This window comes from Agromyces arachidis (assembly GCF_052805135.1).
Genome location: NZ_JBRBDK010000001.1, coordinates 450,216 through 563,002, shown reverse-complemented (window position 1 = coordinate 563,002; position 112,787 = coordinate 450,216). Strand labels below are relative to the sequence as shown.

100 protein-coding genes and 2 tRNA genes (2 of these 102 cut by a window edge) are annotated in these 112,787 nt (G+C 71.9%); 41 read left to right on the top strand and 61 right to left on the bottom strand.

Annotated elements, in window-relative coordinates:
- The 4 genes from ACUY4T_RS02690 to ACUY4T_RS02675 form a co-directional block, all read left to right on the top strand.
- A protein-coding gene (locus tag ACUY4T_RS02690) for a DNA polymerase Y family protein (protein WP_446017339.1) crosses the window boundary here: on the top strand, window positions 1-1,162 show its 3' portion. Its footprint begins 395 nt before the window's first position; only the last 1,162 of its 1,557 coding nucleotides appear in the window; the start codon falls outside the window, past its left edge; its stop codon occupies window positions 1,160-1,162.
- On the top strand, window positions 1,162-4,623 hold the full coding sequence (locus ACUY4T_RS02685; protein WP_446017338.1) for an error-prone DNA polymerase: 3,462 nt from the start codon (window positions 1,162-1,164) through the stop codon (window positions 4,621-4,623). Before ACUY4T_RS02690 ends, ACUY4T_RS02685 begins: the two co-directional genes overlap by 1 nt.
- An 84-nt stretch (window positions 4,624-4,707) precedes the next feature.
- Entirely contained in the window at window positions 4,708-5,868 is a 1,161-nt protein-coding gene (locus ACUY4T_RS02680) for an MFS transporter (RefSeq protein WP_446017337.1), read from the top strand.
- Between the two features lie 59 nt (window positions 5,869-5,927).
- Entirely contained in the window at window positions 5,928-6,803 is an 876-nt protein-coding gene (locus tag ACUY4T_RS02675; RefSeq protein ID WP_446017336.1) for a DUF3097 domain-containing protein, read from the top strand.
- A 25-nt stretch (window positions 6,804-6,828) separates the two neighbouring features.
- Here the strand turns inward: ACUY4T_RS02675 and ACUY4T_RS02670 are convergent, their stop codons facing one another.
- Together ACUY4T_RS02670 and ACUY4T_RS02665 are read right to left on the bottom strand one after the other, a co-directional pair.
- Window positions 6,829-7,923 carry a VIT1/CCC1 transporter family protein gene (locus ACUY4T_RS02670; RefSeq protein WP_446017335.1) on the bottom strand — a complete coding sequence of 365 codons (1,095 nt, stop codon included), beginning with the start codon at window positions 7,921-7,923 and terminating at the stop codon, window positions 6,829-6,831.
- Window positions 7,924-8,088: 165 nt separating this feature from the next.
- Entirely contained in the window at window positions 8,089-8,565 is a 477-nt protein-coding gene (locus ACUY4T_RS02665) for an Lrp/AsnC family transcriptional regulator (protein WP_446017334.1), read from the bottom strand.
- Window positions 8,566-8,672: 107 nt separating this feature from the next.
- On the opposite strand from ACUY4T_RS02665, the gene ACUY4T_RS02660 reads away from it, so the two are divergent.
- Window positions 8,673-9,908, top strand: coding sequence for a trans-sulfuration enzyme family protein (locus tag ACUY4T_RS02660; protein ID WP_446017333.1), 1,236 nt, complete (start codon window positions 8,673-8,675; stop codon window positions 9,906-9,908).
- Here ACUY4T_RS02660 and ACUY4T_RS02655 read toward each other — a convergent pair.
- Window positions 9,854-11,266 (bottom strand): DHA2 family efflux MFS transporter permease subunit, encoded by a 1,413-nt coding sequence (locus ACUY4T_RS02655; RefSeq protein WP_446017332.1) that lies wholly within the window; start codon window positions 11,264-11,266, stop codon window positions 9,854-9,856. The two genes, ACUY4T_RS02660 and ACUY4T_RS02655, sit on opposite strands and share 55 nt — an antisense overlap.
- 40 nt (window positions 11,267-11,306) lie before the next feature.
- Complete coding sequence (locus tag ACUY4T_RS02650; RefSeq protein WP_446017331.1) at window positions 11,307-13,127, bottom strand: DEAD/DEAH box helicase; 1,821 nt, start codon at window positions 13,125-13,127, stop codon at window positions 11,307-11,309.
- A gap of 104 nt (window positions 13,128-13,231) precedes the next feature.
- Here ACUY4T_RS02650 and ACUY4T_RS02645 point away from each other — a divergent pair, with 104 nt between their 5' ends.
- A complete protein-coding gene (locus tag ACUY4T_RS02645) occupies window positions 13,232-14,035 on the top strand; it encodes an SGNH/GDSL hydrolase family protein (RefSeq protein WP_446017330.1) in 804 nt (267 codons plus the stop codon).
- Here ACUY4T_RS02645 and ACUY4T_RS02640 read toward each other — a convergent pair.
- Both ACUY4T_RS02640 and ACUY4T_RS02635 read right to left on the bottom strand, forming a co-directional pair.
- Entirely contained in the window at window positions 14,032-15,318 is a 1,287-nt protein-coding gene (locus ACUY4T_RS02640) for a D-alanyl-D-alanine carboxypeptidase family protein (RefSeq protein WP_446017329.1), read from the bottom strand. The two genes, ACUY4T_RS02645 and ACUY4T_RS02640, sit on opposite strands and share 4 nt — an antisense overlap.
- Before the next feature lie 23 nt (window positions 15,319-15,341).
- The gene (locus tag ACUY4T_RS02635) at window positions 15,342-16,139 is read right to left on the bottom strand and encodes a TrmH family RNA methyltransferase (RefSeq protein WP_446017328.1); all 798 of its coding nucleotides are present in this window, start codon (window positions 16,137-16,139) and stop codon (window positions 15,342-15,344) included.
- Window positions 16,140-16,298: 159 nt separating this feature from the next.
- Here ACUY4T_RS02635 and ACUY4T_RS02630 point away from each other — a divergent pair, with 159 nt between their 5' ends.
- Window positions 16,299-17,081 (top strand): Sir2 family NAD-dependent protein deacetylase, encoded by a 783-nt coding sequence (locus ACUY4T_RS02630; RefSeq protein ID WP_446017414.1) that lies wholly within the window; start codon window positions 16,299-16,301, stop codon window positions 17,079-17,081.
- The gene (locus tag ACUY4T_RS02625) at window positions 17,078-17,719 is read left to right on the top strand and encodes a histidine phosphatase family protein (RefSeq protein ID WP_446017327.1); all 642 of its coding nucleotides are present in this window, start codon (window positions 17,078-17,080) and stop codon (window positions 17,717-17,719) included. Before ACUY4T_RS02630 ends, ACUY4T_RS02625 begins: the two co-directional genes overlap by 4 nt.
- 5 nt (window positions 17,720-17,724) lie before the next feature.
- Here the strand turns inward: ACUY4T_RS02625 and ACUY4T_RS02620 are convergent, their stop codons facing one another.
- Both ACUY4T_RS02620 and ACUY4T_RS02615 read right to left on the bottom strand, forming a co-directional pair.
- A complete protein-coding gene (locus ACUY4T_RS02620) occupies window positions 17,725-18,810 on the bottom strand; it encodes a glycosyltransferase family 4 protein (RefSeq protein WP_446017326.1) in 1,086 nt (361 codons plus the stop codon).
- Window positions 18,807-19,718, bottom strand: coding sequence for an alpha/beta fold hydrolase (locus ACUY4T_RS02615; protein WP_446017325.1), 912 nt, complete (start codon window positions 19,716-19,718; stop codon window positions 18,807-18,809). The genes ACUY4T_RS02620 and ACUY4T_RS02615 overlap by 4 nt, the downstream gene beginning before the upstream one ends.
- Window positions 19,719-19,779: 61 nt before the next feature.
- On the opposite strand from ACUY4T_RS02615, the gene ACUY4T_RS02610 reads away from it, so the two are divergent.
- Window positions 19,780-20,481 (top strand): exonuclease domain-containing protein, encoded by a 702-nt coding sequence (locus tag ACUY4T_RS02610; protein ID WP_446017324.1) that lies wholly within the window; start codon window positions 19,780-19,782, stop codon window positions 20,479-20,481.
- 84 nt (window positions 20,482-20,565) lie between these two features.
- Window positions 20,566-21,060, top strand: a complete 495-nt coding sequence (locus ACUY4T_RS02605; protein WP_446017323.1) for a hypothetical protein — start codon at window positions 20,566-20,568, stop codon at window positions 21,058-21,060.
- A gap of 139 nt (window positions 21,061-21,199) precedes the next feature.
- Here ACUY4T_RS02605 and ACUY4T_RS02600 read toward each other — a convergent pair whose 3' ends face one another.
- The 3 genes from ACUY4T_RS02600 to glgA form a co-directional block, all read right to left on the bottom strand.
- Window positions 21,200-21,448, bottom strand: a complete 249-nt coding sequence (locus ACUY4T_RS02600; RefSeq protein ID WP_446017322.1) for a type B 50S ribosomal protein L31 — start codon at window positions 21,446-21,448, stop codon at window positions 21,200-21,202.
- A gap of 107 nt (window positions 21,449-21,555) precedes the next feature.
- Window positions 21,556-22,344, bottom strand: coding sequence for an ABC transporter ATP-binding protein (locus tag ACUY4T_RS02595; RefSeq protein WP_446017321.1), 789 nt, complete (start codon window positions 22,342-22,344; stop codon window positions 21,556-21,558).
- A 52-nt stretch (window positions 22,345-22,396) separates the two neighbouring features.
- The gene (gene glgA, locus ACUY4T_RS02590; protein ID WP_446017320.1) at window positions 22,397-23,587 is read right to left on the bottom strand and encodes a glycogen synthase; all 1,191 of its coding nucleotides are present in this window, start codon (window positions 23,585-23,587) and stop codon (window positions 22,397-22,399) included.
- A 78-nt stretch (window positions 23,588-23,665) separates the two neighbouring features.
- On the opposite strand from glgA, the gene glgC reads away from it, so the two are divergent.
- Entirely contained in the window at window positions 23,666-24,913 is a 1,248-nt protein-coding gene (gene glgC, locus ACUY4T_RS02585) for a glucose-1-phosphate adenylyltransferase (protein ID WP_446017319.1), read from the top strand.
- Window positions 24,910-25,572 (top strand): phosphoserine phosphatase SerB, encoded by a 663-nt coding sequence (gene serB, locus ACUY4T_RS02580; protein WP_446017318.1) that lies wholly within the window; start codon window positions 24,910-24,912, stop codon window positions 25,570-25,572. The genes glgC and serB overlap by 4 nt, the downstream gene beginning before the upstream one ends.
- A gap of 59 nt (window positions 25,573-25,631) precedes the next feature.
- Here the strand turns inward: serB and ACUY4T_RS02575 are convergent, their stop codons facing one another.
- Window positions 25,632-26,342 (bottom strand): beta-ketoacyl-ACP reductase, encoded by a 711-nt coding sequence (locus ACUY4T_RS02575; RefSeq protein WP_446017317.1) that lies wholly within the window; start codon window positions 26,340-26,342, stop codon window positions 25,632-25,634.
- A 142-nt stretch (window positions 26,343-26,484) separates the two neighbouring features.
- On the opposite strand from ACUY4T_RS02575, the gene ACUY4T_RS02570 reads away from it, so the two are divergent.
- Genes ACUY4T_RS02570 through ACUY4T_RS02560 form a run of 3 tightly spaced genes read left to right on the top strand, consistent with a single transcriptional unit; the run spans window position 26,485 to window position 27,961 of the window.
- On the top strand, window positions 26,485-26,859 hold the full coding sequence (locus ACUY4T_RS02570; RefSeq protein ID WP_446017316.1) for a DUF3099 domain-containing protein: 375 nt from the start codon (window positions 26,485-26,487) through the stop codon (window positions 26,857-26,859).
- Entirely contained in the window at window positions 26,859-27,116 is a 258-nt protein-coding gene (locus tag ACUY4T_RS02565; protein WP_446017413.1) for a hypothetical protein, read from the top strand. Before ACUY4T_RS02570 ends, ACUY4T_RS02565 begins: the two co-directional genes overlap by 1 nt.
- Window positions 27,113-27,961 carry an SURF1 family cytochrome oxidase biogenesis protein gene (locus ACUY4T_RS02560; RefSeq protein ID WP_446017315.1) on the top strand — a complete coding sequence of 283 codons (849 nt, stop codon included), beginning with the start codon at window positions 27,113-27,115 and terminating at the stop codon, window positions 27,959-27,961. Before ACUY4T_RS02565 ends, ACUY4T_RS02560 begins: the two co-directional genes overlap by 4 nt.
- A 42-nt stretch (window positions 27,962-28,003) precedes the next feature.
- Here ACUY4T_RS02560 and ACUY4T_RS02555 read toward each other — a convergent pair whose 3' ends face one another.
- Together ACUY4T_RS02555 and ACUY4T_RS02550 are read right to left on the bottom strand one after the other, a co-directional pair.
- Window positions 28,004-29,404, bottom strand: coding sequence for a pyridoxal phosphate-dependent decarboxylase family protein (locus tag ACUY4T_RS02555; RefSeq protein WP_446017314.1), 1,401 nt, complete (start codon window positions 29,402-29,404; stop codon window positions 28,004-28,006).
- Between the two features lie 184 nt (window positions 29,405-29,588).
- Window positions 29,589-31,187 carry an ABC-F family ATP-binding cassette domain-containing protein gene (locus ACUY4T_RS02550; protein WP_446017313.1) on the bottom strand — a complete coding sequence of 533 codons (1,599 nt, stop codon included), beginning with the start codon at window positions 31,185-31,187 and terminating at the stop codon, window positions 29,589-29,591.
- Window positions 31,188-31,296: 109 nt separating this feature from the next.
- Here ACUY4T_RS02550 and ACUY4T_RS02545 point away from each other — a divergent pair, with 109 nt between their 5' ends.
- Entirely contained in the window at window positions 31,297-32,400 is a 1,104-nt protein-coding gene (locus ACUY4T_RS02545; RefSeq protein ID WP_446017312.1) for a winged helix DNA-binding domain-containing protein, read from the top strand.
- Between the two features lie 57 nt (window positions 32,401-32,457).
- On the opposite strand, the gene ACUY4T_RS02540 is transcribed toward ACUY4T_RS02545, so the two are convergent.
- Window positions 32,458-33,024, bottom strand: a complete 567-nt coding sequence (locus tag ACUY4T_RS02540) for a YceI family protein (protein ID WP_446017311.1) — start codon at window positions 33,022-33,024, stop codon at window positions 32,458-32,460.
- Window positions 33,025-33,096: 72 nt separating this feature from the next.
- Window positions 33,097-34,278, bottom strand: a complete 1,182-nt coding sequence (locus ACUY4T_RS02535) for a glycoside hydrolase family 3 N-terminal domain-containing protein (RefSeq protein ID WP_446017310.1) — start codon at window positions 34,276-34,278, stop codon at window positions 33,097-33,099.
- A gap of 62 nt (window positions 34,279-34,340) precedes the next feature.
- Between ACUY4T_RS02535 and ACUY4T_RS02530 the strand changes: the two genes are divergently transcribed.
- From ACUY4T_RS02530 to ACUY4T_RS02510, 5 genes are all read left to right on the top strand, one after another.
- Window positions 34,341-35,159 carry an oxygenase MpaB family protein gene (locus ACUY4T_RS02530; protein ID WP_446017309.1) on the top strand — a complete coding sequence of 273 codons (819 nt, stop codon included), beginning with the start codon at window positions 34,341-34,343 and terminating at the stop codon, window positions 35,157-35,159.
- Window positions 35,156-35,650: an Lrp/AsnC family transcriptional regulator gene (locus ACUY4T_RS02525; protein ID WP_446017308.1), complete on the top strand. Its 495-nt coding sequence runs from the start codon at window positions 35,156-35,158 to the stop codon at window positions 35,648-35,650. The genes ACUY4T_RS02530 and ACUY4T_RS02525 overlap by 4 nt, the downstream gene beginning before the upstream one ends.
- A gap of 108 nt (window positions 35,651-35,758) precedes the next feature.
- On the top strand, window positions 35,759-36,895 hold the full coding sequence (gene pdhA, locus ACUY4T_RS02520; RefSeq protein ID WP_446017307.1) for a pyruvate dehydrogenase (acetyl-transferring) E1 component subunit alpha: 1,137 nt from the start codon (window positions 35,759-35,761) through the stop codon (window positions 36,893-36,895).
- Window positions 36,892-37,920 (top strand): alpha-ketoacid dehydrogenase subunit beta, encoded by a 1,029-nt coding sequence (locus ACUY4T_RS02515; protein WP_446017306.1) that lies wholly within the window; start codon window positions 36,892-36,894, stop codon window positions 37,918-37,920. Before pdhA ends, ACUY4T_RS02515 begins: the two co-directional genes overlap by 4 nt.
- Window positions 37,917-39,401 carry a dihydrolipoamide acetyltransferase family protein gene (locus tag ACUY4T_RS02510; RefSeq protein ID WP_446017305.1) on the top strand — a complete coding sequence of 495 codons (1,485 nt, stop codon included), beginning with the start codon at window positions 37,917-37,919 and terminating at the stop codon, window positions 39,399-39,401. The genes ACUY4T_RS02515 and ACUY4T_RS02510 overlap by 4 nt, the downstream gene beginning before the upstream one ends.
- A gap of 67 nt (window positions 39,402-39,468) precedes the next feature.
- Here the strand turns inward: ACUY4T_RS02510 and ACUY4T_RS02505 are convergent, their stop codons facing one another.
- Window positions 39,469-39,987 (bottom strand): hypothetical protein, encoded by a 519-nt coding sequence (locus ACUY4T_RS02505; protein ID WP_446017304.1) that lies wholly within the window; start codon window positions 39,985-39,987, stop codon window positions 39,469-39,471.
- A gap of 131 nt (window positions 39,988-40,118) precedes the next feature.
- Here ACUY4T_RS02505 and ACUY4T_RS02500 point away from each other — a divergent pair, with 131 nt between their 5' ends.
- Window positions 40,119-40,325, top strand: coding sequence for a hypothetical protein (locus ACUY4T_RS02500; RefSeq protein ID WP_446017303.1), 207 nt, complete (start codon window positions 40,119-40,121; stop codon window positions 40,323-40,325).
- Between the two features lie 53 nt (window positions 40,326-40,378).
- Here ACUY4T_RS02500 and ACUY4T_RS02495 read toward each other — a convergent pair.
- The 10 genes from ACUY4T_RS02495 to rplU all read right to left on the bottom strand — a co-directional run bounded on the left by ACUY4T_RS02495 (window position 40,379) and on the right by rplU (window position 47,559).
- Window positions 40,379-40,454, bottom strand: a tRNA-Ala gene (locus ACUY4T_RS02495).
- A gap of 77 nt (window positions 40,455-40,531) precedes the next feature.
- Window positions 40,532-40,939: a ribosome silencing factor gene (gene rsfS, locus ACUY4T_RS02490; protein WP_446017302.1), complete on the bottom strand. Its 408-nt coding sequence runs from the start codon at window positions 40,937-40,939 to the stop codon at window positions 40,532-40,534.
- Between the two features lie 35 nt (window positions 40,940-40,974).
- On the bottom strand, window positions 40,975-41,838 hold the full coding sequence (locus tag ACUY4T_RS02485; protein WP_446017301.1) for a hypothetical protein: 864 nt from the start codon (window positions 41,836-41,838) through the stop codon (window positions 40,975-40,977).
- Window positions 41,839-42,311: 473 nt separating this feature from the next.
- The gene (nadD, locus tag ACUY4T_RS02480) at window positions 42,312-42,911 is read right to left on the bottom strand and encodes a nicotinate-nucleotide adenylyltransferase (RefSeq protein ID WP_446017300.1); all 600 of its coding nucleotides are present in this window, start codon (window positions 42,909-42,911) and stop codon (window positions 42,312-42,314) included.
- Window positions 42,912-42,927: 16 nt separating this feature from the next.
- Window positions 42,928-43,149 carry a hypothetical protein gene (locus ACUY4T_RS02475; RefSeq protein ID WP_446017299.1) on the bottom strand — a complete coding sequence of 74 codons (222 nt, stop codon included), beginning with the start codon at window positions 43,147-43,149 and terminating at the stop codon, window positions 42,928-42,930.
- Window positions 43,150-43,236: 87 nt separating this feature from the next.
- Window positions 43,237-44,532 (bottom strand): glutamate-5-semialdehyde dehydrogenase, encoded by a 1,296-nt coding sequence (locus ACUY4T_RS02470; RefSeq protein WP_446017298.1) that lies wholly within the window; start codon window positions 44,530-44,532, stop codon window positions 43,237-43,239.
- 46 nt (window positions 44,533-44,578) lie between these two features.
- Window positions 44,579-45,364: a glutamate 5-kinase gene (gene proB / locus ACUY4T_RS02465; RefSeq protein WP_446017297.1), complete on the bottom strand. Its 786-nt coding sequence runs from the start codon at window positions 45,362-45,364 to the stop codon at window positions 44,579-44,581.
- Window positions 45,361-46,899, bottom strand: coding sequence for a GTPase ObgE (gene obgE, locus ACUY4T_RS02460; RefSeq protein ID WP_446017296.1), 1,539 nt, complete (start codon window positions 46,897-46,899; stop codon window positions 45,361-45,363). The genes proB and obgE overlap by 4 nt, the downstream gene beginning before the upstream one ends.
- A 72-nt stretch (window positions 46,900-46,971) precedes the next feature.
- Complete coding sequence (gene rpmA, locus ACUY4T_RS02455) at window positions 46,972-47,229, bottom strand: 50S ribosomal protein L27 (RefSeq protein WP_445967040.1); 258 nt, start codon at window positions 47,227-47,229, stop codon at window positions 46,972-46,974.
- Between the two features lie 21 nt (window positions 47,230-47,250).
- On the bottom strand, window positions 47,251-47,559 hold the full coding sequence (gene rplU, locus ACUY4T_RS02450; RefSeq protein ID WP_353827598.1) for a 50S ribosomal protein L21: 309 nt from the start codon (window positions 47,557-47,559) through the stop codon (window positions 47,251-47,253).
- A 242-nt stretch (window positions 47,560-47,801) separates the two neighbouring features.
- Here rplU and ACUY4T_RS02445 point away from each other — a divergent pair, with 242 nt between their 5' ends.
- Window positions 47,802-48,083 (top strand): DUF4031 domain-containing protein, encoded by a 282-nt coding sequence (locus tag ACUY4T_RS02445; RefSeq protein WP_446017295.1) that lies wholly within the window; start codon window positions 47,802-47,804, stop codon window positions 48,081-48,083.
- On the opposite strand, the gene ACUY4T_RS02440 is transcribed toward ACUY4T_RS02445, so the two are convergent.
- Window positions 48,069-50,804 carry an Rne/Rng family ribonuclease gene (locus tag ACUY4T_RS02440; protein WP_446017294.1) on the bottom strand — a complete coding sequence of 912 codons (2,736 nt, stop codon included), beginning with the start codon at window positions 50,802-50,804 and terminating at the stop codon, window positions 48,069-48,071. The two genes, ACUY4T_RS02445 and ACUY4T_RS02440, sit on opposite strands and share 15 nt — an antisense overlap.
- A gap of 270 nt (window positions 50,805-51,074) precedes the next feature.
- Between ACUY4T_RS02440 and ACUY4T_RS02435 the strand changes: the two genes are divergently transcribed.
- Complete coding sequence (locus ACUY4T_RS02435; protein WP_446017293.1) at window positions 51,075-51,698, top strand: vitamin K epoxide reductase family protein; 624 nt, start codon at window positions 51,075-51,077, stop codon at window positions 51,696-51,698.
- Window positions 51,699-51,782: 84 nt separating this feature from the next.
- On the opposite strand, the gene ndk is transcribed toward ACUY4T_RS02435, so the two are convergent.
- The 5 genes from ndk to ACUY4T_RS02410 all read right to left on the bottom strand — a co-directional run bounded on the left by ndk (window position 51,783) and on the right by ACUY4T_RS02410 (window position 57,889).
- A complete protein-coding gene (gene ndk / locus ACUY4T_RS02430) occupies window positions 51,783-52,205 on the bottom strand; it encodes a nucleoside-diphosphate kinase (RefSeq protein WP_446017292.1) in 423 nt (140 codons plus the stop codon).
- The gene (locus tag ACUY4T_RS02425) at window positions 52,202-52,603 is read right to left on the bottom strand and encodes a DUF4233 domain-containing protein (RefSeq protein ID WP_446017291.1); all 402 of its coding nucleotides are present in this window, start codon (window positions 52,601-52,603) and stop codon (window positions 52,202-52,204) included. The genes ndk and ACUY4T_RS02425 overlap by 4 nt, the downstream gene beginning before the upstream one ends.
- Window positions 52,600-53,964: a bifunctional folylpolyglutamate synthase/dihydrofolate synthase gene (locus tag ACUY4T_RS02420; RefSeq protein WP_446017290.1), complete on the bottom strand. Its 1,365-nt coding sequence runs from the start codon at window positions 53,962-53,964 to the stop codon at window positions 52,600-52,602. Before ACUY4T_RS02420 ends, ACUY4T_RS02425 begins: the two co-directional genes overlap by 4 nt.
- Window positions 53,961-57,266 carry an isoleucine--tRNA ligase gene (gene ileS, locus ACUY4T_RS02415; protein ID WP_446017289.1) on the bottom strand — a complete coding sequence of 1,102 codons (3,306 nt, stop codon included), beginning with the start codon at window positions 57,264-57,266 and terminating at the stop codon, window positions 53,961-53,963. The genes ACUY4T_RS02420 and ileS overlap by 4 nt, the downstream gene beginning before the upstream one ends.
- Before the next feature lie 140 nt (window positions 57,267-57,406).
- Window positions 57,407-57,889, bottom strand: a complete 483-nt coding sequence (locus ACUY4T_RS02410) for a GntR family transcriptional regulator (protein WP_446017288.1) — start codon at window positions 57,887-57,889, stop codon at window positions 57,407-57,409.
- A gap of 126 nt (window positions 57,890-58,015) precedes the next feature.
- Between ACUY4T_RS02410 and ACUY4T_RS02405 the strand changes: the two genes are divergently transcribed.
- From ACUY4T_RS02405 to ACUY4T_RS02370, 8 genes are all read left to right on the top strand, one after another.
- Window positions 58,016-59,677: an ABC transporter substrate-binding protein gene (locus ACUY4T_RS02405; protein ID WP_446017287.1), complete on the top strand. Its 1,662-nt coding sequence runs from the start codon at window positions 58,016-58,018 to the stop codon at window positions 59,675-59,677.
- Entirely contained in the window at window positions 59,655-60,635 is a 981-nt protein-coding gene (locus tag ACUY4T_RS02400) for an ABC transporter permease (protein WP_446017286.1), read from the top strand. Before ACUY4T_RS02405 ends, ACUY4T_RS02400 begins: the two co-directional genes overlap by 23 nt.
- The gene (locus ACUY4T_RS02395) at window positions 60,632-61,507 is read left to right on the top strand and encodes an ABC transporter permease (protein WP_446017285.1); all 876 of its coding nucleotides are present in this window, start codon (window positions 60,632-60,634) and stop codon (window positions 61,505-61,507) included. The genes ACUY4T_RS02400 and ACUY4T_RS02395 overlap by 4 nt, the downstream gene beginning before the upstream one ends.
- Entirely contained in the window at window positions 61,504-63,192 is a 1,689-nt protein-coding gene (locus ACUY4T_RS02390; protein WP_446017284.1) for a dipeptide ABC transporter ATP-binding protein, read from the top strand. The genes ACUY4T_RS02395 and ACUY4T_RS02390 overlap by 4 nt, the downstream gene beginning before the upstream one ends.
- Window positions 63,193-63,267: 75 nt before the next feature.
- Window positions 63,268-63,888 (top strand): hypothetical protein, encoded by a 621-nt coding sequence (locus ACUY4T_RS02385; RefSeq protein ID WP_446017283.1) that lies wholly within the window; start codon window positions 63,268-63,270, stop codon window positions 63,886-63,888.
- Between the two features lie 131 nt (window positions 63,889-64,019).
- On the top strand, window positions 64,020-66,614 hold the full coding sequence (valS, locus tag ACUY4T_RS02380; RefSeq protein ID WP_446017282.1) for a valine--tRNA ligase: 2,595 nt from the start codon (window positions 64,020-64,022) through the stop codon (window positions 66,612-66,614).
- Window positions 66,611-67,057: a GNAT family N-acetyltransferase gene (locus tag ACUY4T_RS02375; protein WP_446017281.1), complete on the top strand. Its 447-nt coding sequence runs from the start codon at window positions 66,611-66,613 to the stop codon at window positions 67,055-67,057. The genes valS and ACUY4T_RS02375 overlap by 4 nt, the downstream gene beginning before the upstream one ends.
- Window positions 67,057-67,290 carry a hypothetical protein gene (locus ACUY4T_RS02370; RefSeq protein WP_446017280.1) on the top strand — a complete coding sequence of 78 codons (234 nt, stop codon included), beginning with the start codon at window positions 67,057-67,059 and terminating at the stop codon, window positions 67,288-67,290. Before ACUY4T_RS02375 ends, ACUY4T_RS02370 begins: the two co-directional genes overlap by 1 nt.
- 93 nt (window positions 67,291-67,383) lie before the next feature.
- Here ACUY4T_RS02370 and ACUY4T_RS02365 read toward each other — a convergent pair whose 3' ends face one another.
- The 5 genes from ACUY4T_RS02365 to sufB form a co-directional block, all read right to left on the bottom strand.
- Window positions 67,384-67,713, bottom strand: coding sequence for a metal-sulfur cluster assembly factor (locus ACUY4T_RS02365; protein ID WP_336570156.1), 330 nt, complete (start codon window positions 67,711-67,713; stop codon window positions 67,384-67,386).
- 19 nt (window positions 67,714-67,732) lie between these two features.
- A complete protein-coding gene (gene sufC / locus ACUY4T_RS02360) occupies window positions 67,733-68,500 on the bottom strand; it encodes a Fe-S cluster assembly ATPase SufC (protein ID WP_446017279.1) in 768 nt (255 codons plus the stop codon).
- Between the two features lie 64 nt (window positions 68,501-68,564).
- Entirely contained in the window at window positions 68,565-68,891 is a 327-nt protein-coding gene (locus tag ACUY4T_RS02355; protein ID WP_446017278.1) for a non-heme iron oxygenase ferredoxin subunit, read from the bottom strand.
- A 1-nt stretch (window position 68,892) separates the two neighbouring features.
- Window positions 68,893-70,074 (bottom strand): Fe-S cluster assembly protein SufD, encoded by a 1,182-nt coding sequence (gene sufD / locus ACUY4T_RS02350; RefSeq protein ID WP_446017277.1) that lies wholly within the window; start codon window positions 70,072-70,074, stop codon window positions 68,893-68,895.
- A gap of 3 nt (window positions 70,075-70,077) precedes the next feature.
- Window positions 70,078-71,496, bottom strand: coding sequence for a Fe-S cluster assembly protein SufB (gene sufB, locus ACUY4T_RS02345; RefSeq protein WP_446017276.1), 1,419 nt, complete (start codon window positions 71,494-71,496; stop codon window positions 70,078-70,080).
- 248 nt (window positions 71,497-71,744) lie between these two features.
- Between sufB and ACUY4T_RS02340 the strand changes: the two genes are divergently transcribed.
- The gene (locus tag ACUY4T_RS02340; RefSeq protein ID WP_446017275.1) at window positions 71,745-72,683 is read left to right on the top strand and encodes a COX15/CtaA family protein; all 939 of its coding nucleotides are present in this window, start codon (window positions 71,745-71,747) and stop codon (window positions 72,681-72,683) included.
- 111 nt (window positions 72,684-72,794) lie between these two features.
- Here ACUY4T_RS02340 and ACUY4T_RS02335 read toward each other — a convergent pair whose 3' ends face one another.
- The 3 genes from ACUY4T_RS02335 to ACUY4T_RS02325 all read right to left on the bottom strand — a co-directional run bounded on the left by ACUY4T_RS02335 (window position 72,795) and on the right by ACUY4T_RS02325 (window position 74,715).
- Complete coding sequence (locus tag ACUY4T_RS02335; protein WP_446017412.1) at window positions 72,795-73,259, bottom strand: endonuclease domain-containing protein; 465 nt, start codon at window positions 73,257-73,259, stop codon at window positions 72,795-72,797.
- Window positions 73,162-73,614: a type IV toxin-antitoxin system AbiEi family antitoxin domain-containing protein gene (locus tag ACUY4T_RS02330; protein ID WP_446017274.1), complete on the bottom strand. Its 453-nt coding sequence runs from the start codon at window positions 73,612-73,614 to the stop codon at window positions 73,162-73,164. Before ACUY4T_RS02330 ends, ACUY4T_RS02335 begins: the two co-directional genes overlap by 98 nt.
- 177 nt (window positions 73,615-73,791) lie before the next feature.
- Window positions 73,792-74,715, bottom strand: coding sequence for a heme o synthase (locus tag ACUY4T_RS02325; protein WP_446017273.1), 924 nt, complete (start codon window positions 74,713-74,715; stop codon window positions 73,792-73,794).
- A gap of 310 nt (window positions 74,716-75,025) precedes the next feature.
- On the opposite strand from ACUY4T_RS02325, the gene tkt reads away from it, so the two are divergent.
- From tkt to pgl, 6 genes are read left to right on the top strand one after another with little or no spacing between them, the layout of a single operon-like run.
- Window positions 75,026-77,122, top strand: coding sequence for a transketolase (gene tkt / locus ACUY4T_RS02320; protein ID WP_446017272.1), 2,097 nt, complete (start codon window positions 75,026-75,028; stop codon window positions 77,120-77,122).
- Window positions 77,123-77,142: 20 nt separating this feature from the next.
- A complete protein-coding gene (tal, locus tag ACUY4T_RS02315) occupies window positions 77,143-78,252 on the top strand; it encodes a transaldolase (protein ID WP_446017271.1) in 1,110 nt (369 codons plus the stop codon).
- Window positions 78,249-79,853 (top strand): glucose-6-phosphate isomerase, encoded by a 1,605-nt coding sequence (locus ACUY4T_RS02310; protein WP_446017270.1) that lies wholly within the window; start codon window positions 78,249-78,251, stop codon window positions 79,851-79,853. The genes tal and ACUY4T_RS02310 overlap by 4 nt, the downstream gene beginning before the upstream one ends.
- 13 nt (window positions 79,854-79,866) lie before the next feature.
- Window positions 79,867-81,408, top strand: a complete 1,542-nt coding sequence (gene zwf / locus ACUY4T_RS02305) for a glucose-6-phosphate dehydrogenase (RefSeq protein ID WP_446017269.1) — start codon at window positions 79,867-79,869, stop codon at window positions 81,406-81,408.
- Window positions 81,405-82,376: a glucose-6-phosphate dehydrogenase assembly protein OpcA gene (locus tag ACUY4T_RS02300; protein WP_446017268.1), complete on the top strand. Its 972-nt coding sequence runs from the start codon at window positions 81,405-81,407 to the stop codon at window positions 82,374-82,376. The genes zwf and ACUY4T_RS02300 overlap by 4 nt, the downstream gene beginning before the upstream one ends.
- On the top strand, window positions 82,373-83,143 hold the full coding sequence (gene pgl / locus ACUY4T_RS02295) for a 6-phosphogluconolactonase (protein ID WP_446017267.1): 771 nt from the start codon (window positions 82,373-82,375) through the stop codon (window positions 83,141-83,143). Before ACUY4T_RS02300 ends, pgl begins: the two co-directional genes overlap by 4 nt.
- 81 nt (window positions 83,144-83,224) lie before the next feature.
- On the opposite strand, the gene ACUY4T_RS02290 is transcribed toward pgl, so the two are convergent.
- The 12 genes from ACUY4T_RS02290 to coaE all read right to left on the bottom strand — a co-directional run bounded on the left by ACUY4T_RS02290 (window position 83,225) and on the right by coaE (window position 97,495).
- Entirely contained in the window at window positions 83,225-83,590 is a 366-nt protein-coding gene (locus tag ACUY4T_RS02290; protein ID WP_446017266.1) for an RNA polymerase-binding protein RbpA, read from the bottom strand.
- Window positions 83,591-83,601: 11 nt separating this feature from the next.
- Window positions 83,602-83,853: a preprotein translocase subunit SecG gene (secG, locus tag ACUY4T_RS02285; protein WP_353814162.1), complete on the bottom strand. Its 252-nt coding sequence runs from the start codon at window positions 83,851-83,853 to the stop codon at window positions 83,602-83,604.
- A gap of 122 nt (window positions 83,854-83,975) precedes the next feature.
- Window positions 83,976-84,764, bottom strand: a complete 789-nt coding sequence (gene tpiA, locus ACUY4T_RS02280; protein ID WP_446017265.1) for a triose-phosphate isomerase — start codon at window positions 84,762-84,764, stop codon at window positions 83,976-83,978.
- Window positions 84,755-85,969 carry a phosphoglycerate kinase gene (locus ACUY4T_RS02275; RefSeq protein WP_446017264.1) on the bottom strand — a complete coding sequence of 405 codons (1,215 nt, stop codon included), beginning with the start codon at window positions 85,967-85,969 and terminating at the stop codon, window positions 84,755-84,757. The genes tpiA and ACUY4T_RS02275 overlap by 10 nt, the downstream gene beginning before the upstream one ends.
- Before the next feature lie 11 nt (window positions 85,970-85,980).
- Window positions 85,981-86,985: a type I glyceraldehyde-3-phosphate dehydrogenase gene (gene gap, locus ACUY4T_RS02270; protein WP_446017263.1), complete on the bottom strand. Its 1,005-nt coding sequence runs from the start codon at window positions 86,983-86,985 to the stop codon at window positions 85,981-85,983.
- Between the two features lie 96 nt (window positions 86,986-87,081).
- Window positions 87,082-87,708 carry a superoxide dismutase gene (locus ACUY4T_RS02265; RefSeq protein ID WP_446017262.1) on the bottom strand — a complete coding sequence of 209 codons (627 nt, stop codon included), beginning with the start codon at window positions 87,706-87,708 and terminating at the stop codon, window positions 87,082-87,084.
- 160 nt (window positions 87,709-87,868) lie between these two features.
- The gene (whiA, locus tag ACUY4T_RS02260; RefSeq protein ID WP_446017261.1) at window positions 87,869-88,849 is read right to left on the bottom strand and encodes a DNA-binding protein WhiA; all 981 of its coding nucleotides are present in this window, start codon (window positions 88,847-88,849) and stop codon (window positions 87,869-87,871) included.
- A gap of 43 nt (window positions 88,850-88,892) precedes the next feature.
- On the bottom strand, window positions 88,893-89,765 hold the full coding sequence (gene rapZ, locus ACUY4T_RS02255; RefSeq protein ID WP_446017260.1) for an RNase adapter RapZ: 873 nt from the start codon (window positions 89,763-89,765) through the stop codon (window positions 88,893-88,895).
- Between the two features lie 46 nt (window positions 89,766-89,811).
- The gene (gene uvrC, locus ACUY4T_RS02250; protein WP_446017259.1) at window positions 89,812-91,722 is read right to left on the bottom strand and encodes an excinuclease ABC subunit UvrC; all 1,911 of its coding nucleotides are present in this window, start codon (window positions 91,720-91,722) and stop codon (window positions 89,812-89,814) included.
- 2 nt (window positions 91,723-91,724) lie between these two features.
- Window positions 91,725-94,616, bottom strand: a complete 2,892-nt coding sequence (gene uvrA, locus ACUY4T_RS02245; protein WP_446017258.1) for an excinuclease ABC subunit UvrA — start codon at window positions 94,614-94,616, stop codon at window positions 91,725-91,727.
- Between the two features lie 126 nt (window positions 94,617-94,742).
- Entirely contained in the window at window positions 94,743-96,806 is a 2,064-nt protein-coding gene (uvrB, locus tag ACUY4T_RS02240) for an excinuclease ABC subunit UvrB (protein ID WP_446017257.1), read from the bottom strand.
- A gap of 74 nt (window positions 96,807-96,880) precedes the next feature.
- On the bottom strand, window positions 96,881-97,495 hold the full coding sequence (gene coaE / locus ACUY4T_RS02235) for a dephospho-CoA kinase (RefSeq protein ID WP_446017256.1): 615 nt from the start codon (window positions 97,493-97,495) through the stop codon (window positions 96,881-96,883).
- Between the two features lie 50 nt (window positions 97,496-97,545).
- On the opposite strand from coaE, the gene ACUY4T_RS02230 reads away from it, so the two are divergent.
- Complete coding sequence (locus ACUY4T_RS02230) at window positions 97,546-98,166, top strand: DUF4126 domain-containing protein (protein WP_446017255.1); 621 nt, start codon at window positions 97,546-97,548, stop codon at window positions 98,164-98,166.
- A gap of 83 nt (window positions 98,167-98,249) precedes the next feature.
- Here ACUY4T_RS02230 and rpsA read toward each other — a convergent pair whose 3' ends face one another.
- From rpsA to ACUY4T_RS02205, 5 genes are all read right to left on the bottom strand, one after another.
- Window positions 98,250-99,698 (bottom strand): 30S ribosomal protein S1, encoded by a 1,449-nt coding sequence (gene rpsA / locus ACUY4T_RS02225; RefSeq protein WP_446017254.1) that lies wholly within the window; start codon window positions 99,696-99,698, stop codon window positions 98,250-98,252.
- A gap of 183 nt (window positions 99,699-99,881) precedes the next feature.
- Window positions 99,882-101,546, bottom strand: coding sequence for a DUF885 domain-containing protein (locus tag ACUY4T_RS02220; protein ID WP_446017253.1), 1,665 nt, complete (start codon window positions 101,544-101,546; stop codon window positions 99,882-99,884).
- Window positions 101,547-101,626: 80 nt separating this feature from the next.
- On the bottom strand, window positions 101,627-104,314 hold the full coding sequence (gene polA, locus ACUY4T_RS02215) for a DNA polymerase I (protein WP_446017252.1): 2,688 nt from the start codon (window positions 104,312-104,314) through the stop codon (window positions 101,627-101,629).
- A gap of 103 nt (window positions 104,315-104,417) precedes the next feature.
- Window positions 104,418-106,745, bottom strand: a complete 2,328-nt coding sequence (gene ppsA, locus ACUY4T_RS02210) for a phosphoenolpyruvate synthase (protein ID WP_446017251.1) — start codon at window positions 106,743-106,745, stop codon at window positions 104,418-104,420.
- A gap of 107 nt (window positions 106,746-106,852) precedes the next feature.
- Window positions 106,853-107,461, bottom strand: coding sequence for an ANTAR domain-containing response regulator (locus tag ACUY4T_RS02205; RefSeq protein ID WP_445964281.1), 609 nt, complete (start codon window positions 107,459-107,461; stop codon window positions 106,853-106,855).
- Window positions 107,462-107,498: 37 nt separating this feature from the next.
- On the opposite strand from ACUY4T_RS02205, the gene ACUY4T_RS02200 reads away from it, so the two are divergent.
- A tRNA-Leu gene (locus tag ACUY4T_RS02200) sits at window positions 107,499-107,581 on the top strand.
- Between the two features lie 58 nt (window positions 107,582-107,639).
- Here ACUY4T_RS02200 and pyk read toward each other — a convergent pair.
- The 3 genes from pyk to gltB form a co-directional block, all read right to left on the bottom strand.
- Window positions 107,640-109,055, bottom strand: a complete 1,416-nt coding sequence (pyk, locus tag ACUY4T_RS02195) for a pyruvate kinase (RefSeq protein WP_446017250.1) — start codon at window positions 109,053-109,055, stop codon at window positions 107,640-107,642.
- A 70-nt stretch (window positions 109,056-109,125) separates the two neighbouring features.
- Window positions 109,126-110,583 carry a glutamate synthase subunit beta gene (locus tag ACUY4T_RS02190; RefSeq protein WP_446017249.1) on the bottom strand — a complete coding sequence of 486 codons (1,458 nt, stop codon included), beginning with the start codon at window positions 110,581-110,583 and terminating at the stop codon, window positions 109,126-109,128.
- On the bottom strand, window positions 110,576-112,787 hold the 3' portion of the coding sequence (gene gltB / locus ACUY4T_RS02185) for a glutamate synthase large subunit (protein WP_446017411.1). 2,312 nt of this gene lie beyond the right edge of the window; only the last 2,212 of its 4,524 coding nucleotides appear in the window; the start codon falls outside the window, past its right edge; it ends in the stop codon at window positions 110,576-110,578. The genes ACUY4T_RS02190 and gltB overlap by 8 nt, the downstream gene beginning before the upstream one ends.

Here is a 112,787-nt window from a genome sequence, read left to right as displayed (position 1 = left end):
CGGGGTCGCCGGTGCGCGCGTCGGGGTCGCCGACGGGCCGTTCGCGGCGGAACAGGCGGCGCGCGCCGCCTCGGGTGCGGGAGGCGCCGCCCCCGTGCACGTGGTGCCCTCCGGCGGGTCGGCCGCGTTCCTCGCCGAGCTGCCGGTCTCCCTCGTGGTCGACGCGCGCACGACGACGCTGCTGCACCGGCTCGGGGTGCGCACGCTCGGCGGGTTCGCGGCGCTGCCCGACGACGACGTGCGGCGGCGGTTCGGCGCGGCGGGCGCGTTCGCGCACGACCGGGCGGCCGGCCGCGAGCAGTCGCGGGTGGCTCCGCGCACTCCCCCGCCCGACTTCGAGGTGGAGCAGCACTTCGAACCGCCGTTGGAGCGCATCGACCAGCTGGCGTTCGCGTTCCGCGTGCGGGCCGAGGAGTTCATCGCGCGGATGCGGGCCGTGCGGCTCGTGTGCACCGGCATCCGCGTCGAGCTCGACGACGAGCGCGGCGGACACGCGAGCCGGAGCTGGCTGCACCCTCACTGGTTCACCCCCGCCGACGTGGTCGACCGGGTGCGCTGGCAGTTGCAGGGCGCGGGCACGGCCGACGCCGGCCTCGACTCCCCCATCGTCCGGCTGCGGGTCGTGCCCGAGCGCGTCGACTCGACCGGCAACCATGAAGCGGGGCTCTGGGGCGGCGGGCCCGACGAGCGAGTGCACCACGGACTCACGCGGGTGCAGAGCATGCTCGGCCACGAGGGCGTGGTGACGGCGTCGGTCGGCGGCGGGCGCATGCTCGCCGACCGCCAGGTGCTGGTTCCGTGGGGCGACCGCGCGCCCGAACGAGGAGCCGCCGAGGCGCCGTGGCCCGGCAGCCTGCCTGCGCTCGCGCCCGCGAGCGTGTTCCGGGAGCGGATGCCGGTGGTGCTCGTCGACACCGATGGCGCACCGGTCCGCGTCGACGTCCGCGGTGCGATCTCGGCGCCGCCCGTCTCGTTCGCGGTGGGTGCGGGGCGGCCTGCTCCCGTACGGGCGTGGGCGGGCCCGTGGCCGGTCGTCGAGCGCTGGTGGGACGCGGAGCGCGCTCGCCGGGTGCACCGCTTCCAGGTGGTCGACCACGACGGCTGCGCGTGGCTGCTCGTGCGCGACGCCGAGGGCTGGTGGGCCGAGGCGAGGTACGACTGATGGGCTGGAACAACCCCGAGATCCCGTGGTCCGAACTCGAGCGCCGGCTCTCCGACCGGCAGCGGCCGGGCGGCGCGACGGCCGGCCGCTCGACGGTGCTGGGCGACGGCGGCGACAGCCCGGGCTGGAGCCGGAAGCGGCATCCGTACCGCCCGTCGGAGGCCGCCGCCGCCCGGCCCGGCGGGCCGATCGTGCCGTACGCGGAGTTGCACGCGCATTCCACCTTCAGCTTCCTCGACGGGGCGTCCGGGCCCGAGCGACTCGTCGAGGAGGCCCACCGGCTGGGGCTCACCGGACTCGCGATCACCGACCACGACGGCTTCTACGGCATCGTGCGCTTCGCCGAGGCCGCCGAGGCGTACCTGGAGCTCGAGACCGTGTACGGCGCCGAGTTGTCGTTCGGCCTCACCGAGCCGCAGATGGGCGCCGCCGACCCCGAGGGCGACCACCTGCTCGTGCTCGCCGCGCGCGAGGAGGGCTACCACCGGCTCGCGTCGGCGATCACCGCCGGCCAGCTCGCGGGCGGCGAGAAGGGGCGACCCGTCTACGACCTCGAGGAGCTCGCGGCGCGCGCCGACGGGCACTGGGTCGTCTCGACCGGATGCCGCAAGGGCGCGGTGCGCCGGGCGCTCGCGGGCGAGGGCGGGGCGGATGCCGCGTGGCGCGAGCTCGACCGGCTCATCGCGCTGTTCGGCCGCGACCACGTGGTCGTCGAGCTGACCGACCACGGCGACCCGGTCGACCAGGTGCGCAACGACGCGCTCGCCGCGCTCGCGGCCCGGGCGCGCGTGCCCGTGCTCGCGACCAACGCGGTGCACTACGCGACGCCCGGCGAGCACCGGCTGGCGTCGGCGCTCGCGGCGGTGCGCGCCCGGCGCAGCCTCGACGAGCTCGACGGGTGGCTGCCCGCGACCGACGGGCGGCACCTGCGCTCGGGCGCCGAGATGCTCGCCCGCTTCGGCCGGTACGGCGGCGCCGTCGAGCACTCGGTGACGCTCGCGCGCGACCTGTCGTTCCGGCTGCGCAGCGCCCGCCCGCGCCTGCCCCGGCAGGAGGTGCCGGAGGGGCACACGCCGATGTCGTGGCTGCGCGAGCTCGCGTGGCAGGGCGCCGAACGGCGCTACCCGGGCGTGCCCGCCCATGTGCGCGAGCGGCTCGCGAAGGAGCTCGACGTGATCGAGCAGAAGGACTTCCCCGGGTACTTCCTCATCGTGCACGACCTCGTGCAGGAGGCGCGCCGCCGCGGCATCCTCTGCCAGGGTCGCGGCTCGGCGGCGAACTCGGCGGTCTGCTACGTGCTCGACATCACCGGGGTGGACTCGATCTTCTACGAGCTGCCGTTCGAGCGGTTCCTGTCGTCGCTGCGCGACGAGGAGCCCGACATCGACGTCGACTTCGACTCCGACCGGCGCGAGGAGATCATCCAGTACGTCTACGGCCGGTACGGGCGGCAGAACGCCGCGCAGGTCGCGAACGTGATCAGCTACCGGCCGAAGGGCGCGGTGCGCGACATGGCGAAGGCGCTCGGCTACTCCACGGGCCAGCAGGACGCGTGGTCGCGCCAGGTCGAGCGCTGGGGCGCCGTCGTCGAGACGCAGGATCACGACATCCCCGACGCGGTCGTCGAGCTCGCCGAGCAGTTGCTGACCTTCCCCCGGCACCTCGGAATCCACTCGGGCGGCATGGTGCTCACCGACCGGCCCGTCGGCGAGGTGTGCCCCATCGAGCACGCCCGCATGGAGGACCGGACCGTCCTGCAGTGGGACAAGGACGACTGCGCGTGGATGGGCCTGGTCAAGTTCGACCTCCTCGGGCTCGGCATGCTCGCGGCGCTGCAGTACACGTTCGACCTCGTGCGCGAGCACACGGGCGAGGAGTGGGAGCTCGCGACGATCCCGAAGGAGGAGCCCGCGGTCTACGACATGCTGTGCCGTGCCGACTCGATCGGGGTGTTCCAGGTCGAGTCGCGCGCGCAGATGGGCACGCTCCCCCGGCTGCAACCCCGCTGCTTCTACGACCTCGTCGTCGAGATCGCGCTCATCCGACCTGGGCCCGTGCAGGGCGGTGCGGTGCACCCGTACATCCGACGCCGCACGGGCGAGGAGCCGATCTCCTACCTGCACCCCAAGCTCGAGCCCGTGCTGCGGCGCACGCTCGGCGTGCCGCTGTTCCAGGAGCAGCTCATGCAGATGGCCGTCGCCGTCGGCGACTGCGACGCGGCCGACGCCGACCTGCTGCGTCGCGCGATGGGCTCCAAGCGCGGCGTCGAGAAGATCGAGCGGCTGCGGGCCAAGCTCTACGACGGCATGGCGCGCAACGGCATCGAGCCCGACGTGGCCGACTCCATCTACGAGAAGATCGAGGCGTTCGCGAACTTCGGCTTCGCCGAGAGCCACGCCATCAGCTTCGGCCTGCTCGTCTACGCGAGCTCGTGGCTGAAGCTGCACTACCCGGCTGCGTTCCTCGCGGCGTTGCTGCGCGCCCAGCCCATGGGGTTCTACTCGCCGCACACGCTCACCGCCGACGCGCGCCGGCACGGGGTGGAGCTGCTCCGGCCCGACCTGGCGCGCTCGGGCGTGCACGCCGGGCTCGAGGCGCTCGTGCCCGAGGCGGCGAGCGCGACGGATGCGGCGGGGGCCGGCGGCACCCGGCCTCCGACCGGCGTGCCCGGCTGCGCCGAGCCCACGCAACCGCCCGTCGGCCCGTTCGATCGCGGTGCGCCCGACCGGTCGGCGGAGCACCGGCGCGACGGCGCGTTCGCGGTGCGCCTCGGGCTCGCCGACGTGACCTCGATCGGCGCGAAGGTCGCCGAACGGATCGTCGCCGAACGCGACGCCCACGGGCCGTATCGCGACATGGCCGACCTGTCGCGGCGCGCCGACCTCGATGCGGCCCAGCTCGAAGCGCTCGCCGCCGCGGGCGCATTCGAGTGCTTCGACCTGCGGCCGCGGCAGGCGCTGTGGCTCGCGGGAGAGGCGGCGCAGGACCGCGCCGACTACCTGCCGGGGGCGGTCGTCGTCGTGCAGCCGCCGCTGCTGCCCCTGCTGAACGACGCCGAGCAGGTGGTGTACGACCTGTGGGCGACGGGGATCTCCCCCGACGACCACCCGATCCGGCATGTGCGCGACCACTTGGACGCGCGCGGGGCGGTGCGCATCGACCGTTTGGGCGGAGCCGAGTCCGGGCGCCGCATCGAGGTCGGCGGCGTCGTCACGCACCGGCAACGGCCGGCGACCGCGAGCGGCATCACGTTCATGAACCTCGAGGACGAGTCCGGCACGCTCAACGTGATCGCGAGCGTCGGCGTGTGGACCAGGTACCGCCGCATCGCCCGCGAGGCGCCGGCGATGGTGGTGCGGGGCATCCTCGAGCGGTCGCGCGAGGGGGTGGTGAACCTCGTGGCCGATCGGTTCGAGCCGCTCATCGTGTCGACGACGAACCGCTCGCGCGACTTCCGCTGAGCCGGCCTGTGCGGTGCGCGCGACGCGGCGATACGCTGGCGATGGCCGGACACGCGCGCTGTCGCGACGCGAGGGGGTGGCCATGTGACCGGGTCGGCACGAGAACCGCTGTTCACGCGCGCGTTCATCGCGCTGTCGATCGCCGAGCTCGCGTACTTCACGGCGGTCGGTGTCGCCCTCTTCGCCCTGCCGCTGTACGTCACCGGGCCGGTCGGCGGCGATGAGGCGTGGGCCGGGCTCGCCGTCGGCGTGTTCGCCGTCTCCGCACTGGTGCTCCGGCCGTTCGCGGGCCGGGCGTCCGACCGGTTCGGTCGTCGCCCCATGCTCCTCGGCGGTGCCCTGATCGCGGCCGCCTCGCTGGCCCTGCTCGCCACGACGGAGCAGCTCCTCGTGATCATCGGGTTGCGCCTGCTCGCGGGCGTCGCCGAAGCGGCGTTCTTCGTGGCCGGGTTCGCCGCCCTGGCCGACCTCGCCCCGGCGTCGCGCATGGGCGAGGCGCTGTCCTACAACTCGCTCGGGCTCTACCTCGGCATCGCGTTCGGTCCGCTCCTCGGCCAGGCGCTGCTGGATGCCGCGGGGTTCGTCGCCGTCTGGCTCGGCGGCGCCGGACTCGCCGTGCTGGCCGTCGGTCTCGCCCTCCTGGTCGGCGAGACGAGGACGGCACCGCCGGAGGTCGGCGGCCGGATCCGGATCGTCCACCGTCCGGCGATCCCGATCTCGATCGGCTTCCTCAGCTCGCTCGCCGCCGTCGGCGGCTTCATCGCGTTCGCGACGCTGTGGGCAGAGCGCATCGACCTCGCCTCGCCGAGCATCGCCCTCTTCGCCTACGGCGGTGTCGTCGTCGTGTGCCGCATCGCGTTCGCGCGGGTTCCGGATCGACTCCCGTCGCTTCCGCTCGCCGCCGCCTCGCTGGTGGCCATCGGCATCGGCCTCGTCATCGCCGCGACCTGGCAGGACTGGGTCGGGCTCATCGTCGGCGTCGTCTTCATGGGGGTCGGCATCACCTTCACGACGCCCGCATTCTTCGCCGCGGTCTTCGCGACCGCGTCCCCGTCCGAACGCGGCATCGCGTCGGGCACCGCCAGCGCGGCACTCGACCTGGGCCTCGGCATCGGCCCGATCGCGCTCGGACTCGTCGCCGCGCCGTTCGGCATCCCGTGGGCGTTCGCGCTCGCCGCGGCCATCGCGTTCGCCGGCGCGGCGTGGACCGCACGCCTCGCGCGTCGGTCCCCGGCACACGCGTGAGCGCCGGTCTCCCGCCGTGTCGACGCGCGACGCCGGGAACCGTTCGCTAGCCTCGGCGGGTGCCCCCAGCCTCGAACGACCGATTCGGCCCCGACCGCTACGGCCAGGACGTGCTCGCCGGCGACTGGCGTGCCGCCGGCCGGCGCACGATCCCGGAGGTCCCGGCGACCCGCGACCTGGTGGTCGAGCTCGCGGCCGACGGGTACTGCGGCGCCGTGGTCGCCGTCGAGAAGCAGACCGTGACGCTCGAGGACCGGCACGGTCGCACGCGCATATTCCCGCTCGGCCACGGCTTCCTCGTCGACGGGGAGCCCGTCCGCCTGGTCGCGCCGAAGGCGACGGCACCCCAGGGGCGGGTCCGCACGGCGTCCGGGTCGTACGCCGTCGAGCCGGGTAGCCCGGCGAAGGTCGCGCTACCGAGCCGCATCTTCGTCGAGGGCCGGCACGACGCCGAGCTCGTCGAGAAGATTTGGGGCGCCGACCTCCGCGTCGAGGGCGTCGTCGTCGAGTACCTCGAGGGCGTCGACGACCTCGCCGCCGTCCTCGACGAGTTCCGGCCCGGTCCGGGTCGACGGGTGGGCGTCCTCGTCGATCACCTCGTCGCCGGATCGAAGGAGCAGCGCATCGCCGACGCCGTCATGCGCGGGCGCCATCGCGGCCACGTGCTCGTCGTGGGCCATCCGTTCATCGACGTGTGGCAGGGAGTCAAGCCCGCCCGGATCGGGCGCGAGGCGTGGCCGGTCATCCCTCGCGGGACGTCGTGGAAGCACGGCGTCTGCGCGGCGCTCGGCTGGCCGCATGAGGACCAGGCCGACATCGCCCGGGCCTGGCAGCGCATCCTCGGGCAGGTGCGCGGGTACGGCGACCTGGAGCCCGCCCTCCTCGGCCGGGTCGAGGAGCTCATCGACTTCGTCACCGCTGGCACGGCCGGGTGACCGTCGCCGCGGAGCCTCGGCGCTCCTAGCCGATGGTGGTGCCGAAGGCGAGGCCGAGCAGGTAGGTGACCGCGGCGGCGCCGAGGCCGATCGCGAGCTGGCGCAGCGCACGCTTGAGCGGGGATGCGCCCGAGAGCAGGCCGACGGTCGCGCCGGTCAGGAGCAGGGCGATGCTCACGAGCACGGTGGCGGCGATGATCGCCGCCGTGCCGGACAGGCCGAGGATCCACGGGAGCACGGGGATGAGCGCGCCGGAGGCGAAGAAGAGGAAACTCGAGACGGCCGCGCTCATGCCGGTCCCGACGGCCTCGTCGTCGTGCTCCACGATGCCGATCGCATCCGTCGGCGCGGGCGTGCGCCCCGCGGCCTGCACCCGGGCGACGACGAGCGCCGCCTGCTCGATCGCGTCCTGCTCGGCCATGCCCCGCGCCCGGTAGACGAGGGCGAGCTCGTTCGCGTCGATGTCGAGGTCGACGAGCGCGTCGCGCGCGGTCGGGTCGGGGGCGGAGGCCTCCAGCAGCTCGCGCTGGGATCGCACCGAGACGTACTCTCCCGCGCCCATCGACAGGGCGCCGGCGAGGAGCCCCGCGATGCCGGTGAAGAGCACCACTGGGGCGGGAACGCCGGTCGCGCCGATGCCCAGCACGAGTGCGAGGTTCGAGACCAGGCCGTCGTTGGCCCCGAAGACGGCGGCGCGGAACGTGCCGGCGAGGCGCCGCCGCCCGCGAGCGGCCAGGCCGCGGACCACTTCGCCGTGGATGCGCTCGTCCGCGGCCATCGCGGCGGTCGCGTGCGGGTCGGTGGCGTACGGCGAACGGGACTCCGCGCGCTGCGCGAGCGCGAGCACGAAGATCGAGCCGAATCGTCGCGCCAGCCCGGCGAGCATGCGGGTGCGGATGTCGGCGCGCGGGATGCCGTCGTCGTCGCCTCCGAGGAGCGCGAGCCAGTGCGCCTCGTGACGTCCCTCGGCCGCGGCGAGGGCGAGCAGGATCTCGCGCTCCTCGCCCTCACGTCGGGCGGCGAGTTCGCGGTACACGGCCGCTTCGGCGCGCTCGTCGGCGAGGTAGCGCTTCCATCGCGCCCGATCGGCGGGTGCGCCCTGGGGCTCGTCGGCGGTCATTCGGCTCCATCCCGTCGCGGGGACGGCCGATGCGGCCGATGCCCCGCCTCATCGCGTGTCGGCCCCACGGGCCTCCGAAAGGCTAGCGGCGCGGACGCCTCGAGGGGACCCGGGACCGCGGGATTGGCAGCATTTCGGAGTGCCGAACCGCCTGGGCGATGGCGCTCAGCCGACGAGCTTCTGCCATCCGTCGCCATCGGCGTACTCGAAGATCAGGTTGGTCTCGGTGTGCGCCACCGCGGGGTGACCCGTCAGGTGCGCGAGCACGAACTGACGCAGCTCCTCCGCGTCGCGCGCCGCCACGTGCAGCAGGTAGTCCTCGGCACCGGCCATGTGGAAGACGCCGAGCACCCCGGGCAGGTGCGGCACGGTGTTGCGGAAGGCGTCGATCTCGCTGCGGTCGTGCTTGACCAGCCGGATCGCGATCAGGGCCTGCAGCGAGACGCCCAGCGAGGCGAGGTCGACGTCGACCCGGTACCCGCGCACGGTGCCGAGGCTCTGCAGCCGTCGGAGTCGGAGCGAGACGGTCGATTCCGCGACGCCGACCTCAGCGGCCAGCGCCGCACCGGAGGCCCGGGCGTTCTTCGACAGCGCCGCGAGCAGCGCACGGTCGACGCGGTCGAGTTCGGCTTTCTGCGCCATGAGCGTGATCCTCTCGCCTATTCAGAAGATTCTGCGATTCAGTGGGATGATTCGCAAGCTTCTTCAGTCAAGAATCGGTAACGCCACAGATTCTGTAATCTGCGACCATGCTGACACCGATGTCGAACTTCGAGACCCGAGCCGTCCACGGCGGCATGGAGGGCGTGCACGAGCAGGGCTCGCACGTTCCCACCATCGATCTTTCCACGACCAACCCGCTGGGCGACGTCGAGAACGGCGGAATGTCCTACGAGGAGCTCGCCACGGGCGGATGCCTCACCGAAGGCCGGTCCGCCGTCTACCAGCGGCTGTGGCATCCCGGCGTCGCCCGGTTCGAGACCGCGCTGGCCGACCTCGAGGGAGCCGACGGCGCGGTGGCGTTCGGCACGGGCATGGCCGCGCTCGCCGCGACGCTCATCGCCACGGTTTCCGACGGACGCCCGCACGTGGTGGCCGTCCGCCCGCTCTACGGCGGGTCCGACCACGTGCTCGACAGCGGCCTGCTCGGCACGCAGGTCACCTGGACGGACGTCGACGGCATCGCCGCCGCCATCCGGCCCGACACCGGGCTCGTGATCGTCGAGACGCCCGCGAACCCCACCCTCGAGCTGATCGACCTCCGGCGTGCGGCGGAGGCCGCGGGCGACGTGCCGCTCCTGGTCGACAACACCTTCGCCACTCCCGTGCTGCAGCGCCCGCTCGAGCACGGCGCCACCCTCGTGATGCACAGCGCGACCAAGTACCTCGGCGGACACGGCGACGCCATGGGCGGCGTGGTCGCGGGCCCGATCGAGTGGGTCGAGAAGCTGCGCCGCGTCCGCGCGCTGACGGGCGGGCTGCTCCACCCGATGGGGGCCTACCTCCTCCACCGCGGCATCCGCACCCTGCCGGTGCGCGTGCGGGCGCAGCAGGAGACCGCCGGTGAGCTCGCGCGTCGCCTGCAGGCGCACCCGGCCGTCGCCCGCGTTCTCTACCCCGGCCTGCCGGGACAGGACCCGCAGGGGCTGATCGGCAACCAGATGTCGGGCCCCGGATCGATCATCGCGCTCGAGCTGGCGGGCGGATACGACGCGGCCTGCCGGTTCACGGAGGCGTGCGAGCTCGTGACCCACGCGGTGTCGCTCGGCGGCGTGGACTCGCTCGTGCAGCACCCCGCGTCGCTGACGCACCGCCCCGTCGCCGCGCACGCCAAGCCGAACGCCGGCGTCGTGCGACTGTCCATCGGCCTCGAGCACGTGGACGACCTGACGGCCGACCTGATGGCGGCGCTCGACGCCGCCGCCGAGGTTCAGGACCTCGGGCGGTCCTCGGAGGAGGGCGTCTCGGTCGACGTCGCCGGCTGAACCTCCTCGTCGTCCGGCGGCGCCGGGTTGCGGATCCCGATCCACGACACGGCGCCGCCGATGACGAGCAGCACGGCGAGGACGATCGCGACCGAGCGGTAGCCCGCGATGTCCAGTTCCCCGCCGACGATGACCCCGATCGACGCGACCGAGACCAGGCCGGCGATGCGCGCGACGGCATTGTTGACCGCCGAGCCGATGCCCGCTCGCGCCGGATCGACCGCGCCGAGGATCGCCGAGGTGAGGGGTGCGACGGTCATGGCCATGCCGAGGCCGACCACGACCATCCCGGGGAACACCTGCCACCAGTACTCGACCGGCAGGTCGATCGCGAGGGTCAGCAGGTAGCCCGCGGCGACGACGACCGGCCCGAGCGTCATGAAGATCCGGGGCCCGAAGCGTCCGCCGAGCGTGCCGAACCACGATCCGAGCAGCACCAGCATGGCGGTCGGCGGAAGCGTCGCGAGCCCGGCGAGCGTGGCCGAGAACCCGCCGACCTGCTGGAGCAGGATGGGCAGGGCGAAGAGGCCGAGCATGAACGCGGCGTAGATGAACCAGGTGGCGAGGTTGCCGGCCGCGAAGTTCCTCGCCCGGAACAGCGTCAGCGGCAGCAGCGGGGCGCGAGCCCGCCGCTCCCACAGCACGAACGCGACGAGCGCGAGCATGCCGCCGACCCCGGGCACGAACACGAGCGGGTCGGTCCAGCCCAGTCGGTTCAGTTCGATCAGCGCGAACACGGTGCCGCCGAGCCCGACGACGGCGAGCGCGGCGCCGAGCCAGTCGATGCGGGCGCGGTCGGGGTTCGCCTCGTCACGCCCCAGGCGGCGCATCAGCAGGAGCACGATCGCGATCGGCACCACGTTGATGGCGAACACCAGCCGCCACGAGACGAGGTCGACCAGTGCCCCGCCGAGGATGGGCCCCACGAGGAACGCGCTCGTGGTCCACGCCGTCCAGCGCCCGATCGCGCGTCCCTGCTCCGACTGCGGGAAGTGGGCGATGATGAGCGCGAGCGAGCTCGGGACCAGCAGGGCGCCGGACGCGCCCTGGAGCGCCCGTGCGACGACGAGCACGCCGCCCTCCGTCGCGATCGCGCACACCACCGAGGTGACGGCGAACCCGTACAGGCCGACGCGCAGGATCCGGAGCCGGCCGAACGAGTCCGACAGGGAGCCGGCGAGGAGGATGAGCGAGCCGAGGGTCAGGAGGTACGCGTCGACGGCCCACTGCTGCAGTACCAGGCCACCGCCGAGGTCCGCCTCGATGGCCGGCAGGGCGATGTTGATGACCGCGCCGTCGAGGAAGGCGATGAACGCGACGACGATCGCGATGACGAGCACGCGGGTCCGACGCTCCATGCGCGCCATGCTACGCCGGTGCCCCGACGACCCGACGACCTCACCGACCCGAGAGGCGCTTGCGCAGCATCTCGATGCGCGACTGCAGCTGCGTGACGGTCGCGTGGGCGACCTCCGGTCCGCCGCAGGCGCGACGCAGCTCGGCGTGGACGAGCGAGTGCGCCTGACCGGTCTGCCGCGCGTACAGGCCGACGAGGCTGTTGAGCAGTGCGCGCTGCTCCTTCAGTGTGCGGTAGAGCGCGACGGGCTCGGCGTGACCGTCCGATTCCTCCTCGGCGGATGCCGCGTGCTTGCGCCGGTCGGACGCGCGCCGGGCCTGGCGCGCCTGGCGGTGGCGCAGCAGCTCGGCCACCTGGTCGGGTTCGAGGATGCCCGGCAGTCCGATGAAGTCGAGCTCCTCGTCGCTACCCGGTTCGGCGAACGTGCCGAAGTCGGTGCCGTCGTACACGACGCGATCGAACGTGGCATGCGAGCCCAGGGCCTGCCAGGTGAACTCGGCCTGCAGCTCGTCGGAGGCCTTCTCGTCGCGGTTCGCCGACTCGAGCAGGCCGTCCTCGAGGCCCGGATCGTCGTCGCCGTCGCCGGAACGCCGGTCGAGCGCGTGGTCGCGCTGCCGCTCCAGCTCGCCCGCGAGCGCCATGAGGACGGGAACGTTCGGCAGGAAGACCGAGGCCGTCTCGCCCCGGCGCCGCGCGCGGACGAACCGGCCGATCGCCTGGGCGAAGAACAGCGGCGTCGACGAGCTCGTCGCGTACACGCCGACGGCGAGCCGCGGCACGTCGACGCCCTCGGAGACCATGCGCACCGCGACCATCCACCGGCTGGTGCCCTGCGAGAACTCCTCGATCCTGCCGGACGCCTCCTTCTCGTCGGAGAGGACGACGGTCACTCGCTCGCCGCACACGCGCTCGAGGATCTCGGCGTACGCGCGCGCCATCGACTGGTCGGTCGCGATGACGAGTCCGCCCGCGTCGGGGATGGCGTGCCGCACCTCGGTGAGCCGCCGGTCGGCCGCCTGCAGCACCGATGGGATCCACTCCCCCGTCGGCTCGAGCGCGGTGCGCCAGGCCGCCGAGTGGATGTCCTTCGTGGCGTCCTCGCCGAGGCGCGCCTCCATCTCGTCGCCGGCCTTGGTGCGCCATCGCATGCTGCCTGCGTAGACCATGAACAGCACGGGGCGGACCACGCCGTCCTGGAGGGCGCGCCCGTAGCCGTAGTCGTAGTCGGTCCGGGAGACGCGGATCCCCTTCGCGTCGGGCGCGTAGTCGACGAACGGGATGGGCGCGGTGTCGCTGCGGAACGGCGTGCCCGTGAGCGAGAGCCGTCGCGTCGCGGGCTCGAACGCCTCGCGGATCGCGTCGCCCCACGAGAGCGTGTCGCCGCCGTGGTGCACCTCGTCGAGGATCACCAGCGTGCGCCCGGAGAGCGTGAGCTCGCGGTGCAGCGCCGGGCGGACGGCGACCTGCGCGTAGGTCACGGCCACGCCGTGGTAGTGCCGAGCGGAGCGTCCGTGGGCGTTGCGGAACCCGGGATCGAGCCGGATGCCCACCCGGGCCGCCGCGTCCGCCCACTGCCGCTTGAGGTGGTCGGTCGGAGCGACCACCGTGATCCGGTCGATCGTGCGACGGGCGCGCAGCTCGGCGGCCAGGCGCAGCGCGAAGGTGGTCTTGCCCGCGCCGGGCGTCGCCGCGGCGAGGAAGTCGCGCGGCTCGTGCTCGAAGTAGCGGTCCAGCGCCTCGGCCTGCCAGGCGCGCAGCTTCGAGGCGGTTCCCCACGGCGCACGGGCCGGGAAGGAGGGTGAGAGGTGTTCGGCGGCCGAGGTGCCCGGCAGGTGATGGCCGGTGGGGGTCGCGTTGCTCACTCTGCAGCACTGTAGTCGAGACGCCCGACACGGATGCCGCACCCCGCACGGACGTGCACCGCGTGGAGCGGCGCGGAGGTCCGCGGCCTGTGCAGAATGGAGGGATGGTCACCCAGCAGCATCCCTGGTCGAGGTACGTCGCGATCGGCGACTCGTTCACGGAGGGCATCGGCGACCCCGAGCCCGGCCTGCCCGGGGGCCATCGCGGCTGGGCCGATCGCGTGGCCGAGGTCCTCTCGCGCGGCACCGAGGACTTCGCGTACGCGAACCTCGCCATCCGTGGTCGCCTGATCCAGCAGATCATCGACGAGCAGCTGGAGCCCGCGCTGGAGCTGCGCCCCGACCTGATCACGATCTCGGCGGGCGGGAACGACGTGATCCGCCCGCGCACCGACCCCGATGAGATCGCGGCGCGCTTCGAGTACGCCATCGAACGCCTCGCCCGCGACCGCGCGACGATCGTGCTGTTCACCGGCGTCGACGTGGGCTTCTCGCCGGTGTTCCGCGGCATCCGCGGCAAGGTCGCGATCTACAACGAGAACCTGCGCGCGATCGCCCAGAAGCACGATTGCATCGTCGCCGACCAGTGGGCGCTCGCCGAGATCCAGGACCAGCGGATGTGGGACCGGGACCGCCTGCACCTGAACTCGCTCGGCCACCACGAGGTGGCGCGCATGGTGCTGCGCGCGCTCAACGTCGAGAACGACCTCGAGCCGATGAAGCCCGAGCCGCTCCCCCAGCACTCGTGGCGGCAGGCGCGCACGCAGGACCTCTCGTGGGCGCGCGAGTACCTCGTGCCGTGGGTCATCCGCCGCATCCGCCACCAGTCGTCGGGCGACCTCATCACCGCGAAGCGACCGGATGCCGGCCCGTACGCGGTCCCTCCGGTCGGCGAGGTCGAGGACTAGTCCCCGTCGAGGGCGCCGGGGTTGGTCAGGCGCCACCACGCACCCGGGTCGTCGAGCGTCCCGTCGAGCTCGAGCGGCACCTCGATGCGCTGCGTGCCGGCGGTGACGACCGCCGTGCCCGCGCCGGTGCCGTCCGCGGCGAGGGTGACGGGCTCGGCCGTCACGGCGACGTCGACCGGGGTGTCGGACCAGACGACGACCGTCGCGCCCTCGGTCGCCCGTGCCGTCGCGGTGTCGCCCCACGGCGTCTCGTAGGTGGCCAGGCCGGCGCCGGCCTCGAGGGCGACGACCTCGTGGAAGCCCGGGGCGATGGTGTCGATCATGGCCGCGACGCCCTCGCGCACCTGCGGATGGTTCGCACCGCCGAGCAGCACGCCCACCAGGGTGACCGACCCGTCGCCGACGGGCACGTCGGCGGAGAACAGCAGGTTCGCCGCGTCGTCGGTCGTGCCGGTCTTGATGCCGTCGACACCGTGCGTCCCGAGCAGCTTGTTCGAGTTCTCGAGCGTGCCGAGACCGGGGATGTCCACCTGCTTCGTCGCGACGATCTCCGACAGCGTCGGGTCCTGGAGCGCGAGCTCGCCGAGCAGGACCAGGTCGGCGGCGGTACTCGTGTTCTCGAGCGAGAGGCCGCTCGTGTCGGCGATGACCGTGTTCGCGAGGCCGTGCTCGGCGACCCACGCCCGCGCCCGCTCCACGTAGGCGTCGACCGAGCCGAACGCCCACTGCGCGAGCGAGATGCTGTAGTTGTTGCCCGAGGGCAGCATCATGGCCTCGAGGCTCTGCCGCAGGCTCAGGGTGGACCCCGCCGCCACGGGGGCGACGGACCCGTTCTGGGCGACCATGTCCCAGTAGAGGTCGATGTCGGCTTCGGTGTATGCGATGCCGGGCCCGCCCTCGCCGGCCGGGATCGGGTGCTCCTCGAGGATGACCAGCGCGGTCACCACCTTGGCGATGCTCGCCATGGGCAGGGGCGTCGTCTCGCCGCCGGCGGCGAGTGCGCCGTCGAATCCGACGGCTCCGACCGCCCAGGCGCCGAAGCCGGGCTCGGTGACGGCCTGCGGCGGCGCGGCGACCGGCGCCGGGTCGACCACCGCGGGCGTCGACGCCGGCACGGGCGCCGTGAGCGTCGTCGCCGCGTAGGCGCCGCCCCCCACGAGCGCGGCGAGCAGCACGCCGAGCGTGCCGAAGACGGCGATCCGTCGGCGGCGGTACACCTGGGGCGAGGGCCGGGGCGGGGTCGTGGGTGCCGCGGGCGGGGCCGGGTCGAGCGTGCGAGACATCCGTTGCAGGATACCGGCCCTCGCTAGGCGAGCGCGTACAGGGCCACGGCCGCCGCGGCGGCGACGTTCAGCGAGTCGACGCCGTGGGCCATCGGGATGGTGACGACCGTGTCGGCCGCGGCCAGCGCCCGGTCCGAGAGGCCGTCGCCCTCGGCGCCGAGGACGAGCGCGAGCCGCTCGGGCGGATCGGCGGCCAGGTCGCGGAGCATGACGGCATCGTCGGCGAGGGCGAGCGCGGCGACCGCGAACCCGTGCTCCGACAGCAGGGCGCGCGCCTCGTCCCATTCGGGCAGTCGGGTCCACGGCACCTGGAAGACGGTGCCCATGCTCACCCGGACGCTCCGCCGGTACAGCGGGTCGGCGCAGCGCGGCGTGACCAGCACGGCGTCGGCCCCGAGCGCGGCGACGGATCGGATGATCGCCCCGACGTTGGTGTGGTCGACGATGTCCTCGAGGATCACGACGCGGCGCGATGCCGCCAGGAGCCGGGCGGGATCCGGCAGCGCCGGCCGCTCGAACGCCGCGAGCGCCCCCCGGTGCACCCGGTAGCCGGTGATCGCCTCGAGCTCGGCCGGATCGGCGAGGTGCACGGGGATGTCGAAGGGGTCGAGGGCGTCGCGGAGCCCCGGCAGCCACTTCTCCTCCATCAGCACCGAGCGCGGCGTGCACCCCGCGTCGATGGCGCGCCGGATGACCTTGGCCGACTCGGCGATGAAGATGCCGCGTTCGGGCTCGGTGATCGATCGCAGCGCGACATCCGTCAGCCGGGCGTAGTCGACGACGGTGTCGGATGCCGCATCGCGGACTCGTTCGATTCGCATCTGCCCTCCGACGACCAGCCTGCCAGCCCGCGGAAACATTCCGATAATGCGCGGTGTTTAGACTCTGGGAACCGCAGCACCGTCGAAGGGAGCCGTGTGGTCACAGGCATCGAGGCGCCGACGTCGCGCGACGCGCTGCTCGACGAGGCGATCGGGCTCATGCGCGGCGCGCGCGTGGCCGTGCTGACCGGCGCGGGCGTGAGCACCGATTCGGGCATTCCCGACTACCGGGGCGAGGGCGCGCCGGTGCGCAATCCGATGACCGTGCAGACCTTCCTCTCGTCGGAGACGGCCCGGAAGCGCTACTGGGCGGGCAGCCACCTCGGGTGGCGCGCCTTCGCGGCCGCGCGCCCGAACGACGGGCACCGCGCGCTCGCCGGCCTCGAGGCCGCGGGCGTGGTCTCCGGCGTGGTGACGCAGAACGTCGACGGGCTGCACCGCAAGGGCGGCAGCACGCACGTGGTCGAGCTGCACGGGGCGTCGGATCGCGTGACGTGCCTGGCCTGCGGCCAGATGTTCGCGCGGCAGTCGATCGCCGATCGGCTCGAGCTGCTGAACCCGCACCTCGACTTGACGCGCCCCGCGCGCGTCAACCCGGACGGCGACGCCGAGGTGGACGACGTCGAGTCCATGGTCGTTCCGGAGTGCACGGTCTGCGGCGGGGTGCTGAAGCCCGACGTGGTGTTCTTCGGCGAGTTCGTGCCGACGCCGGTGTACCGTCAGGCGGCCGCGCTCGTCCAGCGCGCCGACGTGCTCCTCGTGGCCGGCTCGTCGCTGGTCGTGAACTCGGGCGTGCGCCTGCTCGAGATCGCCCGGCGTCGCCGCATCCCCATCGTCGTGGTCAACCGCGGCCTGACCAAGGGCGACTCCCGCGCGACCGTGAAGCTCGACGCGGGGGCGACCGAGACGCTGACCGCGATGGCGCAGGCGCTCGGCGCATGATCGTGCGCCTCTGGCGGCCGGATGCCGCTGCGTCGGTCGTCGACGCCCCCGCGGCGACGATCGCCCTGGTGCGCCACGGCGAGACGGACTGGAACCGCGAGGGGCGCATCCAGGGCTCGACCGACATCCCGATGAACGAGCGCGGACGGGCGCAGTCGCGCGCGACCGCCGAGCGGCTGGCGTGCTCGCCGTGGGACGCGGTGGTCACGAGTCCGCTCTCGCGGTCGGCGGAGACCGCGTCGATCATCGCCGGGCGGCTGGGCCTCGCCGGTCCGGCGACGGTCCCGGCGCTCGCGGAGCGACGGCACGGCGTGCTCGAGGGGCTCACGCGAGAGGAACGCCTCCGGCACGAGGCCGGCGCCGGCGCGATCGATGGCCTCGAATCGCGCATGTCCGTCGTGTCGCGGGCGGTGCCGTCGCTGCTCGCCCTCGCGGCCCGGCATCCGGGAGGCGCGGTCGTCGCGGTCACGCACGGGGGCGTCATCCAGTCGCTGCTGCTGCACCTGGAGGAGCGCTCGAGCCTGCCGAGCGGCGCCGTCGCGAACGGGTCGGTGCACGTGGTGCGGGTCGCCGGCCCGCGCCTGGAGCTGGTCGCGACCGATGCGCTGGACCTCCGGGCCGCGACCGGGAGCGACTGACCGGCTCAGCGCGGCCGGCGCGGTCCGCCGTCGGCGACGTCGCGCAGCACCTCGAGCAGCCGCTCCGCGGAGGCGCTCCAGGTGAACCGCGCGGCCGCGTCGACGGATGCCGCGGAGCGCCGCTCCCACTCGCCCGGCGCCTCGAGCGCGCGCACGGCGCTGACGAGCCCGGCCGGGTCGTCGGGCGGGAAGTACGACGCGGCGTCGCCGCCGATCTCGCGGAAGATCGGGATGTCGCTCACGACCACCGGGGTCCCCAGGCGCATCGCCTCGACGAGCGGGATCCCGAACCCCTCGGCCTTGGACGCCGTGACGAGCGCCCTCGCGCCGCCGAGGACCTCGGCGTACTCGGCGTCGGTCGCGCCGTCGTGGAAGACGAGGCGGGCTCCCGGGGCGAGCCGCTCGAGGCGACGGCGCTCCTCGGGACGGATCCGGCTCATCAGGTGCAGCTCGTGGTCGGGGAGCTGCGCCGCGGACCGGACGAGCGTGTCGACGCCCTTGTACGGCATGAACGAGCCCATGTACACGAGCCGACCGTGCTCCGGGCGGGTGCGCGGCAACCGCGGCACGCCGAGCTCGTCGGCCGCGTTCGGGACGACCGTGACGGGCCGGTCGGTGAGCCGGTGCCGTTTGATCAGCCCGGCGGTGGTCTCCGAGACGGTCACGACCGCGTCCGCCCGGTTCAGCAGCATCCGCTGCGGCCACCACGCGAGGTGGTACAGCCGCCACAGCCCGCGCACAAACGCCGGCAGGTCGCGCGGCGGGGTGCGGTTCTCGTAGTAGATGAGGTCGTGCAGCGTGAGCACGAGCCGGTAGTCGCGCCCCCACGAGCCCATCGTCTGCATCGGGGAGAACACGACGTCCGGCTCGAGCTTGCGCACCTGCCGCGCCACCCACGGCTCGCGCATGCTGGTCGGGTCGCTGACGAGCTCCCAAGGCAGCGGCGGCAGCTTGTCGAGCTGGCGGTGGTCGCTGATGAGCATGGTGAGCGGATGCCGCCGGCCGAGCTCGCGCACGAGTCCGGCCGTGAACCGGCTGATGCCGTCGTGGTGACCGACGCGGACGTACCGGCAGTCGACGACGAGCCTCACGCGAGCCCCTCCTCGACGAACGCGCGAAGGTGGCCCGCGGCCTCGGCCGGCGTCTCGTAGTGGATGAGGTGGCCGACCCCGGCGATGACCTCGATCCGTCCGTGGTCGAACAGCGGCGCCAGCCGGTGCTGGGCGGCGAGCGGGGTGATGTCGTCCTTCTCGGCGACGATCATGAGCACGGGCACGTGGATGGCCGGCGCGTACTCGCGCACGTCGTGGCTCACCGATGCCCGGAACGCGGCGAGCACCGCGTCGCGATCGCCGAACGCGGAGAAGTACCGGTCGTGCTGGTCGTGGATGTAGCGGCGGAGCGCGGGCTCCTCGGTCTTGGCCATCGTCACGCTCATCACCCGGACGATGGCGCGGTTGCGCAGCAGCGCGAACCCGATGGGCTCCGGAAGCGCGGCCGCGGCGCGGTAGTACCCGATCGCGAGTCGCGTCATGATCGCGCGCGGGCCGTCGAGCGCGGGGGCGCCGATCGGGTTCACGAGCACGAGCCGGCCCGGCTCGAGCCCGGCGGCGACCGCGGCGGAGACGACGATCGAGCCGAAGGAGTGCCCGAGCAGCGTGTACCCGCCGGCGGCGCGAGCCGCGACATCCGTCGCCCCGGACGCCTCGACGAAGGCGGCGAGCCAGGTCGCGTAGCCGTCGATGTCGTGGTCGGCTCCGGCGAAGGTCGACGACTCGCCGAATCCGGGCAGGTCGGGCACGATGACCCGATAGCCGGGCAGCTTCGCGACGATCGGCTCGAGTCCGTGGTGATCGCCGCGGAAGCCGTGCACCATGACGATCACGGGCGCGTCGGCGTCGCCGTACTCCCACCACGCGGTGTCGCTGCCCGCGATCGTGGCGTGGTGTTCGCGGACCGGGATGCGCGCGAGCTCGTCGGCGTACGGTGAGGCGATCATCCCGGACATCCTACGGCGCGGCGCCTGAGCGCTGTCGGAGGGCGTGGATACCGTGGCGGGCATGGAGCACTCCCCCGCCGCATGCTGGGCCGACTCGCTCGCGGTCTTCGACCTCGAGACGACGGGCATCGACATCGACTCGTGCCGCATCGTGACCGCCCACTTGGGCGTCATCGGCCGGGAGGGCGAGGTGCTCGAGCAGCGCCAGTGGCTCGTCGATCCGGGCGTCGAGATCCCCACGGCCGCGACGCTGATCCACGGCGTCACGACCGAGCAGGCCCGCCTCGAGGGCATCCCGGCGGCGCAGGCCGTGGCCGAGATCGTCGAGACGTTGACGGATGCGGCGGCGCGCGGGCTGCCGATCGTCGCCTACAACGCCGCCTACGACCTGTCGGTGCTCCATCGCGAGGCCGAGCGGTACGGCCACGACGCCTTCCGCGGCCCGGCGTACGTGGTCGATCCGCTCGTGATCGACAAGGCCGTCGACCGGTACCGGCGCGGCAAGCGCACGCTCACGGCGGCCTGCGCGCACTACGGCGTCGAGCTGACGGCGGCGCACGATGCCGGCGCCGATGCGATCGCCGCCGGGCGGGTGGCGCAGGCCATCGCCCGCGCGTTCCCGGAGCTCGCCGCGACCGCCGTCGCCGAGTTGCACGCCCGGCAGGTCGACTGGTGCCGGGAGCAGGCCGAGAGCTACCAGCAGTGGCGCCGCGCCAACGGCGAGCCCGAGTTCACGACGTCCGGAGCGTGGCCGCTGCGCTGAGGCCGACTCGGCCGCCTCCCTTCGTCACGGGTTCGGGACGAACGACCGTCGCGCGATCACCGTCCGTCTGCGACGCTGTGTCCCATGACGGCATCGACCGACGACCGATCCGCGATCGACGCGTTCGCCGAGGCGAGTGCGCTCTGGCTCGTCGGCGACAGTCCCCCCGCGTTCCTCATCGACGCCGCGGTCGAGGCGGTCGTGGCGGGCGTCGACGCACCCGACCTGCACGAGCTCGCCGGGCTCTCCGACGCCGACGAGGCCTGGGAGCTGCGGGCGGCCCTGGAGCGCGCCCTCGCCGACCTCGGCCTGCCCGTGCCCGACCCCGCACCCGAGACGCGTCCGATGGCGATGCGGGCGCTGGCCGCGCTGCTGCTGCGCGACCGCATCTCGGTGCGCGAGCTGCTCGACTGGTCCCGCGGGGTGATCGGCGACGCCGACCCCGGTGAGGCACGACGCTTCCTGGAGATCGGAGGCGACCTCGACGCGGGCCGGATCACGCCGCACGAGGCGCAGCTGGCCGCGATCGACGAGTCGGCCCGCTACCTCCACGTCACCGCTCCGGCGCCGGACGCCTGAGCCGTCTTGTGCCGACGTGGCGAATTGCCACTTCCGGCGGGTACCGGCGCGACATTTCCGGCGCAATCGGCAACTCGCCGAGTGGCCGGATACGACGAGAGCCCCGCCTACCGGCAGGGCCCTCGCTTCGCGGCAGTGACTACTTGCCGAAGTTCTTGAAGCGCTGGTTGAACTTCTCGACGCGGCCGGCCGAGTCCATGATGCGCTGCTTGCCCGTGTAGAACGGGTGCGACGCCGACGAGATCTCGACGTCGATGACCGGGTAGGTCTCACCGTCGAGCTCGATCGTCTTGTCGCTCGTCACCGTCGAACGGGTGAGGAACGTCTCGCCCGAAGCGAGGTCGCGGAAGACGACGGCGTTGTAGGCGGGGTGGATGTCGGTCTTCATGGGACTTCCTTGTTGATCGGATTCGGTATCGCCCCGCCTGCGGGCAGGGAAAGCATGTCGGCCGTCGGGCCAGCACACGAGTCTAGCAGAGGTGCACGGATGACGCGTCAGCGCGCGGCGCGCGCCGTGTACCGGCCGTCCTGCTCGGCGAGCTCGATCGGCATGCCGAAGGTCCCGGTGAGCGTCTCGGAGGTGAGCGCCTCGGCGATCGGACCGGCCGCGCGGATCCGGCCGTCCGCGAGCAGCATCGCGTGCGTGAAGCCCTTCGGGATCTCCTCGACGTGGTGGGTCACCATCACGATGGCGGGCGACGACTCCGACGAGGCGTAGCCGCCGAGCAGCTCGACGAGCTCCTCGCGCGCGCCGAGGTCGAGCGATGCCGCCGGCTCGTCGAGCAGCAGCAGCTCGGGGTCGGTCATCACCGATCGCGCGATCTGCACGCGCTTCTGCTCACCGTCGGACAGGCTGCCGAAGCGGCGGTCGGCGAACCCCTCGAGCTGCCATTCCTTCAGCACGCGCTGGGCGCGACGGTCGTCGATCGACTCGTACTCCTCGTTCCAGCGGCCGGTGACCGAGTACGCGGCGGTCAGGACGGAGTCGAGCACCGTCTCGTTCTTGGGAATGCGACGCGCCATCGCCGTGGAGGCGAACCCGATCATCGGCCGGAGCTCGAAGACGTCGGTCTTGCCGAGCGATTCCTGGAGCACCTCGACCGAGCCCTTCGTCGGGTGCATGGCCGCGGCGGCGATCTGCAGGAGGGTGGTCTTGCCGGCGCCGTTCGGCCCGAGGATCACCCAGCGCTCGTCGGACCCCACGCTCCAGTCGATGTCGTCGAGGATCGCATTGCCATCGCGGACCACCGACACATGCTGGAACTGCAGAACCGTAGACGCCATGCCCCCCATGCTAGTGGGATCGACGGAGCCCGCCCGCGCACCCGTGGAGGGCTCAGCGTCCTGCGAGCACGCGGTCGTAGAGCTGCCGGGTGGCCGTCGCGATCGCGTCCCACGCGAAGTGCTGCTCCGCGCGCAGGCGGCCCGCCGCCCCCATCTCCCGCGCGCGGACCGGTTCGCTGACGACCCGGGTCAGGGCCTCGGCGAGATCGGCGACGAACCGGTCCGGATCGAGCGGCGTCCCCGTCCCGTCGTCGTGCTGCTCGATGGGCACGAGCACGCCCGTGACGCCGTCGTCGACGACCTCCGGGATGCCGCCCGTGGCGGTGCCGACGACCGCGGCGCCGCACGCCATCGCCTCGAGGTTCACGATGCCGAGCGGCTCGTACACCGACGGGCAGACGAAGGCGGTCGCCGAGGTGAGCAGCGCCGTCAGCTCGCGTCGCGGCAGGTGGCGGTCGATCCAGACCACGCCCTCACGGGTCTCGGCGAGCTCGGCGACGAGGCCCGACACCTCGGCCATGATCTCCGGCGTGTCCGGGGCGCCCGCGCACAGGACCAGCTGCACGTCGGCCGGCAGCGACCGCGCCGCTCGCAGCAGGTAGGGCAGGCCCTTCTGGCGGGTGATGCGGCCGACGAAGACGATCGAGGGACGGTCGGGGTCGACGCCGAGCGAGCGGACCAGGTCGGGGTCGTCGTTCGGACGCCAGTCCGCGAGGTCGATGCCGTTGTACACCACCGACACGCGGTCGGGGTCGATGCCGGGATAGGACCGGAGGATGTCGCGGCGCATGCCGTCGCTCACCGCGACGACCGCGTCCGCGTCCTCGAAGGCGGTCTGCTCGACCCAGCTCGACACCCGGTATCCGCCGCCGAGCTGCTCTGCCTTCCACGGCCGGAGGGGCTCGAGGCTGTGCGCCGTGACGACGTGGGGGATGCCGTGGAGCTTCTTCGCGGTGAACCCGGCGAAGTTCGCGTACCACGTGTGCGAGTGCACCAGGTCGGCGCCGGCGGCATCCGCAGCCATCAGCAGGTCGACGCCCATCGTCGACAGGGCGGCGTTCACCTCGGCGAACTCGGCCGGCGTCCCGTAGCCGGTGGTGCCCTCCTCGTCGCGCGGTGCGCCGAAGCAGCGGACCCGCACGTCGGTGTCGCGGCGGAGTGCGCGGACCAGTTCGGCGACGTGCACCCCGGCCCCTCCGTAGATCTCGGGCGGGTACTCGCGGGTGAGCAGGTCGACGCGCATGCGGCAACGTTAGCCCGTTCGGGTCACGCGCCGTCAACCACCTGTCCCCCGCGGCATCCGTCTGACTACGCTGGGCACATGGTGGCGAACCGCAAGATCTTCGGCATTGTCCTCGCAGGCGGCGAAGGCAAGCGCCTGATGCCCCTCACGGAGGATCGGGCGAAGCCGGCCGTGCCGTTCGGCGGCCAGTACCGGCTCATCGACTTCGCGCTCTCGAACCTCGTGAACTCCGGACTCCGCCAGATCGTGGTGCTCACCCAGTACAAGTCCCACAGCCTCGACCGGCACGTGTCGCAGACATGGCACCTCGACGGCCTGCTCGGCTCCTACGTCGCATCGGTGCCCGCGCAGCAGCGACTCGGCAAGCGCTGGTTCTCGGGCTCGGCCGACGCCATCCTGCAGAGCCTCAACCTGATCTACGACGAGCAGCCCGACATCATCGTCGTGGTCGGCGCCGACCACGTCTACCGCATGGACTTCAGCGACATGATCCAGGCGCACATCGAGTCCGGGGCGGATGCCACGGTGGCCGCGATCCGCCAGCCCATCTCGCTCGCGAACCAGTTCGGCGTGATCGAGGTCGACCAGGACAACCCCGACCGCATCCACCGCTTCCTCGAGAAGCCGAGCGACCCGGAGGGCCTGCCCGACTCCCCGAACGAGGTGTTCGCCTCGATGGGCAACTACGTCTTCAACGCGGACGCGCTCATCGACGCGGTGCTGCGCGACGGCGAGCGGACCGACTCGAGCCACGACATGGGCGGCGACATCATCCCCGCCTTCGTCGCGCAGGGCAACGCGGGCGTGTACGACCTCAAGCGGAACGACGTGCCGGGGTCGACCGACCGCGACCGGTACTACTGGCGCGACGTGGGAACGATCGACTCGTTCTTCGAAGCCCACCAGGACCTGATCTCGGTGCTGCCCGTATTCAACCTCTACAACCGCGAGTGGCCCATCTTCAGCCAGCAGGTCAACTCGCCGCCCGCGAAGTTCACGCGCGACGCGCGTGGATCGCTCGGCACGGTGATCGACTCCATCGTCTCGCTCGGGTCGGTGATCTCGGGCGCCCACGTCGAACGCAGCGTGCTCGGACCGTGGGCCATCGTCGGGTCGGGGGCGAACGTGTCCGATTCGATCCTGTTCGACCGCGCGCGGATCGAGGCGGGCGCGACCGTGCGCCGCGCGATCCTCGACAAGGAGGTCGTCGTCGAGGAGGGGGCGCACATCGGCCTCAACCGGGCGGAGGACCTGGCGCGCGGCTTCGTCGTGACCGAGAGCGGCGTCACCGTGGTGGGCAAGGGCTCGCACGTCCGGGCCTCGTGAGGGCCGGCGCCGACGGCCGCCCGGGCGGCCTGCTCGTCGTGCTCGACGCCGACTCGACGCTGATCCGCGAGGAGGCCATCGAGCTGCTGGCCGGGGCCGCCGGCAGCCTCGAGCACGTCGCCGCGGTGACCGAGCGCGCGATGCGCGGCGAGCTCGACTTCGCCGCGAGCCTCCGCGAACGCGTCGCGACGCTCGCCGGGCTGCCCGTGTCGGAGGTGGAGGCCGCCCGTGCGCGGCTCACGCCGACGCCCGGCGTGCACGAGCTGATCGACGGGGTGCACGCCGCGGGCGGTCGTGTCGCCGTCGTCTCCGGCGGCTTCCACGAACTGCTCGATCCGCTCGCCGAGCGGCTGGGGCTCGACTTCTGCCGGGCGAACCGCCTGGAGGTCGCCGACGGCCGACTCACCGGCCGCGTGCAGGGCGCGATCGTCGACGCCGAGGCCAAGCGGCGCGCGCTCGAGGAGTGGGCCGCGGCATCCGGCACCCCGGTCTCGCGGACCATCGCGGTGGGCGACGGCGCGAACGACCTGCGCATGCTGGACCGCGCCGCGCTCGGCGTCGCCTTCTGCGCGAAGCCCGTCGTGCGGGCGCAGGCGGATGTCGCGATCGACCGGGTCGACCTCAGCGGCGTGCTCGCCCTCGCCGGCTTGCGCGGATAGCGCGCACCGCGTTCGAGCGGCGCCCCCTCAGCAGGAGGTCGTCACCGGGTTCTGCGGGCTCAGTGCCCCATGCCGAGGCCGCCGTCGACGGGGATGACGGCGCCCGAGATGTAGCCCGCGTCGTCGCCGGCGAGCCAGGCGACGACCCTGGCGACCTCCGCGGGCGTGGCGAATCGGCCCGCGGGGATGTTCTTCTTGTACTCGGCCTGCTGCTCGGCCGGCAGCGCGTCGGTCATGTCCGTCTCGATGAAGCCCGGTGCGACGACGTTGGCCGTGATGTTCCGGGCGCCGAGCTCGCGCGTGATCGACCGTGCCATGCCCACGAGGCCGGCCTTGGACGACGCGTAGTTCACCTGGCCCGCCCCGCCGAACAGCCCGACGACGCTCGAGATGAGCACGATGCGGCCGAAGCGCGCCTTGAGCATGCCCTTCGAGGCCCGCTTGACGACCCGGAAGGCACCGGTCAGGTTCGTGTCCACGACGCTCGTGAACTCGTCCTCGCTCATGCGCATGAGGAGGGTGTCGCGGGTGATGCCCGCGTTCGCGACGACGACCTCGACCGGGCCGAGCTCCGCCTCGATCTGGCTGAAGGCACGGTCCATCGACGCGGAATCGGTCACGTCGGCGTGCACCGTGAGGGCGCCCGCCGGCCCCTCGCCGGAACGGGCGGTCACGGCGACGCGGTGGCCCTGCGCGACGAACTCCTCGGCGATGGCGTATCCGATGCCGCGGTTGCCTCCGGTCACCAGCACGGTGCGGCTCGTGGTCATGGCGGACTCCGTCTCTTCCGGGGGATGAACGTCGAGGGCCGATCGGCCCGTCCCAGCATAGAGGTTGCCGTGTACGCGGCATCGGCCGCTGCATCGGACGTACCCTTGGAGGTGAGGAGCGCCGCCAGCCCCGGCGATCACCATGAAGCAGCAGCCCACCCAGTCGATCACCTCGCTGCCCGCATCGCCGGACGACGAGCGGCGGGCCCGCATGATCAAGTACTCGGTCATGATGGGGATCCGCGTGGCGTGCATCTTCGCCCTGCTGTTCGCGCAGGGCTGGTGGATCCTCGTGTTCGCGGCCGGAGCGATCTTCCTCCCCTACTTCGCGGTGGTCGTCGCGAACGTGGGAACGGTCCGTCGCGTCGACGAGGTGGCGCGCCCCGGCGGGCTCGTGCCGCTGCAACCGTCCGAGTACGACGTGCACGACGACCCTGCCGAGGACGGCGACCCGCGCTTCCGCGGCGCCCCCGACGACGAACCGCGCCAGGCGCGCCCCGAGGGGGACGCCGCGTGATCGGCTCGCTCGGCGCCGCCCCCGCGGGCGGCTGCTCCCGCGCGGGGTGCCACGACCCCGCGACGTGGCGCATCGACTGGCGCAATCCGCGCATCCACACCGGCGACCGGGTCAAGACCTGGCTCGCCTGCGACGAGCACGTGGCGTACCTCCGCGACTTCCTCGCGGCGCGATCCTTCCCCCTGGAGGTCCGGCCGTTCGAGTCGCCGACGGACGACGCCGAGCCGTCGTCCCGCGCGGAGGGCGGTGCGGCGTGAGCGGATGGCGCTTCCTCGCCTCCCCGAGATGGGCGGGCTACCTCGCACTCGTCGTGATCTTCGCGATCGCCTGCGCCGCGCTCGGAACCTGGCAGTTCAACCGTCGAGCCGAGGCCCTCGCCGAGGTCGCGCGCATCGACGCGAACTACGACGCCGACCCGGTCCCGGTCGCCGAGGCGCTGCCCGACCCGGAGTCGTTCGACATCGACCAGCGGTGGCAGGTCGTCGCGCTGTCCGGCGAGTACCTGCACGAGGAGGAGGTCGTGGTGCGCAACCGGCCGATGGGCGGCAGCACGGGCTTCGAGGTCCTGACCCCGCTCCGGCTCGAGGACGGCTCCGTGTTCGTCGTCGACCGCGGCTGGATCCCGCAGGACTCGTCCGGGCGTCCCTCCGAGGTGCCGCCGGCGCCGGACGGCCGGGTGGAGGTCGCCGCGCGGCTCAAGGCCGGCGAGCAGACGATCGCCGGGCGGACGTCCTCGGGCGCGGAGTTCGCGACGATCGACCTCGGCGAGCTCGCCGAGCGCATCGACGAGCCGACGTACACGGGCGCCTACGGCATCCTCGTCCAGTCCAGGTCGGAGGCCTCCGACCCGCCGATCGCGCTCCCCCGTCCCGTACGCGACGAGGGGCCGCACCTCTCGTACGCGCTGCAGTGGTTCGTGTTCGCCCTGATGGGCTTCGTCGCGCTCGGCTGGTTCGCGAACCAGGAGCGGAAGACGCTCGCGGCGGACGGCGCCGACCGCTCCGGCACTGGCCGGAGGCCCGCGGACCGCACGCGCGCTCCGGCGCCGCGCCGCGGCCGCAGCGACGCCGACGTCGAGGACGAGATCCTCGACCGGCGCTGAGCACCGCGGCATCCGCGGGCCCGGCGCCGCCGAACGCGTCGATCAGGCCATCGTGTCCAGGATGGCGACGAGCTGCTCGTAGGTCGTCATCGGGTTCACGATCGCGAACCGGGTGTTCGGGCGACCGGCGTGCGAGCTGGGCGTGACGAACGCGTGCTGTCGATCGAGCAGCCGCGCCGACCATGCGTCGTAGTCGGCCTTCGTCCAGCCCTCGCGCTCGAACACCACGACCGACAGCTGCGGGTCGCGCACGAGCCGGAACCCGTCGCGTCGCTCGATCTCCCGGGCGATGTCGTGCGCCAGGCGGATGGAGGCGGTGATGGCCTCCCGGTACGCCGCGGCGCCGTGCGTCGCGAGCGAGAACCACAGCGGCAGGCCCCGCGCACGCCGGGTGAGGTGCGCGGCGTAGTCCGACGGGCTCCACTCGCTCGTCTCGGTGAGCGTGTCGAGGTACTCCGCGTGCTGCGTGTGCGCGCGGCGTCCGGCTTCGGGGTCGCGGTAGATGAGCGCGCACGCGTCGAACGGCGCGAACAGCCACTTGTGCGGGTCGACGATCACCGAGTCGGCGCGCTCGACTCCGGCGAAGCGGTCGCGTGCGAGCGGCGACAGCATCGCGGCGAGGCCGTAGGCGCCGTCCACGTGCATCCAGAAGTCGAACTCGTCCTTGAGCGCGGCGATCGACGCGAGGTCGTCGACGATGCCGAAGTTGGTCGAGCCCGACGTGGCGACGACGGCGAAGACGGATGCCCCGTGCTCCTCGAGCGCGATCCGCACGGCATCGCCGCGCAGCATCCCGTCGTCGCCCGGCGCGACCGGGACCACGTCGACGTCCATGACCCGCGCGGCCGAGGCGATCGACGAGTGGGCCTCGGCACTGCAGAGGACCTTCCACCGGGCGGGCATCTCGCCGTCGGCGAGGGTGACCTGGAGCCGGGCGTGCTCGCGGGCGGCGACGAGGGCGGAGAGGTTGCCGAGCGTGCCGCCCTGGACGAACACGCCGCCGGCGGTCGCGGGAAGGCCGAACTCGCCGGCGAGCCACGCGAGCACCTCGTTCTCGGCGTGCACGGCGCCGGCGCCCTCGAGCCAGGATCCGCCGTAGAGCGCGCTCGCGGAGACGACGAGGTCGAACGCGATCGCCGCCTTCGTCGGCGCCGTGGGGATGAACGAGAGGTACTGGGGGTGGTCGGTGGTGATGCACGCCGGCGCGAGCACGTGCTCGAAGCGCGCGAGCGCTCGCTCGGCGCCGATCCCGTGCTCGTCGATGCTGCGCCCGGCGAGGCGGCCGAGCTCGAAGTCCGAGATCGGCTTGTCCAGCGGGGTGTCGGTCGCGAGGATCCGCCGTCGCGAGTAGTCGAGCACGAGGTCGACGAGCCCGGTGGTCTCGGGCGAGACCTCGTGCATGCGGGTGGGGCGGACGGGGTCGGTCGCGTCAGCGGTGGTCATGCGGCATTCCCTCCGATCGAACTGGAGCCTGCGCAAGTGTGCGCAATCCCGGGACGGAACGCAAATCCTTGGCACGAACGTTCGATTGGGCGCTGCATCCGGTGCGTTCGCGTCGCTCGCGCGCACGATTCGTGCGCCGACATGCTCACACCGGAACGACGCCCCATCGCGGTTCCGTCGCGGGTCAGGCGAGCTCGATGAGCTCCTGGTACTCGCGGCTCCAGTGGTCCTCGACGCCGTCCGGCATGATGAGCACCCGCTCGGGGTTCAGCGCCTCGACCGCGCCGGGGTCGTGGGAGACGAGCACCACGGCGCCCTCGTAGTGCGCGAGCGCATCCAGGATCTCGGACCGGCTCGCCGGGTCGAGGTTGTTGGTGGGCTCGTCGAGGAGCAGCACGTTGGCTCCGGAGACCACGATCATCGCCAGCGCGAGGCGCGTCTTCTCGCCGCCGGAGAGGACCCCGGCGGGCTTGTGGACGTCGTCGCCGGTGAACAGGAACGACCCGAGCACCTTGCGCGCCTCGGTCTCGGTGAGGTTCGGCGAGGCGCTCACCATGTTCTGCAGCACGGTGCGGGCGACGTCCAGCGTCTCGTGCTCCTGGGCGTAGTAGCCGACGCGCAGCCCGTGGCCCGCGTCGACGACGCCCGTGTCGGGCCGATCGACGCCGGCGAGGATCCGCAGCAGGGTCGTCTTGCCCGCGCCGTTCAGGCCGATGATGACGACCTTCGAGCCGCGGTCGATCGCCAGGTCGACGGCGGTGAAGATCTCCAGCGAGCCGTAGCTCTTCGAGAGGTCGGCCGCGGTGAGCGGCGTGCGACCGCAGGGCGCCGGCGTCGGGAATCGGAGCTTCGCGACGCGGTCGACCTGGCGCACCTCCTCGAGGCCCGAGAGGAGCTTCTCCGCCCGCGCGACCATCTGGTGGGCGGCCGCCGCCTTCGATGCCTTGGCGCCGAACTTCGCGGCCTGCTGGCGCAGGGCGTCGGCCTTCTTCTCGGCGTTGACGCGCTCCTTCTTCCGGCGCTCCTCGTCGGCGGCGCGCTGGCGCAGGTAGTGCTTCCAGCCCATGTTGTAGACGTCGATCAGCGAGCGATTGGCGTCGAGGTAGAACACGCGGTTCACCACCTCCCCGACGAGCTCGACGTCGTGGCTGATGACGATGACGCCGCCCTTGTAGTTCTTCAGGAAGTCCCTGAGCCATACGACCGAGTCGGCGTCGAGGTGGTTGGTCGGCTCGTCGAGGATCATCGTGTCGGCGTCGGAGAACAGGATGCGCGCGAGCTCGATGCGCCGGCGCTGCCCGCCGGAGAGGGTCTTCAACGGCTGGTCGAGGATGCGGTCGGGCAGGTTGAGGTTCGATGCGATCGACGCCGCCTCGGCCTCGGCGGCGTACCCGCCGAGTGCCTGGAACCGGTCGGTGAGCGTGCCGTAGCGCTTCATCGCCTTCTCGGCGACGGCCGGGTCGTCGGAGCCCATGCGCTCGGACGCCTCGCGCATGCCGAGGACGAGCGACCCGAGTCCGCGTGCGTCGAGGATGCGGGTCCGGGCGAGCATCTCGGGGTCCCCCGAGCGCGGGTCCTGCGGCAGGTAGCCGATCTCTCCCGATCGGTCGATGCGCCCGCCGGTCGGCAGCGTCTCGCCCGCGAGGGTCTTCGTCAGCGTGGTCTTCCCGGCGCCGTTGCGGCCCACGAGGCCGATCTTGTCCCCGTCGGAGACGCGGAAGCTCACGTTCTCCATGAGCAGGCGCGCGCCCACGCGGATCTCGAGGTCATGGACGGCGAGCACGGTCGACCTCCGGTCGGATGGGCTTGGGTGACGTGCCGAGCGGCACAGCCCTCCAGTCTAGCGGGCACGACGGATGCCGCGTGTCGGCGGTCCGCGCCAGACTGGGCGCATGCCGGCCACCGGGTCCCCCGCGCTGCGCGCCGCTCGCATCGCGGCGCACGGCTTCCGCTCCCCCGCCGACGACGCCGTCGCCGTGGTGGAGCGGCTCGGCGCGGTGCAGGCGCAGGACCTGCCCGCGGCGAGATGGGCGCTGGGCAGCCGGATGGCCGTGCCCGACGCGCAGGCCGTCGATGCCGCGATCGAATCGAGGCGGATCGTGCGGTCCTGGCCGATGCGCGGCACGCTGCACCTCCTGCCGTCGCGGATGCTGCGCCCCGTCCTCGGGCTCACCGCCGCACGGGTGCTCGCAGCGGCCCGGACGAGGCGCGCGCGACTCGGCCTCGGCGATGCGGAGTACCGCATCGCCCGCGACACTGCCGAGGGACTGCTCGAGGGCGGCGGCAGCGCGTCGCGCGACGAGCTCGCGGCGGCCTGGCAGGCCGCCGGTCTCCGGATGGAGGGCCAGCGTACGTACCACCTCATCTGGTGGCTGGCGCTCGACGCCGTGCTCTGCTGCGGCCCGGTCGAGGGGCGCGCGCAGCGCTTCGCCCTGCTCGACGACTGGGCGCCGGCGATGCCGGACGAGCCGCGCGACCGCGACGAGACCCTCGGCAGCCTGTTCGCCGCCTATGTCGCCGGTCACGGGCCCGCGACCATCGCCGACTTCGCGTGGTGGTCCGGGCTCACCAAGGGCGACGCCCGAGCGGCGCTCGGCGCGGCGTCCGGCGAGGTGGAGCGGTTCCCCGGCGACGAGGACCGGTATGTCTCAGCCGGTTCCGTTGATGCCGCCGCAGCGCGACCGCACGGTGCCCTGGCGCTGGCCGCCTTCGACGAGTACTTCCTCGGGTACGCCGACCGTTCGCCCGTCTGCGATCCCCGGTACGCCGGGCAGGTGATCCCCGGGGGCAACGGCGTGTTCCAGCCGCTGCTCGTCCTCGACGGCCGAGTGGTCGGCACGTGGGGCCGAGCGGGAACGCCGGCAAGGCCGAGGGTGCGGCTGGACTGGTTCGAGGCGATGCCCGCGTCCGCATCCGGTCGATTCGCCCGGCCGATCCGATCGTGGGCCCGGTTCCACGGCCTCGAACTGCACGGCCTCGACCACTCGGTCGGGTGAACGACGAGACGGGCGGCCGGGGCCGAGGCCCGGACCGCCCGTCGGGTCGCCGTGCGCTCAGTCCTCGACGAGCGCGGCCTGGATCTCGAGGGTGATGGTGACCTTCTCGCCCACGAGGACGCCGCCGGTCTCCAGCGCGGCGTTCCAGGACAGGCCGAAGTCCTCGCGGTCGATCACGGTCTTCGCGGTGGCGCCGCCCTTGTAATTGCCGTACGGGTCGGTGCCGAAGCCGCCGAAGTCGAAGTCGAACGTGACGGGCTTGGTCACGCCCTTGATCGTCAGGTCGCCGTCCACCTTGAAGTCGCCGTCCACCACGCGGACGCCGGTGGAGACGAACTCGATCGTCGGGAACCGCTCGGCCTCGAAGAAGTCGTTGGTGCGCAGGTGCGCGTCGCGGTTCGGCTCGTTGGTGTTGATCGACACGACCTCGGCCGTCGCGCTCACGCGCGAGTCGAGGGGGTCGGCACCGGTGACGAACGTGGCGTCGAACCGCTCGAACTTCCCCTTCACCTTGCTGATCATGAGGTGACGGACGCTGAACGCGACCTCGCTGTGCGTCGGGTCGACCTTCCAGGTGCCCGCCTTGTAGCCGGGGATCTCGATCGTCGTCTCGGTGGTGGTCATGCAGTCTGCTCCTTCGTCGCATTCGAGGCCGGATGCGGCCACGTTGAATGCAAACGCATAGAGCGGTCGGATCTATTCCGAGTCGGTCGAGGCCAGTTCCCGTCGGAGTTCGAGCACGCGCGTCGCGGCCTCGTCGAGGCGTGCTTCCGGGATCCGACCGGACGCGACCGCCTCCGCGACCGACCCGGCCAGGCCGTCGACGCTGATGCCGAACTCCGACGGGTCCGCCGGGAGCACGTAGAGCAGCAGGTCGCCTCCGGCCGCGAGCGCGCGCACCGCGTTCTCTCCGGGATCGGCGTACTCGGCCAGGCCGTTGTGCTGCAGCATCAGCATGTCGTCGGTCACGACCACGCCGTCGAACCCGAGCTCCTCACGGAGGATCCGGTGCCATTCCGGTGAGAGCGACGCGGGCGCGGCATCCACCGACGGATAGGCGAGGTGCCCGGTCATCACGAGTTCGACCTCGGCCTCGATCGCCGCGGCGAACGGCAGGGCCGGGCCGGCGCGCCACTCGTCCAGCGACAGCGATGCGGACGGCACCGAGACGTGCGAGTCCCCCGGCGCCGCCCCGTGGCCGGGGAAGTGCTTGACGGTGCTCGCGACCATCCCGCGCTCGCCGTCGACTGCGGCGGCCACGCGGTCGCCGGCCGCCTGCGGGTCGGTGCCGAGCACGCGATCGAAGATGAACGACGCCGGATCCGACGTGACGTCGGCGACGATGCCGAAGTTGAGGTTGACCCCGGATGCCGCGAGCGCGGCCGCCCGCGCGGCGAACGCGTCGCCCGCCGCCTCGACCGGCTGGTCCCGGAGCACCCACGGTGCGGGAGCCGGGTCCCAGTCGATGCGGCTCACGATGCCGCCCTCCTGGTCGATGCCGACCAGCGTGGCCGCCTCGGGGTCGACCTGGAGCTCTGCGGTGAGCGCCGCGAGCGAGGCCTCGTCGCCGGGCATGTTGTCGCCCATGAGGATGACGCCGGCGATCCCCTCGTCGAGGAGCGCGCGCATGGCGCCGGGCTCGGTCCCCGGGGCGTGCATCATCATCACCGATGCGGCCTTCTCCTCGACGGTCATCGCGGCGACGCGTTCGGCCGCCCAGTCCGCCGCATCCTGTGGCGTCGGGGTCGGCGAGGGCGCCGCACTCGGCGACGACGTGCTCGGACCGGGATCGGCCGGCGACGGCGCCGCGCACCCCGCGAGCGCTCCCGTCCCGACGAGGGCGAGTACGGTGAGGGTCGATCGGAGGCTCCGGCGCACCCGGCGAGTCTACGCGGCCCGCCTGTCCGATTCCCGGGCGCCGGCGAGGGAGAACGGACCTGATGGACACGAACGAGGACCGGGCGATCCTCCGCAGGCACGCGGCGGACGGCACGCTCATGGCCGGCGGTGCCGCGGCGATCCTCCTGCAGCTCGCCGACCCGAGGGTCGCCGCCGGCGTCGCCCGCCACAGCGGGTTCCGCGAGCGCCCGCTCGACCGGCTCGCCGGCACGCACGCCTACCTGACCGCGCTCGTGTTCGGCGACGAGGACGATGTCCGGCACGTGGTCCGCGTCGTCGACGCCCGGCACGGCCGGGTGCACGGCGACGCGCCGGGGTCGTACGACGCCCGGGACCCCGACGCCCAGCGATGGGTCGCGGCCACGCTGCTCGCGGTGGCGCTGGAGTTCGAGGAGCGCACCATCGGCCGGCGGCTCGACACCGCGACCGCCGATTCGCTCGTCCGGGGGTACGCGCCGATCGCGGCGAGATTGCAGGGGTCGGCGGCCGGATGGCCGGCCTCGCGGGCCGAGTTCGACGCGTGGTGGGCGTCGCGGCTCGCCGGACTCGAGGTGGGCCACGACGCACGCGCCGTCGCCCGCGACCTGCTGGCGGGGACCGGGCTGCCGCCGGCCCTGCGCGCGCTCATGCCCGCGGTGCGACTCATCACCGCCTCGCTCCTTCCTCACGAGCTGCGCCGCGCGTACGGCTTCCGATGGACCCCCCGGGCACGGCGCGCGGCCGCGGCCTGGCTTCGGGGGCTGGGCGTCGCGCGACGCGTCCTACCCCCGGTCGTCCGCGCACTCCCCACGCTGATCTCGCTCCGTCGGCTGCGACGGCGCAGCCGGTACGCTGGGACCGAACTACGAGGACGAGGATGACCCAGCAGGCAGCACACCGAGGCGAACCGCTCGATGCGATCGATCGCCGGATCGTCGCCGAGCTCAGTCGCGACGGACGGCTGTCGGTCCGCACGCTCGCGGAGCGCGTCCACATCTCGCGCACCGCGGCGCACAACCGGGTGCTCGCGCTGCAGCAGCGCGGCGTCATCACCGGCTTCGGAGCGCAGATCGACCGCAAGGCGATCGGGCTGAACATCTCGGCGCTCGTCGTCGTGCGCATCGGCGACGTCTCGTGGGAGGCGATCGCCGCGAAGCTCGCCACGCTCCCGTTCGTCGAGAAGGTGCAGGCGGTCTCGGGCGACATCGACATCATGCTCACCGTGAGCGCTCCCGACCACGAGCAGCTGAGCCAGGCCATCCTGCGCGACATCCACGACATGCCCGGCGTGGTCTCGACCAGGTCGCACCTCATCCTCGCCGAGATCGACGGTCGGCCGCCCGCGCAGTCCCTGGACATCTGGCGCTCCTGAGCCGCTGCCGGCGGACGACCGGCACCCGTTGGCCGCGCTGCGTGCCGTTCGTTCACGGTTGCCGCGCACCTCCAGCGGGCATGGTGCATGCTGCCGCACCATGGCCGTATGAGCCTCAACGTCGAGCATCACGAACCACGGGTCCTGCCCTCCGAGAAGCCCCTACGCCTCCTCGACAACGCGGGGCACGCGTTGCGCGGCCGGGAGACCGGCGGGTTCGAGCTGCCGCCGGTGGAGACCCTCCTCGAGCTGTACCGCCGGATGGTGATCGCGCGCCGGTTCGACGTCCAGGTCACGGCGCTCACCAAGCAGGGTCGGCTCGCCACCTACCCGTCGGCCTACGGCCAGGAGGCCTGCGAGATCGGCGTGGTCTCCGCCATCGCCGCCGACGACTGGTTCTTCCCCACCTATCGCGACAGCATCGCGCTGCTCACACGAGGCCTCGAACCCGGCGAGATCCTGCAGTCCTTCCGCGGCGACTGGCACAACGGCTGGGACCAGCACGCGCGCCGCACCGCGTCGATGGCCACCCCGCTCGCGACCCAGGCGCTGCACGCCGTCGGACTCGCGCACGCCGCCCGGCTCCGCCGCGACCCGATCGTCACCCTCACCTTCATGGGCGACGGGTCGACGAGCGAGGGCGATGCCCACGAGGCGTTCAACTTCGCCGCGGTCTGGCAGACGCCGACGGTGTTCCTCGTGCAGAACAACCAGTTCGCGATCAGCACGCCGCTCGCCCGGCAGACGCGCGCGACGACCCTCGCCGACAAGGCGGTCGGCTACGGCATGCCCGGGTACCACGTCGACGGCAACGACATCGCGGCGATGTACGCGGTCGCCTCCGCCGCCGTCGAACGCGCGCGCTCGGGCGGCGGCCCCACGCTGATCGAAGGGCTGACGTACCGCATCGAGTCCCACACGAACTCCGACGACCCGACCCGCTACCGCCAGAGCCGCGAGGTCGAGCACTGGAAGCGTCGCGACCCCATCGAGCGCCTCGAGAAGTACCTCGTGTCGGAGGGCGCGCTCACCGACGAGGTCCGGGCGGAGATCGGCGAAGCCGCCGAGGCGCTCGCCGCGCGGACCCGCGAGTCGATGAACGTCGCGCCCGAGCTCGACCCGCTCGAGCTGTTCGACCACGTCTACGCGACCCCCCGCGCTGCGCTCCGAGAGCAGCGCGCCGCGCTCGAGGCCGAGCTCGCCGCCCACGCCCAGCACGCCGGAACGGAGGTGGCCGCGCGATGAGCCAGGCCGCGACCGAACGCGCCGCGGATGCCGCGGCATCCGCCCCGCAGCCGATGACCATGGCGGGCGCCCTGAACGCAGCGCTCCGCGACGCGATGGAGGCCGACGACCGCGTCGTCGTCTACGGCGAGGACGTCGGCCCGCTCGGCGGCGTGTTCCGCGTCACCGACGGGCTGCAGGCGGCCTTCGGCGACGATCGCGTCTGGGACTCGCCGCTGGCCGAGTCCGGCATCGTCGGCACGGCCGTCGGCATGGCCATGTACGGCATGCGTCCCGTCGTCGAGATGCAGTTCGACGCGTTCAGCTATCCGGCGTTCGAGCAGATCGTCTCGCACGTGGCGAAGATGCGGAACCGCACCAAGGGCAACGTGAGCCTCCCCATGGTCATCCGCATCCCGTGTGCGGGCGCCATCGGCGGCGTGGAGCACCACTCCGACTCCTCCGAGGCGTACTGGGCGGCGACGCCCGGTCTGACCGTCGTGATGCCGTCCAACCCCGCCGACGCGTACTCGATGCTCCGCGAGGCCATCGAGAGCGACGACCCCGTCGTGTTCATGGAGCCGAAGAGCCGCTACTGGTCCAAGGCGAGCCTCGAGCTCCCCGTGCGCACCGAGCCGATGGATCGGGCGAAGGTCGTCCGCGAGGGTTCGGACGTCACCCTGATCGGGTACGGCCCGACCGTGCGGACGGCGCTCGACGCGGCATCCGCCGCCGAGGCCGAGGGCCTCTCGATCGAGGTGGTCGACCTGCGGAGCCTGTCGCCGTTCGACGACGAGACCGTGAGCGCGTCGGTCCGCAAGACGTCGCGCGCGGCGGTGATCCACGAGGCCGCGCAGTTCGGCGGCTACGGCGCCGAGGTCGCCGCGCGCCTGACCGAGCGCAACTTCTTCCACCTCGCCGCGCCGATCCTGCGGATCACCGGGTACGACATCCCGTACCCCTCGCCCAAGCTCGAGGAGCACTACCTGCCGACGCCCGACCGCGTGCTCGACGCGATCGCCTCCTGGGAATGGGACCTCGCATGAGCGGCCACGAGTTCATCCTGCCCGACCTCGGCGAGGGGCTGACCGAAGCCGAGGTCGTCGCCTGGCTCGTCCAGCCCGGCGACGAGGTGCACGTCGACCAGCCGGTGGTCGAGCTCGAGTCGGCCAAGTCGGTGGTGCAGCTGCCGACGCCCATCGCGGGCGTCGTGGAGGCGCTCGGCGGCGAGGTCGGCCAGGTGCTGCACGCGGGCGAGGTGCTGCTGCGGCTCACGCCGGTCGGCACTGCGGCCGGCACGCCCGACGCCGGGGCCGGACCGGAAGCGGAGAGCGCCGCGCCGGTCGCGGCCGAGCCCGGCATCGCGGTGCCGACGGATGCCGCGGGCGAGGAGTCCGGGGCCGTGCTCATCGGCTACGGCACCCGCACCGCCGCCGCCTCCGCTCGCGCGGCGGATGCGCCGTCGCGGTTCGGGCGCCGCCGCGGGTCGGATCGCGAGCCGACCGATGCGGTCGCGAAGGGGACCGCCGCGCCGGACCGCCGGGCGGAGGCCGAAGCGGGCACCGGAGACGACGACCGCGGCGGGGTGGACGAACCGCAGGGCGTGCTCGAGCACGGGCGGCACTCCCCCGTGATCTCGCCGATCGTCCGGCGACTCGCGCGCGAGCACGGGTTCGACGCGAGCGAGCTGCTCGGGTCCGGGCCCGACGGGCTCGTCACCCGAGGCGACGTCGAGTCGTTCATCCGGGAACTCGACGAGGCCCGCTCCGCGCCCGCCGGCCCTGCCGTCGGCACCGCCCCGGCCTCGGCGCCCGACACCGCACCGGCCCCCGAGTCGAGCGACCGCCGCGTGCCGCTCGACCGCCTGCAGCGGGCGGCTGCGTCGCATTTCGCCCGCTCGCGCCGCGAGATCCCCGAGGCGACGGTGTGGATGGACGTCGACGCGACCGAGCTGCTCGCCGCGAAGCGCCAGCTCCAGGAGGCGACCGGCGAGCGGTTCGGGATGACGGCGCTCGTCGCCCGCTTCGTGGTCGCCGGGCTCAAGCGGCATCCGTCGCTGAACGCGAGCTTCGACGCCGAGCGCGACGAACTCGTGCTGCACTCGGCGGTGAACCTGGGCCTGGCCGCGCAGACGCCGCGCGGCCTGCTGGTGCCCGTCGTGCACGGGGCGGAGCGGATGTCGCTGCGCGAACTCCGCGACGCCGTGCAGCGCCGGACCGACGAGGCGTCCACGGGCGCGTTCCCGCCCGACGCCCTCGCCGGCGGCACGTTCACGCTGAACAACTACGGCAGCCTCGGGGTCGACGGCTCGGCCGCGATCATCAACCACCCGGAGGCCGCCATGCTCGGGATCGGACGGCTCGTGTCGCGCCCGTGGGTCGTCGATGGGGAACTCGCCGTCCGCACGGTGACGGAGCTGACCATCTCGTTCGACCACCGCGTGTGCGACGGCGCCGAGGCGGCGGGATTCCTCACCTACGTCGCCTCGTGCATCGAGCGACCGATCTCGCTGCTCGCCGATCTCTGACGGCTGACGCGGATCGAGGCGCACTCCGTGTGGAGTGCGCCTCGATCGTTTCCGGGCTCCCGCCGGTCTAGAAGAAGTCGTCGGGCGTGCCGGCCGCGCGCTCGACGTCACGGGTGTCGACGCCGGCCGCCCCCAGCTTCGAGACGGCCAGGCGGAGTCCTGATTCCATCTGGGCCGCCCACGCGTCGGACTCCCGTGCGATCGCCTCGGCGCTTCGGGCGCGCGCCTCGGCTGCGTCGGCGGCCCGCCGAGCGTCGGAGACCTGCCGGAGCGCGAGCGAGATGCCGTAGTACGCGGCGACCATGGTGGCGATGGGCGCCGCGACGATCGCGAGCGCACTGACTCCCGAGGCATCGGGTGCGAACGCCAGAACGAGGGCGAAGGCCAGGAAGAGCACGACGATCGCCGCGAGGACGACGGACATGAACCGCAGGTCGCGACTCCAGGCCGCGGCGCGTGCGGTGGTCGCGGGTCGGGTCGAAGCCGCCCCGGCCGCCGACACCTCGTCGGCGCCGAGCACGGCGGTGTCGCCGTGACCGGGTTCGAGGAGCCCGGATTCGGAAGGACGGATGCTGGTGTCGCTCATCGGCGGGGCCCCCTGGGTTCGGATCGTCTCCCCATTGTCGTGCGGCCCTCGTGAGGCGGTCAAGGAAGCGCGCCGGGGGCGTCGATGCCGCGTCGGAGGCGGATGTCGGCGGGTGCTGAGACCATCTCAGTATGGGAGTCGTGGAACTGAGGCAGGCGCGGCAGGTCGCGGTCGGCGACACGCTCGTCAACGCCGGCGGCCGGTCATACGAGGTCGTGAAGCTGGCGCGGATCGGCCGCGGCATCCGTGTCGAGTACGTCGACCATGACGGCCGGCGCGGTCGATTCACCGCCGCACCGGATTCGGTGCTGCGAGTGCGCGTCGCCGCCGTCGTCTGACGCCGGGGAACGACGAAGGCCGGTGCGATGCACCGGCCTTCGTCGTGTTCAGTTGGTGGATCTGAGGGGACTCGAACCCCTGACCCCCTGCATGCCATGCAGGTGCGCTACCAGCTGCGCCACAGACCCGTTCGGGATGCCGCCCCGTGCGGGGCAACGGATTCAGCGTACACCAGCCTCCGGCCCGAAATGAAATCGAGGCGGCCTCACGGTTGCGCGTTCGCGGCACGACCCGTGGAGCTGCCGTCGCGCTCCACGAGGGGGCCGACCGGGATCGCCGGGCAGTCGCGCCACAGTCGCTCGAGCCCGTAGTAGAGACGCTCCTCCTGATGGAACACGTGCACCACGAGGTCGCCGAAGTCGAGCAGGGCCCAGCGGCCTCCGTCGCGCCCCTCGCGACGCACGACGTCCTGCCCGGCCTCCCTGACCGACTCCACGACGGCGTCGGCGATGGCCACGACGTTGCGCTCCGAGTTGCCGCTGACGAGCAGGAACACGTCGGCGAACGGCAGCGGCTCGGACACGTCCAGCGCGACCAGGTCCTCACCTCCCTTGGCATCGGCCGCGCGGGCGGCGACGGCGAGTAGGCGGTGTGCGTGGTCGGATGCGGTCATGTACTCGACTTCCTGGTTGCCTTCTGCATACGCGCTCAGAACAGGCCCGCGACGGCGCCGATGACGAGCGTCGCGACGACGCCCAGGGCCAGCACGCCGGCCGTCACCGCGAGGACGAGCGGGACGTTCATGCCCTCCTTGGACGGCGGGGCCATCATCGCGCGGTTCTGCCCCTGGGTGCTGATCGCGCGGGTCGCGGAGATCGGCGCCACGCCCGTCCCCACGTCCTCGACGGCGTCGAACATCCGGTCGACGTCGGCCGAATCGATCTGGCTGGGGTGGACGCCGGTCGCGCCGTAGCTGCGCGGCAGGTCGATCGAACCCGTGACCATGATCTCGCCGCTCGGGGCGAGCGGAGTGCCGAGGGCGCCGTGGTCCGGCAGCGTGGGCAGGATCAGCGCGTTGGTCGTCGTGGGGACGCCGCGGGGCGAGCCCCCTCGCGACAGCAGCTGGTCGTAGGGCTCCTCCCGGTCGTCCGGGAGGTTGAGCTGCGAGGTCCAGTGCCCGACGGGCTTCGGCGCCGCGACGGGCTCGTCGAGACCGGCGTCGACGGTGGTGTGCGGCGCGGCGGCGCGCTGCGGCGCATGCTGCTGCGGCTGGGGCCGTTGCGGCTGCGACTGCGACTGCGGCGGCGGTCCGCGGCGTTCCTCGGGACGCTGGGCGGGGCCCGAAGCGGGCGGCCGCTGCGGGGCCGGTCCGCGGGCCGGCGCGGGCCGCGACATCTCGTCGAGCTCGTCGTCACCCTCGACGCGCTCTCCCGAGTGGGCGTCGAGCATGGCGCGGAGCTCACGACGCGTGAGCGTGCGTTCTGGCGTGGTGAGCTGCGAGGGCGCCGGACCGGGTGCTCCGGTCCGGACGCCGGGCTGCTGCGGGCGAGGCTGGCCTGCGGGTGCCGGCATCGCTCCCGAGGCGGTCGCCGAACGCTGGCCGTGCTGCTGCGGCGGAAGGGGGCCGGAGGCGGTCGGGCCGCCTCCGCCTCTCGGCGGCGTGCGCGGCGCGGGCGGCAGCGTGTCGTAGTGCTGCGGCGCCTGGCCGCTCGGGCGCGGGGGTGTGCTCCCCCACGACTGCGGCGGCCGCTGGCCGCCGGACTGGCGAGGGTCCACCGGGCGGCGTTCCGGCGGAGGACCGCCCTGGGGACCGCGCGGCGGTGGTCCGGTCGGCGCGTCCCGCGTGGGAGCGGCCGGATACCCGCCGCCCTGGGGCGCGCCGGGGTGCTGCGGCTGCGGCCGCTGCGGAGGCGGGGCCGACTGCGGCGCGGGACCGCGCTGCGCGGTCTCGCCCGGGTGTCCGGCCGCGGCTTCGGCGCGCTGCTGCTCGCGGACCCGCTCGCGCTCGCGGATCTCGCGGCGCGTGAGCGGCGGTTCCTGCGACGTCATTCGACACTCCGGTAGAGGTGGTGCTTGGAGATGTACTGGACGACCCCGTCAGGCACCAGATACCACACCGGGAAACCCCGGCGCGTCCGATCCCGGCAGTCCGTCGACGAGATCGCCAGCGCCGGTACTTCCAGCAAGCTTACGTCTTGCTCCGGCAAACCCGAAACGGACAGGACGTGTCCCGGACGACTCACAGCGACGAAGTGGGCGAGCGACCAGAGCTCCTCGACGTCCTTCCAGGAGAGGATCTGGGCGATCGCGTCGGCCCCCGAGATGAAGAACAGGTCGGCGGCGGGCCGTTCGGCGCGGATGTCGCGGAGCGTGTCGATCGTGTACGTGGGCTTCTGCCGGTCGATGTCGACCCGGCTCACCGTGAAGCGCGGATTCGACGCCGTGGCGATGACGGTCATGAGGTACCGGTGCTCCGCCGGCGTGACCACTTCCTTGTAGTACGGCCGCCCGGTGGGGACGAACACGACCTCGTCGAGGTCGAACGACTGCGCGGCCTCGCTCGCCGCCACGAGGTGCCCGTGGTGGATCGGGTCGAACGTCCCGCCCATCACGCCGATACGGGATCGGCGCGTCGCGGTGGTCACGGCAGTGCCGCCGACCTCAGTGACCGCCGTGCTCCGCTCCCGAGTGACGCGCGGCGTACGCCGCGGCCTTCGCGCGGTGACGGTTCGCGACGTCGCGGTACGAGTAGGTGACGGCGCCGAGGGCGAAGAAGATCACGAGGACGATGATGCCGTAGACGAACGGCTCGAACGGGAGTTCGCGCGCGAACTCGGTCTCGGTGAACACCGTGCTCGTCAGCACTGCCGTCGCAAGGCTCATCGCCGCTCCTTCAGGTCTCGCGGATGTCGCTCCGGACAGTCTAGCGGTCCCGCCGCCGGCCTTCATCGCGGTCGGCGCTCGACCACGTCACGCCCGGGCGTGTCCGGCGCCGCGCACGATCCACTTCGAGCTGGTCAGCTCGGGCAGGCCCATGGGCCCCCGCGCGTGCAGCTTCTGCGTCGAGATGCCCACCTCGGCGCCGAAGCCGAACTCGGCGCCGTCGGTGAAGCGGGTGGACGCGTTCACCATCACGGCCGCGGCGTCCACCTCGTCGAGGAAGCGCTCCGCGTTGGCGAGGTCGTTCGTGATGATCGACTCGGTGTGCTTCGTCGAGTAGCGGCGGATGTGCGCGAGCGCGTCGTCGAGCGAGTCGACGATCCCGACGGACAGGTCCAGGCTCATGTGCTCGGTGGCCCAGTCCTCGTCGGTGGCGGGCACCGCGGACGGGTGCAGCGCGCGCACCCGCTCGTCGCCGTGGACGGTGACGCCGGAGTCCTCCAGCCGTGCGAGCACCGCGGGCAGCACCCGCTCCGCGGCGTCGGCGTGGACGAGCAGCGTCTCGAGGGCGTTGCACACGCTGGGTCGCTGCACCTTGGCGTTGTGGACGAGGTCGACCGACCAGTCCTCGCGGGCGCTGGCGTCGAGGAACATGTGCACGACTCCCGCGCCGGTCTCGATGACGGGCACCGTCGCCTCGTCGACGACCGCACGGATGAGCGCGGCGCTGCCGCGCGGGATCAGCACGTCGACGTACTCCCGCGCGCGCATGAGGTGCCGCGCCCCGTCGCGGCCGAAGTCGTCGACGGTCTGGACCGCCTCGCCGGGGAGGCCGGCGGACGCGATCGCCTCGCGGAGGACGTCGACGAGCACGGCGTTCGTGCGCTCCGCCGCGGAGCCGCCGCGGAGGACGACGGCGTTGCCGCTCTTGAGCGCGAGCGCCGCGATGTCGACCGTGACGTTGGGCCGCGCCTCGTAGATGGCGCCGACCACGCCGAGGGGAACGCGCACCTGCTCGATGCGGACGCCGTTCGGCAGCGTGCGACCGGTCAGGGTCTGCCCCACCGGGTCGGTGAGGGCGACGACGTCGAGCACCGCGTCGGCGATGGCGCCGACCCGGCGCTCGTCGAGCATGAGCCGGTCGAGCAGGCCCTCGGCGAGCCCGTCGCGGCGTCCGGCCTCGAGGTCGGCGGCGTTCGCCGCGACGATCTCGCCGACCCGCGCGCGAAGCTGCGCCGCGATGGCCTCGAGCGCGGCGTCCTTCTCGGCGGTCGTGGCTCGCGCGAGCCGGCGCGATGCCTCCTTCGCGGCGGCGAGGCGCTCGTCGAGGACGGCCGCGAGGCGCGCCTCGAAGTCCATGGCGGGGTCGATCCGGACGTCGGTCATGCTGCCAGCCTAGTTCGCCGTCAGGCGGATGGCGGCGGGTGCGACGTCAGCCGGCGGACGGCTCGAACCAGGTCCCGACGGGCGATCCCGCGAGCGCCTCGGCCACGAGCGAGGTCGCGGTGATCAGCACGGCGGTGCCGGATGCCGCGGCGATGCGGGCGGCGGACACCTTGGTCTCCGCGCCGCCCGTGCCCACCCCGGCGCGGCCCACCGACCCGATCTCGACGCCGGCCAGCTCGTCGCCGAAGGCGACGTCCGAGATCCGCTCCGCACCGTCGAGATGCGGGGGCCGGGTGTACAGGGCGTCGACGTCGGAGAGGAGCACCAGCGCGTCGGCTCCCACGAGTTCGGCGACGAGCGCCGCGAGCCGGTCGTTGTCGCCGAACCGGATCTCGTGCGTGGCGACGGTGTCGTTCTCGTTGACGATCGGGAGCACGCGGATCTCGAGCAGGCGGTCCATGGCGCGCTGGGCGTTCGAGCGGGGCGTGGCGTGCTCGAGGTCTCCGGCGGTGAGCAGCACCTGCCCGGCGACGATCCCGTAGCGGTCGAGGCTGGTCTGGTAGCGCCACATGAGCACGTTCTGCCCGACCGCGGCGGCCGCCTGCTGCGTGGCCAGGTCGGTCGGCCTGGTCGAGAGGCGGAGGAACGGGATGCCTGTGGAGATGGCACCGGAGGACACGAGCACGACCTCGGTCCCCCGCGCGTGGGCGGCGGCGAGGGCGTCCACGAGCGGACCGATCTGCGCCGAGTTCTCACCGCTGATCGACGAGGAGCCGACCTTGACGACGATGCGCCTCGCGGCGGGCAGGTCGGCGCGCGTCAGCGGGGTCACCGCTCCGTCTCCTCGCCCCCGGCATCCGGCTGGTCGGCGTCGTCCGCCCAGAGGCCGGCCTCGCGCTCGCGCTCGAGCTCGGCTCGGGCCTCCGCCTTCGCGTCCATGCGGTCGTGGTACTCGCCGCGGCGCTCGGCCCGCGTGGCTCGCCGGTTGTCGTCGAGGCGGATGTCGCTGCCGCGGGGGGACGTGATGAGCTCCGCCGTCGAGGTGAGCGTGGGCTCCCAGTCGAACACGACGCCGGCCCCCGGGCCGATCACCACGGTCGAACCGGCGATCGCACCCGCGCGCACCAGCTCGTCCTCGACGCCGAGGCGAGCGAGCCGGTCGGCGAGGTAGCCGACGGCCTCGTCGTTGGTGAAGTCGGTCTGGGCCACCCACCGCTCGGGCTTGGCGCCGAGCACGCGGTAGATGGTGCCGTAGCTGCCGCCCTCCGGCTTCACCACGAATCCGGCGTCGTGCACCGGCTTGGGACGCAGGACGATGCGCGGCGCGGCGGGCTCCTGGGCGGCATCCGCTCGGGCGCGGTCGACGATCTCGCCGAGGGCGAACCCGATCCGGCGGAGGCCCTCGTGGCTCACCGTCGAGATCTCGAAGACGCGGTAGCCGCGGGATTCGAGCTCGGGTCGCACGAACTCCGCGAGCTCGCGGGCCTCGGGCACGTCGATCTTGTTCAGCGCCACCAGCTGCGGCCGCTCGAGGAGCGGGGTCTGGCCCTCGGGCACCTCGTACGCCTCGAGCTCGCGGAGGATGACCTCGAGGTCGCTGATCGGGTCGCGGCCGGGCTCGAGCGTGGCGCAGTCGAGCACGTGCAGCAGCGCGGAGCAGCGCTCGACGTGACGGAGGAACTCGAGGCCGAGCCCCTTGCCCTCGCTCGCCCCCTCGATGAGGCCGGGCACGTCGGCGACGGTGAACCGGTGGTCGCCCGCCTGGACGACGCCGAGGTTCGGGTGCAGGGTCGTGAAGGGGTAGTCGGCGATCTTGGGCCGCGCGGCCGACATCGCCGCGATGAGGCTGGACTTGCCGGCCGAGGGGAATCCGACGAGCGCGACGTCCGCGATGGTCTTGAGTTCGAGGGTGACCTCGCCCTCGAAGCCGGGCGTGCCGAGCAGTGCGAAGCCCGGCGCCTTGCGCTTCTGCGATGCGAGCGCGGCGTTGCCGAGCCCGCCCTGGCCGCCGGGTGCGGCGACGAAGCGCATGCCCGGCTCGGTGAGGTCGGCGAGCTCGGTGCCGTCGGCGTCCTTCACGACGGTGCCCACGGGGACGGGCAGCTCGAGCGGCTCGCCGGTGGCGCCGGAACGGTTGTCGCCCATGCCCGGCTGGCCGTTCTCGGACGACCGGTGGGGGCGGCCGTGGTACGCGAGCAGGGTGGTCACCTGCGGGTCGGCGACGAGGACGATGTCACCGCCGTCACCGCCGTTGCCGCCGTCGGGGCCGGCGAGCGGCTTGAACTTCTCACGGCGCACCGACACGCAGCCGTTGCCGCCGTGGCCGGCGCGCAGGAACAGGCGCACCTGGTCGACGAAGCTCACCATCGCCGCATCACTCCTTCTCGGGAAACACATGAGGGCGAGCCGAAGCCCGCCCTCACGACTACCGGTCGCTGCTTACGCGTCGACCGAGACGATGTTCACGACCTTGCGGCCGCCCTTCTTGCCGAACTCGACCGCACCCGCCTCGAGGGCGAACAGCGTGTCGTCGCCGCCGCGACCCACACCCGCACCGGGGTGGAAGTGGGTGCCGCGCTGGCGGACGAGGATCTCGCCGGCCTTGACGACCTGGCCGCCGAAGCGCTTCACGCCGAGGTACTGCGCGTTCGAGTCACGACCGTTGCGAGTGGAGCTCGCACCCTTCTTGTGTGCCATTGTCCCTGTCTCCTCTGGCCGTTACTTGATGCCGGTGATCTTGACGCGCGTGAGCTCCTGACGGTGGCCCTGGCGCTTCTTGTAGCCGGTCTTGTTCTTGAACTTCTGGATCACGATCTTCGGACCGCGAAGGTCGTTCAGGACCTCGGCCGTGACCGTGATCTTGGCGAGCGACTTCGCGTCGGAGGTGATCTTGTCGCCGTCGACGAGGAGGACGGGCGTGAGCTGCACGTTGCCGTCCTTGTCGGCCTTGATCCGGTCCATCGTCACGATGGTGCCGACCTCGACCTTCTCCTGCCGACCACCGGCGCGCACTACTGCGTAAACCACTTCTCGTACCTATCTCCAGGGAGCCATGCGGCTCCGCCTAACTGATGGGATGTCACTGCGCGGATGACCCCAGCGGGAAGGAGGGTCGTCACTGCCAGAAAACTGTGCGTGCCCACCGGGATAAGCGGCGGCACCAACGGACGAGTTTACACGGATGGCGCTGGACCGGTCAAACGCGCCCCACACGCGTGTCGGACCGGTGCCACGCGGATGCCGCACTCCCCCGGCGTACACTCGGCGCCATGGCCGTGCTGATCGATCCCCCGCTGTGGCCGAAGCACGGCACGGTGTGGTCGCACCTGGTGAGCGACACGTCGATCGACGAGCTCGTGGCCTTCGCCGAGCGGAACGGGATCCCCGCCCGCGGCTTCGACCTCGACCACTACGACGTGCCCGCCGAGCGCTACGACGAACTCGTCGCCGCCGGCGCGGAGCCGGTCCCGCCGCGCGAGCTCGTCCGCCGGCTCGCCGCCAGCGGGCTCCGGGTCACGCCGCGCGACCGGCGCCGCTCACTCGGCCGCTGAACCCGCGTCGGCGCCGTCCGGGCGCGTGATGACCGGCGGGGCACCCGCCGGGCTCAGCGCCGCGGTCGACACGCGCCGGCTGCGCGAACGGGAACGGCCCTCGCCGGGCTGCTTGGGCGCCGGCAGCGAGTCGAGCATCGAGTCCAGGAGCACCTCGGCCTCCGGCACGCGCGCGGGGCGCTCGCGCCGGGCCTGGGCCTCGGGCAGCTCGATGACGGGCGTCGCGCGCTCGGTGCGGGGTTCCTCGGCGGCGCGCTCCGGCTCGGCCTTCGGCTCGCCCGACTCCGCGGGCGCCGCGGGCGCCTCGGTCGACGCGGCCGACCCCGTCGACGCGTCGGCCGCGCCACCGCGCGAGGCGCGACGGCGACCCCGACGGCGGCCGGACGGTGCTTCGGCCGCGGGCTCGGACTCGGGAGTGCGGGTCGGCTCGGCGGCGGCCTCCACGGCGGCATCCGGCGCCTGGGACTTCTGCTCGGCGTGCGCCACGGTCGAGGCGGCGATCTGGGCGAGGGCGTGCTTGACGTCCTCGGTGATCGCGTGCGTGCCGGCGTGCGCCTTGTCGGGGCTCGACGGCTGCGAGGAGCCGCCGCCGCCGTTGCCGCCACCGCTGTTGCCGCCGCCGCGGTTGCGTCGACGCTCGACCTGCTGCTGCGGGGCGCGGTGCTTCGCCACCGGCTCGTGATGCACGATGATGCCGCGTCCGGCGCAGACCTCGCACGGCTCGCTGAAGGTCTCGAGCAGCCCGAGACCGAGCTTCTTGCGGGTCATCTGGACGAGCCCGAGCGAGGTCACCTCGGCGACCTGGTGCTTGGTGCGGTCGCGCGACAGGCATTCGACCAGGCGACGCAGCACGAGGTCGCGGTTGGACTCGAGCACCATGTCGATGAAGTCGACGACGATGATGCCGCCGATGTCGCGGAGCCGGAGCTGCCGGACGATCTCCTCCGCCGCCTCGAGGTTGTTCTTGGTGACCGTCTCCTCGAGGTTGCCGCCGGAGCCGACGAACTTGCCCGTGTTGACGTCGACGACGGTCATCGCCTCGGTGCGGTCGATGATGAGCGAACCGCCAGACGGCAGCCACACCTTGCGATCGAGGGCCTTCTCGATCTGCTCCGTGATGCGGAACTCGTCGAACGCGTCGCGCTCGCCCTCGTACGCCTCCACGCGCTCGAGCAGGTCGGGCGCGACCTGGCCGAGGTACTTCTCGATCGTCCGGCGCGCGTCGTCGCCCGAGATGATCATCTTCTGGAAGTCCTCGTTGAAGACGTCGCGGACGATCTTGATGAGCAGGTCCGGCTCGGAGTGCAGCAGGGCCGGGGCCTGGACCTTCTCGATCGTCTCCGAGACGTCCTTCCACTGGCTCACGAGGCGGTTCACGTCGCGGGTGAGCTGCTCCTCCGTGGCGCCTTCGGCGGCGGTGCGCACGATGACGCCCTGGTTCTCCGGCAGCACCTCCTTGAGGATCTTCTTCAGGCGCGCGCGCTCGGTGTCGGGGAGCTTGCGGCTGATCCCGTTCATCGAGCCGTTCGGCACGTAGACGAGGTAGCGGCCCGGGAGGGAGATCTGGCTGGTCAGCCGGGCGCCCTTGTGGCCCACCGGATCCTTGGTGACCTGCACGAGCACGCGATCGCCGGGCTTCAGCGCCAGCTCGATCCGTCGCGGCTGGTTCTTCTCGCCGTTCTCGGCGGCGGCCTCCCAGTCGACCTCGCCGGAGTACAGGACCGCGTTGCGCCCGCGACCGATGTCGACGAAGGCCGCCTCCATGCTCGGCAGGACGTTCTGCACGCGGCCGAGGTAGACGTTGCCGATGAGCGACGCGTCCTGGTTGCGGGCGACGTAGTGCTCGACGAGCACGTCGTCCTCGAGCACGCCGATCTGGATCCGGCCGCCCTTCTGGCGCACGACCATCCGGCGGTCGACCGATTCGCGGCGCGCGAGGAACTCCGCCTCGGTGATGACCGCACGGCGACGACCGGCGTCGCGACCGTCGCGGCGGCGCTGCTTCTTCGCCTCGAGGCGCGTCGACCCCTTCACCTTCTGCGGCTCGGTGATGAGCTCGGGCTCACGGGGCTTGCGCACCTTGACGACGGTGTTCGCGGGCTCGTCGCCCGAGCCGCGCGACTCCTCGCCGCTGCGTCGCCGGGACCGGCGGCGCACGCTGGAGCCCTCGCCTGCCGGCTCGCGGTTCCCGTCGCGGTCGCCGCGGTCGCGGTCGCCCCGATCGCGGTCGCCCTGGTCGTTGGCCGGCGGCTGGAACACCGGGGGCGCGTGGAAGATCAGCGACGTCGTCGAGAGGACCGCGGGGATCGGCGACTCGGCCGCCGCCGGCGCGTCGGCGCCGCCCTCCTCGGGACGCTCGGAGCCGGAGGGCTCCTCGCCCTCGGTCGCCTCGCTCGTCCCGGCCGACGGAGCCTCCGCGGCAGGAGCGTCCGCCGTGGCGGACTCCTGCGGCGCCCCTCCCGCTTCGGTGGCGGCGACGGACGCCGCGGCCGCCGACTCCGAGGGCGCCGCGACCTCTGCGCTCGCCTCGCCCGACTCGTCCGGGGATGCTCCGGCCGCGGCTGCGTCGGCCCGGGGGGTCTCCGTCACCTCGCCGGTCGCGTGCGGCACGACCTGCGCGGATCGCCGTCCGGTGCGTCGCGCGCCGAACAGGCCGGTCTTCCGTCGCGGGGAATCTCCCGATGCCGATGCGTTCGTCGGTGTTCCGTTGTCTTCCACCATCTCTGGTGCACTCCTACGCCTGGGCGGTGGCCGCGCCACCTCGCCCGTACTCCTCGGAGCGGCCCGTCGCCGTGCGCCGGACCGCCAATCCTTCTCTGCTGCGCCCGGCGGGTGCCGGTGACGCCAAATCTCGCGGTTCGTCCGCGGATGCGGATGCGGTGCATCCTCAAAGCCCTCGTTGGCGTCGCACCGGGCGCGGCCCGGGCGACTGCAAAGATTATCGCACGGTCTCCCGGCGCCCGGCGGAATCGGCGTGCCAGAATACCGGGCATGCCCGACTCCCCCCGCTCGTCACGGCAGGTCGCGCTCGCGGTCTTCCTGCTGATCGCCGGCGTCCTCGGACTCCTCGCGGCGTTCGAACTGACGCTGGAGAAGATCCTCACCCTCTCGAATCCCGGCTACGTCCCGGGCTGCAACGTCGGCGTGCTCGTCGGGTGCAGCGTGAACCTCGGATCCGAGCAGGGGTCCGTGTTCGGGTTCCCCAATCCGCTGATCGGGCTGATGGCCTGGCCGGTGGTGATCACCACCGCGATGGCGCTGCTCGCGGGAGCCCGCTTCGCGCGCTGGTACTGGATCGGGCTGAACGTCGGCGTCGCGGGCGCGCTCGCGTTCGTGATCTGGCTCATCGCCCAGAGCATCTACGTGCTCGACGTGCTGTGCCCGTGGTGCATGCTCACCTGGGCCGTGACGATCCCGGTGTTCTGGGTCGTGACGCTGCGGAACCTCCGCGACGGCGTGATCCCCGTCGGCGACCGCGGGCGCCGGGTCGCCGGCGTGCTCATGGGGTGGGTGGTCGTCATCACGATCGCCTGCTACGCGATCGTGGTCCTCCTCGCGCAGGTCCAGATGAACGCGATCCCCCGGGTCATGATCGACCTGCAGAACCTGTTCTGATCCGGCCGTCGCCGACCCGGACGCCGACGGCGGCGGCATCCGTCCCCGGATCCCGCCGCCGTGTCGCCCGCGTGCGCGGTGGGGTCAGGCGAACCAGAGCGCGAGCTCGCGCTCGGCCGACTCGACCGAGTCCGAACCGTGCACCAGGTTCTGCTGGACGCGGAGGCCCCAGTCACGGCCGAAGTCGCCGCGGATCGTGCCGGGCGCGGCGGTCGTCGGATCGGTCGCGCCGGCGAGGACCCGGAAGCCCTCGATGACGCGGTTGCCCGCGACCCGCATCGCGACGACGGGGCCGGACTCCATGAACTCCATGAGCGGCTCGTAGAACGGCTTGCCCTCGTGCTCGGCGTAGTGCGCCGCGAGGAGGTCCCGGTCCGGCTGCACCATGCGGATGTCGACGAGCGAGTAGCCCTTCGCCTCGATGCGGCGCAGGATCTCGCCCGTGAGGTTGCGCGCCACGCCGTCGGGCTTGACGAGCACCAGGGTCTCTTCGATGGGGGTGGTCATTCGGGTTCCCTTTCTGGGGCGGCGGTCGCCGCCCGATCACGGTCGATGCGTGCGCCGACGATCATGCAGTAGGCCCACATGCCGCCGAAGATGGCACCGACGACGAACATCGCGGGGTTGAGCAGCCCCGACGCGAGGATGACGGCCTGGATCGCCCAGCCCAGGCCGTACGCCCACTCGTGCCGGAGCACGCCCATGGTGCCGACGAGGGCCAGGATCACGAGGCCCCCGCCCGCGAGCGGGGCCCACTCCGGCAGTCCGGCTCCGGCGCCCTCCTCGCGCGACAGCCCCCAGATGACGAGGGCGGCGAGGAACACGACGACGACCTCGAACGCGAGCACGATGCTCGCGAGCGTGCGGCGCACCGAACGCGGCTCGGGAGCGGAGGCGGTGGTCATCGGGCCTTCCATTCGCGGTCCTCGGCGATCGCGATCGCGTCGCCCACCAGCGTGATCGACCCGGTCACGAGCACGCCGCGCCGGTCGCCGTAGGAGGCCCACTCGCGTGCCTCGTCGAGGGCGTCGTCGAGCCGGTCGACGGCCTCGACCCGCTCCGGTCCGACGATCGAGGCGACGGATGCCGCGAGCTCGCCGGCCGGGATCGCCCGGTCGGACTCGGACTGCGTGACCAGGAACCGCGCGCCGGTGGGCGCGAGCGCCCGGACGATCCCCTCGGCGTCCTTGTCGCCCAGGACGCCGAGGACGATGACGAGCTCGTCGAAGTCGAAGTACTCGCCGAGCGCCTCGACGAGCGCGGCCGCGCCGTGCGGGTTGTGCGCGGCGTCGACCAGCACCGGCGGGTCGACCGAGACGGCCTGGAGCCGGCCGGGCGAGGTCGCCGCGGCCAACCCCGCCTCCACGACCTCGTCGGCGAGGCGGACCCCGCCGCCGAGGAACGACTCGACCGCCGCGATCGCGATGGCGGCGTTCTCGGCCTGGTGGCGGCCGTAGAGCGGGAGCGCGAGATCGCGGTACTCCCCCGCGAGTCCGCGCACCGACACGAGCTGGCCGCCCACGGCCACCTTGGAGTCGAGGATCGCGAACGCGCCGCCCTCGACGGCCACGGTGGCGTTCCGCGCCCCGGCGACCTCGTGAAGCACCTCGAGCGCCTCCGGCGCCTGGAACGCGGTCACGACCGCGGCGTCGGCCTTGATGATGCCCGCCTTCGTGCGGGCGATCTCGGCGACCGTGCGCCCGAGCCGGTCCGCGTGGTCGATGGCGATCGGCGTGATGACCGCGACCTGGCCGTCGGCGACGTTCGTCGAGTCCCACTCGCCGCCCATCCCGACCTCGAGCACGACGACGTCGACGGGCGCGTCGGCGAAGGCGGCGAACGCCAGCACCGTCAGTGCCTCGAAGAAGGTCAGCGGCTCCTCGGCGCGCCCGCTGAGCTCGGCGTCGACGAGCTCGAGCACGGGAGCGATCTCGTCCCAGATGCGCGCGACGGCCTCATCGGCGATCGGCTCGGCGTCGATGCGGATCCGCTCGGTGAACCGCACGAGGTGCGGGCTCGTCAGGAGGCCGGTCCGCAGGCCCTGCGCGCGCAGGAGGCTCTCGATCATCCGGCTCGTCGAGGTCTTGCCGTTCGTGCCGGTGAGGTGGATCACGGGCGCGGCTCGATGCGGGTCTCCCAGCAGTTCGACCGCGCGACGCGTGGCGTCGAGCCGGGGCTGCGGCGACCCCTCGCCCACGCGGGCGAGCAGGGCGGCGTACACCGCGTCGGCGGCGTCGCGCTCTTCCGGGGCGGGCTCGACGGTCATGCCTTCTCCACTCCGATCCGCACCCGGGTGCCGCCCGCGAGCGGCGTGACCTCGCCGGCCGACGCCTCGTCGAGCTCGTGCACGTCGAGGTCGACCGCGAGCGTCTCGCCGGTGATGAGGTCGCGGTGGGCGACGGCCGCGGCGAGGCTCGGCGCGTCGAGCGCGAGCGTCAGCCGGATGCGGTCGCCGACCTCGAACCCAGCGGCCTTCCGCGACTCCTGCACGGCCCGCACGATGTCGCGGGCTCGGCCCTCGTCCTCGAGCTCGGGGGTGGTCGCGATGTCGAGGATGGCGAAGCCGCCGTCGGCGAGGAGCCCCAGGACGCGACCGTCGCCGCCGGCGCCGCCGGCCTCGAGCACCAGGTCGTACTCGCCCGGCTCGAGCGCCACCCCTCCGGCCACGACGGTGTCGCCGTCGAGCGACCAGTCGCCGCCCCGCGCTCCCTGGATCGCCTGCTGGACCTGCTTGCCGAGGCGGGGGCCGGCCGCACGCGCATTCACCGTCAGGCGCTTCGTGACGCCGTACTCGGCCGCGCTCGACTCGTCGAGGGCGACGAGGTCGACGCGCTTGACGTTGAGCTCGTCGCGCAGGATCGCCTCGAACGGCGCGAGCGCCGCGGCATCGGCCGCCACCACGGTGAGCGAGGCCAGCGGGAGGCGCACGCGCCGTCCGGCCTGCTTGCGCAGCGCCAGCACCGCACCCGTCACCGCGCGCACCGAGTCCATCGCGGCGACCAGCCCGGGGTCGGCCGGGAACTCCGAGGCCTCGGGCCAATCGGCGAGGTGCACGCTGCGGCCGCCGGTGAGTCCCCGCCACACCTGCTCGCTGACGAGCGGGAGCAGGGGTGCCGCGAGGCGCGTGAGGGTCTCGAGGACGGTGTACAGCGTGTCGAAGGCCTCGCTTCCGGAGCCGTCCTCGCCGACGCCCTCCCAGAACCGGTCACGCGAGCGGCGCACGTACCAATTCGTGAGGACGTCGCCGAAGTCGCGCAGCTTCTGCGCCGCGAGCGGGGAGTCGAACTCCTCGAGGTCGGCGGTCACCGCCTCGACCAGCTCGCGGAGCTTGGCCAGCAGGTAGCGGTCGAGGACGTCCGTCGAGTCGGTTCGGCGGGACGCCTCGTAGCCGCCCTCGCGCGCCGTGTTGGCGTAGAGCGAGAAGAAGTACCAGGTGCTCCAGAGCGGCAGCATCAGCTGGCGCACGCCCTCGCGGATGCCCTCCTCGGTGACGACGAGGTTGCCGCCGCGCAGCACGGAGCTCGACATGAGGAACCAGCGCATCGCGTCGGAGCCGTCCCGGTCGAACACCTCGTTCACGTCCGGGTAGTTGCGCAGCGACTTCGACATCTTCTGGCCGTCGTTGCCGAGCACGATGCCGTGGCTGACGACGTTCTTGAACGCCGGGCGGTCGAAGAGCGCCGTGGAGAGCACGTGCAGCGTGTAGAACCAGCCGCGCGTCTGCCCGATGTACTCCACGATGAAGTCGGCCGGGTTGTGCGTGTCGAACCACTCGCGGTTCTCGAAGGGGTAGTGCACCTGCGCGAACGGCATCGAGCCCGAGTCGAACCACACGTCGAGCACGTCCGGGATGCGGCGCATCGTGCTGCGCCCGGTCGGGTCGTCGGGGTTCGGCCGGGTCAGCTCGTCGATGTACGGCCGGTGCAGGTCGGGCTCGCCGTGCTGGTTCAGCGGAAGTCGGCCGAAGTCGCGCTCGAGCTCCTCGAGCGATCCGTACACGTCGATGCGCGGGTGGGCCGGGTCGTCGCTCTTCCACACCGGGATCGGCGAGCCCCAGTAGCGGTTGCGGCTGATCGACCAGTCGCGCGCGCCGGAGAGCCACTTGCCGAACTGGCCGTCCTTGACGTTCGCCGGGACCCACTCGACCTGCTGGTTGAGCTCCTCCATGCGGTCGCGGAAGTCGGGCACGCGCACGAACCAGCTCGAGACGGCGCGGTAGATGAGCGGGTTGCGGCAGCGCCAGCAGTGCGGGTACGAGTGCTCGTAGCTCGCCTGCCGGAGCAGTCGCCCCTCGGCCTTCAGCAGCTGCGTGAGCGGCTTGTTCGCGTCGCTCCAGAGCTGGCCCGCGACATCCGTGACCTCGGGCAGGAACCGCCCGCCCTCGTCGAGCGAGAGGATGACCGGGATGCCGGCCGCCTCGCACGCCTTCTGGTCCTCCTCGCCGTAGGCGGGAGCCTGGTGCACGATGCCGGTGCCGTCCTCGGTGGTGACGTAGTCCGCCACGAGGATCGTCCAGGCGCGCTCGAGGCCCCAGCGCTCGACGTCGGCGTAGTAGTCGAAGAGGCGGTCGTAGGTCACGCCCTCGAGCTCGGCGCCGCGCACCGTGCGCGAGACGGCGGTGCGCGCCTCGTCGGCCGAGTCGTAGCCGAGCTCCTTGGCGTAGTTGCCGACGAGGTCGACCGCGATCAGGTACTCGCCGCCGAGCACCTCGGTGTCGGATGGCGCGCCGCCCGCCCGCTCGCGGAGGACCGTGGCGTCCGGGGTGCCGTTCGGGCCGGCGGGCACGACCGCGTACTCGATGTCGGGACCCACGGCGAGCGCGAAGTTCGTCGGGAGCGTCCAGGGCGTGGTCGTCCAGGCGAGCGCGCGCACGGCGGTGAGCCCGAGCGACTCCGCCTTCGCGCCGGTCAGGGGGAACGTGACCGTGACGGTCTGGTCCTGGCGCATCTTGTAGACGTCGTCGTCCATGCGGAGCTCGTGGTTCGACAGCGGGGTCTGGTCGCGCCAGCAGTACGGGAGCACGCGGTGGCCCTCGTAGGCGAGCCCCTTGTCGAAGAGCCGCTTGAAGGCCCAGACGACCGACTCCATGAAGGTCACGTCGAGGGTCTTGTAGTCGTGTTCGAAGTCGACCCATCGCGCCTGGCGGGTGACGTACTCCTCCCACTCCTCGGTGTAGCGCAGGACGGCGTCGCGCGCGGCCTGGTTGAACGCGGCGATGCCCATGCGCTCGATCTCGGACTTGTCGGTGATGCCGAGCTGCCGTTCCGCCTCGAGTTCCGCGGGCAGGCCGTGGGTGTCCCATCCGAAGCGTCGGTGCACCTGCTTGCCGCGCATGGTCTGGAAGCGCGGGAAGAGGTCCTTCGCGTACCCGGTGAGGAGGTGTCCGTAGTGCGGCAGTCCGTTCGCGAACGGCGGGCCGTCGTAGAAGACCCACTCGTCGGCGCCGTCGCGCTGGTCGATGGAGGCCTGGAACGTGCCGTCGGCCTTCCAGTGCGCGAGCACGTCGCGCTCGATGGCGGGGAAGTCGGGCGACGGGGCCACGGGCTGGTCGTCGTTGCGGGGGTACACGCGCGCTCCTTGCGGGACGGATCACCTACCGCGAGGACGCCGACGGCCGTTCGGACGCCTGCGCGGTACCACCCCGCTTGCCCGGCGGCGAGCGCCGGACCTCTCGTGCTGCGGCTGTGACGGGCCTGCCCCGTTCGGTTCTACTGGGCTCGCGGTCTGGCTGCGCGCCGTTCTTCCGAAGACTCCCCGGTGATGGCCGGATCGATGTCGGTCCTCCCAGCGTACCGGGTCGTCGGCGGAGGTCGCACGCCCGTGGCCGGTCCGCCCGGGGTCCATCGGTACGCCTCCGCGATCAGCTCGAGCAGCGCGGGCTCGGGCAGGTCGCGCGCCTTCGCCTCGTCGACGAGGTCGTGGATCGCGCCGGCGAGGGCGCCGTGGCCGCCGAGCCGGACGAGGACGACGGCGCCGCGCCCCCGATGGAGCTCGATGAGCCCCTCGTCGCGGAGCGCGCGGTAGGCGCGGAGGACGGTGTGCATGTTGACGCCGACGGATGCCGCGAGCTCGCGGGCGGCGGGCAGTCGTTCGCCGCCGGCGAGTCGCCCGTCGACGATCGCGGCGCGGATGCCGCTGGAGATCTGGCGGTGCAGGGGTGTCGGCTGGCTCGGATCGACGCGTATGAGCACGACGCCATTATCGTTGTTCTAGTCGTATGCGAACAATCCGCTTGTGAGGGCTGCGTGCCGGTGTCAGGATGATCCGGGCCCCCGCCGATGCGCGGCCCCTCCCCCTCCCCTCCTGCAAGGACCTCGATGCGTGCTGCTCCCCTGACCACCCGGCGCCCCCGGCGCCGATCCGCCCTCGTCGCCGCCGGCATCGCGTCGGCGCTCGCGCTCACCGGCTGCCAGGCCGGGGAGCCCGAGGCCTCGGACGAGCCCGTCGAGGGCGGCACGCTCGTCTACGCGAGCGGCGACGCCGAGCCGACCTGCCTCGACCCGCACGTCGGCGGCAACTACCCGCAGGCGCTGCTCGCCGGGCAGTTCCTGGAATCGCTCGTCTCGCGCGACGCCTCGGGCGAGATCATCCCCTGGCTCGCCGAGTCGTGGGAGTCGTCGGAGGACGGCCTCACGTGGGACTTCTCGCTCCGCGAGGGCGTGACGTTCACCGACGGCACCCCGTTCGACGCGGCCGCCGTGAAGGCGAACGTCGAGCACCTCCAGGACCCGGCGACGCAGTCCTCGACCGGGTACCTCGCGATGGGCAAGGTCGAGCGGGTGGAGGCCGTCGACGACCTCACCGCCCGGTTCGTGCTCACGACCCCCGACAGCGCGCTCCTCGAGTCGCTGAGCCAGCCCTGGACGGCGATCCAGTCCCCTGCCGGGATCGCCCGCGGGATGGAGGAGAACTGCGAGGCGCCGGTCGGAACCGGCCCGTTCGTGGTCGACGCGTGGGTCAAGCAGGACCGCGTGACCCTGGTGCGCAACGACGACTACTCCTCGGCCCCGGCCGACGCCGAGCACGAGGGCCCCGCGTACCTCGAGGCGATCGACTGGCGCTTCGTGCCGGATGCCGCGTCGCGGTACGCCGCGCTGCAGGGCGGCCAGGTCGACGTGATCGACAACCCGCAGCCCGACACGATCGCCGCCGCGGAGGAGTCCGGTGCGTTCACGTGGCTGGATGCGCCGCGACCAGGCGCATCGAACCGGATCGAGCTCAACTCCGGGCAGACGCCGTTCGACGACGAGCGCGTGCGCGAGGCGTTCATCCGCGCCGTCCAGGTCGACGACGGCATCGACGCCCTCTTCTTCGGCACCGCCGACCGCTCGTACTCCGCCCTGTCGTCGGTCGAGGCGCTCGCCTACTCCGACGAGTCGCTGTTCGAACCCGACCTCGACCGCGCGAACGAGCTGCTGGACGAGGCCGGCTGGACCGAGCGGGACGAGGACGGCATCCGGACCCGGGACGGCGAGCGGCTGACGCTCCGCTTCCCGGTGAGCACGAACCAGTCGATCCCGGCCGAGCAGTCGTTGTTCGAGCAGGTGCAGGCCACGGCGAAGGAGGCCGGCTTCGAGGTGGTCATCGACCTGCTCGACCTGTCGAGCTGGTACGGCCGGCTCTTCGCGAACGAGTACGAGATCGTGAGCGCGCCGTACACCAAGGTCGGACCGGACGTGCTCCGCATCCTCTACCACTCCGACAGCATCACCCCGGCTCCGAGCGGCTACTTCGCAAACCTCGCCCAGCTCGACGACCCCGAGGTGGACGCCCTGCTCACGCGGGCGGCCGGCGAGGGCGACCCCGAGGCGCGGGCGGAGCTGTACGAGCAGGCGCAGCAGCTCATCCTCGGCGGGTACTACCTGCTGCCGCTGTACGACCAGCAGAACGGCTTCCTGCTCGACCCGTCCGTGCGCGGGGCGCGCGCGATGCCGACCGTGTCGACGCCGAGCTTCCATGACGCCTGGCTCGCCGACTGAGCCGCATCGGCGCCGCCGCAGCACCGCGCGTCACGTCGCGGTGCTGCTCGGCGGCGCCGCCTTCGTCATGTGGGCCGTCGCGACGCTGACCTTCTTCGCCATCCGGCTCGTCCCGGGCGACCCGGCGCAGGCGATCCTCGGCGGCCCCGGCTCGCAGGCGTCGCAGGAGGCCCTCGACCTCGTCCGCGAGGAGTACGGGCTCGACCAGCCGCTGGTCGTGCAGTACGTCGCGATGCTCGGCCGCCTGGCCACCGGCGACCTCGGCACCTCGTACGCCCTGAAGATGCCGGTCGCCGAACTGCTCGGCGCCCAGCTCGGCGGCACGCTGCTGCTCGCCCTCCTGTCGCTCGCGACGGCCTGGATGCTGGCGCTCGCGCTGTCCCTCTGGTCGACCGGCCGAGGTCGGATCGCCACGGCCGTCGGCGAGGGCGTCGAGCTCACCGCGGCGGCGCTCCCGCACTTCTGGCTCGCCGCCGTGCTCATCGCCGTGTTCAGCACGGGCCTGGGGTGGTTCCCGCCCGTCTCCACGGGCACGCCGGCCGGGTTCGTGCTCCCGGTCGTCACCCTCGCGATCCCGCTCGCGGGGTTCCTCGCGCAGGTCATGCGCGAGAGCCTGCTCGACGCCCTCGAGCAGCCCTTCGTCGTGTCGGCGCGGGCCCGCGGCGAGAGCACCGCGGGCGTGCGACTGCGGCACACCATCCGCCATGCCGCGCTGCCGGGCATCAGCCTGTCCGGATGGGCGCTCGGCTGGCTCCTGTCGGGGGCGGTCGTCGTCGAGACCATCTTCGCCATGCCCGGACTCGGACGGACCCTCCTCCAGGCGGTCACCCTGCGCGACATCCCCGTCGTGGTCGGCGTCGTGCTCCTGGTCGCGCTCGTCTACGTCGTCATGACGGTGCTCACCGACCTGGCATCCCGGATCGCGGATCCGCGCCTCCGGCAGGACGGGGCCCGATGAGCGAGCTCGAACTCCGGCAGACCACGGTCGACTCCGCCGCGGCGCACGACGGGGTGCGCCGCCGACCCCGGATGCCGCGGGCCGGCACCGTGCTCTCCCTCGCGTTCGTCGCGTTCCTCCTGGTCGCGACGGTCGCCCCCGGCCTGGTGCAGACGCAGCCGCCCGATGCGATCTCGGCGTCGGAGGCCTTCATGCCCCCGTCGACCGCGCACTGGTTCGGCACCGACGAGTCGGGCCGGGACGTGTACAGCCGGGTCGTCGCCGGCACCGGGACCTCCCTGCTCATCGGCGTCACCGCCACCGGGATCGCGTTGGTGCTCGGCCTGGTGCTCGGGATCGTGGCGAGCTTCGGCGGGCGGGTGCTCGACTTCGGGGTGAGCCGGCTGGTCGAGGTGCTGTTCGCCTTCCCCGGACTGCTGCTCGCGCTGCTCGTCATCGTGATCTACGGCCCGGGTCCCGTCACGGCGACGATCGCGGTCGGGCTGTCCACCGCGCCCGGGTACGCGCGCATCATCCGCGGGCAGCTGACCGCCATCCGCACGGCGCCGTTCATCGAGTCCGCCCGGGTCCTCGGGCATCCGCCCGGACGGATCCTCACCGCGCACGTGCTGCCGAACGCCCTCGTCCCGTTGTTCGTGCTCGCGACGCTCGGCGTGGGCCAGGCGATCGTGTGGGCGTCGGCGCTCAGCTACCTCGGGCTCGGAGCGCAGCCTCCCGCGGCGGAGTGGGGGGCCATGCTCGCCGCGGGTCGCACCTACCTCGCGACCGCCTGGTGGATGACGGTCTTCCCGGGGCTCATGATCGTCGGCACGACCGTGGCCACCACGGTCCTCGGCCGCGCGCTCACGCGCCGGCGCCGGGAGGCGCGATGACCGCCCGCTCGGCCGGCGTCGGCGAGGGCGCGCCGCTGCTCGATGCGGTCGACCTGCGCGTCGCGTTCGGCGGCGACGAGGTCGTGCACGGGGTCTCGCTGCGCATCATGCCCGGCGAGTGCGTCGCCGTGGTCGGCGAGTCCGGCTCCGGGAAGAGCGTCACGGCGCGGTCGCTCCTCGGTCTCGCCGGACCCGGTTCGCGGACGACCGCGGAGCGGCTGACCGTGCTCGGCCGGGACGTCGCCGAGGCGGACGAGCGCACCTGGCGCTCGATCCGCGGGCGCGGCATCGGCCTCATCCTCCAGGACGCGCTCGTCTCCCTCGATCCGCTCCGACCGATCGGCCGCGAGATCGAGGACGCACTGCGCATCCACGAGCGGATGCCGGCGGCGGAGCGTCGCAGGCGCGCGATCGAACTGCTCGACCGGGTGGGCATGCCGGATCCCCCCGCCGCGGCGGGCCGACGGTCGGGCGAGCTCTCCGGCGGCCTGCGGCAGCGCGCGCTCATCGCCTCGGCGCTCGCGCTGGATCCGCCGCTGGTCATCGCCGACGAGCCGACGACGGCGCTCGACGTCACCGTGCAGGCGCGGATCCTCGCACTGCTCGGTGAGATCAGGTCGCGCGGGACGGGCCTGCTGCTGATCAGCCACGACCTGGCGGTCGTCGGCCGGCTGGCCGACCGGATCATCGTGATGCGCGACGGCGCGGTGATCGAGTCGGGCCCGGCCGACCAGCTCCTCCGCGCCCCCCGGACGGCGTACACGCGGTCGCTGATCGACGCCGTGCCCACCGAGCGTCCCCGTGGCACCCGCCTCGTGGCGGCAGGGGCCGGCCCCGCTCGGACCGAGCCGGACCTGGCGGCCGGACCCGGCGACCTCGCACCCGCCCCGCGCCCGGAGGCGGTCGGATCCGACGCCGTCCTCCTGCGCCTGGACGGGGTGGTCAGGACCTTCCCGGTACGCGGCGGCCGCCTCACGGCGGTCGACGACGTGACCCTGTCGCTCTCGGCGGGCGAGACGCTGGGGCTCGTCGGCGAGTCGGGGTCGGGCAAGACCACGGTGGCGCGGCTGGCCCTCGGCCTCGCCGATCCCGATGCGGGCGAGGTCACGCTCGCCGGCGCACCATGGTCGCACCGGCCCGAGCGCGAGCGCCGCCCGCTCCGCCGTCGCATCGGCGCCGTGTACCAGGACGCCCTGAGTTCGTTCGACCCGCGATGGAGCGTGCACGGCATCCTCGATGACGCCGTCGCGCTGGCCCTCCCCCGTGCCTCGCGACGCGACCGCGACCGTCGGATCGTCGAACTGCTCGACCAGGTCGGCCTCGCGCGACCGGTCGCAGGCCGGCGGCCGCTCACCCTGTCGGGCGGTCAGCGGCAGCGCGTCGCGATCGCACGCGCCCTCGCGACCGAGCCCGACGTGCTGATCTGCGATGAGCCGGTGTCCGCGCTCGACGTCACGGTCCAGGCGCAGATCCTCGACCTGTTCGACGACCTGCAACGGCGACGCGGGCTCGCGATGCTCTTCATCTCCCACGACCTCGGCGTGGTCCGCCACATGAGCGACCGCGTCGCGGTCATGCGCACCGGTCGCATCGTCGAATCCGGCGACGCGGAGGCGGTCTTCGGCTCGCCGCGCCATCCGTACACCGCGCAGCTCGTCGCCGACGCACCCCGAGTCGACGCCTGAGCGCCCGGGTCCACGGGACCGTTGCCGCGCGCGCACCGGCGCCGGTAGCATCGGGCCGAGCCCCGGGGAGGCGCCATGACGGACGACGACGCGACGCGACCGGTCCCGCACGAGCCCGCGACGGAGCGGCTCGACACGGCCGACGCAGGCAGCGAGCCGGAGAACGCGACCGCCGCCCGCCGGATGCGGTGGATGTGGGTCGCGATCGCCGCGCTCGCCGTCGCGGTGGTGGTGCTCCTGCTCTTCCTGCTCCTCCGGCCCGGCGCGACGCCGATCGCGGCGCCGACCGCCAGCCCGACCCCCTCGGCCTCACCCAGCGCCACGCCGACGGCCACCGCGAGCCCGGAGCCGACGACGACCTCGACCCCGGTGCAGCCCACATCCGAACCCACCACCGAGCCGGTGTCCGGCCCGGTGTTCACGTCGTTCAGCGCGGAGCCCGCGACCGCCGACTGCTCCGGCGGCGCGACATCCGTGCCGCTGGTGTTCAGCTGGTCCAGCGAGGGCGCGACCGAGGCGTGGATCGGCGTGGGCACGACGGACGCGCAGGCCGCCCCGTACGAATCGGTGCCGACCTCCGCGTCGAACTACTCGAACCTCGCGTACCAGTGCTCCGAGGAGAGCCAGGTCTACACGGTCACCCTCAGCGGCCCGTCGGGCGTCACGCACAACTCCGTGACCATCGTCAGGGGCTGAGCCTCCCGCGCGCCCCGCCCGGGAGCCCTCCCACCCCCGCACTCCCCCGCGGCCCGCCTCGGGTAGGCTTGATCGTCGCACATTCAGGCACCCCAATGGACTCGGTGCCGCACATACCGAACCGGAGCATCATGACCGACACCGCGCGCATTCCCGACAAGCCCGCCCTCGAGGGCCTCGAGACCAAGTGGGGCGGCGTCTGGGAGACCGAGGGCACCTACCGGTTCGAGCGTGACGGCGCGACGCGCGAGTGCATGTACTCGATCGACACCCCGCCGCCCACCGCGTCGGGGTCCCTGCACATCGGGCACGTGTTCTCATACACGCACACCGACGTGGTCGCGCGCTTCCAGCGCATGCGGGGCAAGCGCGTGTTCTACCCGATGGGCTGGGACGACAACGGCCTGCCGACCGAGCGTCGCGTGCAGAACTACTACGGCGTTCGCTGCGACCCGTCGCTGCCATACCAGCCCGACTTCGTGCCGCCGTTCCAGGGCGGCGAGGGCAAGAGCGTGAAGGCCGCCGATCAGCAGCCCATCAGCCGCCGCAACTTCATCGAGCTGTGCGAGCAGCTCACCGTCGAGGACGAGCAGCAGTTCGAGGCGCTCTGGCGCATGCTCGGGCTGTCGGTCGACTGGACCCAGACCTACCGCACCATCGCCGACGAGGCGCTCTTCACCTCCCAGCTCGCGTTCCTCCGCAACGTCGAGCGCGGCGAGGCCTACCAGGCGCTCGCACCCACGCTGTGGGACGTGACGTTCCGCACCGCCGTGGCGCAGGCCGAGCTCGAGGACCGCGAGCAGCCCGGCCACTACCACCGCGTCGCGTTCGCCAAGCCGGGCGGCGGGCACGTCGAGATCGAGACGAGCCGCCCCGAGCTGATCCCCGCCTGCGTCGCGCTCGTGGCGCACCCCGACGACGAGCGCTACCAGCCGCTGTTCGGCACGACCGTGACCACCCCGGTGTTCGGCGTCGAGGTGCCCGTCGTGGCGCACCACCTCGCTCAGAAGGACAAGGGGACCGGCATCGCCATGATCTGCACGTTCGGCGACGTGACCGACGTCGTCTGGTGGCGCGAGCTGAACCTGCCGAACCGCGCGATCATCGGCTTCGACGGACGGGTCATCGCGGAGGCGCCCGAGGCGATCACCTCCGAGGCCGGCCTCGAGGCGTACGCGAAGCTCGCCGGCAAGACCGCGTTCTCGGCCAAGCAGGCCGTCGTGGCGCTGCTCCGCGAGTCCGACGCCCTGCTGGCCGACCCCAAGGCGATCACGCACCCCGTGAAGTTCTTCGAGAAGGGCGACCGCCCGCTCGAGATCGTGTCGACCCGCCAGTGGTACATCGTCAACGGCGCACGCGACGAGGCGCTGAAGTCGAAGCTCCTCGACCGCGGCCGCGAGATCGACTGGCACCCCGACTTCATGCGCGTGCGTTACGAGAACTGGGTCGGCGGCCTGTCGGGCGACTGGCTCATCTCGCGCCAGCGCTTCTTCGGCGTGCCCATCCCGGTGTGGTACCCGATCGACGCCGCGGGCGACCCGGTGTTCGACGAGCCCATCCTCGCCACGCGCGAGATGCTGCCGGTCGACCCCTCGTCGGCGACCCCGCCCGGCTACGAGGAGTCGCAGCGCGGCGAGCCGAACGGCTTCGTCGGCGAGCACGACGTGATGGACACCTGGGCCACCTCGTCGCTGACCCCGCAGCTCGCGGGCGGCTGGGAACGCGACCCGGAGCTGTTCGACCTGGTGTTCCCGTACTCGCTCCGCCCGCAGGGACAGGACATCATCCGCACTTGGCTGTTCTCGACGGCGCTGCGCGCCGAACTCGAGCACGGCGTCGCGCCCTGGGCGAACGCCGCGATCTCCGGGTTCATCGTCGACCCCGACCGCAAGAAGATGTCGAAGTCGAAGGGCAATGTCGTCACGCCCGCCGGCCTCCTCGACCAGCACGGCGCCGACGCGGTGCGCTACTGGGCCGCATCCTCGCGCCTCGGCACCGACGCGGCCTTCGACCCGCAGAACCCGACGCAGGTCAAGATCGGCCGGCGGCTGGCCATCAAGGTCCTGAACGCCGCGAAGTTCATCCTCGGCTTCGAGGGCGCGGCGGATGCCGCGGTGACGGTGCCGGTCGACCGCAGCATGCTCGCGGGCCTCGCGACCGTCGTCGAGCAGGCGACGCGTGCGCTCGAGTCGTACGACCACGCCCGGGCGCTGGAGGTCTCGGAGACGTTCTTCTGGACGTTCTGCGACGACTACCTCGAGCTCGTGAAGGAGCGCGCGTACGGCGCGCCGAGCGCCGAGCAGGCCTCCGCGGTCGCCGCGCTGAAGACCGCGCTCAGCGTGCTGCTCCGCCTGTTCGCGCCCGTCATCCCCTACGCGGCCGAGGAGGCGTGGAGCTGGTCGAACGAGGGTTCGGTGCACCGCGCGAGCTGGCCGGGCACCGACGAGCTCGCGGCGCGAGGCGACGCCGGCGTGGAGCTCCTCGAGCTGGCGAGCCTCGCACTGACCGGCATCCGTCGAGCGAAGACCGACGCGAAGGCGTCCCAGAAGACCCCGGTCGCGAGCGCGGTGATCGCCGCGCCGGAGGCCGCGACGGCACTCCTCGCGTCCGCTGAGGGCGACCTGCGAGCCGTGGGCCGCATCGCCGAGCTCCGATTCGACGCCGCCGACGCGCTCCAGGTGCGCGATGTCGTGCTCGACGTTCCCGCAGAGGAGGCTCGCGCATGAGCGTGACGATCCGCGAGATCCGCGACGGCGACTTCTTCGGCTGGCTGCCGCTGTTCGAGGCGTACTGCCGCGTCCGCGGGGTGGAGCTCGACGACACCAAGGCGCTCGTCGTGTGGAGCTGGATCCAGGACCCGCGGAGCGCGCTGCGGGGCATCATGGCGCTCTCGGAGGACGACACCCCGGTGGGCCTCGTGCACTACCACCCCGAGCCGCGCACGATCGACGGGAGCGTCGGCCTGGTCGTCGACGACCTCTACGTCGACGGCGAGCACCGGCGCAACGGCGTGGCCCGCCAGATGCTCCGCACGGTTCGCGAGCGGGCCGTCGAGCTGCACGCCACCCGCGTGAGCTGGGCCGCCGACCCGGATGACGCGGAGGGCATCCGCATCTCGGACGAGCTGGGCCGCCGCGACGCGGCCGTGGCGTTCGAGATGGAACTCTGATGCGCCTCGGCACCCGCTGGGCATTCGGCGCGACGCCGCCCGCCTCGGTTCCCGAGGACCTCCTCCCCCGCATCCGGGAGGCCGAGCAGCGCGCAGCCGACGGAGCCGGGCGGCACTGGACGCTGACGTGGCTCGAAGGGCGACCGATCGCCGAGCTCGACGACGGCACGGTCGTCACGACCGGCGGGCTCCCCCCGTCGGGGACGGCGGCGCAATCCGACGACGAGTGGTGATCGTCGACTGAACCGGTCCGGTCCTGCCGGAGACGACGGAACGGCCCGCCCCGGATCGGGGCGGGCCGTTCGTCGTTGCTGCTGAGGCGGGGATCAGATCGCGAAGCCGAGCGCGCGCATCATGTCGCGGCCGTCGTCGGTGATCCGCTCGGGACCCCACGGCGGCATCCACACCCAGTTGATGCGGAATCGTTCGACGACGCCGTCGAGCGACTCGGCGGTCTGCTCCTCGATGACGTCGGTCAGCGGGCAGCCCGCGCTGGTGAGGGTCATGTGGATGACGAGCGCGTCGTTCTCGTCGTCCCAGCTCAGGTCGTAGATGAGGCCGAGGTCGACGATGTTGACCCCGAGCTCGGGGTCGACGACGTCCTTCAGCGCCTCGCTGATCTGGTCGTAGCGCTCCGGGGCGAGTGAGGTGACCATGGTCGAATCCTACCGGCGCCTACTGGGTGGCCGACTCGGCCACGTTGTAGCGGTCGTAGCCCTCTTCCTCGAGGCGGTCGGCGAGCTCGGGCCCGCCCTGCTCGGCGATCCGGCCCGCGACGAACACGTGCACGAAGTCCGGCTTGATGTAGCGGAGGATGCGCGTGTAGTGCGTGATCAGCAGGATGCCGAGGCCGGTGTTCTCCTTCGCCCGGTTGACGCCCTCCGACACGACCTTGAGCGCGTCGACGTCGAGGCCGGAGTCGGTCTCGTCCAGGACCGCGAACCGCGGCTTGAGCAGCTCGAGCTGCAGGATCTCGTTGCGCTTCTTCTCACCGCCCGAGAAGCCCTCGTTGACGTTGCGCTCGGCGAAGGCCGGGTCCATGCGGAGGTGGTTCATCGACTCGCGCACGTCCTTCACCCAGCCGCGGATCGAGGGCGCCTGGCCGTCGATCGCCGTCTTGGCCGTGCGGAGGAAGTTGGTCACGGTCACGCCGGGGATCTCCACCGGGTACTGCATGGCGAGGAACAGGCCGGCGCGGGCGCGCTCGTCGACGGACATCTCGAGGACGTCCTCGCCGTCGAGGAGGATCTCCCCCTCGACCACGGTGTACTTCGGGTGTCCCGCGATCGTGTACGCGAGCGTGGACTTGCCGGAGCCGTTCGGCCCCATGATGGCGTGGATCTCGCCCTCGTTGATGGTGAGGTCGACGCCGCGGAGGATCTCGCGGGTCCCCTGGTCGGTCTCGACGTTGACGTGGAGGTTCTTGATCTCGAGCACGGACATGGTGATTCGGTGGTCTCTTTCGTCGGATCCGGCCGCGCGGGCCGGGAGTCGGTGGAAGTCGGGGTCAGACGGCGATCTTCACCGCGGGGTCGATGAACACGCCCCCGTCGGTGAGTTCGACCTTGAAGACGGGGACCGGCTCGTAGGCCGGGAGCGTCAGGGGCTTGCCGGTCAGGAGCGAGAACTTGGAGCCGTGGGCCCAGCACTCCAGCGTGTCGTCCTCGACGAAGCCCTCCGAGAGGGAGATGTCGCCGTGCGTGCAGGTGTCGCCGATGGCGAAGATGTCGCCGGCCGCGTCCTTCACGACGGCGATCGGAACGCCCTCGACGACGAATCGCCGGGCCTCATTGACGGCGAGGTCGTCCACCCCGCACACGCGAACGGATGCCACGTCAGCTCCCCTGCAGTTCTGCCTCGAGCGCCGCCATCAGGCGCTCCTCGAGCTCGTCGTCGCCGATCTGCTGCACGACCTCGGCGAGGAAGCCGCGGACGACGAGACGACGCGCCTCGTCCTCCGGGATGCCCCGGGCCTGCAGGTAGAACAGCTGCTCGTCGTCGAACCGGCCGGTCGCCGACGCGTGGCCGGCGCCCGCGATGTCGCCCGTCTCGATCTCGAGGTTCGGGACCGAGTCGGCGCGGGTGCCGTCCGTGAGGACGAGGTTGCGGTTCTGCTCGTAGCTGTCGGTGCCGGTCGCCGTGTTGCCGATGAGCACGTCGCCGATCCAGACGCTGCGCGCACCCTCGCCCTGCAGGGCGCCCTTGTAGGTCACGCGCGACCGGGTGTGCGGCGCGTCGTGGTGCACGAAGACCTGCTGCTCGAGGTGCTGGCCGGCGTCGGAGAAGTACAGGCCGAGCGCCTCGATGTCGGCGCCCTGCTCGGCGAGGTGCGTCGACGGGTTCACCCGAACGACCTTGCCGCCGAGGGAGACGACGATGTGCTTGAGCTTGGCGTCGCGGCCGATGCGCGCGAAGTGGCTCGCGAGGTGGACCGACTCGTCGGTCCACTCCTGGAGGGAGACGACCGTGAGGTTCGCTCCCTCGCCGACCACGACCTCGACGTTCTCGGTGAGGCGGGCGTCGCCGACGCCGCGGAGCACGACGAGCGCCCGGCTGAACGGCGCGGCCTCGATGACGGTGTGGGCGGCGCGCGGCGTCGTGCCGAGACCCGAGCGGGTCACGGTGACCGTCTTCGCCTTTTCGCCGGTGACCTCGACCAGCGCGGCCTCGCCGAACGCCGACCAGGCGTTCGCCGACGCGCGCTCCTCGGGCGTGCCGGCGCGGCCGACGCGGGCGTCGTCGCGCGGGATCCAGGAGAGCGAGACGCCCGCGGCATCCGTCGTCTCGACGTCGATCCGCGAGCCGTCGAGCTCACCGGAGGTGAGGTCGGCGAACGCGGCGACCGGCGAGTACTTCCACTCGTGCTCGCGGCCCGTGATGGGCGCGAAGTCGGCGACGTCGGTCGAGCGGAAGCGCTCGGAACGGGTCTGGACGGGCACGATCGGGCCGTCGGAGTGCGCACGGATGCCGTGCTGCTCGGGGGTGGGCAGGGCGGTGCTCTGCATCGCGGTGCTCATCGGTTAGCCGACCGATCCTTCCATGCCCATCTCGATGAGCTTGTTGAGTTCCATCGCGTACTCCATGGGCAGCTCGCGCGCGATCGGCTCGATGAAGCCGCGCACGATCATGGCCATCGCCTCGTCCTCCGGCATGCCGCGCGACATGAGGTAGAACAGCTGCTCCTCGCTGACCTTCGAGACCGTGGCCTCGTGGCCGAGCTGCACGTCGTCGACGCGGATGTCGATCGCCGGGTAGGTGTCGGAGCGCGAGATGGTGTCGACGAGCAGAGCGTCGCAGCGCACCGTGTTCGCGGAGTGGTGCGCGTTGGCGTCCACCCGCACCTCGCCGCGGTAGCCCGCGCGGCCGCCGCCGCGCGCGATCGACTTCGAGACGATCGACGACTGCGTGTACGGCGCCATGTGGATCATCTTCGCGCCGGCGTCCTGGTGCTGGCCGGGGCCCGCGAACGCGACCGAGAGGGTCTCGCCCTTGGCGTGCTCGCCCATGAGGAAGATCGACGGGTACTTCATCGTCACCTTCGAGCCGATGTTGCCGTCGACCCATTCCATGGTGGCGCCCTCGTGCGCGACGGCGCGCTTGGTCACGAGGTTGTAGACGTTGTTCGACCAGTTCTGGATCGTCGTGTAGCGAACGCGCGCGTTCTTCTTCACGATGATCTCGACGACGGCGGAGTGCAGCGAGTCCGACTTGTAGATCGGGGCCGTGCAGCCCTCGATGTAGTGGACGTAGCTGTCCTCGTCGGCGATGATCAGGGTCCGCTCGAACTGGCCCATGTTCTCGGTGTTGATCCGGAAGTAGGCCTGCAGCGGGATCTCGACGTGCACGCCCTTCGGGACGTAGACGAACGACCCGCCCGACCAGACGGCGGTGTTCAGCGCGGCGAACTTGTTGTCGCCCGCCGGGATGACCGTGCCGAAGTACTCCTCGAAGAACTCGGGGTGCTCCTTGAGCGCCGTGTCGGTGTCGAGGAAGATGACGCCCTGCTCCTCGAGGTCCTCGCGGATCTGGTGGTAGACGACCTCGGACTCGTACTGGGCGGCGACGCCCGCGACGAGGCGCTGGCGCTCGGCCTCGGGGATGCCGAGGCGCTCGTAGGTGTTGCGGATGTCCTCGGGCAGGTCCTCCCAGGTCTGGGCCTGCTTCTCGGTGGAACGGACGAAGTACTTGATGTTGTCGAAGTCGATGTCCGACAGGTCTGCGCCCCAGGACGGCATCGGCTTGCGGTCGAAGAGCTGGAGGCCGCGCATGCGGCGCTGCAGCATCCACTCCGGCTCGTCCTTCAACCGCGAGATGTCGGCAACCACCTCGGGCGACAGGCCGCGACGAGCGGATGCCCCGGCCACGTCGGAGTCGGACCAGCCGAACTCGTACGTGCCGAGCCCCTCCAACTCGGGGCGGTCGATGAGTACGTCCGTCATGCTCTCCCTCTTCTCCTCCCGCGCACCGGATATGAGTCCGGCCCACCCCCGCCGACCGGTCGAGGTGCCGATGCCGTCGTGGGGTGATGTGCGGGTGGCTTCGTCGCGTACCTACAATGGCTTCGGGCCCGCGCACGCCCTCGCGCGTCTGGCGGTCCCTGCCAACCAATCAAGTCTATAGGGTCGAAGGTCCCGGAGGTCCGACTCCCAGCGCCCTCCCACCGCGACCCGGATCAGGAACGACGAGCGTGAACCGCTTCACCGCGTGGCTCCCCGACCGCATCGACCGCCGAGTGCGCGTGGCCGCGTGGCTGTCGTTCCTCGCCCAGACGATCATCATCGCCACGGGCGGCGCGGTGCGACTCACGGGGTCCGGGCTCGGCTGCCCGACCTGGCCTCTCTGCACCGAGGACTCCCTCGTCACGACGCCCGAGATGGGCATCCACGGCGTCATCGAGTTCGGCAACCGGCTCATGACCGGGGTCGTCGGCATCGTCGCCCTGCTCGTGATCCTCTCGATCTGGCGCATCCGCCGCGAGCGTCGCGACCTCTGGTGGCTCGCCGTCGCGGTCGTCCTCGGCATCGTCGCGCAGGCGGTCGTGGGCGGCATCACCGTCTGGACCGGCCTCAACCCGTTCATCGTGGGCTTCCACTACGTGGCGTCGCTGCTGCTGGTGTGCGTCACCGCGGCCTACCTCGTGCGCCTCCGGACCGCACCGGGTCCGCGCGTGCTCGCGGTGCCGGCGTGGTACGCCCGTCTCGCGCACGCGACCGCCGCGGTCCTCGCGCTGACCATCGTCTTCGGCGTACTGACGACCGCATCCGGGCCGCACTCCGGCGACGCCGACGCCGGCCGCACCGGGTACGACGCCGAGCTCCTCGAGCACGTGCACGCGTGGCCCGGCTACGCGCTGCTCGCCCTCACGGTGGCCCTGGTCGTCGCCGCGCGCCGGCTCCGCCTGCCCGCGCTGGGCTGGGGGCTCGCGCTCCTCGGGATCGAGCTCGTGCAGATCGCCGTGGGCCTGTACCAGGCGCGCAACGGCCTGCCGCCGCTGCTCGTCGGGATCCACATGGTGCTCGCGGCGCTCACGGCCGCGACGATGACGGTGTTCCTGCTGCGCCTCAAGCGACCCGCGACGACGGATGGCGCCGGGGCGGACGCGTCGCTCGCGGCATCCGCTCGCTGACGCCCCGCACGGCTCGGCGGGCACGCCGCCGGCCCACCGCGGACTCGGAGATCCGCACCTCCTCGGTGCGGTGGGGGAATTCCGCTCCGAGACCGTGGCGGTTCCCGATCGTCAGCGCAGGTGCAACCCCTGGGCGATCGCCCGCGTGATGACGTCCTGCACCGAGGGCCACTCGTCGACGACCTGGCGATAGCCGACGCGGACCACGTGGTATCCGCGGACCATCAGCGCGGCGTCGTGGGCGTTGTCCTCGACGCGCTGCCCGCCGACGTGGTGGCCGCCGTCGATCTGCAGGACCAGCCGGTCCGCGATCAGGAAGTCGACCCGGTGCCCCTCGATCCACGCCTGCGCGAGTATCCGGACGCGGAGCCAGCCCAGCCGCGTGCGGACGAGCGTCTCCAGCCCCGAGTCCGAGAACGGCAGGGCGGATTCGAGCAGACGTCGTGCCTGCGGACCGAGCGGCAGGCGCGCGAGCACCTCACGGGAGACGACCCGCTTGTGCAGTGCCGACTCCCAGACCGCGAGTGCCCGCTCGAAGGGCTGGCACCCTGCGACGAGCGCGAGCGCGTTCTCGATCGGGTCGACGAGCGCGTCGGGATGCCTCGGCACGAGCGGCTTCGACCAGTGCACGGTCGCGTCGATCGACGGCACCGCCCCGTGCGGCTCGGCGGCGACATGCAGGCCGGGGTCCGCGAGCACCCAGAGCCCGAGCTGCCGGACGCGAGTGACGCAGGTGAGGACGACACCGGCGCGCCGCCGCGACGAGGAGAGCGTCGGCCTCCGGCACGGCCACCCAGTTGCGTCGCACGCGGACCAGGCGCCCCTCGTCGACGGCTCGTCGCAGGTGATGGCGGCTGTGGCCGGCCGCCTGCAGGCTCGTCAGCTTCGCGACGCCGCCGCCGCGTCGTACGGTGTGCTCCGGATCCGACATCGCTCGAGTGTGCGCGCGCCGAGCCGGGCCTCGCGTCCGGAGCATCCGCTTCGGCTCGGCCTTCTCGCTCGCCCCTGCTGGGGAGGAGCACTCGGCACGCCACGTCCTCGGAGATCACCGCGGATTCGGAGCGGCAACCGCACCGGATCCGATCGGAGGGAGATCTCCGACGCAGTGTCAGAAGGGCAGGAGCGGGTCGATCCCCACCGCGAGGAACAGCAGCGACAGGTACACGATGGAGCCGTGGAACACCCGCATCGGCGAGACCTCCTCGCCGCGGACGGCGAGGCCGTACAGGCGGTGGGTCTCGTAGATGAACCACCCTCCGGTGACCAGCGCGACCGAGGTGTAGAGCAGGCCCATGCCCGCGACGGGCACGAGGAGCAGGGATGCCGCGACCGTGGCCCAGGCGTAGAGCACGACCTGCAGGCCGACCTGCACCCGCCCGCGGACCACGGCGAGCATCGGCACGCCGGCGGCCGCGTAGTCGTCCTTGTACTTCATCGACAGCGGCCAGTAGTGCGGCGGGGTCCACAGGAAGATGATCAGGAAGAGGATGAAGGGCGCCCAGTCGAGGCTGCCGGTGACGGCCGCCCACCCGATCAGCACGGGCATGCAGCCAGCGACGCCGCCCCAGACGATGTTCTGGGCGGTACGGCGCTTCAGGATGAGGCTGTAGAAGACGACGTACAGCAGGATCGCGCCGAGCGAGAGCGCCGCCGCGAGCCAGTTGGTGAAGGCCCAGAGCCACACGATGGATGCCGCGCCGAGCGCGTAGGCGAAGACGAGCGCCTCGCGATCGGTGAGCTCGCCCGTCACGAGCGGACGCCCCTTGGTGCGACGCATGACGCGGTCGATGTCGCGGTCGATGTAGCAGTTGAACGCGCCCGCGGACCCGGCGCTCATCGCGCCGCCGACGAGCGTCGCGATGACGAGCCAGAGGTCGGGCAGGCCGTCGGCCGCGAGGATCATGGTCGGCGCGGTGACCACGAGGAGCAGCTCGATGACCCTCGGCTTCGTGAGGGCGACGTACGCGGCGACCTTGCGTCGCAGGCTCGTCGTCGTCCGTCGAGCGTCGGGAATGGTCGGTGCGGCCTGCATGAACTTCCTCTTCCGGGCGCGCGCGGACTGGGCGGAGGCGCGCGCATTCCGTTCGATTCTAGGCCATGGGCGCGGCCGACGAGGGCGTGCCGGCCCGCGCCGTCGCGGGGCCCGTCAAGCCCCGTCACAGAGGATCGGCGAGTCAATATACTGAGGTCAGCGCGCCCGGCGTGCGGATTCGACGTGCATCTCCACCTCGCGCATGACCGGATCGGTCACCGGGCTCCACCGCGCCGTCGCGTTTCCCGGCGGGTCCGGGGGCCGATTGGAGAGGCTCCCCGCTCCGTCACGACCGGAAGGAACCCAACCCGTGGCAGCTCTGCACTGGGACCCCATCGACGACCGCGCGGTCGACACGGCGCGCGTGCTCGCCGCCGATGCCGTCGAGAAGGTCGGCAACGGCCACCCCGGCACGGCCATGAGCCTCGCACCCGTCGCCTACCTGCTGTACCAGAAGGTCATGCGCCGAGACCCCGCCGATCACGGCTGGCTCGGTCGCGACCGCTTCATCCTCTCGGCGGGCCACAGCTCGCTGACGCAGTACGTCCAGCTCTACCTGGCGGGCGACGGCCTCGAACTCGACGACCTCGAGTCGCTGCGCACCTGGGGCTCGAAGACGCCCGGGCACCCCGAGTACGGCCACACCGACGGCGTCGAGATCACGACCGGCCCGCTCGGCCAGGGCCTCGCCTCAGCGGTCGGCTTCGCGTACGCGGCCCGCTTCGAACGCGGCCTGTTCGACCCGGACGCCGAGGCCGGGCGGAGCCCCTTCGACCACCACGTGTTCGTCATCGCGAGCGACGGCGACCTCGAGGAGGGCGTGACGAGCGAGGCCTCCTCGCTCGCCGGACACCAGCAGCTCGGCAACCTCGTCGTCATCTACGACTCGAACCAGATCTCGATCGAGGACGACACCGACATCGCCTTCACCGAGGACGTCGCGAAGCGCTACGAGGCCTACGGATGGCACGTGCAGACCGTCGACTGGAAGAAGACCGGCGAGTACGTCGAGGACGTCGCCGAGCTGAACGACGCGATCGAGGCCGCGAAGGCCGAGACCGGCAAGCCGTCGATCGTCATCCTCAAGACGATCATCGGATGGCCGGCACCGAACAAGCAGGACACCGGCAAGATCCACGGCTCGGCGCTCGGCGCCGACGAGCTCGCCGCGACCAAGGAGGTGCTCGGCTTCGACCCGAAGCAGCACTTCGCCGTCGCCGACGAGGTCATCGAGCGTACGCGCGGCAACGCGCGCGACCGCGCCGCCGAGGCGAAGGGCGCGTGGCAGGAGGCGTTCGACGCCTGGGCCGCGGCGAACCCCGACCGGAAGGCGCTGCTGGACCGCCTCGAGGCGGGCGAGCTGCCCGACGGCCTCGAGGATGCCCTGCCCGTGTTCGAGGCCGGTACTGACGTGTCGACTCGTGCCGCGTCCGGCAAGGTGATCAACGCGCTCGCCGCTCGCCTCCCCGAGCTGTGGGGCGGTTCCGCCGACCTCGCGGAATCGAACCTCACGACGATCAACGGCGCCCCGTCGTTCATCCCCGTCGAGCACTCGACCGAGGAGTTCTCCGGGAACCCGTACGGACGCGTGCTGCACTTCGGCATCCGCGAGCACGCCATGGCCTCGATCCTGAACGGCATCGTGCTGCACGGGCCGACGCGGGCGTTCGGCGGCACGTTCCTCATCTTCAGCGACTACATGCGCCCCGCGGTCCGCCTCGCGGCGCTCATGCAGATCCCGTCGATCTTCGTCTGGACGCACGACTCGGTGGCGCTCGGGGAGGACGGCCCGACCCACCAGCCGATCGAGCAGCTGAGCTCGCTCCGCGCCATCCCGCACCTCGCAGTGGTGCGACCGGCCGACGCGAACGAGACCGCGCACGCGTGGCTCGAGATCCTGCGACGCCGCGGCGGGCCGGCCGGCCTCGCGCTCACGCGGCAGAACGTCCCGGTCTTCGAGCGCGGCGACGGCGCGGCATCCGGCGACACCCTCGCATCCGCGGCCGGGGTCGCGAAGGGCGCGTACGTCCTCGCCGAGGCGGCCTCGGGTGAGCCCGACGTGATCCTCATCGCGACCGGCTCCGAGGTGCAGGTCGCGCTGGCCGCCCGCGAGCAGCTCGCCGCCGACGGGGTCCAGGCGCGCGTCGTGTCGGTGCCGAGCGTCGAGTGGTTCGAGGAGCAGGACGCCGCGTACCGCGAGTCGGTCCTGCCGTCCTCAGTCACCGCGCGGGTCTCCGTCGAGGCCGGACTCGCGCTCAGCTGGTACCGCTACCTCGGATCGCGCGGACGTGCCGTGTCGATCGAGCACTTCGGCGCATCCGCCGACTACAAGACCCTGTTCCGCGAGTTCGGGATGACGGCCGAGGCCGTGGTCGCCGCCGCGAAGGAATCGCTCGCGTCCGCGTGACCGGGCAGAAGGAGACCATCATGAGCACCTCTCCCACCGCCGCGCTCTCCGAGGCCGGCGTCAGCATCTGGCTCGACGACCTGTCGCGCGAGCGCATCGCCTCCGGCGGCCTCCAGCGGCTCATCGCCGAGCGCGACGTCGTCGGCGTGACGACCAACCCGACGATCTTCGCCGCGGCGCTCGCCAAGGGCGACTCGTACCGCGACCAGCTGCGCGCCCTCGCGGCCGACGGCGCCGACGTCGACCGCGCGGTCTTCGAGACCACCACCGAGGACGTGCGCGACGCCGCCGACGTCTTCCGCCCGATCTACGACCGGACCGACGGCTACGACGGCCGGGTCTCGATCGAGGTCTCCCCCGACCTGGCGAATGACACCGAGGCGACCATCGCCGAGGCCCACCGTCTCTGGGAGAAGGTCGACCGCCCGAACGTCATGATCAAGATCCCCGCCACGCGCGCCGGCCTCCCGGCGATCACCGCGGTGATCGGAGCGGGCATCAGCGTCAACGTCACGCTGATCTTCAGCCTCGACCGGTATCGCGAGGTCATCGAGGCGTACCTCGCCGGCCTCGAGCGGGCGAAGGCGGATGGGATCGACCTCTCGACGATCCACTCGGTCGCCTCGTTCTTCGTCTCGCGGGTCGACACCGAGATCGACAAGCGGCTCGAGGCCATCGGCACTCCCGAGGCGCTCGCGCTCAAGAGCCGCGCCGGAGTCGCGAACGCCCGCCTCGCGTACGAGCTGTACCAGCAGCAGTTCGCCACCGAGCGCGCGACCGCGCTGCTGGACTCCGGCGCACACCGGCAGCGTCCCCTGTGGGCCTCCACCGGCGTGAAGGACCCCTCGCTGCCCGACACGCTCTACGTCACCGAGCTCGTCGCCGGGGGCGTCGTGAACACCATGCCGGAGAAGACGCTCGAGGCGACGTTCGACCACGGCGTCGTCGAGGGCGACACCGTCACCGGCGCGTACGCCGAAGCCGGGCGCGTACTCGACGCCCTCGCGGGCGTCGGCGTCGACTACGACGAGGTCACCGAGCTGCTCGAGCGCGAGGGCGTCGAGAAGTTCATCGTGTCGTGGCACGAACTGCTCGACACGGTCCGCACCTCGCTGGAGGCCGCGCGATGAGCTTCCGCATCTCCGTCAGCGGCGCCGCCGCCGACGCCGTCCGCCGGGTCGTTCCGCAGCTGGTCGCCGACCGCGTCGCCTCCCGCATCACCGCGCTGGACGCCACGCTCTGGGGCCCCGAGGCCGAGGCGGAGTCGTCGAAGCGCCTGGGCTGGACCGAGGCGGTCGCGATCTCGCGTCCGCTGCTTCCCGACATCGCGGCCCTGCGCGACGAGCTGCACGCCGCGGGCGTGGAGCACATCGTGCTCGCCGGTATGGGGGGCTCCTCGCTCGCGCCCGAGGTGATCACGCGGACGGCCGGCGCCGAGCTCACGGTGCTCGACTCCACCGAGCCCGGCCAGGTGCGCGCCGCCCTCGGCGACCGCATCGGCCGTTCCGCCCTCGTGGTGTCGTCCAAGTCGGGTTCGACCGTCGAGACCGACTCGCAGCGCCGCGCGTACGAGCAGGCGTTCCGCGACGCCGGCGTCGACCCCGCCTCCCGCATCGTCGTCGTCACCGACCCGGGCTCACCGCTCGACGAGTCCGCGCGTGCCGCCGGCTACCGCGTCTTCAACGCGGACCCGAACGTGGGCGGACGCTACTCCGCGCTCACCGCCTTCGGCCTCGTGCCCTCCGGCCTGGCCGGCGTCGACCTCGACGAGCTCCTCGCCGAGGCGGAGGCGATCGAGCTCGCCGTCGCGGTCGACACGGAGGAGAACCCGGGCCTCGTGCTCGGTGCCGCGATCGCCGCCGCCGAACCGCGACGCGACAAGCTCGCGATCGTCGCGGACGGCACCCACATCGTCGGGTTCGCCGATTGGGCCGAGCAGCTCATCGCCGAGTCCACCGGCAAGGAGGGCACCGGCATCCTGCCCGTCGTGCTCGCACCGGACGCCCCCGAGCTCGACGACCCGATGTCCGACCTCCAGGTCGTGCGCCTCGTCGACGACGCCGGGACCGACCTCCTCGTCGACGACACCGACGGCGAGATCCGCGTCTCGGGCACCCTCGGCGCGCAGCTGCTGGTCTGGGAGTACGCCACGGCGGTCGCCGGTCGGATCCTCGGCATCAACCCGTTCGACCAGCCCGACGTCGAGTCGGCGAAGGTCGCGGCGCGCGGCCTGCTCGACGCGCGCCCCGAACCGGCGCCGGCGGCGTTCGTCGCCGACGGCATCGAGGTGCGCGGCACGCCCGAGGTCATCGGCGCGGCAAGCGACCTCGCGTCGGCCGTCGAGGTGCTGCTCGAGGAACTCCCCGAGGACGGCTACCTCTCGGTGCAGGCCTACGTCGACCGGGTCGCGCACCCCGAGGTCGCCGAGCTCCGGGATGCCCTCGCCGCGCGCAGCGGTCGCCCGGTCACCTTCGGATGGGGGCCGCGGTTCCTGCACTCGACCGGCCAGTACCACAAGGGCGGCCCCGCGCACGGCGTGTTCCTGCAGCTCGTCCAGCGCCCCGTCGAGGACCTCGCCATCCCGGATCGCCCGTTCACGTTCGGCGAGCTGATCGCCGCACAGGCCTCGGGCGACGCCTCGGTCCTCGCGGAGCACGGTCGGCCGGTCCTCACGCTGACGCTGTCGGATCCGAGCCGCGACGTCGCAGCGCTCCGCGCCGCGATCGGCTGACGGAGGCCCCTCCATGCAGCCGGCCCAGATCACGGCGACGCACAATCCGCTGCGATCGCCGAAGGACTACCGCCTGAACCGGATCGCCGGACCGTCGAGCCTCATCATCTTCGGCGTCACGGGCGACCTCTCTCGCAAGAAGCTCATGCCCGCGGTGTACGACCTCGCCAACCGGGGGCTGCTGCCCCCCGGCTTCGCACTGGTCGGGTTCGCACGCCGCGACTGGGAGGACCAGGACTTCGAGCAGGTCGTGCACGACTCGGTGAAGCAGTACGCGCGCACCGAGTTCCGGGAGGACGTGTGGCAGCAGCTCGCCCGCGGCATCCGCTTCGTGCCGGGCGCGTTCGACGACGACGAAGCGTTCGAACGGCTGCGGGAGACGGTCGAGGAACTCGACCGCGAACGCGGCACCATGGGCAACCACGCGTTCTACCTGTCGATCCCGCCGAAGTCGTTCCCCGTCGTCACGGAGCAGCTCAAGCGGTCCGGCCTCACCGTCCAGCGCGACGGCCAGTGGCGCCGCGTGGTCATCGAGAAGCCGTTCGGGTCCGACCTGAAGTCGGCCATCGAGCTCAACGAGGTCGTGGCGTCGGTCTTCCCGCCCGACTCGGTGTTCCGCATCGACCACTACCTCGGCAAGGAGACCGTCCAGAACATCCTCGCCCTCAGGTTCGCCAACCAGCTGTACGAGCCCATCTGGAACGCGAACTTCGTCGACCACGTGCAGATCACGATGGCCGAGGACATCGGCGTCGGCGGCCGGGCCGGCTACTACGACGGCATCGGCGCGGCGCGTGACGTGATCCAGAACCACCTCCTCCAGTTGCTGGCGCTCACCGCGATGGAGGAGCCCATCTCGTTCGACGCCGCCGACCTGCGGTCGGAGAAGGAGAAGATCCTGCGCGCGGTGCGGCTTCCCACGGACCTCGCCACGGCGACCGCGCGGGGGCAGTACTCCGGCGGATGGCAGGGCGGCCAGAAGGTCGTGGGCTTCCTCGACGAGGACGGCATGAATCCGGACTCCAAGACGGAGACGTACGCGGCCATGAAGCTGCTGATCGGCACCCGCAGGTGGGCCGGCGTGCCGTTCTACCTCCGTGCCGGCAAGCGACTCGGGCGCCGGGTGACCGAGATCGCGGTCGTGTTCAAGCGGGCACCGCAGCAGGTCTTCGCCGACAGCCAGACCTCCCAGCTCGGGCAGAACGCCCTGGTCATCCGCGTGCAGCCCGATGAGGGCGTGACCATCCGCTTCGGCTCGAAGGTGCCGGGCGCGGGCATGCAGGTGCGCGACGTGACGATGGACTTCGGCTACGGCCACGCCTTCACCGAGGCCAGCCCGGAGGCCTACGAGCGACTCATCCTCGACGTGCTGCTGGGCGATCCGCCGCTCTTCCCCCGTCAGGAGGAAGTCGAACTGTCCTGGAAGATCCTCGACCCGATCGAGGAGTTCTGGGCCACGCAGGGACAGCCGGAGCAGTACCGGCCCGGCTCGTGGGGTCCGTCCTCGGCCGACGACCTCCTCGCCCGCGACGGACGCACGTGGAGGCGCCCATGATCATCGAACTCCCCGAGACCACGACCAGCCAGGTCTCGAAGACGCTGGTGAAGATCCGGGAAGAGGGCGGCGTCGTCGCGCTCGGCCGCGTGCTCACCCTCGTGATCGCCACCAGCCAGGACGGCGAGGAGGAGGCCATCGAGGCGGCGAACGACGCCTCGCGCGAGCATCCGATGCGCGTCATCGTGGTGTCGGCCGCGCCGGACGCGGCGGACCGGGCGACCGAGAGCCGCCTCGACGCCGAGATCCGCGTCGGCGGCGACGCCGGCGCGAGCGAGGTCATCATCCTCCGCGCCCGAGGCGACGCGGCCGACGACGAGGAGAGCCTGGTGATGGGGCTGCTCCTGCCGGACGCCCCCGTCGTCACCTGGTGGCCCGGCGACGCGCCCGACGTGCCCGGCGACGCCCCGCTCGGTCGCATCGCGCAGCGGCGCATCACGGACGCCTCGGCGCAGCCCGACCCGCAGGCCGCGCTCCACGCGCTCGCCGAGAACTACCGGCCGGGCGACGCGGACTTCGCGTGGACGCGGCTCACCCTCTGGCGCGCGCAGCTGGCGGCCGTGCTCGACCAGCCGCCGTACGAGTCGGTCACCGCCGTGCGCGTGTCCGGCTCGATCGACTCCCCGTCGACCACGCTCCTGGCTGCGTGGCTGTCGATGCAACTCGGTGCGACCACCGACTGCTCGTTGATGGGCCTCGAGCACGGCTCCCACGGGATCCGCGGTGTGCACCTCGTCCGCGCGAGCGGCACGGTCGAACTGGTCCGCGACCAGCCGGGCGTGGCGACGCTGCGGCAGCCCGGGCAGCCGGTGCACGATGTCGCGCTCCCCCGGCGCAGCCTCCGCGACTGCCTGGCCGACGAGCTGCGCCGCCTCGACCCGGATGAGTTGTACGGTGAGGTGATCACGAGCGGCCTGTCGCTCATCGCCACGGGCCGGGACACCGACGACGAAGGAGTCACCGCATGACGAACGAGCGCCGCGTGCTCGTCCACCCCGACAAGGACACCCTCTCAGGGGCGGTCGCCGCCCGGTTCATCACCAAGGTGCTGGACCTGCTCGACGACCAGGACGTCGTGCATGTCGTCCTGACGGGCGGGAGCATGGGCGCCGCCGTCCTCGAGGCGGTGCGTCAGTCCCCGGCGCACAAGTCGATCGACTGGAGCCGCGTGCACTTCTGGTGGGGCGATGAGCGCTGGGTGCCGGAGGGGCACCCGGACCGCAACGACCGGCAGTCCCGCGACGCGCTGCTCGACTCGCTCGACCTTCCGTCCGACAACGTGCACCCGTTCCCCGCCTCCGACGCGGGTCTCACCCTCGACGACGCCGCCGAGGCGTATGCGGCGGAGCTCGCCCGGTTCTCGGCGAACGGCTACCCGCACCCCGTGTTCGACATCGTGTTCCTCGGCGTCGGTCCGGACGGGCACATCGCCTCGCTGTTCCCCCACCGTTCCGGCATCCAGGTGGTCGACCGCCCGGTGATCGCCGTCCGGGAGTCGCCGAAGCCGCCGCCCGAGCGGCTCAGCCTCACGCGCCCGGTGATCAACGCCTCGCAGCGGGTCTGGCTGGTGCTCGCGGGCGCCGACAAGGCCTCCGCGCTCGGACTGGCCCTCGCCGGTGCGAGTCGCGACGAGGTGCCCGTCGCGGGCATCAAGGGCCGGCGGCGCACGGTGTTCTTCATCGACCGGGACGCTGCGGCCGAGGTGCCCGACGCCCTCATCGCCCGGGAGTACTAGCGGGACCCGGAGCACACGACGAAGGCCACCCCCGAGGGGGTGGCCTTCGTCGTGTGCGGGGCGCCGCGGCGCGGCGCCGCGTCAGTCCTTCGCCTGCGTGCCGCGGCGCTCGCGGAGCTGCTGCAGGGCCTCCTCGAGGAGCGCCTCCGCCTCCTCCTCGGAGCGCCGTTCCTTCACGTACGCGAGGTGCGTCTTGTACGGCTCGAGCTTGGACACCGCGGGCGGGTTGTCCTTGTCGCGGCCCGCAGGAAGGCCGGTGGACGGGCTGTCGATGACGTCGGGGATCTCCTCCTCGGGCAGGTTGGCCGCGAAGTACCGGACCGTCTCGTTGCCCTGCGCATCCCAGTAGCTGACCGCGACGCGGTCGGCGTGGAAGCCGCGGTCCTGCTCGCCCATCGGGCCCGAGCCCACGCGCGAACCCCGGATGGCGCTGTTGCCTGATGCCACGGTGACCTCCGTCAGATTCCGGCGTCGAACTTCGTGATGAGGCCGAGCACCACGATGCACGTGACCCACACGAGTCCGAGGACGATCGTGATGCGGTTCAGGTTGCGCTCCGCGACCCCGGACGCACCGAGGTTCGAGGTGACGCCGCCGCCGAACATGTCGGACAGCCCGCCGCCGCGGCCCTTGTGCAGCAGGATCAGGAGCGTGAGCAGGATGCTCGTGAGGCCGAGCAGCACCTGCAGGACGACCTGGAGAATCTCCACGGTGAAACCTTTCCGGGGCATGACCAAGTGTCGAATGCCGCCAGTCGAGTATAGCCGCCCGCATCGCCTGCCCTACGCGGCGCGGCGGGCAGGGCGATGCGGACGGCTCGGATGCCGGAGGCTCAGGCGCCCACGTGCTTCTTGAACCGGACGATGCTGGAGAACTCGTCGAGGTCGAGGCTCGCGCCTCCGACGAGCGCCCCGTCGACGTCGGCCTGCCGGAGGAACGACGCGATGTTGGCGGCCTTCACCGAGCCCCCGTAGAGGATCCGGGTCGACGCGGCGAGCTCGTCGCCGGCGAGCTCGGCGAGCACGCTGCGCAGTGCGGCGGCCACCTGCTGTGCCTGGTCGGGCGTGGCCGCCGTGCCGGATCCGATGGCCCAGACGGGCTCGTAGGCGACCACGAGGCCCTTGCCGGCGTCGACGCCGTCGAGCGCGGCGCGGAGCTGCGACACCGGCACGGCGCTCGCGCCGTGCTGTTCGAGGTCCTCGGCCGTCTCGCCGACGCACAGCACCGGGACGAGGCCGTGGCGATGCGCTGCCTTCACCTTGGCGTTCACCTCCGCGTCGGTCTCGCCGTGCAGCGTGCGCCGCTCGGAGTGGCCGATGATGACGTACCGGCAGTCGAGCTTCGACAGGAATGCGCCGGACACCTCGCCGGTGTACGCGCCTGAGTCGTGCTGCGACAGGTCCTGCGCGCCGTAGGCGATCGGCAGGTCGTCGGCGGTGACGAGGGTCTGCACCGAGCGGATGTCGGTGAAGGGCGGGAACACCGCGACCTCGGCGTCGGCGACGTCGTGCTTCGCGTCGGCCAGAGACCACGCCAGCTTCTGCACGAAGGCGATCGCCTGCAGGTGGTCGAGGTTCATCTTCCAGTTGCCCGCGATGAACGGGGTGCGGTTCACTGCCATCCGAGGACCTCCAGTCCGGGGAGCTTCTTGCCTTCGAGGAACTCGAGGCTCGCGCCTCCGCCCGTCGAGATGTGTCCGAATGCGTCGTCGTCGAATCCGAGCTGGCGCACGGCCGCAGCGGAGTCGCCGCCGCCGACGACGCTGAGGCCGTCGACCTCGGTGAGCGCGGAGGCGACGGTCCGCGTGCCCTCGGCGAACGGGGCGAGCTCGAAGACGCCCATCGGCCCGTTCCAGAAGACCGTCTTCGCGCCGCGGATCCGCTCGGCGAAGGCCGCGGCGGTCACCGGCCCGATGTCGAGGCCGAGCCCGGAGTCGCCGAAGGGCGTCTCCTCGATCGCGTCGGCCGACGCGACCTCGTGCTCGGCCTCCGCCGAGAACGACGCCGCCACGACGACGTCGGTCGGCAGCACGATGTCGACGCCGCGGTCGGCGGCATCCGCGAGGTAGCGCGTGACCGTGTCGATCTGGTCGGCCTCGAGCAGGCTCGAGCCGACCTTGTGACCCTGCGCGGCCAGGAACGTGAAGAGCATGCCCCCGCCGATGAGCAGCGCGTCGACGCGCGGAAGCAGGTGCTCGATCACGCCGAGCTTGTCGGAGACCTTCGACCCGCCGAGCACGACCACGTAGGGGCGCTCGGGGTTCTCGGTGAGGCGGTCGAGCACGTCGAGCTCGGTCGCGATGAGCAGGCCCGCGGCGCTCGGCCGGAGCTGCTCGAGCTCGTAGACGCTCGCCTGCTTGCGGTGCACGACGCCGAAGCCGTCCGAGACGACCGAGTCGGCGAACTCGGCGAGCCGGCCGGCGAACGCCGTGCGCTCAGCCTCGTTCTTGCTGGTCTCGCCGGGATTGAACCTGAGGTTCTCGAGGACGAGGACTTCGCCGTCGCCCAGCGCGGCCACCTTCGCGGCAGCGTCCTCGCCGACGGTGTCCGACGCGAAGGCCACGGGGGCGTCGAGCAGCTCGCCGAGCCGCGTCGCCACGGGCGCGAGGCTGTACTTCGCGTCGGGAGCGCCGTCGGGGCGGCCCAGGTGCGAGACGACGATGACCTTCGCACCCTGTTCGACGAGCGCGGTGAGGGTCGGGACCGACGCGCGCACGCGGCCGTCATCCGTGATGACCCCGTCCTTCAAGGGGACGTTGAGGTCGCAGCGGACGACGACACGCGTGCCGGCCAGCGGACCCAGGGACTCGATGGTTCGGAGGGTCACTGCGTCGCGCCTCAGAGCTTCTCGGCCACGTACTCGGTGAGGTCGACGAGGCGGTTCGAGTAGCCCCACTCGTTGTCGTACCACGCCGAGAGCTTCACCTGGTCGCCGATCACGCGCGTCAGACCGGCGTCGAAGATCGACGAGTGCGGGTCGGTGACGATGTCGCTCGAGACGATCGGGTCCTCGGTGTACTTCAGGATGCCCTTCAGCGGACCCTCGGCGGCCTTCTTGTAGGCGGCCTTGACCTCGTCGACGGTGACCGGCCGCGAGGCGGTCACGGTGAGGTCGGTGATCGAACCGGTGGGGACGGGCACGCGCAGCGCGAAGCCGTCGAGCTTTCCGACGAGCTCGGGCAGCACCAGGCCGATGGCCTTCGCGGCACCGGTCGAGGTCGGCACGATGTTGATCGCGGCGGCACGGGCGCGGCGGAGGTCCTTGTGCGGGCCGTCCTGCAGGTTCTGGTCGGCGGTGTACGCGTGGACGGTGGTCATGAGACCCCGCTCGATGCCGAACTCGTCGTTGAAGACCTTCGCGAGCGGCGCGAGGCAGTTCGTCGTGCACGACGCGTTGGAGATGATGTGGTGCGTCGCGGGGTCGTACGAGTCCTCGTTGACGCCCATCACGAACGTGGCGTCCTCGTCGGTCGCCGGGGCGGAGATCAGGACCTTCTTGGCGCCGGCATCGAGGTGCTTGCGCGCGTCGGCCGCCTTGGTGAAGAACCCGGTCGACTCGATGACGATGTCGACCCCGAGGTCGCCCCAGGGCAGGTTCGCGGGGTCGCGCTCGGCGAACGCCCTGATCGGGGTGCCGTTGACGATGAGGTGCTCGTCGTCGTAGTCGACGGTCGCGTCGAGGCGGCCCGTGATCGAGTCGTACTTGAGCAGGTGGGCGAGCGTCTTGTTGTCGGTGAGGTCGTTCACCGCGACGATCTCGAGGTCGGCGCCCTGGGCCAGGGCGGCGCGGAAGTAGTTGCGGCCGATTCGGCCGAAGCCGTTGATGCCGATCTTTACGGACACGGGAGTCTCCCCTGTTGTGACGGGCGCGATCGCGCTTCGAGATGGATCTGACCGGACGGCGGTGTCCCCGGACGGCGCCCGGGGACACCATCCGCGTTATGACAGTAGCAGCAGCCCTGAGGTCTTCTCAGTCGCCGTGTGGAGGCGCTGCTGGACGTTCGCCCAGTCCACGATGTTCCAGAACGCCTTGACGTAATCGGCCCGGACGTTCTGGTAGTCGAGGTAGTACGCGTGCTCCCAGACGTCGAGCATCAGGAGCGGGACGATGCCGGCCGGGAGGTTGCCCTGCTGGTCGAAGAACTGCACGATGACCATGCGCTGCCCGATCGAGTCCCACGCGAGGACGGCCCAGCCGGAGCCCTGCACGCCCATCGCCGTCGCCGTGAAGTGCGCACGGAACTTGTCGAACGAGCCGAACTCGTCGTCGATGGCGGAGGCGAGGTCGCCGGTCGGCTTGTCGCCGCCGTCCGGCGACATGTTGGTCCAGAAGATCGAGTGGTTGACGTGGCCGCCGAGGTTGAACGCGAGGTCCTTCTCGAGCTTGTTGACGTTCGCGAGGTTGTCCGAGTCGCGCGCCTCGGCGAGCTGCTGCAGCGCGGTGTTCGCACCGGTCACGTAGGCCTGGTGGTGCTTGGAGTGGTGGAGCTCCATGATCCTGCCGCTGATCGACGGCTCGAGCGCGCCGTAGTCGTACGCGAGTTCGGGAAGGGTGTAGTCAGCCATTGCTTCTCCTTGTCAGCAGCCGGGGTGCACCGGACGTCTGCCCGGCGGACCGCGGCCTCCTCGATCCTATGCCCGCGCCGTGCGCGGATGTCGGGGGTTGACGGCCTCGACCGTCGACGCGGCGCACCCGGTCCGGGTCGGTCGACGCGGCGCGCCCGGCTCAGTCGACGTCGAGGTCGGCGGGCAGGCTCGCCTCGGTTCCCGGCACCCCGAGTTCGACGGCGCGCTTGTCGGCCATCGCGAGGAGGCGGCGGATGCGGCCGGCCACGGCATCCTTCGTCAATGGCGGGTCGGCGTGATGGCCGAGCTCGTCGAGGCTCGCGTCGCGGTGGGCCAGGCGCAGCGTCCCGGCGTAGCGGAGGTGCTCGGGGATGTCGTCGCCGAGGATCTCCATCGCACGCTCGACCCTGGCGCACGCGGCGACCGCCGCCTGCGCGGAGCGACGCAGGTTCGCGTCGTCGAAGTTCACCAGGCGATTCGCGGTCGCGCGCACCTCGCGGCGCTGGCGCAGCTCCTCCCAGTTCCGGACCGTGTCGGTCGCGCCCATGAGGGCGAGCATGCTGCTGATCGCCTCGCCGTCGCGGATGACGACGCGGTGCACGCCCCGGACCTCGCGCGCCTTGGCGGAGATGCCGAGGCGTCCGGCCGCACCCACGAGCGCCATGGCGGTCTCGCTCCCCGGGCAGGTCACCTCGAGTGCGGCCGATCGACCCGGGTCGGTGAGGCTGCCTCGGGCGAGGAACGCCCCCCGCCACACCGCCGCGACGTCGTCGCGCGACCCGGTGGTCAGCTTGTTGGGCAGTCCGCGGACGGGGCGTCGCCGGGCGTCAAGCAGCCCGGTCTGGCGGGCGAGGGTCTCGCCGCCGTCGAGCACGCGCACGAGGTACTGGTTGGTGCGCCGCAGGCCGGCGGCGTTGATCACCGAGACGTCGGGGCGGACGCCGTAGAGCTCGCCGAGGTCGCGGGTGACGCGCCTGGCGATGGCGGGCGAATCGAGTTCGGCCTCGATCGCGATCCGTCCGGAGATGATGTGGAGGCCTCCGGCGAATCGCAGCACCGACGCGAGTTCCGCGGCTCGCACCGCGGTCTTGGTCACCTCGGTCCTGGCCAGCTCCTCTTTCACCTCTGCGGTCAGGGCCACGTGGTCGTCCTCTCCTGGGTTCGTGGGGGCGCGGGGCGCCGGGTCATTCGCGTCCGAGGTCGCGGTGCTTGACGCTGACCGCGAGTCCGGGCAGCGCCCGGAGCCGGGCGGCGAGCTCACGCGCCATCGCGACCGAGCGGTGCTTGCCGCCCGTGCAGCCGATGGCGATCGTGGCGTGCCGCTTGTTCTCGCGCTGGTAGCCGGCGAGCACCGGCTCGAGTGCACGGACGTACGCGTCGAGGAAGTCCCGAGCGCCGTTCTGCTCGAGCACGTAGTCGCTCACGGCGGCGTCCTCGCCGGTGAGGTGCCGCAGTCGCTCGTCCCAGAACGGGTTGGGGAGGAACCGGGCGTCGGCGACGAGGTCGGCGTCGGCGGGCAGCCCGTACTTGAACCCGAAGCTCTGCACGGTCACCCGCAGTCCCGCGCGCCCCGCCTCGGCGAAGGTGTCGGTCACGACGTTGGCGAGCTGGTGGATGTTCAGTTCCGACGTGTCGACCAGGATGTCGCTGGACTCGCGGACCTCCGCCAGTCGGGCACGCTCGGCGGTGATGCCGTCGAGCAGCGTGCCGTCGGCCTGCAGGGGGTGCGGCCGACGCACCGACTCGAACCGGCGCACGAGCACGGCATCGTTGGCGTCGAGGAACATCACCCGCACGTTGGCGTGCGTGCGCAGCGCCTGCAGGATCTCGCGCAGTTCGGAGAAGAAGTCGCCGCCCCGGATGTCGACCACGGCGGCGATGCGCGGGAGCGACGTGCCGGCCCGCTCGGCGAGGTCGACGAGGGGCCGGAGCATCTGGGGCGGCAGGTTGTCGACCACGTACCAGCCGAGGTCCTCGAGCGCATCGGCGACGGTGGAACGTCCGGCACCGGACATCCCGGTGACGATGAGCATCTCCTGCCGTTCGCCGTCGGTCATGCGCGCCGCGCTCCCTTCCGTGCGTGATCCCCCCGGAGCATCCAGCCTAGTCGGCCGAATCGGGGGCGTCGCCCCGCAGCCGCGCCCGCACGCTCGCCGCGAGGGCCGGCCCGATGCCCGGCACCTGGGCGATCGCGGCCTCGTCGGCGGCGCGCAGTCGCGACACCGAGCCGAAGTACGTGAGCAGGGACTTCACGCGTGCCGGCCCGAGACCCGGGATCTCGGAGAGCACGGTCGAGATGTCCCGCTTCCGGCGCTGCCGTTGGTGGGTGATCGCGAAACGGTGCGCCTCGTCGCGGATGCGTTGGAAGAGGAAGAGCGCGTCGCTGTTCCGAGGGAGGATCACCGGGAAGTCCGAGTCGGGCGTCCAGATCTCCTCGAGCCGCTTCGCGATCCCGCAGAGGGCGATCCCCTCGACGCCCGATTCGCGGAGCGCGCGCTCCGCCGCCGCGACCTGCGGCTGGCCGCCGTCGACGACCAGCAGGTTCGGCCGGTAGGCGAACTTCTTGCGCCGGCCCGTCGCGGAGGCATCGGTCCGATCCTCGTCCGGGTCGCCGGCCCCTCCGTCGTCGGCTCGGTCGGCGAGGTAGGCCAGGCGGCGGGTCAGCACCTGGTGGATCGAGTCGGTGTCGTCGCTGGAATCGGGGATGGTGAACCGGCGGTACTCGTCCTTGCGCGGCAGCCCGTCCTCGAACACCACCATCGAGGCGACGATGTTGGTTCCGCTGAGGTGCGAGACGTCGAAGCACTCGATGCGCAGCGGCGCGTCATCCATGCCCAGCGCCTCCTGGATGTCCTCCAAGGCTCGCGAGCGCGCGGTGAAGTCGGCGCTGCGTCGGGTCTTGTAGAGAAGGAGGGACTGGCGGGCGTTCTGCGTCGCCGTCTGGAGCAGCGCGGCCTTGTCGCCGCGCTGCGCCGCGCGCAGACGCACCTTCCGACCGCCCCGCTCGCTCAGCCAGTCCGCCAGCGCGTCGGCGTCGTCGGGGAGCGCGGGCACGACGACCTCGGCCGGCGGACGGATGTCGTCGCCGTAGGCGTGCTGCACCACGGAATCGACGAGGTCGCCGAGCTCCATGTCGAGCTCGGTGTCGACCGTCCAGGAGCGCTGGCCGCGGATGCGACCGCCGCGCACGATGAACAGGTGCACCGCGGCGGCGAGCTCGTCGTGGTCGATCCCGAACACGTCGATGTCGACGTGGTCGCGCAGCACCACCGTGCTCTTCTCGAAGAACTGCTCGGCCGCCTGCAGCTGGTCGCGTCGGCGCGCCGCGGTCTCGTAGTCCTGGGCCGCCGCGGCTTCGCGCATCTGCTGGGTGAGGTCGGTGATGATGCGGCGGTCCTGGTTCTGCATGAACGACACGAAGCGCTCGACGTTGACGCGATGCTCCTCGATCGTGACGCGGCCCGAGCACGGTCCGAAGCAGCGGCCGATCTGGCCTGCGAAGCAGGGCTTGCCGGTCTGCATCGCCCGCTTGTAGTCGCTGTCCTTGCAGGTGCGGATCGGGAACAGCTTCAGCATCAGGTCGAGCGTCTCGTTGACGGCCCAGACCTTCGGGTACGGACCGAAGTACCGTGCGCCGCGGATGCCGCGGCGACGGGTGACGATCGCGCGGGGCGCCTCGTCGGCGAGCGTGACCGCGAGGTACGGGTAGCTCTTGTCGTCGCGGTACTTGACGTTGAAGGGCGGGTCGAACTCCTTGATCCAGGTGTACTCGAGCTGCAGGGCCTCGACGTCGTTGCCGACGACGGTCCACTCGACGGAGGAGGCGGTGGTGACCATCCGGCGGGTGCGCTCGTGGAGGGTCCGGAGCGGAGCGAAGTAGTTGGACAGCCGCGCGCGCAGGTTCTTCGCCTTGCCGACGTACAGCACGCGGCGGTCTGCATCGCGGAACCGGTAGACGCCGGGCGCGGTCGGGATCTCCCGCGGCTTCGGCCGGTACGGGACGGTGCCGGCCATCGTCAGCCGACGGCGACGGCCGGCTCGGCCGAAGCCTCGAAGATCTCGCGCAGGAAGTAGCCCGTGTGGCTGTCGTGGTTCTCGGCGACCTGCTCGGGGGTGCCCACGGCGACGACCTGGCCGCCGCCGGACCCTCCCTCGGGGCCGAGGTCGACGATCCAGTCGGCGGACTTGATGACGTCGAGGCTGTGCTCGATGACGATCACCGTGTTGCCCTTGTCGACCAGCTTGCCGAGCACCTTGAGGAGCTTGCGGACGTCTTCGAAGTGCAGGCCGGTCGTGGGCTCGTCGAGCACGTAGACGCTGCGGCCGTTCGACCGGCGCTGCAGCTCGGTCGCGAGCTTCACGCGCTGCGCCTCACCGCCCGAGAGCGTGGTGGCGCTCTGCCCGAGCTGGACGTAGCCGAGGCCCACGTCGACGAGGGTCTTGAGGTAGCGATGGATGGCGGAGATGGGCTCGAAGAAGTCGGCCGCCTCGCTGATCGGCATCTCGAGCACCTCGGCGATGTTCTTGCCCTTGTAGTGCACCTGGAGCGTCTCGCGGTTGTAGCGCTGGCCGCCGCAGACCTCGCACGCGACGTAGACGTCGGGCAGGAAGTTCATCTCGATCTTGATGGTGCCGTCGCCCGAGCACGCCTCGCAGCGGCCGCCCTTCACGTTGAAGCTGAACCGCCCCGGGAGGTACCCGCGGGCCTTCGCCTCGGCGGTCTCGGAGAAGAGGGTGCGGATGCGGTCGAACACGCCGGTGTAGGTGGCGGGGTTCGACCGCGGCGTGCGGCCGATGGGCGCCTGGTCGACGTGGACGACCTTGTCGAGGTGATCGAGGCCGGTGACGCGCCGGTGCTTGCCGGGGACCTTGCGGGCGCCGTTCAGTCGGTTCGCCAGCACCCGGTAGAGGATGTCGTTGACGAGCGAGGACTTGCCCGATCCGCTCACGCCCGTGACGGCGGTGAGCGTGCCGAGCGGGAAAGAGACGTCGACCCCGCGGAGGTTGTTCGCCTGGGCTCCCTCGACGGTGATCACGCGCGACGGATCGACCACGCGCCGGGTCGGGGGGATCGCGATCTCCTTCCGGCCGGAGAGGTAGTCGCCCGTCAGGGAGGCGCGGTTGTCCACGAGATCGGCGTAGCTGCCGCTGTGCACGACCGTTCCGCCGTGCACGCCTGCGCCCGGGCCGATGTCGACGATCCAGTCGGCGGTGCGGATCGTGTCCTCGTCGTGCTCGACGACGATGAGCGTGTTGCCGAGGTCGCGCAGCGCGACCAGCGTGTCGATGAGCCGGCGGTTGTCGCGCTGGTGCAGGCCGATGCTCGGCTCGTCGAGCACGTAGAGCACGCCCGTGAGTCCGGAGCCGATCTGCGTGGCGAGCCGGATCCGCTGCGCCTCTCCGCCGGAGAGCGTTCCGGCGGCGCGCGCGAGGTCGAGGTAGCTCAGTCCGACGCGGATCAGGAAGTCGAGCCGGAGCTTGATCTCGCGCAGCACCTGCGCGGCGATCGCCTGCTCGCGGTCGGTCAGCCGGAGGCGGTCCATGAACGCCCGGGCGTCGTGGAGGCTCAGCCGGCACACGTCGGCGATCGACGCGTCGTGGATGCGGACCGCCAGCACCTCGGGCTTCAGCCGGTCGCCGTGGCAGACCGGGCAGGGAACCTCGCGGAGGTACTCGGCCCATCGCGCGCGCTGCACGTCGGTCTCGGCCTGCAGGTACTGCCGCTCGATGTAGGGCACGACGCCCTCGAAGCCCGAGGTGTAGCTCATCTCGCGGCCGTAGCGGTTGCGCCAGCGCACCTTGACCTCGAAGTTGTCGCCCCGGAGGACCGCATGACGGGCTTCGACGGGCAGTTCCTCCCAGGGCGCGTCGAGCGAGAAGCCCAGATCGCGCGCGAGCCCGTTGAGGAGCTTCTCGTAGTAGTTGTAGAGGCTCTTGCCCTGCGAGGTCCACGGCAGGATGACGCCCTCGTTGATGCTGAGCGAGGGGTCGCCGAGCAGCAGGTCCTCGTCGACCGACATGCGGGTGCCGAGCCCCGAGCACTCGGGGCAGGCGCCGAAGGGGGCGTTGAACGAGAAGGTGCGAGGCTCGACCTCGGTCAGGGCGATCGGGTGCTGGTTGGGGCAGCTCAGCTTCTCGGAGAAGGTCTGCCATGCACCGTCGCCCTCACGGTCGACGTAGTTGATCTGGACGACGCCGTCGGTCAGTCGCAGCGCCGTCTCGAGCGAGTCGGTCAGTCGCCCGAGCACCTCGTCGGATGCCACGAGCCGGTCGATCACCACCGAGATGTCGTGCTTGACCTGCTTCTTCAGCGTCGGCGGCTCATCGAGGCGGATGACCTCGCCGTCGACGACGGCACGCGAGTAGCCCTGGCCGGACAGCTCGCGGAAGAGGTCGACGAACTCGCCCTTCTTCTGCGAGACGACCGGGCTGAGCACCTGGAACCGCGTGCCGGCGGGGAGCTCCATCAGCTGGTCGGCGATCTGCTGGACGGTCTGGCGCTGGATGCGCTCGCCGCACACAGGACAGTGCGGCACGCCGATGCGGGCCCACAGCAGGCGCATGTAGTCGTAGATCTCGGTGATCGTGCCGACGGTCGAGCGCGGGTTGCGGTTCGTGGACTTCTGGTCGATGGAGACCGCCGGGCTCAGGCCCTCGATGAAGTCGACGTCGGGGCGGTCGACCTGACCGAGGAACTGCCGGGCGTACGCCGACAGCGATTCGACGTAGCGTCGCTGGCCCTCGGCGAAGATCGTGTCGAACGCGAGCGACGACTTGCCCGACCCCGACAGGCCGGTGAACACCACCATCGCGTCGCGGGGGATCTCGACGTCGACGTTGCGCAGGTTGTGGACGCGGGCACCGCGGACACTCAGGCGCGAATGGGCATCGAGACGTGAAACTGGCACCCTACGAGTGTACGAACGCCCTCCGACACGATCGCCGGGAACGCACGCGCTGAGAGCGAACGGCCGTCGCGCGACTCCCCCGGCACCGCGTCATCTTCCGCGGTCGCCTCCGCGATGGCGCACCGCTCAGCCCAGGTGCCCCGCCTTCTCCATCTGCCGGAGCTCCCGCTTCAGCTCGGCCACCTCGTCGCGGAGGCGGGCCGCGAGTTCGAACTTCAACTCGCCGGCCGCCTCGAGCATCTGCTCGTTGAGGTCGCGGATCAGGTCCTCGAGATCGTTCGCGCCCTCGGCGGCGATCCCCTCGCGCCGCATCGGCACCGGCGAGGACTTCTTCGCGTCCCGCCCGCGGAGCAGCGCCGCCGTGTCGGCCTCCTCGCGCGCGAGGACCTCGGTGATGTCGGCGATGCGCTTGCGCAGCGGCGTGGGGTCGATGCCGTTCGCCCGGTTGTACTCGAGCTGCAGGTCGCGACGCCGGTTCGTCTCGTCGATCGCGAGCTGCATCGACTCGGTCGTCACGTCGGCGTACATGTGCACCTGCCCCGAGACGTTGCGCGCCGCGCGGCCGATCGTCTGGATGAGCGACGTCGACGAACGGAGGAAGCCCTCCTTGTCGGCATCGAGGATGGCGACCAGCGACACCTCGGGCAGGTCGAGTCCCTCGCGGAGGAGGTTGATGCCGACGAGCACGTCGTAGACGCCGGCGCGAAGCTCGGTGAGCAGTTCGACGCGGCGGAGCGTGTCGACATCGGAGTGGAGGTACCGGACGCGCACGCCCGCCTCGGTCAGGAAGTCGGTCAGCTCCTCGGCCATCCGCTTGGTCAGCGTCGTGACCAGCACGCGCTCGTCGCGCTCGGCCCGTGCGCGGATCTCCTCGAGCAGGTCGTCGATCTGCCCCTTCGACGGCTTCACGACGATCTCGGGATCGACGAGGCCCGTGGGACGGATGATCTGCTCCACCACGCCGTCGGCGATGCCCATCTCGTACCGGCCGGGCGTGGCCGAGAGGTAGACGGTCTGGCCGACGCGGTCCTTGAACTCGTCCCACTTCAGCGGCCGGTTGTCGAGCGCGCTCGGCAGCCGGAATCCGTGCTCGACGAGGGTGCGCTTGCGCGACGAGTCACCCTCGTACATGGCGCCGATCTGCGGGACCGTGACATGCGACTCGTCGATCACCACGAGGAAGTCGTCCGGGAAGTAGTCGAGCAGGCAGTGCGGCGCCTCGCCCGGGGCGCGCCCGTCGATGTGCCGGGAGTAGTTCTCGATGCCCGAGCAGAACCCGATCTGCTCCATCATCTCGAGGTCGAAGGTCGTGCGCATCCGGAGACGCTGCGCCTCGAGCAGCTTTCCCTCGCGTTCCAGTTCGCCGAGCCGCTCGTCGAGCTCGTCGCGGATGGTGCCGATGGCCCGCTGCATCACGTCGGTGCTCGCGACGTAGTGCGAGCCGGGGAAGACCGGAACCGAGTCGAGCCTGGCGATGACCGACCCCGTGAGCGGATGGAGGCTGTGGAGCGCCTCGATCTCGTCGCCGAACATCTCGATCCGGATCGCGTGCTCCTCGTAGACCGGGATGATCTCGATCGTGTCGCCGCGGACGCGGAAGGTGCCCCGGGAGAAGTCGACGTCGTTGCGCTGGTACTGCATCGACACGAACTTTCGGATGAGCCAGTCGCGGTCGACGCGCTGGCCGACCTGGAGCGGCATCATCGCGTTGAGGTACTGCTCGGGCGTGCCGAGTCCGTAGATGCAGGAGACCGTCGACACGACGACCACGTCGCGCCGGCTGAGCAGCGAGTTGGTCGTCGAGTGGCGCAGCCGCTCGACCTCGGCGTTGATCGAGGAGTCCTTCTCGATGAAGGTGTCGGTCTGCGGCACGTAGGCCTCGGGCTGGTAGTAGTCGTAGTACGAGACGAAGTACTCGACCGCGTTGTTCGGCATGAGCTCGCGGAACTCGTTGGCGAGCTGCGCGGCGAGCGTCTTGTTGTGCGCGAGCACGAGGGTGGGCCGCTGCACCTGCTCGACGAGCCAGGCGGTGGTCGCCGACTTGCCCGTTCCGGTCGCGCCGAGCAGCACGACATCGGTCTCGCCGGCGTTGATTCGCGCCGCGAGGTCGGCGATCGCCTGCGGCTGGTCGCCGCTCGGCGAGTACTCGCTCACGACCTCGAACGGGCGCACGGAACGGGTCGACTGCATGGGTCCAGTCTAGGTTCGACCTCCGACACCGAGGCTGGGAGCGGGATGCGGCGGCCGGCGGCATCCGCTCGGGATCAGCCCCGGGCTCGACGCGCCCGCTCGATGTCGACCCAGAGCGCGTCGGCCTGGCTCATGGTGTGCGCCAGACTGCCGCCGGTGTCGATCACCACGTCGGCGACGGCACGGCGATCGGCGTCGCCGACCTGCGCGTCGACCCGCGCCTCCGCCTGGATGGGGTCGAGACCGCGCTCGTTCACCAGGCGGTCGACCTGCGCGCGCTTCGGCGCGCTCGTGACCACGACGAGGTCGAACGGGTGGTCGACCTGCGCCTCGACCAGGAGGGGCACGTCGTACACGACGACCGCGTCGGGATCCTCCTCCTCGGCCTTGGCGATGAGACGGCCCGAGAGGTCGCGCACCGCCGGATGCACGATCGCGTTCAGCCGGGCTCGGGCTGCGTCGTCGTGGAACACGATCTCGCCGAGCTTCGGCCGGTCGAGCGTGCCGTCGTGACGGAGCACGCCCTCGCCGAACTCGGCGACGATCGCGTCCAGGCAGGCACTCCCGGGCTCGACGACCCGACGCGCGAGCTGGTCGGCGTCGAGGTGGATCGCGCCGTGCTCGACGAGCCGCCGGGCGACGGTGGACTTTCCGGAGGCGATTCCGCCGGTGAGGCCGATCAGGTACACACGATCACCCTATTGCGTGTGCGACACTCGTCCCCAACCGAGGAGGTCGCATGCTCGAGGTGCTCACGGCGACGGGGCTCGCGCTCTCGGCGGGCCTGAACGCCTGGATCCCCCTGCTCGTGATCGGCGCGCTCGACCGCTTCACCGGCCTGGTCGAGCTCCCCGAGGGGTGGGCCTGGCTGTCGAACGAGTGGGTCCTGCTGATCCTGGCGGTCCTCCTCGTGATCGAGGTCGTGGCCGACAAGGTGCCGGGGCTCGACTCGCTGAACGACATCGTCCAGACCGTCGTCAGGCCCACGGCGGGCGGGCTCGCGTTCGGCTCGGGCGTGGGGGCGTCGACGGTCGCGGTCACCGATCCCGAGGCGTTCTTCTTCTCTCCCGACTGGATCCCGGTCGCCATCGGCGTCGTGCTCGCGCTCGGGGTGCACCTCGCCAAGGCGGCCGCGCGGCCGGTCGTGAACGCGTCCACCGCCGGGGTGGGGGCACCGGTGGCGAGCACGCTCGAGGATGTCGGCAGCGTCTCGCTCTCGTTCGTGGCGATCCTGCTCCCGGCCCTCGTGCTCATCGCGATCGTCGTGATGGCCGTCCTCGTGGTCGTGCTCCTGCGTCGGCGCGGCGACCAGCGTCGCGAGCGGCGACGGCGGCGCGATGCCGCGACCTCCGGGACCTGACTCCCGCGCCGGGCCGGGAACGCCGGAAGGCCGACCCCCGAGGGGACCGGCCTTCCGTTCGATTCGCCGTTCGAGCGGTGGAATCAGTTGCTCGAGAGCTTCTCGCGCAGCGCGGCCAGCGAGGCGTCGTCGGCAAGCGTGCCCGCACCGGCGGACTCGCTCGAGAACGACGAGCCGCCCGACGAGAACGAGTCGTCCGAAGCCTGGGCCGCGAGCGACGCGGCGACCTGCTTCTTGTGCGCCTCCCAGCGAGCCTGGGCCGCAGCGTACTCCTGCTCCCACTTCTCGCGCTGGGCGTCGAAGCCCTCGCGCCACTCGTTGGTCTCGGGGTCGAAGCCCTCGGGGTACTTGTAGTTGCCCTGCTCGTCGTACTCGGTGAGCATGCCGTAGAGCGCCGGGTCGAACTCGGTGCCCTCGGGGTCGACGCCCTCGTTCGCCTGCTTCAGCGAGAGCGAGATGCGGCGGCGCTCGAGGTCGATGTCGATGACCTTGACGAAGACCTCTTCGCCGACCGAGACGACCTGCTCGGCCAGCTCGACGTGGCGGCCCGACAGCTCCGAGATGTGCACGAGGCCCTCGATGCCGTCCGCGACGCGGACGAACGCGCCGAAGGGAACCAGCTTGGTGACCTTACCCGGGGTGACCTGGCCGATGGCGTGGGTCCGGGCGAAGACCTGCCACGGGTCCTCCTGGGTCGCCTTGAGCGACAGTGAGACGCGCTCGCGGTCGAGCTCGACGGAGAGCACCTCGACGGTGACCTCCTGGCCGACCTCGACGACCTCGGACGCGTGCTCGATGTGCTTCCACGAGAGCTCCGAGACGTGGACGAGACCGTCGACGCCACCGAGGTCGACGAACGCACCGAAGTTGACGATCGACGAGATGACGCCCTTGCGGATCTGGCCCGGGTGGAGGTTCTGGAGGAAGGTCGAGCGCGACTCCGACTGGGTCTGCTCGAGGAGGGCGCGACGCGAGAGGACCACGTTGTTGCGGTTCTTGTCGAGCTCGAGGATCTTCGCCTCGATCTCCTGGCCGAGGTACGGCGTGAGGTCGCGGACGCGACGCAGCTCGATGAGCGAGGCCGGGAGGAAGCCGCGGAGGCCGATGTCGACGATGAGGCCGCCCTTGACGACCTCGATGACGGTACCGGTGACGACGCCGTCGTTCTCCTTGATCTTCTCCACGTCGCCCCACGCGCGCTCGTACTGCGCGCGCTTCTTCGACAGGATCAGACGGCCTTCCTTGTCCTCCTTCTGGAGGACGAGGGCCTCGACGGTGTCGCCGACCTCGACGACCTCGCTGGGGTCGACGTCGTGCTTGATGGAAAGCTCGCGCGAGGGGATGACGCCCTCGGTCTTGTAGCCGACGTCGAGGAGGACCTCGTCGCGGTCGATCTTCACGACGGTGCCCTCGATCAGGTCGCCGTCGTTGAAGAACTTCAGGGTCTTCTCGACCGCGGCGAGGAAATCGTCAGCAGATCCGATGTCGTTGATTGCGACCTGCTTGGGCGCCTTGGTCGTTGCGGTTGTCATGTAGTGGATGCTCCGTTAATGGACAGAATCGGGCCCGATGCGGAATGAGCGTGTTCTTGGTGATCCGCGGCGGGCATGCGGACAGGAATGTCACACGAGTGACACCTCATCCTATCCGCATCCGCAGCCCGGGGGCAACCGGAGGCCGCGGCGGCACGCCGTCGACCCCCTCGGCGGCGCGACTCACCCCACCAGCGCGCCCCGGAGCGTGTCGAGGCCGACCCCGCCGAGGGCGAGCGCTCGCGAGTGGAAGGAGCGGATGTCGAAGTCCGCGCCCTCACGGCGTCGCACCTCGTCGCGCAGCCCCTCCCAGATGCGCTGTCCGACCTTGTAGGACGGCGCCTGTCCCGGCCAGCCGAGGTAGCGGTGCACCTCGAATCGCACGAACTCGGCGGGCATGTTCACGTTGGCGCCGAGGAACTCGAACGCGTACTCCCCCGTCCAGGCGCCGGCCCCGTCGGGGCGCGGCTTGCCCAGGTGCACGCCGATGTCGAGGACCACTCGAGCGGCGCGCATGCGCTGGCCGTCCAGCATGCCGAGCCGATCCGCGGGGTCGTCGAGGTAGCCGAGCTCCTCCATCAGCCGCTCCGCGTAGAGCGCCCATCCTTCGGCGTGACCCGACGTGCCGGCCAGCTGGCGGCGCCAGGTGTTGAGCAGGCCGCGGTTGACGACGGCCTGGCCGATCTGCAGGTGGTGACCGGGCACCCCCTCGTGGTACACCGTCGTCTTCTCGCGCCACGCGTCGAACTCGGTCACGCCCTCCGGCACCGACCACCACATGCGGCCCGGCCGGCTGAAGTCGTCGCTCGGGCCGGTGTAGTAGATGCCGCCTTCCTGCGTGGGCGCGATGAGGCACTCGAGCGTGCGGATCTCGTCGGGGATGTCGAACTGCGTCGCGCCGAGCTCCGCGACCGCCTGGTCGCTGGTCTCCTGCATCCAGCGACGCAGCGCCTCGGTGCCGACGAGCTTGCGGGAGGAGTCGGACTCGAGGTGCGCGACCGCCTCCTCGACGGAGGCGCCCGGGAGGATCTCGCGCGCCACGGCCTCCTGCTCGGCGACCATCCGCGCGAGCTCCTCGATGCCCCACTCGTAGGTCTCGTCGAGGTCGACCTCCGCCCCGAGGAAGCGACGGGACTGGAGTGCGTAGGCATCGCGTCCGACCGCGTCCTCCGGCGTGGAGTGCGGAGCGAGCTCGTCCTCCAGGAACGCGGCGAGGCGTTCGTACGCGGAGGCGGCGTCGGCCGCGCCCCGCTCGAGCTCGCCGCGGAGCGCGTCGCCCGCGACCGGCTCGGCCCCGGCGACGAAGGCGGGGAAGAACCCGTCGGCCCGGGCGGTGCGGCGCGCCTGCTCGGCCACCTCGCGAACCTGCCGGACCGCGGGCACGGTGCCGCGCTCGATCCCCAGGCGCAGGGTCCGGACGTACCCCTCGACCGCGGCCGGGACCGCGGCGAGTCGGGTGGCGATCCGCTCCCAGTCCTCGACGCGCGCCGTCGGCATGAGGTCGAACACGTCGCGGATCTCCTGGGCGGGACTCGCGATGACATTGAGGTCGCGGAGGTGGAGGCCGGCCGCGTCGGACTCCAGCGCGAGGTCCAGCTCGCTGCCGAGGTCGGCGACCGTGATGCGGTCGATCTCGTCGACGGGCCGGGCGGCCCGCAGCGACCGCAGCGCCGAGCGCACCGCGTCGACGCGGGCGTCGTGCCCCTCCGGCGAGAAGTCGGGCAGGCGATGGTCCTGCTCGGTCCGTCCGATGTAGGTCGCGGTCGCGGGGTCGATCTCGACGAGCGTGTCGACCCACGCCTCCGCGACGCGGTCGACCTCGGTGGGCGTGCGATCAGCGTTGGCCATGCGCGCGAGCCTAGACGAGCGGATGACGCCGCCGCCAACCTCCGAGCACTCCTCGACTCGCGACGGCGGCCGACTCCACGTCAGTGGGCGGCGTCCTCCCAGTCGCGCCCGCGCCCGACCTGCACCTCGAGCGGCACGAGCAGGTCGGCCGCGCCGGCCATCCGATCGTGCACGATCGCCTCGACCTCGTCGCCCTCGCCGCCGGCGATCTCGAAGATGAGCTCGTCGTGCACCTGCATGAGCATGCGCGAGCGCAGCTCGCGCGCCTGCAGCTCGCGCTCGACCCCGATCATCGCGAACTTCATGATGTCGGCCGCAGAACCCTGGATCGGCGCGTTCAGGGCGGCGCGCTCGGCGTTCTCGCGGAGCACCCGGTTGGGGCTGTTGAGGTCGGGGAAGGGGCGCCGGCGCCCGAAGATCGTCTCGGTGTAGCCGTCGACCTTCGCCTGCGCGACGACGCCGCGGAGGTAGTCGCGCACGGCGCCGAATCGCTCGAAGTAGTCCTTCATGAGCTGCGTCGCCTCGCCGCGGTCGATGCGGAGCTGCTTCGACAGGCCGAACGCGCTGAGGCCGTAGGCGAGCCCGTACGACATCGCCTTGACCTTGGTGCGCATGACGGGCGTGACGTCGGCGGGGTCGACGTCGAAGATGCGGGCGCCGACGAAGCGGTGCAGGTCCTCACCCGAGTGGAAGGCCTCGATCAGGCCGGGGTCCTGCGACAGGTGCGCCATGATGCGCATCTCGATCTGCGAGTAGTCGGCCGTGAGCAGCTCCGCGTAGTCGGAGCCGTGGGTGAAGGCGGCCCGGATGCGGCGGCCCTCCTCGGTGCGGACCGGGATGTTCTGCAGGTTCGGGTCGGTCGAGGAGATGCGCCCGGTGGTGGTGCCCACCTGGACGTAGCTCGTGTGCACCCGCCCGTCGGACTGGATCGACTTGTCGAGCGTCTCCACGATCTGGCGCAGCTTCGTCGCGTCGCGGTGCTCGAGCAGCAGGCCCAGGAAGGGGTGCGGGTTCGTCTCCTGCAGGTCGGCGAGGGCGCCGGCGTCGGTGGAGTAGCCGGTCTTCGTCGCACGGGTCTTCGGCATGCCGAGCTGGTCGAACAGCACCTCCTGCAGCTGCTTGGGCGAGCCGAGGTTCACCTCGCGACCGATCTCGGCGTACGCCGACCGGGCGAGCGATGCCGCCCGCTCGCCGAGCTGGGACGAGAGTTCGGCCAGCTTGTCGTGCTCGACGGTGACGCCCCGCAGCTCCATCTCGGCGAGGATGCGGACCACCGGGATCTCGAGGTCGGCGAGCACGCGCCGCGACCCCTCGGACAGCGCGGCCAGCACGAGCGGCGCGACGCGCAGCGAGTACCAGGCGAACTCGGGCGGCCCGGCGGTCGACTCCGCATCGGGGACGAGCTGCGACGGGTCGGCCATCGGGATCGTCTCGCGGAGGTAGCGCGAGACGAGGTCGGCCAGGTCCTTCTCGGCGAGGCTCGGTCGGACGAGCCATCCGGCGACGAGCGTGTCGACCACGAGCCCGTCGAAGGCCAGGCCCGAACGGCGCATGGCCTTCAGCTGCGGCTTCGCGTCGGTCATGACCTTCGGCGCATCGCTCGCCAGCCAGGCCTCGAACGGTGCGAGGTCGGGCCGGCCGGAGGTCCACGCCAGCGCCAGCGATTCGGTGGACGACGCGACGCCGGCCCCGATCACCCGCCCGTCGAGCACCTCGAGGCTGAGGCCCAGGCCCGCCGGCTCGGCCGCGACGGCGCGATCGAACCACGCCGCGAGCTCGTCGCCGCGGAGCGACTGCGGCTCCGGGGCGGTCGCCGCCGGCTCCGGCTCGGCCGCCAGGGCCGCCGACCCGTCGGCGGTGACCCCGTTGCCCTCGTTCGCCATCTTCACCACGCGCTCGAGCAGCGTCTTGAACTCGAGCCGGTCGAACAGCTCGCGCACGGCGGCCTCGTCCATCGGCTTCGCCGCGAGCTCGTCGAGCTCGACGTCGAGTTCGAGGTCGCGCACGAGACGGTTCAGCCGGCGGTTGCGCACGGCGTTCTCGCGCTCGCGTCGCAGGTTGTCGCCGACCACGCCCTTGATCTCGTCGATGTGCTCGAGGATGCCGTCGAGGCTGCCGTAGAGCCCGAGCCACTTGACGGCGGTCTTCTCGCCCACCTTGGTGATGCCCGGCAGGTTGTCGCTCGTCTCGCCGACCAGCGCGGCGACGTCCGGGTACTGCTCGGGCCGCACGCCGTACCGTTCGAGCACTGCATCGGCGTCGTAGCGCTTGAGCTGCGAGACGCCCTGCACGTTCGGGTAGAGGAGCGTGACGTCGTCGTCGACGAGCTGGATGGTGTCGCGATCGCCGGAGACGACGAGCACCTCGTAGCCGGCGGCGGAGCCGCGCGAGGCGAGCGTGGCGAGGATGTCGTCGGCCTCGTAGTCCTCCTTCTCGAGCACCGTGATGCGCATGGCGCGCAGTGCGTCCTTCAGCAGCCCGATCTGGCCCTTGAACTCGGACGGCGTCTCGCTCCGGTTCGCCTTGTACTCCGCGTAGTCGCGGGTGCGGAACGACTGTCGAGACGTGTCGAACGCGACCGCCAGGTGCGTCGGCTTCTCGTTGCGCAGCAGCATGAGCAGCATGGAGAGGAAGCCGTGGATGGCGTTCGTGTGCTGGCCGTCGCGGGTGCTGAAGCTGTCGACGGGAAGGGCGTAGAAGGCGCGATAGGCGAGCGAGTGCCCGTCGACGACGAGGAGGGTGGGCTTTGCAGGGGTGGGGTCCGACACCCCCCAAGACTACAAGCGGGCGCCGACACGGCCCGCCCGCGGGAGCGCCCGACGGGAGCCCGCCGCCACGCTCCCCTCCGGTGCTCCGGCGGCCCCCGGCGGATCAGCCGCGGGCGCCGTCGCGCGCCGCATCGAGCAGGATCCGGCGCTCGGCCGCGGCGACGACCCGGCGCGTCCGGTCCGCGGCATCCGGGTTGACGGAGATCGAATCGATCCCGTAGCGCACGAGGTGCTCGGCGAACCCCGGGTCGTTCGAGGGGCGCTGCCCGCAGAGCGACGACGTGATGCCCGCGCGACGGCAGGCGCCGATGATCCGCTCGATCGCGTCGAGCACGGCCGCATCCGACTCGTCGAACAGCTCCGCGCAGATCTCGGAGTCCCGGTCGACCCCGAGCATCAGCTGGGTGAGGTCGTTCGAGCCGATCGAGACGCCGTCGATGCCCATCGCGGCGTACTCCGGGATCCGGAAGGCGATCGACGGGACCTCGGCCATGACCCACCGCCGGAGGCCGCGCTGCCGGCCGAGCGGGCTCGCGTCGATGAGCTCGAGGCAGGCTTCGAGTTCCCAGCGAGTCCGCACGAAGGGCAGCATCAGGTGCAGGTTCGGCGTCTCCTCGCGCACCCGCGCGAGCACCTCGAGCTCGAGCCGGAACAGCTCGGGCTCCGTGACGTACCGGAACGCGCCGCGGTACCCGATCATCGGGTTGCTCTCCTGCGGCTCGTACGCGTCACCGCCCTCGAGTCCGCGGAACTCGTTGCTGCGGAAGTCGATCGTGCGGTACACCACGGGCCGGTCCCCGAAGGCGCGGGTGACCTCCAGCAGCGAGGCGCTCATCCGCTCGGCGAACTCCTCGCGTTCCCCGCGGGCCAGCATCTCGCGCGGATGGCGCCCGCCGAGCGCGTCGGTGACCATGAACTCGGCGCGCAGCAGGCCGACGCCGTCCACGTCCATGGCGGCGACCTCGGCGGCGCGTTCCGCGATCGCGAGGTTGACGTAGAGGCGCGTGGCCAGCGGCTCGGGCGCGGCCGGCGCGGCGACCGGCGACACGAACGCGAGCGGCGTCGCACCGGCCTCCGGGGCGGATGGCGCGACGTCGGCCCCCTCGACCACCTCGCCCTTGGCCCCGTCGACCGTCACGAGCTCGTCGTCGCGCAGCGTGGTCGTCGCCGATCGCGCCCCGACGATGGCCGGCACCCCGAGCTCGCGCGCGACGATCGCGGCGTGGCAGGTCATGCCGCCGCCGTCCGTCACGACCGCTCCGGCGCGCCGCATGGTCGGCACCCAGTCGGGGTTGGTCATCGGGGCCACGAGGATCTCGCCGGACTGCAGGCGGGCGCCGTCGGCGGGACTCTGCAGGATGCGCACCCGCCCGGATGCCCGCCCCGGTGCGGCGGCCAGGCCGCGGAGCAGCACCGTCCCCGCCGGCGGTCCCCCCGCGTCCGAAGCGTGGAGCGGCCCTCCCCCGAGCGTCGTCACGGGACGCGACTGGAGCATGTGGAGCGTCCCGCCCGAGTACGCCCACTCGGTGTCCTGCGGCTCGCCGTACAACTGCTCGACCCGAAGCCCCAGCGAGGCGACCGCGAGCACCTCGTCATCGCTCAGGACGCGCGCGTCCGCGGTGCGGGGATCGAGCTCCTCGCGCTCGACCGTCCCCTGACGGCCGGGAACGAGCGCGTGCGACTGGCGGCCGACGCGCACGGAGACGATGCGGGGTCCGTCCTTCGCCACGACGTAGGTGTCGGGTTCCACGGCCCCGGAGACGACGACCTCGCCGAGGCCGAGCGCCGCCTCGATCACCATCCGGTCCCGAGCGCCCGTCGAGGGATCGACGGTGAACATCACGCCGGAACGGTCCGACGCGATCTGGACCTGCACCACCACGGCCAGGACCGGCTCCTCGTCCATGCGCTGCCCGGCCCGGTAGGCGATGACGCGATCGCCGTAGAGCGACGCCCAGCAGTCGCGCACGCGACCCAGGACGGCCTCGTCGCCCACGACGTTGTTGTAGGTGTCGTGCATGCCCGCGAACGACGTTCCCGCCGTGTCCTCGGACGTCGCGGAGGAGCGGACCGCCACCGGCGAGCCCTCGCCCAGCCGGTGGTACTCCCCCAGGATCGCCTCGCGGACGTCGTCCGGGATCGGGATGCCGCGGACGGTCTCGCGAAGCTCCGCCGCCGCGACCGCGAGCGCCTCGGTGTCGTCGGCCGCCGCGGCGGCCTCGCGGAACCGCTCGAGCAGCGCCGACCTGACGCCGGCGTGCTCGATCGCCTCGAGGTACGCGGCGGCGGTGATCACGAACCCGGGCGGGATCGGCAGGCCGGCCGCCGTCATCTCGCCGAGGTTCGCGCCCTTCCCGCCGACGGAGTCGGCGTCGCCGAGCCGGATCTCCTCGAAGCGGCTCACCAGCCTGGAACGGTCGTCGCCGAGCATCCGGCCCCCCTGCCCTCGTCGGTCGCCGGACCGACGGGCCCGGCGGACCCCATGGTTCCACGGGGCGCGGCACGCGGACCGGGACGCAAGTCCCGAGCTGTGTCGGGCTACTTCTTGGGCGCGAGCTGCTCGATGATCGCCTGCGAGACGTCCTTCATCGTCAGGCGACGGTCCATCGACGCCTTCTGGATCCAGCGGAAGGCCTCGGGCTCGGTGAGCCCCATCTTCTCGTTCAGCAGGCCCTTGGCGCGGTCGACGAGCTTGCGCGTCTCGAAGCGTTCGACGAGGTCGCCGACCTCGGCCTCGAGCGCGATGATCTGGGCGTGGCGGGCGAGCGCGATCTCGATCGCGGGCAGGAGGTCGTTCGGCGTGAAGGGCTTCACCACGTAGGCCAGCGCACCGGCCTCGGTCGCGCGCTCGACGAGCTCCTTCTGGCTGAACGCCGTGAGGAGCACGACCGGGGCGATGTGGCCCTTCGAGAGCCGCTCCGCCGCGGAGATGCCGTCGAGCTGCGGCATCTTCACGTCCATGATGACGAGGTCGGGGCGGAGTTCGGTCGCGAGCGCGACCGCCGTCTCGCCGTCTCCGGCCTCGCCGACGACCTCGAAGCCGTTGTCGCGCAGGATCTCGACGATGTCGAGGCGGATGAGCGACTCATCCTCCGCCACCACGACGCGGCGCGGCGCGGTCGACTGGGTCTCTTCGGTGTCTGTCACGCAGGAAAGCCTACGGTATTCTGGCCGGGGCCTTGCGGCCGGTGTGGCGGAATGGCAGACGCGGAGCACTCAAAATGCTTTGCCCGAGAGGGCGTGTGGGTTCGACCCCCACCACCGGCACCGGGTACGCCGGAGGCCCGGTCCTCCGCTGGGACGACCGGGCCTCGCGTGCGAACGGCTACAGCACCTCGCCGACGACGTGGACGCGCACGTCGTTCGTGGTGCCGGGGATTCCGGGAGGGGATCCCGAGATGATGACGACCTTCTCGCCCGCGTCGGCCTTGCCGGTCTTCGCGAGGACCTCGTCGACCTGCCCGACCATCTGGTCGGTGTGCGTGACGCGCTCGACGACGAACGACTCGACGCCCCAGTTCAGCGCCATGCGCCGGCGGATGGCAGGGTACGGCGTGAACGCCAGGATCGGGATGTTCGAGCGGAGGCGCGTCATGCGGCGCACCGACTCGCCCGACTCCGTGAACACGCAGAGGTACTTGGCCTCGACGAAGTCGGCGACCTCGACCGCGGCGAGCGTGATCGCGCCCGCCTGCGTGCGCGGCTTGGTGCCGAGCGGCGGGATGCGCTCGAGGCCGTGCTTCTCGGTCGACTCGATGATGCGCGCCATCGTCTCGACCGTCTCGACCGGGTACTCCCCGACGCTCGTCTCGCCGGAGAGCATGACGGCGTCCGCGCCGTCGAGGATCGCGTTCGCGACGTCCGACGTCTCGGCGCGCGTCGGCACGGGCGAGTGCGTCATCGACTCGAGCATCTGCGTGGCCACGATGACGGGCTTGGCCAGGCGTCGCGCGATCTCGATCGCGCGCTTCTGCACGATCGGGACGGCCTCCAGCGGCAGCTCCACGCCGAGGTCGCCGCGGGCGACCATGATGCCGTCGAAGGCCTCGACGATGCCCTCGAGGGCGTCGACGGCCTGCGGCTTCTCGATCTTGGCGATGACGGGGACGCGACGACCCTCCTCCGACATGATCTCGTGCACGCGGTCGATGTCGGCGGCGTTGCGCACGAACGACAGGGCGATGAGGTCGGCGCCGAGCTTGAGGCCCCAGCGGAGGTCGGCCTCGTCCTTCTCGGAGAGCGCGGGGACGTTGACCGCGACGCCGGGCAGGTTGATGCCCTTGTTGTTCGAGACCGGGCCGGCGACGATCACCTTGGTGGTCACGACGGTGCCGTCGGTCTCGACGACCTCGACGCGCACCTTGCCGTCGTCGATGAGCAGGTGGTCGCCCTCCTCGACGTCGTGCGGCAGGCCCTTGAAGGTCGTCCCGACGATCTCCTTCGTCCCGAGGATCTCCTCGGTCGTGATCTTGAAGATGTCGCCCTCGGCGAGCTCGTGCGGCCCGTCGGCGAACTTGCCCAGGCGGATCTTCGGCCCCTGCAGGTCGACGAGCACGGCGACCGCGCGGCCGGAGTCGTTCGCGGCCTTGCGCACGTTCTGGTAGACGCCCTCGTGCACGTCGTAGCTGCCGTGGCTGAGGTTCATCCGGGCGACGTCGATGCCCGCATCGATGATCGCGCGGATCTGCTCGTAACTGGACGTTGCCGGCCCGAGCGTGGCGACGATCTTCGCTCTTCTCATGTGGTGTGTGCTCCAGGGGTTGCGCGCCGAAGCGCTGGATACGGTTTCGTCGGCGCCGGACGGCGCCGGGTCAGACGGCGAAGGCTCGCGCCGTCGCGGGAATGGGGCTCGGCAGCTGCGTCTCACCCTCAAGGTACCGGTCGACGGATGCCGCCGCAGCCCGTCCCTCGGCGATGGCCCAGACGATGAGCGACTGACCACGACCTGCGTCGCCGGCGATGAACACGCCGGGCTCGGCGGTCGCGTAGTCGGCGCCACGGGCGAAGTTCCCGCGGTCCGAGGCCTGGAGGCCGAGCTGCTCGCCGGCGGCATCCGTCTCGGGGCCCGTGAAGCCCAGCGCCAGCAGCACCAGGTCGGCGGGGATCTCGCGCTCCGTCCCCGCCTTGGGGACCCGGCGGCCGTCGAGGTACTCGGTCTCGGCGACGCGGATCGCGCGGACCTCGCCGTTGTCGTTGGCGAGGAACTCGACGGTCGACGCGAGGTACTGCCGCTGGCCGCCCTCCTCGTGCGCGCTCTGCACCTCGAACAGGTTCGGGTGCATCGGCCACGGCTGCTCCGCCGGCCGCGTCGGGCTCGGCTGCTTGCCGATCGCGAGGTTCGTCACCGAGAGCGCCCCCTGGCGGTGGGCGGTCCCGATGCAGTCGGCGCCCGTGTCGCCTCCGCCGAGGACGACGACGTGCTTGCCCTCAGCGGTGATCTGGTCGAAGACGTCCTCGCCGGCGACGCGGCGGTTCGCCTGCGTGAGGAACTCCATCGCGAAGTGGACGCCGGGCAGGTCGCGCCCCGGGATGGGCAGGTCGCGAGGGACCAGCGCGCCCGTGGCGACCACCACGGCGTCGTACCGGCGGCGCAGCTCGTCCCACGCCAGGTCGACGCCGATCTCGACGCCGGCACGGAACCGCGTCCCCTCCGCCGTCATCTGCGCGAGGCGCGCGTCGAGGTGGCGCTTCTCCATCTTGAAGTCCGGGATGCCGTAGCGGAGCAGCCCGCCGATGCGGTCGTCGCGCTCGTACACCGCCACCGTGTGGCCGGCTCGCGTGAGCTGCTGGGCGGCCGCGAGGCCGGCGGGGCCGGATCCCACCACGGCGACGGTCTTGCCCGTCAGCCGCCCGGGCGGCTGGGGCTGCACCCAGCCGTTGCCGAAGGCCTGGTCGATGATCGAGACCTCGACCTGCTTGATCGTCACGGCGGGCTGGTTGATGCCGAGCACGCAGGACGACTCGCAGGGCGCCGGGCACAGTCGCCCGGTGAACTCCGGGAAGTTGTTCGTCGCGTGGAGGCGCTCGATGGCGGCCCGGCCCTCGCCGCGCCACATCAGGTCGTTCCACTCGGGGATCAGGTTGCCGAGCGGGCAGCCCTGATGGCAGAACGGGATGCCGCAGTCCATGCAGCGGCCGGCCTGACGTCGGAGCTGGGCCGGGTCGCCCTGCTCGTAGACCTCTTTCCAGTCCATGATCCGCACCGGCACGGGCCGCCGCTTGGGCAGCTCGCGCTCGGTGACCTTGAGAAAGCCCTTGGGGTCAGCCACCCGTCACCTCCAGGATTCGCGTCCAGACGACGTCGCCGTCGGGGTCGAGCCCCTCGTCGACCGCCGCCTGGCGGGTGCGGAGGACCGCGGCGTAGTCGCGCGGAAGCACCTTGGTGAAGCGGTCGAACGCGGCTGGCCCCTCGGCGAGGAGCGCCGCGGCGACCGCGGAGTCGGTGTGCTCGAGGTGCTGCTCGAGCAGGTCGCGCACGATCTCGTGGTCGGCGCTGCCCAGCGGGTGCAGCTCCAGCTCGCCGCCGGCGAGCGCCTCACGGTTCACGCGCGACTCGGCGAGGTCGAGCACGTAGGCCGTGCCGCCCGACATGCCCGCGCCGAGGTTGCGTCCGGTGCCGCCCAGGATCAGGGCGAGCCCGCCGGTCATGTACTCGAGCGCGTGGTCCCCCACGCCCTCGACGACGGCCGTCGCACCGGAGTTGCGCACGAGGAACCGCTCCCCCACTATCCCGCGGATGAACATGCTGCCCTGGGTCGCGCCGTAGCCGATCACGTTGCCGGCGATGACGTTGCGCTCGGCGACGAAGCCCGCCTCCCGCGACGGCCGGACGACCACCTGGCCGCCCGAGAGGCCCTTGCCGACGTAGTCGTTCGAGTCGCCCTCGAGCCGCAGCGTGATGCCGCTCGGCAGGAACGCGCCGAACGACTGCCCCGCCGATCCGGTCAGCGTCACGTCGATCGACCCGGTCGGCAGCCCCTGCGCACCGTGGCGCACGGTCACCTCGTGGCCGAGCATGGTGCCGACCGCGCGCTCGGTGTTCCTGATGGGCAGCGCGATCTCGACCCGGCCGCCCTCCTCGAGCACCAGCGCGCTCCGGCGGATGAGCTCGTTGTCGAAGTGCTCGTCGAGCTCGTGGTCCTGCGGCCGGCCGTTCCGGCGCGGCTCGGCGCCGGAGAAGTCGGGGCCGACCAGCACGGGCGTGAGGTCGAGGCCCGAGGCCTTCCAGTGGGCGACCGCTCGGTCGACGTCGAGCAGCTCGCGTCGGCCGATGACCTCGTCGAGCGAGCGGTACCCGAGCTCGGCGAGGTACTCGCGCACCTCCTGGGCGATGAACTCGAAGAAGTTGACGACGAACTCGGGCTTGCCCGTGAACCGCTTGCGCAGCTCGGGGTTCTGCGTGGCGACGCCGACGGGGCAGGTGTCGAGGTGGCACACCCGCATCATGATGCAGCCCTCGACGATGAGCGGGGCCGTCGCGAAGCCGAACTCCTCGGCCCCGAGCAGCGCGCCGATCACGACGTCGCGCCCGGTCTTCAACTGCCCGTCGACCTGCACCACCACGCGGTCGCGCATGCCGTTGAGCATCAGCGTCTGCTGCGTCTCGGCGAGGCCGAGCTCCCAGGGCGTTCCGGCGTGCTTGAGCGAGTTCAGCGGGCTCGCGCCCGTGCCGCCGTCGTGGCCGGAGACGAGGATGACGTCCGCCAGCGCCTTCGCGGTGCCGGCGGCCACCGCGCCGATGCCCGACTGGCTGACCAGCTTCACGTGGATCCGCGCCTTCGGGTTCGCGCGCTTGAGATCGAAGATCAGCTGCTTCAGGTCTTCGATCGAGTAGATGTCGTGGTGCGGCGGCGGGGAGATGAGCCCGACGCCGGCGGTCGCGTGACGGGTGCGCGCGACCCAGGGGTACACCTTGGTCGGCGGCAGCTGGCCGCCCTCGCCGGGCTTGGCGCCCTGGGCGAGCTTGATCTGGATGTCGTCGGCGTGGGTGAGGTACATGCTCGTGACGCCGAAGCGGCCCGACGCGACCTGCTTGATCGCGCTGCGGCGCTCCGGGTCGAGCAGGCGGTCGAGGTCCTCGCCGCCCTCACCGGTGTTCGACTTCGCGCCGAGCCGGTTCATCGCGATCGCGAGCGTCTCGTGCGCCTCCTTCGAGATCGAGCCGTAGCTCATCGCCCCGGTGGAGAAGCGCTTGACGATCGACTCGATCGGCTCGACCTCGTCGATCGGCACCGGGGGCCGGACGCCCGTCCGGAGCGCGAACATGCCGCGGAGCGTCATGAGCTGCTCGGCCTGCGAGTCGACCATCTCCGTGTACTCGCGGAAGACGTCGTACCGCCGGTTGCGCGTGGAGTGCTGGAGGCGGAAGACGGTCTCGGGGTTGAACAGGTGCGGGGAGCCGTCGCGGCGCCACTGGTACTCGCCGCCGGTCTGCAGTCGCTCGTGCGCCCGCACCGCGGCATCCGCCGGGTAG

Bases quoted from the DNA above. Each gene is read 5' to 3' on its own strand.
- ACUY4T_RS02475 (WP_446017299.1), bottom strand. From the start codon at position 43,149: ATGAGCCTTGCGACGGCAGTGCTGACGAGCACGGTGTTCACCGAGACC.
- ACUY4T_RS02440 (WP_446017294.1), bottom strand. From the start codon at position 50,804: ATGGTGGAAGACAACGGAACACCGACGAACGCATCGGCATCGGGAGAT.
- ACUY4T_RS02645 (WP_446017330.1), top strand. From the start codon at position 13,232: ATGGTCACCCAGCAGCATCCCTGGTCGAGGTACGTCGCGATCGGCGAC.
- tpiA (WP_446017265.1), bottom strand. From the start codon at position 84,764: ATGGCAGTGAACCGCACCCCGTTCATCGCGGGCAACTGGAAGATGAAC.
- ACUY4T_RS02400 (WP_446017286.1), top strand. From the start codon at position 59,655: ATGACGCCTGGCTCGCCGACTGAGCCGCATCGGCGCCGCCGCAGCACC.
- glgA (WP_446017320.1), bottom strand. From the start codon at position 23,587: ATGCGCGTCGACCTGCTCACCCGCGAGTACCCGCCCGAGATCTACGGA.
- pyk (WP_446017250.1), bottom strand. From the start codon at position 109,055: ATGAGAAGAGCGAAGATCGTCGCCACGCTCGGGCCGGCAACGTCCAGT.
- ppsA (WP_446017251.1), bottom strand. From the start codon at position 106,745: ATGCTCGGCGACGACCGTTCCAGGCTGGTGAGCCGCTTCGAGGAGATC.
- ACUY4T_RS02505 (WP_446017304.1), bottom strand. From the start codon at position 39,987: ATGAGCGACACCAGCATCCGTCCTTCCGAATCCGGGCTCCTCGAACCC.
- ACUY4T_RS02420 (WP_446017290.1), bottom strand. From the start codon at position 53,964: ATGACCGTCGAGCCCGCCCCGGAAGAGCGCGACGCCGCCGACGCGGTG.
- ACUY4T_RS02540 (WP_446017311.1), bottom strand. From the start codon at position 33,024: ATGACCACCACCGAGACGACGATCGAGATCCCCGGCTACAAGGCGGGC.
- zwf (WP_446017269.1), top strand. From the start codon at position 79,867: ATGCAGCCGGCCCAGATCACGGCGACGCACAATCCGCTGCGATCGCCG.
- ACUY4T_RS02545 (WP_446017312.1), top strand. From the start codon at position 31,297: ATGCCGGCCACCGGGTCCCCCGCGCTGCGCGCCGCTCGCATCGCGGCG.
- rapZ (WP_446017260.1), bottom strand. From the start codon at position 89,765: ATGACCGACGGCGAACGGCAGGAGATGCTCATCGTCACCGGGATGTCC.
- ACUY4T_RS02375 (WP_446017281.1), top strand. From the start codon at position 66,611: ATGAGCGTGACGATCCGCGAGATCCGCGACGGCGACTTCTTCGGCTGG.
- ACUY4T_RS02445 (WP_446017295.1), top strand. From the start codon at position 47,802: ATGGCCGTGCTGATCGATCCCCCGCTGTGGCCGAAGCACGGCACGGTG.
- rsfS (WP_446017302.1), bottom strand. From the start codon at position 40,939: ATGACCGCATCCGACCACGCACACCGCCTACTCGCCGTCGCCGCCCGC.
- ACUY4T_RS02230 (WP_446017255.1), top strand. From the start codon at position 97,546: ATGCTCGAGGTGCTCACGGCGACGGGGCTCGCGCTCTCGGCGGGCCTG.
- ACUY4T_RS02405 (WP_446017287.1), top strand. From the start codon at position 58,016: ATGCGTGCTGCTCCCCTGACCACCCGGCGCCCCCGGCGCCGATCCGCC.
- ACUY4T_RS02610 (WP_446017324.1), top strand. From the start codon at position 19,780: ATGGAGCACTCCCCCGCCGCATGCTGGGCCGACTCGCTCGCGGTCTTC.
- ACUY4T_RS02390 (WP_446017284.1), top strand. From the start codon at position 61,504: ATGACCGCCCGCTCGGCCGGCGTCGGCGAGGGCGCGCCGCTGCTCGAT.
- ACUY4T_RS02220 (WP_446017253.1), bottom strand. From the start codon at position 101,546: ATGGCCAACGCTGATCGCACGCCCACCGAGGTCGACCGCGTCGCGGAG.
- ACUY4T_RS02655 (WP_446017332.1), bottom strand. From the start codon at position 11,266: ATGGAGCGTCGGACCCGCGTGCTCGTCATCGCGATCGTCGTCGCGTTC.
- glgC (WP_446017319.1), top strand. From the start codon at position 23,666: ATGGTGGCGAACCGCAAGATCTTCGGCATTGTCCTCGCAGGCGGCGAA.
- pgl (WP_446017267.1), top strand. From the start codon at position 82,373: ATGACGAACGAGCGCCGCGTGCTCGTCCACCCCGACAAGGACACCCTC.
- ACUY4T_RS02525 (WP_446017308.1), top strand. From the start codon at position 35,156: ATGACCCAGCAGGCAGCACACCGAGGCGAACCGCTCGATGCGATCGAT.
- ACUY4T_RS02425 (WP_446017291.1), bottom strand. From the start codon at position 52,603: ATGACCACCGCCTCCGCTCCCGAGCCGCGTTCGGTGCGCCGCACGCTC.
- ACUY4T_RS02435 (WP_446017293.1), top strand. From the start codon at position 51,075: ATGCCCGACTCCCCCCGCTCGTCACGGCAGGTCGCGCTCGCGGTCTTC.
- ACUY4T_RS02600 (WP_446017322.1), bottom strand. From the start codon at position 21,448: ATGAAGACCGACATCCACCCCGCCTACAACGCCGTCGTCTTCCGCGAC.
- uvrC (WP_446017259.1), bottom strand. From the start codon at position 91,722: ATGGCCGGCACCGTCCCGTACCGGCCGAAGCCGCGGGAGATCCCGACC.
- ACUY4T_RS02615 (WP_446017325.1), bottom strand. From the start codon at position 19,718: ATGATCGCCTCACCGTACGCCGACGAGCTCGCGCGCATCCCGGTCCGC.
- ACUY4T_RS02575 (WP_446017317.1), bottom strand. From the start codon at position 26,342: ATGACCACGAGCCGCACCGTGCTGGTGACCGGAGGCAACCGCGGCATC.
- sufC (WP_446017279.1), bottom strand. From the start codon at position 68,500: ATGTCCGTGCTCGAGATCAAGAACCTCCACGTCAACGTCGAGACCGAC.
- ACUY4T_RS02595 (WP_446017321.1), bottom strand. From the start codon at position 22,344: ATGGCGTCTACGGTTCTGCAGTTCCAGCATGTGTCGGTGGTCCGCGAT.
- ACUY4T_RS02630 (WP_446017414.1), top strand. From the start codon at position 16,299: ATGCGCGGCGCGCGCGTGGCCGTGCTGACCGGCGCGGGCGTGAGCACC.
- sufB (WP_446017276.1), bottom strand. From the start codon at position 71,496: ATGACGGACGTACTCATCGACCGCCCCGAGTTGGAGGGGCTCGGCACG.
- ACUY4T_RS02510 (WP_446017305.1), top strand. From the start codon at position 37,917: ATGAGCGGCCACGAGTTCATCCTGCCCGACCTCGGCGAGGGGCTGACC.
- ACUY4T_RS02530 (WP_446017309.1), top strand. From the start codon at position 34,341: ATGGACACGAACGAGGACCGGGCGATCCTCCGCAGGCACGCGGCGGAC.
- pdhA (WP_446017307.1), top strand. From the start codon at position 35,759: ATGAGCCTCAACGTCGAGCATCACGAACCACGGGTCCTGCCCTCCGAG.
- ndk (WP_446017292.1), bottom strand. From the start codon at position 52,205: ATGACCACCCCCATCGAAGAGACCCTGGTGCTCGTCAAGCCCGACGGC.
- ACUY4T_RS02605 (WP_446017323.1), top strand. From the start codon at position 20,566: ATGACGGCATCGACCGACGACCGATCCGCGATCGACGCGTTCGCCGAG.
- uvrB (WP_446017257.1), bottom strand. From the start codon at position 96,806: ATGCAGTCGACCCGTTCCGTGCGCCCGTTCGAGGTCGTGAGCGAGTAC.
- ACUY4T_RS02660 (WP_446017333.1), top strand. From the start codon at position 8,673: ATGCTGACACCGATGTCGAACTTCGAGACCCGAGCCGTCCACGGCGGC.
- ACUY4T_RS02470 (WP_446017298.1), bottom strand. From the start codon at position 44,532: ATGACCGACGTCCGGATCGACCCCGCCATGGACTTCGAGGCGCGCCTC.
- ACUY4T_RS02300 (WP_446017268.1), top strand. From the start codon at position 81,405: ATGATCATCGAACTCCCCGAGACCACGACCAGCCAGGTCTCGAAGACG.
- ACUY4T_RS02670 (WP_446017335.1), bottom strand. From the start codon at position 7,923: ATGACCGCCGACGAGCCCCAGGGCGCACCCGCCGATCGGGCGCGATGG.
- ACUY4T_RS02395 (WP_446017285.1), top strand. From the start codon at position 60,632: ATGAGCGAGCTCGAACTCCGGCAGACCACGGTCGACTCCGCCGCGGCG.
- ACUY4T_RS02370 (WP_446017280.1), top strand. From the start codon at position 67,057: ATGCGCCTCGGCACCCGCTGGGCATTCGGCGCGACGCCGCCCGCCTCG.
- ACUY4T_RS02330 (WP_446017274.1), bottom strand. From the start codon at position 73,614: ATGTCGGATCCGGAGCACACCGTACGACGCGGCGGCGGCGTCGCGAAG.
- obgE (WP_446017296.1), bottom strand. From the start codon at position 46,899: ATGGTGAGCTTCGTCGACCAGGTGCGCCTGTTCCTGCGCGCCGGCCAC.
- ACUY4T_RS02665 (WP_446017334.1), bottom strand. From the start codon at position 8,565: ATGGCGCAGAAAGCCGAACTCGACCGCGTCGACCGTGCGCTGCTCGCG.
- tal (WP_446017271.1), top strand. From the start codon at position 77,143: ATGAGCACCTCTCCCACCGCCGCGCTCTCCGAGGCCGGCGTCAGCATC.
- ACUY4T_RS02485 (WP_446017301.1), bottom strand. From the start codon at position 41,838: ATGCCGGCACCCGCAGGCCAGCCTCGCCCGCAGCAGCCCGGCGTCCGG.
- ACUY4T_RS02310 (WP_446017270.1), top strand. From the start codon at position 78,249: ATGAGCTTCCGCATCTCCGTCAGCGGCGCCGCCGCCGACGCCGTCCGC.
- ACUY4T_RS02625 (WP_446017327.1), top strand. From the start codon at position 17,078: ATGATCGTGCGCCTCTGGCGGCCGGATGCCGCTGCGTCGGTCGTCGAC.
- ACUY4T_RS02265 (WP_446017262.1), bottom strand. From the start codon at position 87,708: ATGGCTGACTACACCCTTCCCGAACTCGCGTACGACTACGGCGCGCTC.
- ACUY4T_RS02385 (WP_446017283.1), top strand. From the start codon at position 63,268: ATGACGGACGACGACGCGACGCGACCGGTCCCGCACGAGCCCGCGACG.
- ACUY4T_RS02685 (WP_446017338.1), top strand. From the start codon at position 1,162: ATGGGCTGGAACAACCCCGAGATCCCGTGGTCCGAACTCGAGCGCCGG.
- rpmA (WP_445967040.1), bottom strand. From the start codon at position 47,229: ATGGCACACAAGAAGGGTGCGAGCTCCACTCGCAACGGTCGTGACTCG.
- ACUY4T_RS02325 (WP_446017273.1), bottom strand. From the start codon at position 74,715: ATGCAGGCCGCACCGACCATTCCCGACGCTCGACGGACGACGACGAGC.
- rpsA (WP_446017254.1), bottom strand. From the start codon at position 99,698: ATGACAACCGCAACGACCAAGGCGCCCAAGCAGGTCGCAATCAACGAC.
- ACUY4T_RS02635 (WP_446017328.1), bottom strand. From the start codon at position 16,139: ATGCGAATCGAACGAGTCCGCGATGCGGCATCCGACACCGTCGTCGAC.
- ACUY4T_RS02365 (WP_336570156.1), bottom strand. From the start codon at position 67,713: ATGGTCACCTCACTCGCCCCGGAGCGCTACGACCAGATCAGCGAGGCG.
- ACUY4T_RS02640 (WP_446017329.1), bottom strand. From the start codon at position 15,318: ATGTCTCGCACGCTCGACCCGGCCCCGCCCGCGGCACCCACGACCCCG.
- ACUY4T_RS02555 (WP_446017314.1), bottom strand. From the start codon at position 29,404: ATGACCACCGCTGACGCGACCGACCCCGTCCGCCCCACCCGCATGCAC.
- valS (WP_446017282.1), top strand. From the start codon at position 64,020: ATGACCGACACCGCGCGCATTCCCGACAAGCCCGCCCTCGAGGGCCTC.
- ACUY4T_RS02515 (WP_446017306.1), top strand. From the start codon at position 36,892: ATGAGCCAGGCCGCGACCGAACGCGCCGCGGATGCCGCGGCATCCGCC.
- sufD (WP_446017277.1), bottom strand. From the start codon at position 70,074: ATGAGCACCGCGATGCAGAGCACCGCCCTGCCCACCCCCGAGCAGCAC.
- ACUY4T_RS02570 (WP_446017316.1), top strand. From the start codon at position 26,485: ATGAAGCAGCAGCCCACCCAGTCGATCACCTCGCTGCCCGCATCGCCG.
- ACUY4T_RS02500 (WP_446017303.1), top strand. From the start codon at position 40,119: ATGGGAGTCGTGGAACTGAGGCAGGCGCGGCAGGTCGCGGTCGGCGAC.